Source organism: Agrobacterium sp. SORGH_AS 787, assembly GCF_030819035.1.
GTDB classification, from domain to species: domain Bacteria; phylum Pseudomonadota; class Alphaproteobacteria; order Rhizobiales; family Rhizobiaceae; genus Agrobacterium; species Agrobacterium larrymoorei_B.
This window is the reverse complement of the sequence record NZ_JAUTBG010000001.1, coordinates 230,686-346,028: the sequence shown is the minus strand read 5'-3', so window position 1 is coordinate 346,028 and position 115,343 is coordinate 230,686. Positions and strand designations below refer to the sequence as shown.

102 protein-coding genes (2 of these 102 only partly in view) are annotated in these 115,343 nt (G+C 58.0%); 45 read left to right on the top strand and 57 right to left on the bottom strand.

From position 1 onward, the window contains the following. Nucleotides 1-634 carry the 5' portion of an IclR family transcriptional regulator gene (locus QE435_RS01475; RefSeq protein ID WP_306929821.1) on the bottom strand. It extends 185 nt beyond the left edge of the window, so only the first 634 of its 819 coding nucleotides appear in the window; the start codon lies at nucleotides 632-634; its stop codon lies beyond the left edge, outside the window. A 110-nt stretch (nucleotides 635-744) separates the two neighbouring features. Here QE435_RS01475 and QE435_RS01470 point away from each other — a divergent pair, with 110 nt between their 5' ends. From QE435_RS01470 to ugpC (QE435_RS01425), 10 genes are all read left to right on the top strand, one after another. Then, complete coding sequence (locus QE435_RS01470) at nucleotides 745-1,941, top strand: aminotransferase class V-fold PLP-dependent enzyme (RefSeq protein WP_349039958.1); 1,197 nt, start codon at nucleotides 745-747, stop codon at nucleotides 1,939-1,941. Between the two features lie 69 nt (nucleotides 1,942-2,010). Beyond that, entirely contained in the window at nucleotides 2,011-3,852 is a 1,842-nt protein-coding gene (locus QE435_RS01465) for an ABC transporter ATP-binding protein (RefSeq protein ID WP_349041105.1), read from the top strand. A gap of 179 nt (nucleotides 3,853-4,031) precedes the next feature. Next, nucleotides 4,032-4,289, top strand: coding sequence for a hypothetical protein (locus QE435_RS01460; RefSeq protein WP_349039957.1), 258 nt, complete (start codon nucleotides 4,032-4,034; stop codon nucleotides 4,287-4,289). A gap of 205 nt (nucleotides 4,290-4,494) precedes the next feature. Next, nucleotides 4,495-5,280, top strand: coding sequence for an exodeoxyribonuclease III (gene xth / locus QE435_RS01455; protein WP_349039956.1), 786 nt, complete (start codon nucleotides 4,495-4,497; stop codon nucleotides 5,278-5,280). 302 nt (nucleotides 5,281-5,582) lie between these two features. Further along, complete coding sequence (locus QE435_RS01450; protein ID WP_349041104.1) at nucleotides 5,583-6,275, top strand: FadR/GntR family transcriptional regulator; 693 nt, start codon at nucleotides 5,583-5,585, stop codon at nucleotides 6,273-6,275. Then, nucleotides 6,272-7,447, top strand: coding sequence for a PLP-dependent transferase (locus QE435_RS01445; protein ID WP_349039955.1), 1,176 nt, complete (start codon nucleotides 6,272-6,274; stop codon nucleotides 7,445-7,447). The genes QE435_RS01450 and QE435_RS01445 overlap by 4 nt, the downstream gene beginning before the upstream one ends. Nucleotides 7,448-7,481: 34 nt before the next feature. Beyond that, a complete protein-coding gene (locus QE435_RS01440; RefSeq protein WP_309769190.1) occupies nucleotides 7,482-8,741 on the top strand; it encodes a sugar ABC transporter substrate-binding protein in 1,260 nt (419 codons plus the stop codon). 213 nt (nucleotides 8,742-8,954) lie between these two features. Further along, nucleotides 8,955-9,887 carry a sugar ABC transporter permease gene (locus QE435_RS01435; protein WP_349039954.1) on the top strand — a complete coding sequence of 311 codons (933 nt, stop codon included), beginning with the start codon at nucleotides 8,955-8,957 and terminating at the stop codon, nucleotides 9,885-9,887. Nucleotides 9,888-9,890: 3 nt separating this feature from the next. Beyond that, nucleotides 9,891-10,721, top strand: a complete 831-nt coding sequence (locus QE435_RS01430) for a carbohydrate ABC transporter permease (protein ID WP_349039953.1) — start codon at nucleotides 9,891-9,893, stop codon at nucleotides 10,719-10,721. Between the two features lie 4 nt (nucleotides 10,722-10,725). Continuing rightward, nucleotides 10,726-11,796 carry a sn-glycerol-3-phosphate ABC transporter ATP-binding protein UgpC gene (gene ugpC, locus QE435_RS01425; RefSeq protein WP_349039952.1) on the top strand — a complete coding sequence of 357 codons (1,071 nt, stop codon included), beginning with the start codon at nucleotides 10,726-10,728 and terminating at the stop codon, nucleotides 11,794-11,796. Between the two features lie 182 nt (nucleotides 11,797-11,978). Here the strand turns inward: ugpC (QE435_RS01425) and QE435_RS01420 are convergent, their stop codons facing one another. Next, nucleotides 11,979-12,848 (bottom strand): YiiG family protein, encoded by an 870-nt coding sequence (locus QE435_RS01420; RefSeq protein ID WP_349039951.1) that lies wholly within the window; start codon nucleotides 12,846-12,848, stop codon nucleotides 11,979-11,981. A 5-nt stretch (nucleotides 12,849-12,853) separates the two neighbouring features. Here QE435_RS01420 and QE435_RS01415 point away from each other — a divergent pair, with 5 nt between their 5' ends. Beyond that, on the top strand, nucleotides 12,854-14,815 hold the full coding sequence (locus QE435_RS01415) for an FAD-dependent oxidoreductase (protein WP_349039950.1): 1,962 nt from the start codon (nucleotides 12,854-12,856) through the stop codon (nucleotides 14,813-14,815). Nucleotides 14,816-14,896: 81 nt separating this feature from the next. Here QE435_RS01415 and QE435_RS01410 read toward each other — a convergent pair whose 3' ends face one another. From QE435_RS01410 to QE435_RS01400, 3 genes are read right to left on the bottom strand one after another with little or no spacing between them, the layout of a single operon-like run. Beyond that, a complete protein-coding gene (locus QE435_RS01410) occupies nucleotides 14,897-15,538 on the bottom strand; it encodes a ThuA domain-containing protein (protein WP_062442427.1) in 642 nt (213 codons plus the stop codon). A gap of 17 nt (nucleotides 15,539-15,555) precedes the next feature. Further along, a complete protein-coding gene (locus QE435_RS01405; RefSeq protein ID WP_349039949.1) occupies nucleotides 15,556-16,656 on the bottom strand; it encodes a Gfo/Idh/MocA family oxidoreductase in 1,101 nt (366 codons plus the stop codon). Nucleotides 16,657-16,692: 36 nt separating this feature from the next. Further along, nucleotides 16,693-17,892: an ROK family transcriptional regulator gene (locus QE435_RS01400; RefSeq protein ID WP_309769184.1), complete on the bottom strand. Its 1,200-nt coding sequence runs from the start codon at nucleotides 17,890-17,892 to the stop codon at nucleotides 16,693-16,695. A 204-nt stretch (nucleotides 17,893-18,096) separates the two neighbouring features. Here QE435_RS01400 and QE435_RS01395 point away from each other — a divergent pair, with 204 nt between their 5' ends. From QE435_RS01395 to QE435_RS01350, 10 genes are all read left to right on the top strand, one after another. Next, complete coding sequence (locus QE435_RS01395; protein WP_349039948.1) at nucleotides 18,097-19,398, top strand: extracellular solute-binding protein; 1,302 nt, start codon at nucleotides 18,097-18,099, stop codon at nucleotides 19,396-19,398. A 69-nt stretch (nucleotides 19,399-19,467) separates the two neighbouring features. Further along, on the top strand, nucleotides 19,468-20,406 hold the full coding sequence (locus QE435_RS01390) for a sugar ABC transporter permease (RefSeq protein ID WP_349039947.1): 939 nt from the start codon (nucleotides 19,468-19,470) through the stop codon (nucleotides 20,404-20,406). Beyond that, nucleotides 20,399-21,247, top strand: a complete 849-nt coding sequence (locus QE435_RS01385; RefSeq protein WP_349039946.1) for a carbohydrate ABC transporter permease — start codon at nucleotides 20,399-20,401, stop codon at nucleotides 21,245-21,247. The genes QE435_RS01390 and QE435_RS01385 overlap by 8 nt, the downstream gene beginning before the upstream one ends. A 12-nt stretch (nucleotides 21,248-21,259) precedes the next feature. Continuing rightward, on the top strand, nucleotides 21,260-22,333 hold the full coding sequence (gene ugpC / locus QE435_RS01380; protein WP_349039945.1) for a sn-glycerol-3-phosphate ABC transporter ATP-binding protein UgpC: 1,074 nt from the start codon (nucleotides 21,260-21,262) through the stop codon (nucleotides 22,331-22,333). Between the two features lie 240 nt (nucleotides 22,334-22,573). Further along, on the top strand, nucleotides 22,574-23,896 hold the full coding sequence (locus QE435_RS01375; RefSeq protein WP_349039944.1) for a solute carrier family 23 protein: 1,323 nt from the start codon (nucleotides 22,574-22,576) through the stop codon (nucleotides 23,894-23,896). A gap of 243 nt (nucleotides 23,897-24,139) precedes the next feature. Beyond that, nucleotides 24,140-24,724, top strand: a complete 585-nt coding sequence (gene paoA / locus QE435_RS01370) for an aldehyde dehydrogenase iron-sulfur subunit PaoA (protein WP_349039943.1) — start codon at nucleotides 24,140-24,142, stop codon at nucleotides 24,722-24,724. Next, nucleotides 24,721-25,671: a xanthine dehydrogenase family protein subunit M gene (locus QE435_RS01365; protein ID WP_349039942.1), complete on the top strand. Its 951-nt coding sequence runs from the start codon at nucleotides 24,721-24,723 to the stop codon at nucleotides 25,669-25,671. The genes paoA and QE435_RS01365 overlap by 4 nt, the downstream gene beginning before the upstream one ends. A 3-nt stretch (nucleotides 25,672-25,674) precedes the next feature. Further along, nucleotides 25,675-27,873, top strand: a complete 2,199-nt coding sequence (gene paoC, locus QE435_RS01360; RefSeq protein ID WP_349039941.1) for an aldehyde oxidoreductase molybdenum-binding subunit PaoC — start codon at nucleotides 25,675-25,677, stop codon at nucleotides 27,871-27,873. 47 nt (nucleotides 27,874-27,920) lie between these two features. After that, nucleotides 27,921-28,847 (top strand): XdhC family protein, encoded by a 927-nt coding sequence (locus tag QE435_RS01355; RefSeq protein WP_349039940.1) that lies wholly within the window; start codon nucleotides 27,921-27,923, stop codon nucleotides 28,845-28,847. Nucleotides 28,848-28,925: 78 nt separating this feature from the next. Further along, nucleotides 28,926-29,528, top strand: a complete 603-nt coding sequence (locus QE435_RS01350) for a nucleotidyltransferase family protein (protein WP_349041103.1) — start codon at nucleotides 28,926-28,928, stop codon at nucleotides 29,526-29,528. A 112-nt stretch (nucleotides 29,529-29,640) separates the two neighbouring features. Here QE435_RS01350 and QE435_RS01345 read toward each other — a convergent pair whose 3' ends face one another. Next, nucleotides 29,641-31,248: an NAD(P)/FAD-dependent oxidoreductase gene (locus QE435_RS01345; RefSeq protein WP_349039939.1), complete on the bottom strand. Its 1,608-nt coding sequence runs from the start codon at nucleotides 31,246-31,248 to the stop codon at nucleotides 29,641-29,643. A 316-nt stretch (nucleotides 31,249-31,564) separates the two neighbouring features. Between QE435_RS01345 and QE435_RS01340 the strand changes: the two genes are divergently transcribed. The 9 genes from QE435_RS01340 (at nucleotide 31,565) to QE435_RS01300 (ending at nucleotide 40,877) form a co-directional block, all read left to right on the top strand. Then, nucleotides 31,565-33,100, top strand: coding sequence for an ABC transporter substrate-binding protein (locus QE435_RS01340; protein WP_309769173.1), 1,536 nt, complete (start codon nucleotides 31,565-31,567; stop codon nucleotides 33,098-33,100). Between the two features lie 105 nt (nucleotides 33,101-33,205). Beyond that, the gene (locus QE435_RS01335) at nucleotides 33,206-34,216 is read left to right on the top strand and encodes an ABC transporter permease (RefSeq protein WP_349039938.1); all 1,011 of its coding nucleotides are present in this window, start codon (nucleotides 33,206-33,208) and stop codon (nucleotides 34,214-34,216) included. A gap of 55 nt (nucleotides 34,217-34,271) precedes the next feature. Then, the gene (locus QE435_RS01330) at nucleotides 34,272-35,117 is read left to right on the top strand and encodes an ABC transporter permease (protein WP_349039937.1); all 846 of its coding nucleotides are present in this window, start codon (nucleotides 34,272-34,274) and stop codon (nucleotides 35,115-35,117) included. Further along, nucleotides 35,114-35,989: an ABC transporter ATP-binding protein gene (locus QE435_RS01325; protein WP_349039936.1), complete on the top strand. Its 876-nt coding sequence runs from the start codon at nucleotides 35,114-35,116 to the stop codon at nucleotides 35,987-35,989. The genes QE435_RS01330 and QE435_RS01325 overlap by 4 nt, the downstream gene beginning before the upstream one ends. Beyond that, the gene (locus tag QE435_RS01320; RefSeq protein WP_349039935.1) at nucleotides 35,986-36,831 is read left to right on the top strand and encodes an ATP-binding cassette domain-containing protein; all 846 of its coding nucleotides are present in this window, start codon (nucleotides 35,986-35,988) and stop codon (nucleotides 36,829-36,831) included. Before QE435_RS01325 ends, QE435_RS01320 begins: the two co-directional genes overlap by 4 nt. A 52-nt stretch (nucleotides 36,832-36,883) precedes the next feature. Further along, a complete protein-coding gene (locus QE435_RS01315; RefSeq protein ID WP_349039934.1) occupies nucleotides 36,884-37,432 on the top strand; it encodes a VOC family protein in 549 nt (182 codons plus the stop codon). A 130-nt stretch (nucleotides 37,433-37,562) separates the two neighbouring features. Then, a complete protein-coding gene (locus QE435_RS01310) occupies nucleotides 37,563-38,543 on the top strand; it encodes a 3'-5' exonuclease (RefSeq protein ID WP_349039933.1) in 981 nt (326 codons plus the stop codon). 248 nt (nucleotides 38,544-38,791) lie between these two features. Further along, nucleotides 38,792-39,082 (top strand): hypothetical protein, encoded by a 291-nt coding sequence (locus QE435_RS01305; RefSeq protein WP_306929878.1) that lies wholly within the window; start codon nucleotides 38,792-38,794, stop codon nucleotides 39,080-39,082. Nucleotides 39,083-39,497: 415 nt separating this feature from the next. Continuing rightward, nucleotides 39,498-40,877 carry a hypothetical protein gene (locus tag QE435_RS01300; protein WP_349039932.1) on the top strand — a complete coding sequence of 460 codons (1,380 nt, stop codon included), beginning with the start codon at nucleotides 39,498-39,500 and terminating at the stop codon, nucleotides 40,875-40,877. 152 nt (nucleotides 40,878-41,029) lie between these two features. On the opposite strand, the gene QE435_RS01295 is transcribed toward QE435_RS01300, so the two are convergent. The 5 genes from QE435_RS01295 to QE435_RS01275 all read right to left on the bottom strand — a co-directional run bounded on the left by QE435_RS01295 (nucleotide 41,030) and on the right by QE435_RS01275 (nucleotide 45,889). Next, on the bottom strand, nucleotides 41,030-42,211 hold the full coding sequence (locus QE435_RS01295) for a M20 aminoacylase family protein (protein ID WP_349039931.1): 1,182 nt from the start codon (nucleotides 42,209-42,211) through the stop codon (nucleotides 41,030-41,032). Nucleotides 42,212-42,281: 70 nt separating this feature from the next. Next, complete coding sequence (locus QE435_RS01290; RefSeq protein WP_349039930.1) at nucleotides 42,282-43,061, bottom strand: amino acid ABC transporter ATP-binding protein; 780 nt, start codon at nucleotides 43,059-43,061, stop codon at nucleotides 42,282-42,284. After that, nucleotides 43,058-43,981 (bottom strand): amino acid ABC transporter permease, encoded by a 924-nt coding sequence (locus QE435_RS01285; protein ID WP_349039929.1) that lies wholly within the window; start codon nucleotides 43,979-43,981, stop codon nucleotides 43,058-43,060. The genes QE435_RS01290 and QE435_RS01285 overlap by 4 nt, the downstream gene beginning before the upstream one ends. After that, nucleotides 43,978-44,868 carry an ABC transporter substrate-binding protein gene (locus QE435_RS01280; RefSeq protein WP_349039928.1) on the bottom strand — a complete coding sequence of 297 codons (891 nt, stop codon included), beginning with the start codon at nucleotides 44,866-44,868 and terminating at the stop codon, nucleotides 43,978-43,980. The genes QE435_RS01285 and QE435_RS01280 overlap by 4 nt, the downstream gene beginning before the upstream one ends. Nucleotides 44,869-44,926: 58 nt before the next feature. Further along, nucleotides 44,927-45,889 (bottom strand): nitrate ABC transporter substrate-binding protein, encoded by a 963-nt coding sequence (locus QE435_RS01275; protein ID WP_349039927.1) that lies wholly within the window; start codon nucleotides 45,887-45,889, stop codon nucleotides 44,927-44,929. 101 nt (nucleotides 45,890-45,990) lie between these two features. Between QE435_RS01275 and QE435_RS01270 the strand changes: the two genes are divergently transcribed. The 3 genes from QE435_RS01270 (at nucleotide 45,991) to QE435_RS01260 (ending at nucleotide 51,108) form a co-directional block, all read left to right on the top strand. Next, complete coding sequence (locus QE435_RS01270) at nucleotides 45,991-47,316, top strand: PLP-dependent aminotransferase family protein (protein ID WP_349039926.1); 1,326 nt, start codon at nucleotides 45,991-45,993, stop codon at nucleotides 47,314-47,316. A 387-nt stretch (nucleotides 47,317-47,703) separates the two neighbouring features. Further along, complete coding sequence (locus QE435_RS01265; protein WP_349039925.1) at nucleotides 47,704-48,915, top strand: CHASE3 domain-containing protein; 1,212 nt, start codon at nucleotides 47,704-47,706, stop codon at nucleotides 48,913-48,915. A gap of 288 nt (nucleotides 48,916-49,203) precedes the next feature. Then, entirely contained in the window at nucleotides 49,204-51,108 is a 1,905-nt protein-coding gene (locus QE435_RS01260) for an AI-2E family transporter (RefSeq protein WP_349039924.1), read from the top strand. A gap of 50 nt (nucleotides 51,109-51,158) precedes the next feature. On the opposite strand, the gene speB is transcribed toward QE435_RS01260, so the two are convergent. From speB to QE435_RS01235, 5 genes are read right to left on the bottom strand one after another with little or no spacing between them, the layout of a single operon-like run. Then, nucleotides 51,159-52,112: an agmatinase gene (gene speB / locus QE435_RS01255; RefSeq protein ID WP_306929892.1), complete on the bottom strand. Its 954-nt coding sequence runs from the start codon at nucleotides 52,110-52,112 to the stop codon at nucleotides 51,159-51,161. A 19-nt stretch (nucleotides 52,113-52,131) separates the two neighbouring features. Continuing rightward, nucleotides 52,132-52,911, bottom strand: a complete 780-nt coding sequence (locus tag QE435_RS01250) for an amino acid ABC transporter ATP-binding protein (RefSeq protein ID WP_306929894.1) — start codon at nucleotides 52,909-52,911, stop codon at nucleotides 52,132-52,134. A 1-nt stretch (nucleotide 52,912) separates the two neighbouring features. Then, nucleotides 52,913-53,560, bottom strand: coding sequence for an amino acid ABC transporter permease (locus QE435_RS01245; protein WP_349039923.1), 648 nt, complete (start codon nucleotides 53,558-53,560; stop codon nucleotides 52,913-52,915). Continuing rightward, entirely contained in the window at nucleotides 53,557-54,210 is a 654-nt protein-coding gene (locus QE435_RS01240; protein ID WP_349039922.1) for an amino acid ABC transporter permease, read from the bottom strand. The genes QE435_RS01245 and QE435_RS01240 overlap by 4 nt, the downstream gene beginning before the upstream one ends. Before the next feature lie 17 nt (nucleotides 54,211-54,227). Then, nucleotides 54,228-55,067, bottom strand: coding sequence for a transporter substrate-binding domain-containing protein (locus tag QE435_RS01235; protein WP_349039921.1), 840 nt, complete (start codon nucleotides 55,065-55,067; stop codon nucleotides 54,228-54,230). A 107-nt stretch (nucleotides 55,068-55,174) separates the two neighbouring features. Between QE435_RS01235 and QE435_RS01230 the strand changes: the two genes are divergently transcribed. After that, nucleotides 55,175-56,104, top strand: a complete 930-nt coding sequence (locus QE435_RS01230; protein WP_309769146.1) for a LysR family transcriptional regulator — start codon at nucleotides 55,175-55,177, stop codon at nucleotides 56,102-56,104. 124 nt (nucleotides 56,105-56,228) lie between these two features. Here QE435_RS01230 and QE435_RS01225 read toward each other — a convergent pair whose 3' ends face one another. After that, a complete protein-coding gene (locus QE435_RS01225; RefSeq protein ID WP_349039920.1) occupies nucleotides 56,229-58,109 on the bottom strand; it encodes a diguanylate cyclase in 1,881 nt (626 codons plus the stop codon). A 342-nt stretch (nucleotides 58,110-58,451) separates the two neighbouring features. Here QE435_RS01225 and QE435_RS01220 point away from each other — a divergent pair, with 342 nt between their 5' ends. The 6 genes from QE435_RS01220 to QE435_RS01195 all read left to right on the top strand — a co-directional run bounded on the left by QE435_RS01220 (nucleotide 58,452) and on the right by QE435_RS01195 (nucleotide 64,127). Next, the gene (locus QE435_RS01220; protein ID WP_349039919.1) at nucleotides 58,452-59,510 is read left to right on the top strand and encodes a substrate-binding domain-containing protein; all 1,059 of its coding nucleotides are present in this window, start codon (nucleotides 58,452-58,454) and stop codon (nucleotides 59,508-59,510) included. Beyond that, on the top strand, nucleotides 59,500-60,513 hold the full coding sequence (locus QE435_RS01215) for an extracellular solute-binding protein (protein ID WP_349039918.1): 1,014 nt from the start codon (nucleotides 59,500-59,502) through the stop codon (nucleotides 60,511-60,513). Before QE435_RS01220 ends, QE435_RS01215 begins: the two co-directional genes overlap by 11 nt. 102 nt (nucleotides 60,514-60,615) lie before the next feature. Then, on the top strand, nucleotides 60,616-61,428 hold the full coding sequence (locus QE435_RS01210; protein WP_349039917.1) for an ABC transporter permease subunit: 813 nt from the start codon (nucleotides 60,616-60,618) through the stop codon (nucleotides 61,426-61,428). A gap of 1 nt (nucleotide 61,429) precedes the next feature. Then, entirely contained in the window at nucleotides 61,430-62,227 is a 798-nt protein-coding gene (locus QE435_RS01205; RefSeq protein WP_306929909.1) for an ABC transporter permease subunit, read from the top strand. After that, nucleotides 62,224-63,303 carry an ABC transporter ATP-binding protein gene (locus QE435_RS01200; protein ID WP_349039916.1) on the top strand — a complete coding sequence of 360 codons (1,080 nt, stop codon included), beginning with the start codon at nucleotides 62,224-62,226 and terminating at the stop codon, nucleotides 63,301-63,303. Before QE435_RS01205 ends, QE435_RS01200 begins: the two co-directional genes overlap by 4 nt. Beyond that, nucleotides 63,303-64,127, top strand: a complete 825-nt coding sequence (locus tag QE435_RS01195; protein WP_349039915.1) for a phosphodiesterase — start codon at nucleotides 63,303-63,305, stop codon at nucleotides 64,125-64,127. The genes QE435_RS01200 and QE435_RS01195 overlap by 1 nt, the downstream gene beginning before the upstream one ends. A gap of 331 nt (nucleotides 64,128-64,458) precedes the next feature. Here QE435_RS01195 and QE435_RS01190 read toward each other — a convergent pair whose 3' ends face one another. From QE435_RS01190 to QE435_RS01120, 15 genes are all read right to left on the bottom strand, one after another. Then, nucleotides 64,459-64,989, bottom strand: coding sequence for a hypothetical protein (locus QE435_RS01190; RefSeq protein ID WP_349039914.1), 531 nt, complete (start codon nucleotides 64,987-64,989; stop codon nucleotides 64,459-64,461). Nucleotides 64,990-65,248: 259 nt separating this feature from the next. Further along, nucleotides 65,249-66,277, bottom strand: coding sequence for an IS110 family transposase (locus QE435_RS01185; protein WP_349039913.1), 1,029 nt, complete (start codon nucleotides 66,275-66,277; stop codon nucleotides 65,249-65,251). Between the two features lie 147 nt (nucleotides 66,278-66,424). Beyond that, nucleotides 66,425-68,185, bottom strand: coding sequence for a BatD family protein (locus QE435_RS01180; protein ID WP_349039912.1), 1,761 nt, complete (start codon nucleotides 68,183-68,185; stop codon nucleotides 66,425-66,427). A gap of 14 nt (nucleotides 68,186-68,199) precedes the next feature. Then, nucleotides 68,200-70,662 carry a VWA domain-containing protein gene (locus QE435_RS01175; RefSeq protein ID WP_349039911.1) on the bottom strand — a complete coding sequence of 821 codons (2,463 nt, stop codon included), beginning with the start codon at nucleotides 70,660-70,662 and terminating at the stop codon, nucleotides 68,200-68,202. Nucleotide 70,663: 1 nt separating this feature from the next. Next, nucleotides 70,664-71,710 (bottom strand): VWA domain-containing protein, encoded by a 1,047-nt coding sequence (locus QE435_RS01170; protein WP_349039910.1) that lies wholly within the window; start codon nucleotides 71,708-71,710, stop codon nucleotides 70,664-70,666. Further along, complete coding sequence (locus QE435_RS01165; protein ID WP_349039909.1) at nucleotides 71,707-72,171, bottom strand: DUF4381 domain-containing protein; 465 nt, start codon at nucleotides 72,169-72,171, stop codon at nucleotides 71,707-71,709. The genes QE435_RS01170 and QE435_RS01165 overlap by 4 nt, the downstream gene beginning before the upstream one ends. Then, entirely contained in the window at nucleotides 72,168-73,088 is a 921-nt protein-coding gene (locus tag QE435_RS01160) for a DUF58 domain-containing protein (RefSeq protein ID WP_349039908.1), read from the bottom strand. The genes QE435_RS01165 and QE435_RS01160 overlap by 4 nt, the downstream gene beginning before the upstream one ends. Nucleotides 73,089-73,105: 17 nt before the next feature. Next, nucleotides 73,106-74,089: a MoxR family ATPase gene (locus tag QE435_RS01155; RefSeq protein ID WP_349041102.1), complete on the bottom strand. Its 984-nt coding sequence runs from the start codon at nucleotides 74,087-74,089 to the stop codon at nucleotides 73,106-73,108. A gap of 294 nt (nucleotides 74,090-74,383) precedes the next feature. Beyond that, on the bottom strand, nucleotides 74,384-75,700 hold the full coding sequence (locus QE435_RS01150) for a HAMP domain-containing sensor histidine kinase (protein WP_349039907.1): 1,317 nt from the start codon (nucleotides 75,698-75,700) through the stop codon (nucleotides 74,384-74,386). A gap of 61 nt (nucleotides 75,701-75,761) precedes the next feature. Further along, nucleotides 75,762-76,439 (bottom strand): response regulator transcription factor, encoded by a 678-nt coding sequence (locus tag QE435_RS01145; RefSeq protein ID WP_306929932.1) that lies wholly within the window; start codon nucleotides 76,437-76,439, stop codon nucleotides 75,762-75,764. 335 nt (nucleotides 76,440-76,774) lie between these two features. Next, entirely contained in the window at nucleotides 76,775-77,836 is a 1,062-nt protein-coding gene (locus QE435_RS01140; protein ID WP_349039906.1) for a siderophore-interacting protein, read from the bottom strand. Then, entirely contained in the window at nucleotides 77,833-78,663 is an 831-nt protein-coding gene (locus QE435_RS01135) for an ABC transporter ATP-binding protein (protein ID WP_349039905.1), read from the bottom strand. Before QE435_RS01135 ends, QE435_RS01140 begins: the two co-directional genes overlap by 4 nt. Then, a complete protein-coding gene (locus QE435_RS01130; protein ID WP_349039904.1) occupies nucleotides 78,660-79,709 on the bottom strand; it encodes an iron ABC transporter permease in 1,050 nt (349 codons plus the stop codon). The genes QE435_RS01135 and QE435_RS01130 overlap by 4 nt, the downstream gene beginning before the upstream one ends. Further along, nucleotides 79,706-80,749 carry an iron ABC transporter permease gene (locus tag QE435_RS01125; protein WP_349039903.1) on the bottom strand — a complete coding sequence of 348 codons (1,044 nt, stop codon included), beginning with the start codon at nucleotides 80,747-80,749 and terminating at the stop codon, nucleotides 79,706-79,708. Before QE435_RS01125 ends, QE435_RS01130 begins: the two co-directional genes overlap by 4 nt. Next, nucleotides 80,746-81,741, bottom strand: coding sequence for an iron-siderophore ABC transporter substrate-binding protein (locus QE435_RS01120; protein WP_349039902.1), 996 nt, complete (start codon nucleotides 81,739-81,741; stop codon nucleotides 80,746-80,748). Before QE435_RS01120 ends, QE435_RS01125 begins: the two co-directional genes overlap by 4 nt. Before the next feature lie 278 nt (nucleotides 81,742-82,019). Here QE435_RS01120 and QE435_RS01115 point away from each other — a divergent pair, with 278 nt between their 5' ends. Further along, nucleotides 82,020-84,146, top strand: coding sequence for a TonB-dependent siderophore receptor (locus tag QE435_RS01115; RefSeq protein ID WP_349039901.1), 2,127 nt, complete (start codon nucleotides 82,020-82,022; stop codon nucleotides 84,144-84,146). Between the two features lie 36 nt (nucleotides 84,147-84,182). Here QE435_RS01115 and QE435_RS01110 read toward each other — a convergent pair whose 3' ends face one another. The 7 genes from QE435_RS01110 to QE435_RS01080 all read right to left on the bottom strand — a co-directional run bounded on the left by QE435_RS01110 (nucleotide 84,183) and on the right by QE435_RS01080 (nucleotide 90,556). Further along, nucleotides 84,183-85,082: an AraC family transcriptional regulator gene (locus tag QE435_RS01110; protein ID WP_349039900.1), complete on the bottom strand. Its 900-nt coding sequence runs from the start codon at nucleotides 85,080-85,082 to the stop codon at nucleotides 84,183-84,185. A gap of 290 nt (nucleotides 85,083-85,372) precedes the next feature. Continuing rightward, nucleotides 85,373-85,630 (bottom strand): hypothetical protein, encoded by a 258-nt coding sequence (locus QE435_RS01105; RefSeq protein WP_349039899.1) that lies wholly within the window; start codon nucleotides 85,628-85,630, stop codon nucleotides 85,373-85,375. A 491-nt stretch (nucleotides 85,631-86,121) separates the two neighbouring features. Next, nucleotides 86,122-87,075, bottom strand: coding sequence for an aliphatic sulfonate ABC transporter substrate-binding protein (locus tag QE435_RS01100; protein ID WP_349039898.1), 954 nt, complete (start codon nucleotides 87,073-87,075; stop codon nucleotides 86,122-86,124). 45 nt (nucleotides 87,076-87,120) lie between these two features. Beyond that, a complete protein-coding gene (locus QE435_RS01095; RefSeq protein ID WP_349039897.1) occupies nucleotides 87,121-87,825 on the bottom strand; it encodes an ABC transporter ATP-binding protein in 705 nt (234 codons plus the stop codon). Further along, nucleotides 87,822-88,658 carry an ABC transporter permease subunit gene (locus QE435_RS01090; protein ID WP_349039896.1) on the bottom strand — a complete coding sequence of 279 codons (837 nt, stop codon included), beginning with the start codon at nucleotides 88,656-88,658 and terminating at the stop codon, nucleotides 87,822-87,824. The genes QE435_RS01095 and QE435_RS01090 overlap by 4 nt, the downstream gene beginning before the upstream one ends. Then, on the bottom strand, nucleotides 88,651-89,784 hold the full coding sequence (locus QE435_RS01085; RefSeq protein ID WP_306929952.1) for an LLM class flavin-dependent oxidoreductase: 1,134 nt from the start codon (nucleotides 89,782-89,784) through the stop codon (nucleotides 88,651-88,653). Before QE435_RS01085 ends, QE435_RS01090 begins: the two co-directional genes overlap by 8 nt. Before the next feature lies 1 nt (nucleotide 89,785). Next, nucleotides 89,786-90,556 carry an ABC transporter substrate-binding protein gene (locus tag QE435_RS01080; RefSeq protein WP_349039895.1) on the bottom strand — a complete coding sequence of 257 codons (771 nt, stop codon included), beginning with the start codon at nucleotides 90,554-90,556 and terminating at the stop codon, nucleotides 89,786-89,788. A gap of 203 nt (nucleotides 90,557-90,759) precedes the next feature. Between QE435_RS01080 and QE435_RS01075 the strand changes: the two genes are divergently transcribed. Continuing rightward, on the top strand, nucleotides 90,760-91,158 hold the full coding sequence (locus QE435_RS01075; protein ID WP_349039894.1) for a metalloregulator ArsR/SmtB family transcription factor: 399 nt from the start codon (nucleotides 90,760-90,762) through the stop codon (nucleotides 91,156-91,158). 118 nt (nucleotides 91,159-91,276) lie between these two features. Here QE435_RS01075 and msuE read toward each other — a convergent pair whose 3' ends face one another. The 18 genes from msuE to QE435_RS00985 form a co-directional block, all read right to left on the bottom strand. Continuing rightward, on the bottom strand, nucleotides 91,277-91,837 hold the full coding sequence (gene msuE / locus QE435_RS01070) for an FMN reductase (RefSeq protein ID WP_349039893.1): 561 nt from the start codon (nucleotides 91,835-91,837) through the stop codon (nucleotides 91,277-91,279). Between the two features lie 48 nt (nucleotides 91,838-91,885). Then, complete coding sequence (locus tag QE435_RS01065; protein ID WP_349039892.1) at nucleotides 91,886-93,064, bottom strand: acyl-CoA dehydrogenase family protein; 1,179 nt, start codon at nucleotides 93,062-93,064, stop codon at nucleotides 91,886-91,888. Between the two features lie 118 nt (nucleotides 93,065-93,182). Continuing rightward, the gene (locus QE435_RS01060; protein ID WP_309769103.1) at nucleotides 93,183-94,286 is read right to left on the bottom strand and encodes an LLM class flavin-dependent oxidoreductase; all 1,104 of its coding nucleotides are present in this window, start codon (nucleotides 94,284-94,286) and stop codon (nucleotides 93,183-93,185) included. A gap of 140 nt (nucleotides 94,287-94,426) precedes the next feature. Beyond that, entirely contained in the window at nucleotides 94,427-95,527 is a 1,101-nt protein-coding gene (locus tag QE435_RS01055; protein ID WP_349039891.1) for an LLM class flavin-dependent oxidoreductase, read from the bottom strand. Beyond that, a complete protein-coding gene (locus QE435_RS01050; RefSeq protein WP_349039890.1) occupies nucleotides 95,524-97,242 on the bottom strand; it encodes an ABC transporter ATP-binding protein in 1,719 nt (572 codons plus the stop codon). The genes QE435_RS01055 and QE435_RS01050 overlap by 4 nt, the downstream gene beginning before the upstream one ends. After that, nucleotides 97,221-98,066, bottom strand: coding sequence for an ABC transporter permease (locus tag QE435_RS01045; protein ID WP_349039889.1), 846 nt, complete (start codon nucleotides 98,064-98,066; stop codon nucleotides 97,221-97,223). Before QE435_RS01045 ends, QE435_RS01050 begins: the two co-directional genes overlap by 22 nt. Further along, nucleotides 98,063-99,073, bottom strand: a complete 1,011-nt coding sequence (locus tag QE435_RS01040; RefSeq protein ID WP_349039888.1) for an ABC transporter permease — start codon at nucleotides 99,071-99,073, stop codon at nucleotides 98,063-98,065. Before QE435_RS01040 ends, QE435_RS01045 begins: the two co-directional genes overlap by 4 nt. Before the next feature lie 23 nt (nucleotides 99,074-99,096). Beyond that, nucleotides 99,097-100,761 carry an ABC transporter substrate-binding protein gene (locus QE435_RS01035; RefSeq protein ID WP_349039887.1) on the bottom strand — a complete coding sequence of 555 codons (1,665 nt, stop codon included), beginning with the start codon at nucleotides 100,759-100,761 and terminating at the stop codon, nucleotides 99,097-99,099. Between the two features lie 350 nt (nucleotides 100,762-101,111). Continuing rightward, nucleotides 101,112-103,478, bottom strand: a complete 2,367-nt coding sequence (locus tag QE435_RS01030; protein WP_349039886.1) for a molybdopterin-dependent oxidoreductase — start codon at nucleotides 103,476-103,478, stop codon at nucleotides 101,112-101,114. A gap of 25 nt (nucleotides 103,479-103,503) precedes the next feature. Continuing rightward, nucleotides 103,504-104,889, bottom strand: a complete 1,386-nt coding sequence (locus QE435_RS01025) for an FAD-linked oxidase C-terminal domain-containing protein (protein WP_349039885.1) — start codon at nucleotides 104,887-104,889, stop codon at nucleotides 103,504-103,506. A 78-nt stretch (nucleotides 104,890-104,967) separates the two neighbouring features. Continuing rightward, nucleotides 104,968-105,570, bottom strand: a complete 603-nt coding sequence (locus QE435_RS01020; RefSeq protein ID WP_306930261.1) for a DsbA family protein — start codon at nucleotides 105,568-105,570, stop codon at nucleotides 104,968-104,970. Further along, nucleotides 105,570-106,151: a TetR/AcrR family transcriptional regulator gene (locus QE435_RS01015; RefSeq protein WP_306929970.1), complete on the bottom strand. Its 582-nt coding sequence runs from the start codon at nucleotides 106,149-106,151 to the stop codon at nucleotides 105,570-105,572. Before QE435_RS01015 ends, QE435_RS01020 begins: the two co-directional genes overlap by 1 nt. Before the next feature lie 9 nt (nucleotides 106,152-106,160). Further along, entirely contained in the window at nucleotides 106,161-107,225 is a 1,065-nt protein-coding gene (locus QE435_RS01010; RefSeq protein WP_349039884.1) for a 2-dehydropantoate 2-reductase N-terminal domain-containing protein, read from the bottom strand. Between the two features lie 234 nt (nucleotides 107,226-107,459). Next, a complete protein-coding gene (locus QE435_RS01005) occupies nucleotides 107,460-108,779 on the bottom strand; it encodes an LLM class flavin-dependent oxidoreductase (protein WP_349039883.1) in 1,320 nt (439 codons plus the stop codon). A 174-nt stretch (nucleotides 108,780-108,953) separates the two neighbouring features. After that, nucleotides 108,954-109,817 carry an ABC transporter permease subunit gene (locus QE435_RS01000; RefSeq protein ID WP_349039882.1) on the bottom strand — a complete coding sequence of 288 codons (864 nt, stop codon included), beginning with the start codon at nucleotides 109,815-109,817 and terminating at the stop codon, nucleotides 108,954-108,956. After that, nucleotides 109,814-110,617 carry an ABC transporter ATP-binding protein gene (locus QE435_RS00995; RefSeq protein WP_349039881.1) on the bottom strand — a complete coding sequence of 268 codons (804 nt, stop codon included), beginning with the start codon at nucleotides 110,615-110,617 and terminating at the stop codon, nucleotides 109,814-109,816. The genes QE435_RS01000 and QE435_RS00995 overlap by 4 nt, the downstream gene beginning before the upstream one ends. 68 nt (nucleotides 110,618-110,685) lie before the next feature. Then, nucleotides 110,686-111,699, bottom strand: coding sequence for a taurine ABC transporter substrate-binding protein (tauA, locus tag QE435_RS00990; protein WP_349039880.1), 1,014 nt, complete (start codon nucleotides 111,697-111,699; stop codon nucleotides 110,686-110,688). 263 nt (nucleotides 111,700-111,962) lie between these two features. Next, nucleotides 111,963-113,039 (bottom strand): LLM class flavin-dependent oxidoreductase, encoded by a 1,077-nt coding sequence (locus tag QE435_RS00985; RefSeq protein ID WP_349039879.1) that lies wholly within the window; start codon nucleotides 113,037-113,039, stop codon nucleotides 111,963-111,965. Between the two features lie 447 nt (nucleotides 113,040-113,486). Here QE435_RS00985 and QE435_RS00980 point away from each other — a divergent pair, with 447 nt between their 5' ends. The 3 genes in view from QE435_RS00980 to QE435_RS00970 are tightly spaced (at most 11 nt apart) and all read left to right on the top strand, a layout consistent with a single transcriptional unit that may run on beyond the window. Beyond that, a complete protein-coding gene (locus tag QE435_RS00980; protein WP_349039878.1) occupies nucleotides 113,487-114,452 on the top strand; it encodes an aliphatic sulfonate ABC transporter substrate-binding protein in 966 nt (321 codons plus the stop codon). 11 nt (nucleotides 114,453-114,463) lie between these two features. Continuing rightward, nucleotides 114,464-115,300 carry an ABC transporter permease gene (locus QE435_RS00975; protein WP_349039877.1) on the top strand — a complete coding sequence of 279 codons (837 nt, stop codon included), beginning with the start codon at nucleotides 114,464-114,466 and terminating at the stop codon, nucleotides 115,298-115,300. 1 nt (nucleotide 115,301) lies between these two features. Beyond that, nucleotides 115,302-115,343 carry the start of an ABC transporter ATP-binding protein gene (locus QE435_RS00970; RefSeq protein WP_349039876.1) on the top strand. 726 nt of this gene lie beyond the right edge of the window, so 42 of the gene's 768 nt are visible here — the first part of the coding sequence; the start codon lies at nucleotides 115,302-115,304; its stop codon lies off the right edge, out of view.

Below are 115,343 nucleotides of genomic sequence, written 5' to 3'. Positions count from 1 at the left end.
CCGCCTGGATCGACAGACGCTCTTCAAAGGCCTTGCGCGCAGCATCCGAAAGGCTTTTGGCGTCGATGGTGGCGCGGCCCGTCGGCGAGATGCGGGCTCCCCGTTTGAACAGGTCGATGCGTTGCTCTTCCGGCATATGACCCACCAGAAGGCGGCCCGAAGCCGTCCAGTTCAGCGGCACGCGCGTCCCCACGCGCGAGGCAACCTGGAAATGGCTGGGGCCATCGGCCATGGCGAGCACCAGCATATGTTCGTCGTCCCGCCCGCAAACCTGCACCGTTTCACCGGCCTCGCGGCAAAGATCGTGCATTTCATGCATGGCAACGCTCATGAAATCGAGCGAGCGCGCATAGGCGAGACCGTAATGATAGAGGCGGGCGCCAAGCCAGATACTGCCATCATCGTTGCGCGCCAGCATGTTCTTTTCCACAAGGTCGTCGATGATCGCATAGATCGTCGAAAGCGGAGCCTTGACCGCCTTGGCGATGGCGTAGGCACCCGCCGGAGCGCCGGTTTCGTACAGATAGTCGATCACCTGAATGGCGCGGTCGATGCCGCTCACGCGCGAGCGTCGCGCCTTGCCGCCTTCCTCGGACGAGGAAAGCTCGGAGGCTTCAGCAGATGAAGACGTCATATCCAATTTACGCTCCCGCAGATCAAAGAACCTATTGCGTTATTATGGCATAGCCTCTCGCGGGGCAACAGAAATCACGGCCAGACAGGCTGGCAGACTGGAGAAATATCATGTCAGACGATATCCGCACGAAGATCGGTCTTCGCCCCGTCATCAACGTTTCCGGCACCATGACGAGCCTCGGCGCGTCGATCGTGGTTCCCGAAGCGATCGAGGCTATGGCGTCTATCCTGCCGCAATTCGTGGAAATCAATGATCTGCAGCGCAAGGCAAGTGCCATCATTGCTCGGCTGACGGGCGGTGAAGCCGGTTTCGTGACGGCGTCCTGCTCCGCCGGCATTAGCCTCGCGGTTGCCGGCACCATCACTGGCCCAGACCTTCTGGCGATCGAAAAACTGCCGGAGACCTCGACCCCGAAGAACGAGGTTCTCGTACAGATGGGCCATGTGGTGAGCTACGGCGCGCCCGTCGATCAGTCGATCCGGCTTGCTGGCGGCAAGGTGGTGATGATTGGGCAGGCAACGTCCACCCATCGCTATCACATGGAAAATGCGATTACGGACCGCACGGCAGCAGCCGTCTACGTCGTCTCCCACCATGTCGTGGATTATGGTCTGCTCAATCTCAAGGAGTTTGTCGAGATCGCGCATGCCAAGGGCGTGCCGGTGATTGTCGATGCCGCATCCGAATACGACCTGCGGATCTTCCTGGAGCAGGGCGCGGACATGGCGCTCTACTCCGGCCACAAGTTCTTGGGTGGCCCAACCTCCGGCATCGTAGCCGGCAAGAAGGAGCTCGTGCGCAATGCCTTCCTGCAGAATATGGGCATCGGCCGCGGCATGAAGGTTGGCAAGGAAAGCATTTTCGGCGTCATGGCTGCGCTCGAGGCTTGGGAGAAGCGGGATCACGCAGCTGTTCGCGAGCGCGAAACCAGCTATCTCCACCTGTGGAAGGAGACGCTTGCCGATCGCCCCGGCATCACCGCCTTGATCGAGCCCGATCCGACCAACAATCCCCTTGATCGAATGCGGGTGATCGTCTCTCCGCAGGAAGCCCACATCACCGCCTGGGATCTCGCAGCACGGCTTCGCAGTGGCCCGACGCCGATCATCGTGCGCGATCACGAGGTGGAGCACCATTACTTCTATCTCGATCCCTGCAATCTCCACCCCGGCCAGGAACGCATCGTTGCGGCACGGCTGGCTGAAGAGCTCGATAAAGCGCGTGCCTCAAACGAGGTCATCGCCACGCCGTTCGAGGATTTGAGCCGTCATCGTTTCGATGGTGCCTTGCGCTGGCCCGACTGAGCAAGCGTTCGGACCGAAAGGACCGCATAGCCTGCCACTCCAACGATTTGACAAGGAACGACAATGATGATGTCCAACGCCCTGAACAAGACCGTGACTGCACCGGCCACCGGCCCGGTTCTCGCCGTTGAAAATCTGAGAACATCCTTCCTTGTCGATGGTGCCTGGAAGCCGGTGGTGCGCGATATCTCTTTCACGGTGATGCCTGGCGAGACAGTCGCGATTGTTGGCGAAAGTGGTTCCGGCAAGTCGGTCACATCGCTCTCCATCATGCGCCTGCTCCAACCGGACATGAGCAAGATTGAAGGCAAGGTCATGCTGGGTGGGCGTGATCTTCTTGGGTTGCCCGAGCATGAGATGCGCAAGGTTCGTGGCAATGATGTCGCGATGATCTTCCAAGAGCCGATGACGAGCCTGAATCCCTTGCTCACCATCGGTGACCAGATCTCCGAAGCCTTGCTCTCGCACTTGCCGATGAGCAAGGCGGATGCCCGTGCCGAAACCATCCGCATCCTGGAGAAGGTGCGCATTCCCTCTGCCGCCTCTCGCTTCGATGAGTATCCGCACCGATTTTCCGGCGGCATGCGCCAACGCGTCATGATCGCCATGGCGCTTGCAACCAAGCCGGCACTGCTGATTGCCGATGAGCCGACCACGGCCCTTGACGTGACCATTCAGGGACAAATCCTCGACCTGATCAAAATGCTGCAGGAGGAAGAAGGGACATCCGTTCTGTTCATCACCCACGATATGGGGGTTGTCGCCGAAATCGCCGACCGGACCGTCGTGATGTATCGGGGCGAGCAGGTGGAAACGGGCCCGACCGCCGATATTTTTCATCGTGGCCAACATCCCTATACCCGTGCGCTCTTGTCCGCTGTGCCCGTGCTTGGCTCTATGCAGGCCCATCAAAGACCTCTGCGCTTTCCCGTAGTGGACGTGAAGACAGGTCATTCCGATGTGCCTGTGGAAGTGAAGGACACGGTCGTTGAAGGACGGCCAGTGCTGGAGGTACGCAATCTCACCAAGCGCTTCGACATTCACTCCGGCCTCTTTGGTACGCTCACCGGCCGCGTCCACGCGGTAGAGAATGTCTCCTTCGATCTTCAGGCAGGTGAAACACTTTCCCTCGTCGGCGAATCCGGATGCGGCAAGTCGACGACAGGCCGGGCTATCATGCGCCTGATCGAACCGAATAGCGGCTCTGTTATCGTGGAAGGCCGCGATGTACTGGCGATGAGCAAGCAGGATATGCGCGAGATGCGCAAATCCGTGCAGATGATTTTCCAGGATCCGTTTGCCTCGCTTAACCCGCGCATGACCGTCGGCGCGGCCATTGCCGAGCCCTTTCTCGAGCATAAGATGGGTAGCGCGAAAGAGGCGAAAGATGTCGTGGCCGACATGCTGACGAAGGTTGGTCTGACGCCTGATATGGCAGGGCGATACCCGCATGAATTTTCCGGCGGGCAGAGACAGCGTGTCTGTATCGCACGCGCATTGGCTCTGAAGCCAAAGGTGATCGTCGCCGACGAAAGTGTGTCGGCATTGGATGTGTCGATCAAGGCGCAAGTGATCAATCTGATGCTCGACCTTCAGCAAAGCCTTGGACTGTCGTTCCTGTTCATCTCCCACGACATGGCCGTGGTGGAACGTGTCAGCCACCGCGTCGCCGTGATGTATCTGGGGGAGATTGTCGAGATCGGCCCTCGTGCCGCCGTGTTCGGTAATCCGCAGCACCCATATACCAAGAGGCTTATGGCGGCTGTGCCGGTTCCTGACCCGGAACGCAGACGCGTCAAAAGCGCGGCTGTTGTCGAGGAACTGAAAAGTCCCATACGCCCAGTCGAGTACAAGGTTATGCCTGCTCGGTTTCGTGAAGTGTCGAAGGGCCACCTTGTGGCTGAGAATTGACGTCTATCCTCTAGCTCTCTGGCTATAGGCAATCCAACTGGAGCGACGTCTCCTAAGCGCGCGTTCAAAGCTGCGCTATTCGGAGAGTTGGCATTGAAGGTTTTTATACGGAGCATTTCGTATGCTGCGGAACAACAACGGTCCCATTGTGTTAGCTTTGGCAACTTGGGAGAAGAGTGATGAACGACACCTCCAATGAGGACAACAAAGCGGTCCCGCAAACATGGTCGGCGGATCATGGCGGAGGCGTATCGCCGCCGACATCGACCGGAACAGTCGATGAAGAGCAGGTGCACGAGCCCTCCAATGACTGGCCCGCCGCGGACGGTGTCGAGCATGACCCGGTTGAACCTGTACCATCTCCGGTGGAGGAATTCGATCCACCCAAAGGGGAAGATCGCCGCACGTTCCAGAACGGCGACACCGATCGCGGTTGAGGCGCCGGTCCTCTCTTAAAGAGCCTCTATATTGTGCGCGCAGTTACGCTGCAGATTGTGGAATCTGGAACGACAAGACCGGGCTTCTATACCCGGTCTTTCAGCGTCGGTTACTTCAACCATGCGGCGAAAAGGAGATCGGTCTGGCAACAATTTGGTCTGGATGGGCTGTGCCAGCTCCGCGCGTAACCGACGGGGTCAAAGCTTGAAAATTGCGACCTACAATGTCAACGGCGTAAACGGGCGGCTTGAGAACCTCATCCGGTGGCTTGAAGAAAGGTCGCCTGACATTGTTTGTCTTCAGGAGCTTAAGGCTCCCCAGACCAAGTTTCCCGTCAAGGCAATAGAGGCGGCTGGCTATGGTGCTGTCTGGCTGGGGCAGAAAGCCTGGAACGGCGTGGCGATCCTAGCAAAAGATCAGGAACCGCATCTTACCAGACGGGCGCTGCCGGGCGATAACAAGGACGATCAGAGCCGCTACATCGAAGCGATTGTCGATGGCAACCTGATCGGCTGTCTTTATGCCCCGAACGGCAATCCCTATCCCGGACCAAAATTCAATTACAAACTCAGATGGTTCAAACGGTTGCGGACCTACGCTGCCGAACTCCTTGAACTCAATGTGTCTTCGATCCTCGTCGGAGATTACAATGTGATGCCGACGGAACTCGACGTCTACAAACCGGAGCGATGGAAAAACGACGCGCTCTTTCGTATCGAAGTGCGAAACGCTTTCAAGGCGATTGGCGAGCAGGGTTGGACGGATGCTTTGAGACATCTTCATCCCGACGAGCAGATCTTTACATTCTGGGACTATTTCAGGAACGCTTTTGGCCGAAATGCAGGGCTCAGGATCGACCACTTCCTTCTCAGTCCCGAAGCCGCTGGTCGCCTCGTCGCCGCAGACGTCGACAAGCATGTGCGAGGGTGGGATCACAGCAGTGACCACGCACCGGTCTGGATCGAGCTTAAAGATCAGTCTCTTAAGTGAGCGTCCTCGCTGACTGGATTAAGCTCTATCTCTGCGGATCCGCGGAACGTTTCTGCTTCACGTTTCACGAGGAATCCTAATCCATCAAGGCGTGGGCGACGCTTTGCGGATGAGCCGGTCGGCATCGCCATTCCCATTTTAAAGCCGGGCGCTCGGCAATTTTCCAAGCACGATCAAAAACTCGGGCACCGCAGCTTGACGGGTTCAAAAAATGAAGATTATGTTAATCGGTAAGATGTCAGACCAATTTATGAGTGCTGACGTTGCGGGGGCAGATGGATCAGACACTCGAAAAGCATGTGATGAGCCCGCTGCCGGTCATCGACCGGGTACGGCAGGTCGAGGCTGCGCTTGTCGAGTTTGTCGAGCGGGCTGATCTGAAACCGGGAAGTCGCCTGCCTGCCGAGCGTGAGTTGATGTCCGCGCTTGGCGTCGGGCGTTCCACCATTCGTGAGGTGATCCGAAAATTTCAGGCGCTTGGCATTATCGATTCCCGCAAGGGCAGCGGCAATTATCTTTTGAAGCCCATCTCCACCGCCACCGTCCATATGCCCATTTCCATTGAGGCGGAGAGCCTGCGCGATGCCCTTTTGATGACGCTGGAAGTGCGGCGCGGGATCGAGGTTGAGGCGTCGATGGCGGCTGCTCGCCGTCGTACCGAGGACGATATCGAAACGATGCGTCTTCGGCTGGAAGAGATGGAGCGCGTTCATCTGGCCGAGGGGACGTCGGGCAAGGCCGATCTTGCCTTCCACCTTTCCATTTACGACGCCACCCATAACTCGCTGTTCAAGCAATTGCTCGAGCAGATGCGCGAAGGCTTCGAGCGCTTCTGGTCCAAACCTTTCGACAGGCCCGATTTCGCCTCTCGCTCCTTTCCGTTTCACCGCACCCTGTTCAACGCGATCGTGGCTGGCGACACGTCGGCGGCACAGCAGGAAACATTGAAGATCCTCGCGATTGTCGAGGAAGATATTAAGGACATGTCCAAATGAGCCAAGGCTCTGATTTTTTTGATGCCGCATCGCTCATCGTGGCTCATGACGAAACCCACGCTTTCGAAGCTGTGGTCCCACCCTTGGTGCAGACATCGCTTTTCACGTTCTCAAGCTATGACGAAATGGTGGCGACCTATCGTGGCGAAAAGACCCGCCCTGTTTACACCCGTGGGCTGAACCCGACGGTTCGCATGTTCGAAGAGATGTTGGCGAAGCTTGAAGGTGCAGAAGACGCGCTTGGTTTTGCCAGTGGCATGTCGGCGATTTCCTCTACCGTTCTGTCTTTCGTTTCACCCGGCGATCGTATCGTCGCCGTGCGTCATGTTTATCCGGATGCCTTCCGCCTGTTCGGCACATTGATGAAGCGGATGAAGATCGACGTGACCTATGTCGACGGTCGCGATGAGGCCGCAGTCGAGAAGGCGATGCCGGGCGCCAAGCTCTTTTACATGGAAAGCCCGACCAGCTGGGTGATGGAAGCGCATGATGTCGGGTCATTGGCAGCGATTGCCAAGCGACACGGCGCGGTTTCCGTCATCGACAATTCCTGGGCCAGCCCGATTTTCCAGACGCCATTGGCACTTGGCGTCGATCTCGTCGTGCATTCCGCCTCGAAATATCTCGGCGGTCACAGCGATGTGGTCTCCGGCGTCGTTGCCGGTGCCAAAGCCATGGTCGATCGTATCCGTGCGGAAGCCTATCCCTATCTTGGTGGCAAGATGTCGCCCTTCGATGCCTGGCTGTTGATCCGCGGGCTGCGCACACTTCCCATCCGCATGAAGGCACATCAGGAATCGGCGCTTGCGATCGCATCGCGTCTGCAGGCGCTCGACGTCGTGGAGACCGTTTGCCATCCGGGATTGGCAAACCGTCTTCCGCCTGGATTAAACGGTACGTCCGGTCTCTTCTCGTTCATCTTCCGGGAAGGGGTCGATGTACGGGCCTTCGCCGACCGGCTTCAGCTTTTCAAATTGGGCGTGTCCTGGGGTGGGCACGAGAGCCTGATCGTCCCCGGTGAAGTGGTGCTTGAGCAGAAGGCGCAACCGAATTCCGCGCACACATTCGGCATCAGCCCGCGCTCCGTACGCCTGCATGTGGGTCTGGAGGGCACCGAAGCTCTCTGGAACGACCTCGAACCAGCAATCAGAGCGGCATCGAACGCGGCCTGACGCATTTTGACGACAACAAAAAAGGGAGAACGACATGAAAAAACTGGTAGCAGCAGCATTCTTTACCGCGATGATGGCCGGAACGGCGCTTGCCGACACGACGCTCAAACTCGTGGAGGTCATCACCAGCCCCGAGCGTACCGAGACGCTGAAAAGCCTCGTCGGCAAGTTCGAGGCCGCCAATCCGGGCACGAAGGTCGAAATCATATCGCTTCCATGGAACGAAGCCTTCCAGAAGTTCGCCACCATGGTATCGGCTGGCGATGTTCCGGACGTGATGGAAATGCCCGATACATGGCTGTCGCTCTATGCCAATAACGGCATGCTCGAGAGCTTGGAGCCCTATCTGGCAAAGTGGCAGTACACTTCGGATCTGACGCCACGCGCATTGGAGCTTGGCCGCGATGTGAAGAACACCGCCTACATGCTGCCCTACGGCTTCTATCTTCGCGCCATGTTCTACAACAAGAAGTTGCTTGAACAGGCTGGCGTGAAAGAGCCACCGAAGACGCTGGACGAATTTGCCGAAGCATCAAAGAAGATTTCCGCCATTCCGGGCAAGTATGGCTACTGCCTTCGCGGTGGCCCCGGAGGTCTGAACGGCTGGGTCATGTTCGGTGCGTCCATGGCAGGTTCCAACGAGTTCTTCACCAAGGACGGCAAGTCGACATTCGACAGCCCCGGCTGGGTTAAGGGCCTGACCTACGTCGTCGATCTCTACAAGAACGGCTACGCGCCGAAGGACAGCGTCAACTGGGGCTTTAATGAAATCGTCGCTGGCTTCTACTCCGGCACCTGCGCCTTCCTCGACCAGGATCCGGACGCTTTGATCGCCATTGCTCAGCGCATGAAGAGTGAAGATTTCGGCGTCATGACCATGCCCAAGGGCCCGGATGGCAAGACCTTCCCAACGATCGGTTTCGCCGGTTGGTCGATGATGGCCTCTTCCAAGGACAAGGATCTCTCCTGGAAGCTAATCGAAACGCTGGAAGGACCTGAAGGCAATATCGAGTGGAACAAGAAGACGGGGGCGCTTCCGGTCCACACCTCCGCCGAGAAGGACCCCTTCTATGCGAGCGAGCAGTTCAAGGGATGGTTCGAGGAGCTGGCCGACAAGAACGCCGTGCCGACGACCATGCCGACCTACCTTCAGGAGTTTGCCTACTTCAAGGATTCGCTAGTGATCAAGACGTCCCAGGAAGCTCTTCTGGGTGATATCACACCTGAAGACCTTGCCAAGCAGTGGGCGGATTACATGACGAAGGCTCAGCAAAAGTTCCTTCAGTCCAAGTGATGGACACTGGTGGCGTACCTTTCCGAGTGCGCCACCTTCTTGCCGGTATGAACTTTGAAGCGCGGCGAGCGCGCATATGCGCTGCCGCTTCAAGCCCTTGTTTTGTCGCATGTCGTTTTCGCGAAGCCTTCTAGTGCATTCGCGTGACATGCCGTGAAGTTGAGATCAGCGCGTGGCCTCCGGCCCAGACCCCGTTACGCTGAGGAGCAATTGATGTCGTCATTTTCAAGCGCCGCACCTAAGGTGTCGCGCAAACCTATGTTGCAAAGGCTGACTAACTCCGCTGAGCCATGGCTCTACAGCGCGCCAGTGCTTGTTCTTATCGTCACGGTAATGATGGTGCCGTTGGTGCTGGGGCTTTCCTATGCATTCCGCGACGTCCAGTTGCTCAATCCGTTTTCCGGCGGCTTCATCGGCATCGAGCACTTCAAGACACTGTCTCAGGATGCGGCCTTCTACCGCGCCTTGAAGAATACGCTATGGTGGACGGGCGCGTCGGTATTCCTGCAATTCTTCTTCGGCCTCATTCTAGCCCTGCTGCTCGACAAGCCATTTGCCGGGCGCGGTATCGCCCAGGCGTTGGTCTTCCTTCCTTGGGCTGTTCCAACCTTTCTGGCAGGCCTTAATTGGGCGTGGTTGTTTAACCCGGTGATTGGTCCGCTTCCCTACTGGATGACATCGCTAGGCCTCTTATCGGCGCCGAACAATATTCTCGCCGATCCGCATCTTGCCATGTGGGGACCGATCATCGCCAATGTCTGGTGGGGCATACCGTTCTTCGCCATCACCCTTTTGGCCGCGTTGCAGGCCATCCCGCGCGACCTGTACGAAGCGGCCTCTATCGACGGCGCAAGCCCGCTTCAGCGCTTCACCTCGATCACCTTGCCATTTCTGGCCCCGACGATTGCAATCACCGTCCTGCTTCGCACCGTCTGGATCGCCAACTTTGCCGACCTCATCATTGTTATGACCAACGGTGGCCCGGCCGACCGCACGCAGATCGTTGCAAGCTATATTTTCACCCAGGCTTTCAAGCGGCTGGACTTTGGTTATGCCTCGGCAGTCGCGCTGGTTCTGCTCGTGCTTCTGCTCGCCTACTCCATGCTGATCGTCATCATGCGCCAGCGCCTCATAGAGAAGGATTGATCCGTGACCGGCCGAATTTTTCTCACTGTCGCGCATCGCCTGGCAATCCTCGCTTATATCGCGTTCGCGCTTTTTCCCCTGTTCTGGCTGCTCAAGGTTTCGGTGACCCCGAACGACTTGCTGTATAGCGAGGGCGTGCGGCTCTGGCCGTCGCGCGCAACCTTCGAACACTATCGCTTCGTGATCGAAAACAGCGCTTTTCCGACATTCTTCAAGAATAGCGTGATCGTTGCCGGATCGACGGCATTTGCCGTCACGGTGCTATCGTCGCTCTCCGGCTATGCGCTTTCGCGCTTTCAGTTCCGGGGGAAATACTGGATCATCGCCTTGATGCTCATCACCCAGATGTTCCCCTTGGTGATGCTGGTGGCACCGATATTCAAGATGCTGTCACCCTTGGGCCTGACCAACAGCCTGACCGGCCTCGTTATCGTCTACACCGCGTTCAACGTGCCCTTCGCGACTTTCCTCATGCAGTCGTTCTTCGACGGCATTCCGAAGGATCTGGAGGAGGCCGCCATGATCGACGGCGCAAGCCGCTTCACCGCCTTCCGCCAGATAATCCTGCCTCTGACCTTGCCTGGAATTGCCGCGACGCTCGGCTTCGTCTTCACTGCGGCCTGGAGTGAGTTGCTCTTTGCGCTGATGCTGATTTCTGGAAACCAGAGCGCGACGTTCCCGGTCGGCCTGCTTACCTTTGTGTCGAAATTCTCCGTCGACTTCGGGCAAATGATGGCAGCGGGCGTCCTGGCGCTCATTCCCGCATGTCTCTTCTTCCTGCTGATCCAAAGATATCTCGTACAAGGCCTGACGGCCGGTGCAGTGAAAGGATAAATCCATGGCTTCCATCGAGCTGAACCGTGTCGCCAAGTCCTACGGCGATCATCCTGTCCTGCATGGTGTGGATCTCTCCATCGCCGATGGCGAGTTCGTCGTTCTCGTCGGTCCATCCGGTTGCGGCAAATCCACGCTGCTGCGGATGATTGCGGGCTTGGAGGAAATTACCTCCGGCACGCTCTCCATCGACGGCCAACTCGTGAATAATCTCAAGCCCAAGGACCGCGACATCGCCATGGTGTTTCAGTCCTACGCGCTCTACCCGCATATGAGTGTCGCCGACAATATGAGCTACAGCCTGCGATTGCGCCGGAGCCCCAAGGAAGCGATTGCGGCGGCCGTTTCGTCGGTATCGAACAAGCTCGGTCTCGATCCCTATCTTGCAAGGCGCCCGAAAGCGCTCTCCGGTGGTCAGCGCCAGCGTGTTGCCATGGGTCGTGCCATCGTACGACAGCCCAAAGCCTTTCTTTTCGACGAGCCCTTGTCCAACCTTGACGCGCGTCTGCGCGAGCAGATGCGCGCGGAAATCAAGCGGATGCATGCGGATTTACGTGCAACCTCCGTCTACGTCACCCATGACCAGATCGAGGCCATGACGCTCGCCTCGCGTATCGTCGCCATGAATGCCGGATACGTCCAACAGATCGGTGCGCCGCTCGATCTTTACGATCGCCCAGCCAATCTCTTCGTCGCCGGATTTATCGGTTCACCGGGAATGAACTTCCTTGAAGGCCGCTGTGTTCAGAAGCCGTATGGAAGCTCAATGGCGTTGCCAGACGGTAGCCAGCTTCCCCTAGGCCGAACGATTCCGCTTAAAGACGGTGAGGCCATGACCCTTGGTATCCGTCCCGAGCACGTCGTCGTCGCACCAGAGACGGGTGGTGTGGATGCTAAGGTGGAGCTCGTCGAACCGACCGGCCTCGGCATTATTCTGCACCTTACGGTGCACGGACTTCCCTTCAAGCTGTTTTCGTCGGACCGTGCACTGTTGCAGCCTGGGGTGTCGATCAGCGTTGGCTTGCCAGAAGCCCGGCTCCACGTCTTCGACAGCAATGGCGACCGGGTGAACTAGCAAGCCCGCAGGCAATCCACCTACCAATGCGGTGTACAACACGCCGCATCGGCAGAGGGCAGGGATCCATACGAGAGCGGATTAAAGCGTGTCGCGATCTTTCAGATTCGCTCATACGCTTTAGGTCTTTGTTATCGCTTGTCGTTATCGCAAAACCACTGCACACTTTTGCGCGACATGCTTTAGTCCTTGGAAAACATTGTCGCGCTCTGCGAGGTGGAGACCATCATATTGTAGTCGTTATAGATCCACTCCAGATCGTTGGCGGCTTTGCGAGCATCGCCCTTGGACTTCTGCAGTTTTTCCTGAAAGTCACGCAGCTTGCTGAGGAGTGTAGCTGGGCTGGATTCAAACACGTGGAACGAGCCGGGATGCTCAGTCGCGTAGTCGTCGAATACCTTGACGGCTTCGGCATAGTCCTTGAGCGAGCTATCGTAGGCACCGAGATCGACTTTGGTCTCACCGCCGCTCGGTAAGGTCTCCATGACGGCCTGGGCCTTGATCATGATATTGCGCACCTGCCAGCGGGATTTCTTGCCCTCAGCTTTCTCCAGCGCTGCCAGTTCCTGCAAGTCGATTTGACGCTTCTCTTTTGCCAGAAGCGTGTCGGCCTCCGTCCGCGCTTTTGAGAATTCGTCCGCGAACTTGACGATCTGAGCGTGAAATTCTTTGCCGCCCTGCATCTTGTCGCTCTTGTAGTCCGAGCGGTCATAGTACTTGCTGGCCTTTTCCAGAACCGGTGCAAGCTCCTTATAGACGGCGATGAAACGTGTCATCGCTGCGTCGAGCTCTGGCATCTTGGGCTCAGCACCCGTTGCTTCTTCCGCCGCTGCAATCTCGGTGCGAACGTCATAGGGTGCGTAGAGGCCATATATGATGCGTTCTTTTCCGGTCGGACCCTTCTTCATGTTCACCCAGCTTTCATAGCGGGAAAGAGAGTCAGACGCGCGGATTGCGCGGTTCATAAAGCCGACATAGGCATTCATTTTCTCGACGGTGGCACCATGATCCTCTTCTCCAGATTGTGCCCAAGCAGTTGGAGCCAGAGCCATCGTGAATGCCAGACAAACAAAAAACCTTATCAGTTTTTTCAAATCTCTCTCCTTTATCAGATGCTTCCTCGTTGATCCGTCCGCCTTGGTACTCCTTTGCGTTGCAGCCGGAAGGTGCGTTTTTTTACCAGGGCTTTTTCAGAGAAGGTACGTTTGATCAGATCGGCGCGGGTTCTGCGTTGAGTGGGATTTCGCGTTCGCTTGAGGGTTGGATCGACCTCCCGCGAGGGATCGGTCGCCCGTTTTTGGGCAATCTTCGGGTAGAAAGTGAAGGACAAGATCTGGTCGTTGTCATGACTGTGGTATCGCCCTTTAGTGGTCATGGTCCGCAGAAATGGGAAGCCATGATTCACACCGCGCTTGACGCGACATCGATACCGTTTCAGGTCTGCATCGTTGGAGCTGGTCCGGTCGGCCTTGCTCTTGCATGCAGGTTGGAAGAGCAGGGCATTTCCGTTCTCCTGGTGGAAGCGGGTGAGAGTAGTGAGGCAGGACGCCATGTCAGTGTCGCAAATCACCATCACGCACCCTTGATGTCTGCCACCGCCAGTGGCCTAGGCGGCACGTCTTCGCTGTGGGGAGGGCGGTGCGTCGCGTTCGACGACATCGATTTTCTTCAGCGCCCATACGTTCCCAACTCCGGATGGCCGATCTCCCATGAGGAGGTAAGCCGCTACTATGAAGACGCGCTGAAGTTTTTGTATGTCGCGGACACCGACTTAGGTGAGGAGCAAATAGACCGCTCTTCCGGTGACGTTCACCGCAACGCGATAGAATGGTGGAGTTCCAAGCCCAACCTTGGCCTGGAGTACCGCAAAAGGATCGAGCAATCCAAGCTGATCCATTTTCTCCCAGACACGGTTCTCAGTTCGATCGAGCTCGATTCCGAACGCGCCGTCACGCATTTGCACCTTCAAGGCAAAGCGGGGACCTCGCGAATTCCTTCTCAAAGGCTGGTGCTCGCCGCAGGCGGGATTGGAAACGTGCAATTGCTCCACCAATTGCACAAGGCGCATCCCGATGGCCTTTCCCCTGCTCTTGGGCGCTTCTACCAAGGTCATCTGACAGGCTACATTGCCATTGTAGAACTACAGGACGATGTCAGCGTCGATGCCCTGTCGTTTCAAGCGACAAAAGGCGGAGGCATCTTTCGGCGCCGTTTCCAGCTTTCCTGTGATGCGCAACAGCGCCTCGGCCTACTCAATTGCGTCTTCTGGCTCGACACGATCTCCATCTCGAATGCCCTCCACCATTCCGCCGGACTGTCAGCCGTGTTTCTCGCTCTTCAACTGACCGGGCTTTATCGCTTTTTCGCCAATGGTAAAGCCGCTGGCTCTCAGCTCCGAAGAGGTACGCGCTACCGGGATCATCTTCGCAATCTCGTCCCCTCGATGTCAGCCCTGAGGGATATACGCATGACAATCGGCCAACTGCTCCGGCGCCGTGATCGGAGAGCGCCGATCGTCAATCCCGCCCGGCGCTATCTGCTGCGCTACCATGCCGAACAGGCTCCCGACATGTCCAGCACCGTTGTGCCGTCGCCTTCGACGGAGGAGGATCACGTGGCAACGGTTGCGATCGATTATCGGGTGCGTGATGAGGACCTTGTATCGATAGAGAGGTCTCATGCTGTTCTCGATCGATGGCTGAAAGAAAGAGGGATGGGAAAGCTTGATTACCTGCACCCGGCATCCGAGCGGCTGCAAGCGCTGCGTGACCAGGCCTTTGACGGCTTTCACCAGATCGGCTTGACGCGGATGAGCACATCACCTGAAGATGGCGTTGTCGATCATGACTGCAAAGTGCACGGCGTCAGCAATCTTTTCATTGCCGGGAGTTGCGTCTTCCCTACGGGCGGGCATGCCAATCCCACTATGCCGGCCGTCGCGCTCAGTATGCGCCTGGCAGACCACTTGGTAGAGACGCTCAAAGCCAAAGACTCCGCTCAGCGGGTTGTTATTAGCTAATTTCCGTCTCCGTAGTGCACCATTATGCGAAGACGCGCGCTCGAACGCACGCGGCTTTGCATCAGGTCAATTCCCACAATGTCAGCGCGCCGCCCAATTGGCGCCGCGGCGGAAAATTTCCCGCATCTGCGGTACAGCGAATTCCTTTGCCTGGTGACCGAGCGATGAATAGAAAACGCGGCCTTTTCCGTAGTTGCGCTTCCAGGCGACCGGCATGACGACGCCATCGATCCACCATGCGTGATCGCCGGTAAAGGTCGTCGTCGCGAGAACCTCGTTCGAAGGGTCGACGTGCATGTAATATTGCTCGGACGTGTAGGGGAAATCGGTAATGCCCGCCATGATCGGGTCTTCCGGCTTGGTGATGTTGACGGTGTAGTCGATGATGTTGCCGGGGTGGGCAACCCATTGTCCACCGATCATGAATTGATACTCGACGCATTCGCGAAAGCTGTCGCCGGCACCACCGTGATATCCGGCGATGCCAACACCGTTTTCGACGGCGGTAGCGAGATTCTTGATCTCCTCCTTTTCGATCTTGGACATGGTGACGATCGGAACGACGAGGCTGAGATCATGGACAGACGGATCGGCGAAGGCTTCGGTGCTATGCTCGACATAGACCTTGAAGCCTTCCTCTTCGAGGAGATCCTTGATGATGACCGAGCATTCCTCGGGCTCGTGGCCGCTCCAGCCACCCCAGACTATCAGTGCTTCACGCATTTTATTCCTCCTCAGAATTATTGACCAATCCGGCCATCGACAAGTGACTCAGCCAGCGGGGCCGGGCGTTCGACAACGGTGGTGATCGAAACGGTTGTGCCGGTATCGGATGCGGTTTGGAACGCTTCCATGACTTCAAGAACGTGCAGGGCCAGATCGCCATTCGCTCGGTGTTGGCTATTGGAGCGGATGGCATGGGCCATGTCCGCGACGCCGATCGATCGGTAGTTGCCATCGGCATAAGGGGAAGACAGGTCTTGAACTTCGAACTCGCCACCCTTCTTGAGCAGTTGAACGTCGCCACCGAAGTGGTTGGGATCTGGCACCAAAAGGGTTCCTTCAGTGCCGTAAAGTTCAAGCGGGACATGCTTGTGCCCTGCCACGTCGAAGCTCATGCCGACCTGAACGATTGCGCCGTTCTGGAATGCTAGCGCGCCTGCCACATGGGTCGCCACATGAACCGGGATTTTTTCGCCGTTGCGGGGCTCGCTGGTAATCAGCCGCTCTGCGCGTGGAGAGAAGGCAAAGCCTGCCACCTTGGCGACTGGTCCGAAGAGGTTGACGAGGTCGGTGATATAATAGGGTCCCATGTCCAGCATCGGTCCGCCGCCGACTTCGTAATAGAAGGCGGGGTTAGGGTGCCACCGTTCATGTCCCGGGCACATGAATGTCGCAGTACCCCCGACGGGTGTGCCAAGAACGCCTTGATCGATAAGGGTTCGCGCCGTCTGATGACCGCCGCCAAGAAACGTATCGGGCGCTGCACCGATGCGGAGACCCTTCGCCTTGGCCGCTTCGGCAAGCTTTTTGCCTTCGGCGAAGTTGATGCCAAGCGGCTTTTCGGAATAGGTGTGCTTGCCGGCATCCAGCGCTCTCAAACTCACCTCGACATGCGCCTTGGGGATAGTCAGGTTGACGATGATCTCGATCTCCGGATCCGCCAGCAGTTCATCTACGCTTCGAGCGGCGACCTTAAATTCCTCGGCCTTTGCTTTGGCCATGTCCGCGTTCATATCCGCGACACCCTTGATGTCGAGGATCGGGAACGATGCCATCGCCTTCAAGTAAGCGCCCGAGATATTGCCGCACCCGATGATGCCGATGCCGACCTTTTGCATATTCTTCTCTCCCATCATGCTGTGCCCGCTCACTCCTCAGAGAGCTGGGCCTGTGGTGTTCCAAGGCGATTCGTAGAGTTCGTAAAGCGCGACAGCCGCAGCCCCCTGTGCCCAAAGTTCGTCGCTGCAATTGTCGAAAACCAGTTCCGCCACGCCCTGAAGGGATGGCGGCACGGAAATTTCGTAGGCGCTCCTGATGCTATCGATGAAAGGGGCGCCGAGATCGAGGCTGGAGCCGACGAAGATGACTCGCGGCGGAGCAAACAAGGTCACGATATTGGCAAGCGTCAGGCCAATCGCCGCGCCCGCGCGTTGGGCGGCTGCGATAAGATCATTGTCCTGCGCAAGAACCAGCGCCTGCGCATGTTGAATGCCGCGCCCCAGCCGGATCGCCTCGGCAAAACGACCGTCAGCAGGCCGCGAGGCAAGGATCGCATTTTCGCCCGCCTGACTTGCGAGCCGGACCGTACCTTCCGGGCTCGCCACAAGCACGAGATCGCCGAGATTGTGGCTGAGGCCGCCAGCGCCGCGGAAGAGATCGTTTCTGTGCAGCACGCCGAGGCCGAGCGTCTGCTCCAGCGAAATCAGCACCATGTCCTCAAGATCGCGCGCCTTGCCAAACCAGTGGTGGCCAAGTGTCACGGCATGGGCATCGCTTTCGATGATGGTAGGCGTTCCAAAGCGCGCCGTCATCTCGTCGGCAAAATCGATGTTGACTTCCCTTAGCACCGGGCTGAAGCGGATCTTGCCGGTACGATGCTCGATTACGCCGGGCAGGCCAAGACAAACGCGGTCGACATCTTCGAGCGAGAGCCCTGCATCGACAACGCATCGACGAACGCCGTCTTCGATCAGGTCTGCAATCACGCCGATCGGCTGGCGGTCGATGCGAATTGGCAGCGAGAGCGACGACAAGACATTGCCGCAGAAATCAGTGAGGACGAAGACCATGCGGTTAGCGGCGATCTTCGCACCAACCACGCGGGCAGCATCCGGATTGAGCTCCAGCATCACGCGGGGACGGCCTCGGGCGCCTTCAGTCCGTATATCGCCAAGGTGGCGAGAGAGAATGAGGCCGTCATCGAGTAACGATGCCGTTATTGCCGAAACAGTGGTGGTGGACAACTGCGTCCTCTCACTGATTTCCACGCGTGAAATAGGACCGTGACGACGGATAGTGTCGAGGACGTTCAAGCGATTGATTGCACGCATCAGTTCGGGGTCGGCAGTCTTCATGGGTCCAGTCGCAGCGAGCTTGAGCAGAGCAAATCAGGACGTCCGATTAATATCGGATCGCGGATTAAATAGCGTTGAGATGCGTCGCCATGTCAAGCGTCGACTGGAAAAATAGTCGTGCCGCCTTGACAGTAAGTGAATTCTTATATGAATTAATTCGGAGTGGGGAATAAATGTGAGGAAGTCCCCGGGAGGATCATCATCATGACGTATATGCACGCGGGCGCAAGCCTGGGCGGCAAGCTGATCACGCTTGCCTCGACCACAGCCATTACCTTCATGCTCGGCGCAGCAAGCGTTTCTGCCGCAACTGTCGTTAAGTGGATGCATGTCGAACTCGATCCGAAATCCGTGGCTGTCTGGGAGGAGATTGCCAAGGATTACGAGACGCAACATCCAGATGTCGATATCCAGCTGCAATTTCTGGAAAACGAAGCCTTCAAGGCCAAGCTCCCCACCCTTTTGCAGTCGAACGACGTGCCGGACTTCTTCTACAGCTGGGGCGGTGGCGTGCTTGAGGAGCAATCGAAGACAGGGGCACTCAAGGATCTGACCGAAATTTTCGATGCCGATGGCGGCAAGATTCGAAACACCTATAACCCGGCCGCCATCGATGGCCTGTCCTTCGATGGCAAAGTGTGGGCTGTGCCGTATCGCGTCAGCCTCGTCAGCTTCTTCTACAACAAAGAGCTGTTTTCCAAGGCAGGCGTCAAGGCCGACGACATCAAGACATGGGATGATCTTGGCGCCGCAGTGAAGAAGATCAAGGAAGCCGGCATCGTTCCGATTGCCGGTGGCGGTGGCGAGAAATGGCCGATCCATTTCTACTGGAGCTATCTCGTCATGCGCAATGGAGGCCAGGCGGTCTTCGAGGCGGCGAGCAAGGGCGAGGGCGAAGGCTTTATGGACCCTGCCATCATCAAGGCCGGGGAGCAGCTTGCGGAATTCGGTAAGCTTGAGCCGTTCCAACCAGGCTATCTTGGCGCCACCTGGCCGCAGGCGCTTGGCGTCTTTGGCGACGGCAAGGCAGCAATGATCCTTGGTTTCGATAACACGGAAGCCAACCAGCGTAAGAATGCTGGTGATGGCAAAGGCCTTTCGTCCGACAATCTCGGTCGCTTTGCTTTTCCGATGGTCGAGGGCGGTGCCGGTAAAGCCACCGATACGCTTGGTGGTCTGAACGGATGGGCGGTTACGAAGAATGCGTCGAAAGAGGCTATCGACTTCGCCACCTTCCTTACCAACGCCGATAACGAGAAGAAGCTCGCGGCAGCGGGCATGATCTTACCCGTCGCAGTCGGCGCGAGTGAAGCGGTCAAGGATCCATTGATGGCCGATTCCGCCAAGCAGCTGGCCGCCTCGACGTGGCATCAAAACTTCTTCGACCAGACCCTCGGTGCCGCTGTCGGCCGCGTCGTTAACGACATTTCGGTCGAGGTTGTCTCCGGTCAAATGACGCCTGAAGAGGGCGCGCAGCAGATCCAGGATGCTTTCGAGCTTCGCTGATCCCGCCTGAACGATGGGCGCCGCTTGCGCGGTGCCCATCGCCATTGCGTGAATACGAAAGCGGTTAATATGACCAATATTTCCATGAATGCAGCGCCCGCGCTGGCGAGCCCGGTGGTCAAGTCGAAGCGGAAGCGGAGCTCCGTTGCGCATGACCGCGCGCTGACATTGTTGATTTTTCTGCCTCCGGCGCTGCTGTTGTTCACCCTCTTCGTGATCCTGCCGATGGGGGAGGCGGCCTGGTACAGCCTCTACCGTTGGAACGGCTACGGAACGCCGAGCGAGTTCATCGGGCTCAAGAACTTTCAGGTTCTGTTCGGCAATGCTGCCTTCTCGCAGGCGCTGATCAACAATGCGCTGATCATCGTCATCTCTATTTGCATTCAGATCCCGCTGGCGATCTGGCTTGCGACGATGTTGGCCCATCGCATACCAGGCGTCGTGGCATTTCGCCTCGTCTTCTTTCTGCCCTATGTTCTGGCAGATGTCGCCGCCGGCCTGATCTGGCGCTTTGTCTATGACGGCGACTACGGTCTCTTTGCCGCCATTTCGAACTTCTTCGGGTTCGCCAACCCCTATGTGCTGGCGGATAAGGATGTTGCAATCTATGCCGTGCTTGCCGTCATCGTCTGGAAATATTTTGGTTTCCACATGATGTTGTTCATTGCCGGCTTGCAGTCGGTGGACAAGAACGTGCTGGAGGCGGCCGAGATCGATGGGGCTACCGGCTGGCAGAAGTTTCGCTACGTGACCCTGCCGATGCTCGGCTCAACCGTGCGCCTTTCGATTTTCTTTGCCGTGATCGGCTCCTTGCAGCTCTTTGACATGATTATGCCGCTGACGGGCGGTGGTCCTTCCAACTCCACTCAGACGATGGTGACCTTCCTTTACACATACGGCGTCATGCGCATGCAGGTCGGGCTTGGAAGCGCTGTCGGGGTGGTGCTGTTCATCATCTGCGTCACGCTTGCCTTCGGTTACAAAAGGATTTTCATGCGCCATGACTGACACATCCACATCCGTTCGCGTCAGCGTCCAGACGAGGATCTACCTCTATGTGTCGCTGACCCTGATTGCCGCCATCGTACTGATACCGCTGCTAACGACGGCGCTTGGAGGCTTCAAGACGCTCGGCGATCTGCGCGTCAATCCTTTCGGTCTGCCAGCCGAGTGGCAGTGGGCAAACTACGGCGATATCCTGTTTGGCAAGCGCTACTGGTTGCAGATTTTCAACTCGCTCGTCATTGCCGTTCTGACGGTGTTCCTAACGCTTGTCGTCTCGGCGATGGCAGCCTTCACCTTCGCGCATGTGAAATTCTTTGGCTCGAACTTTCTGCTCAATTACTTCCTACTCGGACTGATGTTTCCGGCTGCGACAGCCATCCTGCCCCTCTTTATCCGTATCCGCGATCTTGGGCTGCTGGACACCTATTGGGGCGTCGTGCTGCCGCAGGTGGCCTTTGGTCTGGGAATGAGCATCCTGCTCTTCCGCAACTATTTCAGAAATCTCCCTGACGAACTGTTCCAGGCAGCGTTCGTCGATGGCTGCGGCTACCTGAAATTCTTCTGGTACATCTCCATGCCGCTCTCGCGCCCCATCATCGCGACGGTCGGTATCGTCTCCTTTGTCGGCAGCTGGAACAGCTATATCCTGCCGCTCATCATGCTCAACTCGGAAGCCAAATATCCATGGCCGCTCGGCATCATGGTCTATCGCGGCGAGTTCGGCACGGAATGGCAGCTGGTGCTGGCCTTCATCACCATGACGATCCTGCCGACCATCATCGTGTTCTTCTTAGCGCAAAAACACATCATCGCGGGTCTGACGGCCGGCGCCGTCAAGTCCTGAGAGGGGAAGACAATGGCATCTGTAGAACTGAAAGATATTCGCAAGACCTACGGCTCGCTTGGCGTCATTCACGGCATTTCGCTGGAGATATCCGATGGCGAATTCATCGCGCTCGTTGGGCCTTCCGGATGCGGCAAGTCCACGCTGCTGCGCATGATTGCCGGGCTTGAGGAAATTACCGATGGCGACGTCCTGATCGGCGGCAAGATCGTCAACGAGATGACGCCGAGGGAGCGCAACATCGCCATGGTGTTTCAGTCCTATGCGCTTTATCCGCATATGACGGTCGCCGAGAATATGGGATTCAATCTGAAGATCGCCGGTCAACCCAAGGCGGTGATCGAGGAGCGTGTCACTGAGGCCGCGCGGATGCTGGACCTTGCCAATCTGCTGGATCGCAAACCCTCGCAGCTTTCCGGCGGCCAGCGCCAGCGCGTGGCCATGGGTCGCGCTGTCGTGCGCAATCCGGCGGTCTTTCTTTTCGACGAGCCATTGTCCAATCTCGACGCGAAACTGCGCGTGCAGATGCGCAGCGAAATCAAAACGCTGCATCAGAAGGTCGGCACCACGTCGATCTATGTGACGCATGATCAGATCGAAGCCATGACGCTCGCCGACCGCGTCGTCGTCCTCAATCAGGGGCGCATCGAGCAGCAGGGAACGCCGCTCGAGCTTTACAAGAAGCCCGCCAATCTCTTCGTCGCTGCTTTCATCGGTTCGCCTGCCATGAACCTTATCGAATGCATCGTCGACGGCGAGGACGGCGCACCGGCAGCGCGGCTGGATAACGGCACGGCGATCCGTATTTCCACCGATCGCAAGGTCAGGCGCGGGCAATCGGTGACGATCGGACTACGCCCTGAGCATTTCGCCATGGGCGGCGAAGGCGACATCACCGTCTCTGGCAAGACGTTACTGGTCGAACCGACGGGTGCGCAGACCCATGTGGTTTTCGATCTTGCCGGCCACCATGTGACAGCGGTGGTTGATGGCGAACAATTGGTGAGGACGAATTCGCTGTTCGCAGCCAATATCAATCACGAGCGGGTCCATGTTTTCGACAGGGCGAGCGGGTTGGCTCTCTGAAGCAGACGCCTCTCTCAATGTTAGCGGGAAATCATTAAGCTGCCGAACATACAAGAACAGTGGGAAACGATCCCGCACCGATGACAGGCCACAGCTATCGCGCTACCTCCGAAGAGATGCGCCACCGACGATTCGACACCGCGCGGCAGGCGTAAATCACCAAAAGAAGATTTTGCACGGTGGGGAGCTGGCTCCGGAGACTCGCCAGCGCGAAGCCGTAGCGTTCGTGGGAGGACGACAATGAGCAATATGGGCGGCTATTTTCCTCGCTGGCGACTGAAGACCGAAGGGCGGATCATGCCCGACGAGCGATTGCCCGGCGGACAAACCGCGGTGCTGGGCCTGCAGCATGTGGTGGCGATGTTTGGCTCCACGGTTCTCGCGCCTCTGATCATGGGCTTCGATCCCAACGTTTCGATTTTGTTTTCCGGCATTTCGACGCTGATCTTCTTCATCGCTGTGGGTGGCCGTGTGCCGAGCTATCTCGGCTCGTCCTTCGCCTTCATCGGGCCGGTTCTGGTCGCGACAGGTGCGGCTGCGGGAGCTGCGAGCCCGAATATCGCGCTTGCGCTTGGCGGCATCATTGCCGCTGGGGTGCTCTATGCACTGATCGGTGTCATCGTCATGATCGCCGGCCACAACTGGATCGAAAAGCTGATGCCGCCGGTGCTGACCGGGGCAATCGTCGCTGCGATCGGTCTGGTCCTTGCGCCGATTGCGATCGCAAGCGCGTCTGGCACAGGCCCTGGTAATCCCGATGGCGACCAGATCTCACGTTGGATTGCGATCCTGACAGTTACATCGGTTGGTGCGATCGCGGTCTACGCTCCTGGCATGGCGCGGCGATTGCCCATTTTGCTCGGCGGTGCGATCGCCTATCTTGTCTACCTTGTGATCGCGAACGGATTAGGTCTTGGTAAGCCGGTCGATTTTTCCGGCGTCGAAGCGGCTTCATGGCTAGGCATGCCAAGCTTCACAACGCCGGTCTTCTCCGCCTCGGCCATCGGCCTCATTGCTCCGGTCGTCGTCATTCTGGTGGCGGAAAACCTCGGGCACATCAAGGCAATCGGAGCAATGACGGGGCGTGATCTCGATCCCTATTTGGGTCGCGCCTTTATCGGCGATGGCATCGCAACCATCTTCTCAGGCGCCTTCGGTGGAACAGGTATGACGACCTATGCCGAAAACATGGGCGTCATGGCGATTACCCGCATCTTCTCCACGCTTGTCTTCGTCGTCGCGGCCTTCGTCGCCATCATTCTCGGCTTCTCTCCGAAGTTCGGCGCGCTCATCCAGACAATACCGGGGCCGGTGATCGGTGGACTTTCTATGGTCGTCTTCGGACTTATCGCCGCGACGGCGGGCCGGATTTGGGTCGAGAACAAGGTTGATTTCTCCGAGCCGCGAAACCTGATCACCGTCGGTATCGCGTTGGTTCTGGGCGCCGGCAATTTCAAGCTCAATGTCGGCGTCTTTACGCTGGACGGTATCGGGACGGCGACAATCGGAGCGATTGCCTTCTACCACCTGCTTGGCCTCGGTAAGACAGGACAAGGTAAGTAACGCAGTCGCTTATCGCAGGCGTGACGAGTCTGGTGCGTGGTGGGACGAAACCGTCTCAACACAACTGCTCGTTACACTGTGTTTGTTTCATGTCTTGCGTCGCCTCCTGATCTCAATGACGAAGGTTTGAGAGCGTCTTTCCAACGAGGGCGGGAAATCTTTCAGCAGGTCAGCTTTACGAACAGCTCCTTAGGAAAACGTTCTCCAGGTTTGGAACTTTAACGTCGACAATGGCTTGTCCCGTTGACTGCACCGATTGCGGTGGGGAGGCGCAATCTTGTTTGTGCCGCAGACACGAAGGACAGAGCCTTGCAAAGCAGAACTGAAGTAACGTTCGAGGTCAATGGCAAAGCGGAACGCCTGACACTCGATAACCGCACCACCCTCCTTGACGCTCTACGCGAGCACCTGCACCTTACAGGAACAAAAAAGGGATGCGACCACGGCCAGTGCGGCGCATGTACTGTCATGGTTAATGGCCGTCGCATCAATGCCTGTCTGACGCTTGCGGTCATGCATGAAGGTGATGAGATCACCACCATCGAAGGTCTGGGTGAGCCGGACAATCTGCACCCGATGCAGGCGGCGTTCATCAAGCACGACGGCTTTCAGTGTGGCTATTGCACGCCGGGACAGATCTGTTCTGCCGTCGCTGTTCTGGAAGAAATAAAGGCGAATATTCCGAGCCATGTCACAGCTGATCTGACAGAGCCAACCATGCTTTCGGCCTTGGAAGTGCGAGAGCGCATGAGCGGGAATCTCTGTCGATGCGGGGCTTACTCCAACATTCTCGAAGCCATTGAAGATGTTGCGGGAGTAAGCGCATGAGAGAGTTTTCCTACGAGCGAGCCACGTCGATCAAAGGCGCCGCAGAGTCCGCTGCCCAGCATGACGGAGCAAAGTTTATCGCCGGTGGCACTAACCTCCTTGACCTGATGAAGCTAGAAATCGAGAGACCCACACACCTCATTGACGTCAATGGACTTGGCCTGGACCAAGTCGAGACCACATCCGAGGGTGGCTTAAGAATTGGTGCTCTCGTCAGAAACACTGATCTGGCTGCGGATGAGACGGTGCGTCGCGACTATCCGCTTCTGTCACGTGCGCTTGTGGCGGGTGCCTCCGGGCAGCTGCGAAACAAGGCGACGACAGCAGGCAATCTTTTGCAACGCACGCGCTGTCCTTACTTCTACGATCCTAACCAGGCTTGTAACAAGAGGCAGCCGGGAAGCGGCTGTTCCGCCATTGGGGGATACACTCGTCAGCTTGCTGTCATTGGGGTGAGCGACGCCTGCATCGCTACTCATCCGAGCGACATGTCCGTGGCGCTGCGGGCTCTGGACGCAAAGGTCGAGACGGTCAAGCTGGACGGAACCGAGCGCTCTATGACGCTTGAAGAGTTTTATCGGCTGCCGGGCGATACCCCGCACATCGAGACGGAATTGCAGCCAGGAGAACTCATCACCAGCGTGGTTTTGCCGAAGCCAGAGGGTGGAGCACAAATCTATCGCAAAGTGCGCGACCGCGCATCCTACGCTTTTGCGCTTGTGTCCGTCGCGGCTGTCATCAAGCCGGACGGTTCTGGGAAAGTTGCCGTCGGCGGTGTTGCTCACAAACCTTGGCGTGTCGAAGGCGCTGAAGGCGAGTTGCCGAACGGCGCGCGTGCCATGTCCACAGCATTGATGGAGGGCGCGCGTCCGACGAGCGAAAACGCATTCAAAATTGATCTGGTCGAAAGAACGCTCGGCGCAGTTCTTGCAGAAGCGAGGGTTTAATCGATGAAGTTTGAAAAGCCAGCGACAACAAACCCCATCGATCGATTGAAGGTCGTCGGTAAGCCGGTCCACCGCATTGATGGACAATTGAAGACAACAGGTCAGGCGATCTACGCCTATGAGCGGCATGAACCAGGCGTTCCCTATGCCTACGGATATCCGGTCGGTTCAGCGATCGCCAAGGGCCATGTGACCTCCATCGATACATCTGCTGCAAAAGCCGCACCGGGTGTTTTGGACGTGATCACCACGCTCGATGTCGGCGATCTCGAGAAGGGCGAGTACAATACCGCCAAACTCTTTGGCGGAAGCGAAGTACAGCACTATCACCAAGCGATCGCGATCGTTGCGGCCCAGACGTTCGAGCAGGCGCGTGCGGCTGCATCGCTGGTTTGCGTCGTTTATGCGCCGGCCAAGGGACGGTTCGATCTGCGGGCGGAGATGGATAATGCCGAGACCCCGGATCCAAAGACAGAGCCGGAAAGCTCCGCCGGTGAATTCGACGCCGCTTTCGCAGCAGCACCTGTAACGCTCGATGCCGAATACACAACGCCTGATCAATCTCATGCGATGATGGAGCCCCATGCGTCGATCGCTGCGTGGGAAGGCGACAAGGTGACCGTCTGGACCTCGAGCCAGATGATCGACTGGTGGCGTGGCGATCTTGCGACGACGCTTGGCGTCGATAAGGACAATGTTCGTGTCGTGTCGCCCTATATTGGCGGCGGCTTCGGTGGTAAGTTATTCCTCAGGGCAGATGCCGTGCTTGCAGCCTTCGCGGCGAAGTCCGTTCAGCGTCCGGTCAAGGTCACGCTTCCTCGTCCGATGATGCCGAACAACACCACTCATCGTCCAGCCACTATACAACGCATCCGGATCGGCACCGAACGAGACGGTAAGATCACGGCAATCGCGCATGAAAGCTGGTCTGGCGATTTGCCTGGTGGCCAGCCGGAAGTGGCGGTTATGCAAACGCGGCTGCTCTATGGCGGAGCGAACCGGATGACGGCGATGAAGCTCGCCACTCTCGACCTGCCGGAAGGCAATGCCATGCGGGCACCGGGTGAGGCTCCGGGGCTGATGGCATTGGAAATCGCTATCGATGAGATGGCAGAGAAGTTGGGGATGGATCCGATCGAGTTCAGGATCAAGAACGATACCCAGGTCGATCCGGAGAATCCCGATCGGCCTTTCTCCTACCGCGACCTTATCGGGTGTTTGAAGCGTGGTGCGGAGACGTTCGGATGGGACAAGCGGACCGGTCCCACAGAACGTCGCGAGGGAAACTGGATGATCGGCATGGGCGTTGCGGCAGCCTTCCGCAACAATCTTGTCATGCCGTCCGGTGCAAAGGTGAGACTCGGCAGCGATGGCATTGTTACCGTCGAAACCGATATGACCGACATCGGCACCGGCAGCTATACGATCATCGCTCAAACTGCCGCAGAGATGATGGGCGTTTCGGTGGAGGACGTGGTCGTTCGGCTGGGAGATTCCAACTTCCCCATCTCAGCCGGTTCGGGTGGACAGTTCGGTGCGAATTCCGCAACGTCCGGTGTCTACGCGGCCTGCGTCAAACTCCGCGAAGCTGTCGCGAGCAAGCTTGGCTTCAACTCATCCGACGTGGTCTTTGAGGACGGCAAGGTGCGTTCAGGTAATCGCACGGTAGCGCTGTCAGACGCCGCCGGACATGATGGCCTTGTTGGCGAAGACTCGATGGAGTGGGGCGACCTGACAAAAACCCATCAGCAGTCTACATTCGGCGGCCACTTCGTCGAAGTCGGCGTTGACGTGGCAACCGGCGAGACGCGCATCCGCCGCATGCTGGCGGTCTGTGCTGCGGGACGAATCTTGAACCCGATTACGGCTCGGAGCCAGGTGATCGGCGCCATGACGATGGGCGCGGGTGGGGCTCTCTCCGAGGAGCTTGCGGTCGACACGCGGCACGGCTTCTTCGTCAATCATGATCTCGCCGGGTACGAGGTGCCGGTCCATGCCGACATTCCGCATCAGGAGGTCATCTTCATGGACGAAACCGATCCCTATTCGTCGCCAATGAAAGCAAAGGGTATCGGAGAACTTGGTCTGTGCGGGGTCTCCGCAGCCATCGCCAACGCGATCTATAATGCCACGGGAATCCGGGTTCGAAATTACCCTGTGACCCTGGACAAGCTGATCAGCAAGTTGCCTGAGCTTGCATAACCGAACTTCGGTGGCCTTTTTGCCACCGCTCACTTTGAGGGAATGATGTGAGCGCTTCCATCTCCACCGCACTGCCGGTACCCGTACGGGCAAACAGTTCTGACGATCCGGCGGAGATACTTCGCTTTGCTTTAGACGCTTTGGGTTGTGGCAGAGCTGCTCTTGCGACACTGGTTGAAATTCGAGGTGGGGCTGCACGCTCCCTTGGCGCACACCTTGCCGTATCATCGAACGGACATTATTGTGGATACTTGTCCGGTGGCTGCATTGAGGCTGCTGTTGCGGCCGAGGCCCTGGAGGCGATTGCGGATGGCGCCGACCGCGTTGTGAACTACGGCGAGGGCTCGCCATTTTTCGATATTGTTCTTCCATGCGGAGGCGGTTTGACGATCGCCATCCATGTGCTTCACGCCATCGAGCCGCTGGAGACCGTTCTTTATCAGCTTTCCGCCCGGCGGACCGTCGCGCTGAGCTATGACGCAAAATCGCGGGCGCTGACACATAGTCCAACTGCTCCACCTCGCTCTGGATGGTACGAGGACCATTTCCTGTCCGTCTATCGTCCACTCACCCGTGTCGTGATTTCCGGCCAAACCGCGGAAGCCGAGGCAGTCTCCCGCTTGGCGCAGGCTTCCGGCTATGACGTGCAGTTACTGTCCTCTTCGACGAACTTGGACGCGATCGACATCGATACGTTCACAGCGGTGGTGCTCCTTCATCATGATCTCGATCTGGAAGCGGTTGTCTTGGAGCGCGCTTTGCAGTCCCCAGCTTTCTACATCGGTGCGCTGGGGAGCACCCGCACGCATCGAAGGCGCACAGAGTTGTTGCGCACAGCAGGCGTTTCCTCGGAATGCATCGATCGTATCCGTGCGCCGATCGGTCTCTTCGGTCCGACACGCGATGCCGCGTCGCTGGCACTTTCGGTGCTTGCGGATGTGGCTGCCGCGAGATTGGAAACCTTCCCTCCCTGACACCAAAAATACGCGACGCTTTTGGGGAGAGCAGGCGTTGGTATATATGGATTCTCGGAGTGAAGGAGTTCGGATGTGATGAGGGTAGGCGGGATACTTCTCGCTGCGGGCCAATCGAGCAGAATAGCGGGCGGGCATCATAAGCTCTTGGCGGAGTTTGACGGGGCGCCACTCGTGCGAAAGTCGGCTGAGACGATGCTTCGCTCCGGGCTTTCTTCGGTGGTTGTTGTGACCGGACACCGATCCTCGGAGATCGAACAGGTGATTGGCGATCTTCCGCTATCTATCGTGTTCAATGAAGATTTCTTATCCGGCATGGGGACCTCGCTTAGCTGCGGGTTCAGGCACGAAAGCCTTGGCAGTTGCGCTGGTGCGCTCATTATGCTTGCGGATATGCCAGCCATCACAGAAGAGCACATCGATCGGCTGATTGCGGCGTTCCGTGCGTTGGAAGGTCGTCAATTGGTTCGTGGAGCGAGTGGGGATCAAGCCGGGCATCCGGTTGTGATTCCGGCTCATCTGTTCGAGAGGATGACGCAACTGAAAGGCGACGAAGGCGCTAAAGCAATTCTTCAAAACGCAGGAGTAGAAATTCGTTTGGTCGATCTTGGTCCTGCTGCTCTCAGTGATGTTGATACGGTAGACGCCATCAGGTCTGCAGGCGGTTCTCTAACGACCTAGAAACACAGCCTCCCGCACCTGTCGAGAGAGGTCTGCGATTATACTCTCCATTTGGCAAAACGCGGCCGGCGTTCAGGAACTTGCCCAACGCTATCTCCAGTCTGCCCGCCTGCTATCTCGCAAGCATTTTCGCCAGCATGAAGCCGGAGCCAGCACCCGTTCCCGCACCTGGCCACGTCGCCGCTCCGCACATGTAAATACCCTCAACAGGGCTCTTATAGCGTGAATAGCCTGCAACCGGGCGGAAGAGGAAGTTCTGGTCGAGATGGTGCGAACCAGACAGGCTGTCACCGCCGATCAGATTGGGGTTCTCTGCCTGCAGATCCAGCGGTGACCAAACAGACCGCCCACGGATTTTTGAACGAAAACCGGGCGCATAATTCTCGATGATCGAAATGACGCGCTCCGCATAGGCATCTTTCACAGACAGCCAGTCTTTCGCGTCGATCTCGCCAGCAGCATCGCCCTTGATCTCTGCCGGAAGCACACGCACCTGCACCCAGAGCACATGCTTGCCATTCGGCGCGCGGGTTGGATCGAGCGCGGTTGGCTGACCGACGACTAGGGCAGGCTCTTGCGGCAGAAGACCGGAGATTGCGTCGTCATAGACTCTCGTCATCATAGAGAGCGTGGGCGCGATGTGGACATAAGCGTAGGATTTCAGCTCTGGAGAGGCAGCCCAATCCGGCAAGTCATCCAATGTCAGATGGATCATCATTGCGCCTGGTCCAGCGCGATACGCCTTCAGTCCGTCAACAAATCTCGGCGGGAGCGGATTGTTTTTCAAGATGCCGTCAAAGAGAAGCTTGGGGTGAATGTTGGAGATGATGGCGCGCTTCGCCGTCAGCCTGCGTCCGTCCGCGAGCGTCACGATTTTCTTCGTGTCACTGAAAACCTCCACGGAGCTAGCGGGAGAATTGAGGAAAATTTCTCCACCTTTGCTCTCTAGCAGGCTCACCATTGCCTTGATGATGGTATCCGCGCCGCCTTCGCCAATCACCATGCCAAAGGCCTGATCAGCCATCGTTTCCAGATAGGGAAAGAGCGCGCCCCCGGACGCGTCCGGGGGGAAGTCAAGATGCAGACCCCAGGTCGCTATGGTCACCTTCAGCTTCTCATTGTCAAAGTGCCGATCAAGAAAACCGCGTGGCGACGAAAGAAGCAGTCGGAGCAGGTCTGTCAGCAGAGGAGTGCCGCCGGCTCTCCAGGCTTTCCAAACGGTCTTCACGCTTTCAAGCGAAGGCATTGGCGCGCCCAGAAGCCCAAAGAGATGCGGAGCCTTGGCGCCAAAATCAGCCGACATCGCGGCGAAGCTCTCGGCATCCTTAGCCGACAGTTCAGCGATCGCCGCCTTGTTGATCGCAAGGTCGGTGCCGATGCCGAGATGGGTCCCATCTGGAAAAACGCTGGCAAAACATTTGGAGGCGGGCACGAATTTCAGACCATGGGCGGCAAGCTCTTGAGCATAGGTCTGATGAAATGCGGACCCAGCAAACATCGAGAGATTCATCGCTGCCAGATCGTGACGGAAGCCGGGTTCGATCAGTTCCTGGGTCTTTACCGCACCGCCCGCACTCGCTTTGGCTTCCACCACCGCGACCTTCCAGCCTCTCGCGGCCAGATGAACTGCGGCCGCAAGCCCGTTGTGACCCGCGCCTAGAACCACCGCATCGAAATCAGCCATCTCGTCCACCAGTGTTTTGATTATTTCTGTATGCATACATCTTCTCGATAATCCATCAAGCTTAAAATAAGTCGGCTTCAGAACGCTCTGATATTTCCCCTTTCCATCGCAGCCTCGCCCGCGCCTTATCCCTAGTTATCTGGGTTTGCGGTGGCTCCATCCCCCGCGAATGCGGGCGAAGTTGAGGTGATGACGACCTGAGAGGCCGTATCAAGAAATATCCTTTTTCATATTATTTTCGCAAATGGGCCACAGGGCTCTTGTCAAAATCGCGATTTTAATTTTAAGTTTAAAACAATAACTAATCCGGGAAACACCGGAAGTCCTTCAAGGGGAACTTTAGGAGTCCAAAATGACTGACATGACGCGTCGTGGCGTACTGGGACTAGGTGCGGCTACCGTTCTGACCGGCATTCTTGCCGGACGAATTCCAGTTCAGGCCGCAGAAACAAATACTCTGACGATTGCCTTCAACTCTAACCTGCCGTCTTTTGACGGGACGGTGGGACTATCGGGCGTGAACCCTGCAATCCAGGCGATCTATCGCTCAATTTACGATCAATATATCGGCCAGAAGCCCGATCTTTCCTTCGAGCCCGGATTGCTGACGGATTGGGGTTGGAACGACGATAAAACCAAGGTCTGGATGGATGTCCGCGAAGGCGTGAAGTGGCATGACGGTTCGGACTTCACTCCAGAAGATGTCGTTTGGTCGCTCACCCGCGCAGGCAAGCCCGACAGCGGCAATCCTGTCGCAAGCGTCTGGGCCAGCATCGGCAATTACAAGGTTGAAGGCAAGCGGATCACGGCCGATGTTCTCAACTTCGACCCAACGATCTTTAAGTGGATGGCCTTCCTCACCGGCTATGTCCTGCCCAAGGCCTATTATGAAAAGGTCGGGGCGGAAGGTTTCGAAAAGAAACCTGTCGGCACAGGCCCCTATATGTTTGACGCCTACGAGGGCAACTCTTTCCTGAGGCTCAAGGCAAATCCCAACTACTGGGGTAGCAAGCCCGCTTTCGAAACCGTCATCTTCAAATTCGTCACCGACCCAACGAGCCGTGTCGCCGAAATCGAGTCCGGCTCTTCGGATGTCACGCTCGAAATTCCTTACGAGGAATTCGACCGGTTGAAGGCGAAGAAGGGTCTCGGCGGCGTCTCCTCGCCGATCTCCGACATCGGCATGATCTTCATTACCAACGTCGAACCGATGCTCGACAAGAACGTCCGGCTTGCGGCCCATCACGCGATCGACAAGGAAGGTATCGTCAAGAAGCTTCTTCGTGGTTACGGCGTTCCGATCGACACATTGGAAGCTCCGGAATACGAAGCCTATGACGCCTCCATCAAGGTTGGCTACGATCCAGAAAAGGCAGTTGCGCTTCTCAAGGCATCGGGTTTTTCCAAGGACAAGCCTGTCAAGTTCAAGATCCAGACCACCCGTGGCTTGAAGCCTAAAGATTACGAGATGATCCAGGCGATCGTTGGCATGTGGCGCAAGGTCGGTATTGAAGCTGAGATCGAAGTCTACGAGGTGGCCAAGCACTTCGAACTGCGCGCCGGTCACAAGCTCGCCCCTGCGGCCTTCTATAATTGGGGCAACGCAATCGGCGACCCGACGACATCGACCGGCTTTGCCATGTTCTCCAAGTCGCCGCACTCGGCCTGGAAGAGTGACGATGTCGACGCCCTGATCGGACCGCTTTGGGGTGAGAAGGACGAGGCCAAGCGCATCGCCGGGTGGAAGGCTGCGGACAAGTATATTGCTGAACAGGGTTACGTCATCCCGGTCCTGCAATATGTACAGCCCATCGTCTTCAAGTCTTCGCTGAAAGTCACGCCCAATGTTTCAAGCGCACTTCAGCCGACTTTAGTCTCCAAGGCCTGACGAAGCAGAGCAGCGTCGCGGCCCGTTCGTCGTGGCGCTGCTTACCCTGTCGCAGAACCGCGCGTTCGGCAATGCCGACGCTGACGGCAACAGGAGGGTTTGATCATGACCATTTCCGATCTTCTCAATCGTCTTGTCATGGCGGTGCTGACGCTTATCGGCGTCGCCGTCATCGTTTTCTGTCTCTTGCGGATCGTGCCGGGCGATCCGATTGCTATGATGATCTCGCCCAGTGCGACCCCTGCCGACATCGCAGCACTACGCGCCCATTATGGCCTTGATCTCGGCCTGCCACAGCAATTCGGCATCTGGTTTGGCGACGTGCTGAAGGGTGATTTCGGCACATCGATCTCGCAACGCCGCGATGTCCTGGAATTGATCGGAGGCCGCTTGCCTGCAACGCTGGAGCTTGCCTTTGCCGCGCTCGTTTTCGGAGTTCTTGCCGGTGGCATGATCGCGATACTGGGAGTGCTCGCGCGGGGCACAACGCTCGATCCCGCGCTGGATTTCATCAACGGCCTGTTTCTTGCCGTGCCGGATTTCGTTTGGGCGCTGGCGCTTGTCCTGCTGCTGGGTGTCTTCTGGCCGCTCTTCCCTTTATCCGGTCGTATAGATCCCGGAATATCGACAGATTTTCACACGGATTTCTACCTGATCGAAAGCCTCATCACATTCAAATTCGCGGCTTTTGGTGATGTTCTTTCCCATATGGTCATGCCCATGCTGGCGCTGGGCCTGCCTCTGTCGGCGATCGTTGTCCGGACGCTGAAGGAAGCACTCGCGGAGGCCATGGTGCAGGATTATGTGCTGCTGGCGCGGTTGAAAGGCATGTCGCCGCTTCGGCTCGTGCTTCAGGAAGCGTTGCGCAATGCCGTTGGTCCAACGCTGACGCTTACCGGCGTGCAATTTACCTTCATGATCGGCGGTACGGTCATCGTGGAGCGCATCTTTTCCTATCCCGGCCTCGGCAATATGGCGATCGATGCGGTCATCAATCGAGATCTTCCTCTCATTCAGGGCATCGTGTTGACCTTCGGCGCGATCTTCATCCTCGTGAATATCCTGGTCGATCTCATCGCAGCATGGCTAAACCCGAGGACCGCCGCCCATGGCTGAGATGTCTGAGATAGCAAGCAACATGGATGCGCCTGTCCGCCTCCGGAGTTTCCCGATGAAGACAATCAAACCGCTTTTGCGTGAACCGCGGGTGGTGATCGCCGGCGGCTTTCTCCTCATCCTTTTGCTCATTGCAATTTTTGCGCCCTCCATTGCGCCGAAAGACCCACTTGAGCAGGATCTGATGCTGGGCAACATGCCGCCCGCGAGCTATCCAGGGGCGGAGCCGGGCTACTATCTCGGCACAGACGACCTCGGCCGTGACGTTCTTTCCCGTGTGCTCTATGGTTCGCGGATCGCGCTCACCGTTGCATTCGTGGCCGCCAGCCTGTCCGCCATTATCGGGACCTTGATGGGTCTCGCCGCTGGCTGGTATGGCGGATGGGCGGACCGGATCATCTCGCGCCTTGTCGACATATGGATGGCCTTCCCGCCGGTGCTTCTTTCCGTACTGCTCGTCGCAGTCCTGGGCTCGGGCCTCCATTCGGTCATTGCCGCGATCGTCATCATCGACTGGACGCGCTTTTGCCGCGTGGTGCGGGCCGAGACGATGGCGCAGGCCCAGCTTGATTATGTCATGGCCGCCCAGACAATCGGTTTCTCGCGCCGTCGTATTCTCTGGCGTGAGATTTTGCCGAACGTGGCCCCGGTTCTCATCGCCCTTGTCAGCCTTGAAATGGGCATCGCCGTCATAGTCGAGGCGATTCTTTCCTTCGTCGGCCTATCGCTCTCCTCCGACATCCCGACATGGGGTGGGATGATTGCGCAAGGTCGTCAGATGATCCACCAGGGTTGGTGGGTGTTCGTCTTTCCTCTCCTCGCGCTCTTCGCTACCGTTCTTGCCTTCAACCAATTGGGCAACGGTCTGCGCAAAGCCCTAGACCCGGTGATGCGCCGATGACCCAGCCCCTCCTTGCTATCGAAGGCCTCAGTGCCATCTCCACACGTGACGGTGGCGCGCCCGTCCTTCGTGACGTTTCGCTTACTCTAGAACGGGGTGAGGTGCGCGGTCTCGTCGGTGAATCCGGCGCGGGCAAATCGACCATTGCCAAGGCGCTACTCGGCATTCTACCGTCTACCGTCCAGATTATTGGCGGCTTTATCCGCTTCGAGGGGCGTGACCTGCTCGCCTTGCCGCGCCGCGAGCTTGCCGACATGATGGGTCGCGACATCACGCTGATCCCGCAAGACCCGCAAACCGCGCTAAACCCGGCGCGGCGGATCGAGGCGCAGCTCACTGACAGATTGCGGCTGAAGCTCGGCATGGGGAAAAGGGAAGCTCATCAGCGTGCCCTCCACCTTCTCGATGAGGTGCAGATCCGTGATCCGAAGCGGGTGTTGAACGCTTATCCGCATGAGCTATCCGGAGGCATGCGCCAGCGTATTCTGATCGCTTCCGCCTTTGCGTTGAACCCCAAGCTCGTTGTTGCCGACGAGCCCACGACCGCGCTTGATGTGACTGTGCAGAAGGAAATCCTGCGCCTCATTCGCCGCATGCAGGAAGCGCATGGTACCGCCGTTATTTTTGTGACCCACGACCTCGGTGTCGTGGCAAAGATCTGCGACAGCGTGACTCTGCTTTACGCTGGCAAGGTTATCGAGCATGGCGCAACCAGAGATCTGCTGACTGCACCAAAGCATGCCTACACCAGCGCGCTGCTCGCTGCAGGCCCGCGTTACGATCGACCCGATGCAGGGCTGGAGCCCGTGCCCGAAGCTGTCTTCCGGCAGTTGCGTGCCGAAATCGGCATTACCGAGAGGAGTGTGAGATGACCGATCTTCTGTTTGAAGCCAAGGGCGTCGAAGTCACCTATGGTGCGAGCAAGGGGCTTTTCGGGCGCGGCGAAACAGGCGTTCGTGTTCTGCACGGTGTCGATGTGTCGATCAAGCGTGGGGAGACAGTCGGCATTGTCGGGGAGTCCGGCTCGGGAAAGACGACGCTCGGTCGGGCGCTGCTGAAACTGGTGCCTGTCTCGGCCGGAACCATTCGTTTTGATGGGCAGGACATCACGGAGCTGTCTCCTGAGGCCATGCGTCCGTTGCGCCGGCGTATGCAGATGATCTTCCAAGACCCGATGGCATCGCTCAATCCGCGCCACACCATTCGCCGGATTCTGACAGAGCCGCTTTTCCTGCATGGTCTTACGAGTGATCGTCGCGATGCCGAGCGGCAGGTGCGCACCATTCTCGACCGCGTGTCTTTGCCCGCGGTGACGCTGGATCGCGCCCCGCATGAACTATCCGGTGGCCAGCGTCAGCGAATTGGCATCGCTCGCGCCGTGCTGATGAAACCGGATTTCGTACTCGCCGATGAGGTCGTCTCCGGTCTCGACGTCTCGACCCAGGCGCAGGTGCTAAACCTGCTGAAAGAGCTATCGCAGGAGATGGGCCTTGCCATGGCTTTCATCAGCCATGACCTCTCTGTCATCCGCGCCATATGCGACCGCGTTACCGTCATGCGCTTCGGCGAAGTGGTGGAGGAGGGGACATGTGAAGCCGTCTTCGATGCTCCCAAAACCCCTTACACGCGCCTGCTGCTCGATGCCATTCCTCTTCCCGAAATCGATGATGGCTGGCTGACGCGGCCAGCGCCTTCGCTTGAGCCAGCCGCATGAACGCGGCATTCAAACTCGAAGAACAAGATCGCAGCCTGATCGGAGACCTGTCATGAATTCTTCCAGCCAAAAAGGTCTTCCGGGCCTCGTCGGTCACGACCACACCGGGCTTACCGTACCGAACCTCGATGAGGCCATCGACTTCTTCGACAGGGTGCTTGGTTGTATCCATGTGCTCACTTTCGGACCGATCGGCGATCCGGAAGGGAGTTTCATGACCGAGGCGCTCGGCGTTCATCCACGAGCCCGTATCGAACGCGCAGCCATGATCCGTTGTGGCAACGGTTCAAATCTCGAGCTTTTCGAATATTCCGCACCAGACCAGCGCGATCTACAGCAGAAGAATAGCGATATCGGTGCTTTTCACATTGCTTTCTATGTGCGCGACATCGCCGCAGCAAAAGCCTATCTGGACGAGATGGGCGTCGAAACACGCCTTGGACCCCTTCCTATCCAGGATGGCCCTATCGCTGGTCAATCAATCCTTTATTTTCAAGCGCCTTGGGGCCTGCAGTTTGAGGCGATCAGTTATCCAAACGGTATGGCTTACGAGAGCACCAGTCCGATCCTCTTGTGGAACCCGGAACAACCTGGCGCTTGAGAGGGATGAGGGGTGTCGAGCCCAACGGCGCTCCGCCGAACAGCGTGGACTGTCCAGCCAACGCGGTTGATCTGCCGATCTAGCTGTGTTTTGAAGACACAAGATTGGCGCCGGGGTTTCGATTGCAGGCATGACAGAACAGATTGACATGTTTTCGGATCAGGACCTGCGTGGCAATGCGGTGTCGCATAGCCCTTCAAAATCCCGGAGGTCCGATAAGCATGCCATTTCTATTACGGAAGAAGACATGGTCCGTCATCTGAGGATGACTGGACGCTATAGAATCCTGAACAAACTTGTTCCTCGGGCAATCAGATCTGCTCCCCGGCCTGAATACCCCCTCCAGGGCATCATTATCGATACAGAGACCACAGGTCTTGATTATCGAAAGGACGAGATCATCGAGATTGGCGTAGTCGCCTTCACCTTCGATGCAACAGGCGTTATCGGCGACGTGACGGGCGTCTATGGCGGGCTTCAGCAGCCGGGCGGCGCTATTCCTGCGGAGATCACCAAGCTTACGGGGATCACGGACGATATGGTGTCCGGCCAGACGATAGACATGGTGGCTCTTGAGGCGCTGATCGCACCGGCTGACTTGCTGATCGCCCACAATGCGCGCTTCGACAGGCCGTTTTGTGAGGTGTTTTCCGCGATTTTTTCCGGCAAAGCGTGGGCGTGTTCCAACGCCGAGGTCGATTGGTCCTCGCGCGGGTATGAAGGGACGAAGCTCGGGTATCTGCTTGGGCAGGCCGGGTATTTTCATGAGGGCCATCGTGCGGTCGATGATTGCTTTGCACTTCTGGAGGTCCTGGCTCGGGAAGTTGACGGAGTGCCTTCCACTGCTTTTGCCGAACTTTATGAGGCGAGCCAGAGGTCCAAAGTGCGGATCTTTGCGGAGAACAGTCCCTTTGATATGAAGGATCATCTGAAGGCACGAGGTTACCGCTGGTCCGACGGAAGTGACGGTCGTCCCAAATCCTGGTGGATCGAGGTCGGGGAGGAAACCCTTGAGGAGGAGCTCTGCTACCTTAGGGCAGAAATCTACAGATATCCTGACGTCGATCCACCAATCAAACGCCTCACCGCTTTCGACCGGTTCCGTGCATGACGCACTTCGATGGCAGCGCAACGCTTGACCCTGCTTCCAGTGCCTCGCCGCCCTCAGATGCTTGCAACGGAGTCCGGAACATCTCTGATGCATCAATGCGGCTGCGCAATTCGCTTGCTTTGATCGACTGCTTTGGCTCGAAGCTTGCGCGAGGCTGACTAAAATGGCGAATGTCGATTGATAAGGGGGACCATTCCGGTTCTGGCTCGTTAGGAGTGAGAGTTTAATCTTGAGCAGGAATGACGGTCATGTCTCAGCGTTTTAACGTGAAGGAAATGGTGACTCAGATGCACGAGAAGAACCTTGTGCTCATGAACATCCTCCGCGATATTGTTGAAAACGAAACATCAAACCATTTCGCAGCTGACGCAACAGATGGCGATCTCTCCCGGCGGCTGGCGGATAAAGCGTCGCGGCGGGCTGAGATACTCGGCGAAATTCGTCACCTTCTGCTTCAAGAAGATTTGGCGCGCCGCGTGCCGGTGAGAGCTTCGAAGGCAGCTTCTACCCCAGGATATGCATGCACGCGCAATCGCTGAGTGTTGTTCCGGCTGCACCTTTTGAAAGGTTCGGAAGCGCGGGCACCGGCGGACGATCTCGGCATCAATCATTACAGGCTTCGTGTGATCATTCGATCTTTTGACCCAAGCGCAGACACCGACGACGTTCGCGTTGGGGGCAAATAGAAGTCTCATCAAAGCGACAGCGACGATCGCGAGCGGGAATTGCGATACTCCGAACGGCCACGCCACCGCCTGTCGCTTCTGCCTATCACCACTGAGGCCTGAAGACCGCCAGGTCTCGCCTTGCTGTAGAACCGGCAGAGGCCGACTTCACGTTTTGAAATAAACAGTCACCGAAAATGAGTTCCTATTCGGCGCGATTGCGGGCATGTGTTCGTGAAAGTTCGCGTGAGGTGGCCCTCGCCAACAAATGAAGTAAAGAGCTGACAGCATGAAAAATCTGGTCGCACTGAATCATCTTTCCGAAAACACGGTCTTCCGTAGAGGCGATGTTTTTGTACTTTTCGGCGAACTGTTCGGTCGCGGATACGCGACCGGCTTGCTCGACGAAGCCAAGCGGGCTGGGATGGAGATTGTCGGAATCACCGTTGGACGGCGCGACGAGAACAACGCACTGCGCCCCCTCGACGCAGATGAGTTGTCTGCGGCGGAGGCCCAGCTGGGCGGTAAGATCATCAATATACCCCTTATGGCGGGCTTCGATCTCGATGCGCCCGAAGGCGGCCCGACGCCGACCGATCTCCTGGCTAAGATGACGCTCGAGAGCTGGGAACAGGACAAGCTCGATTGGGACTATATTGCGCAATGCCGCGACATTGCCACTGCGCGCTTTACGGAGTCGCTTTCAAAGGTCATGACCGTTCTGGACGGAATGATCGCCGATGGTCGCAATGTTTTCTTCGCCCACACGATGGCTGGCGGCATCCCGAAGGCGAAGGTGTTTCTCGTCATCGCCAATCGAATTTACAAGGGGACCGGACCTCGCCATATGTCATCGCAGAGGCTGGTCGATAGCGATCTGGGGAAACTCATTCTGCAAAACTTCGACGAGGTTTCCGCAAACACGTTCCGCCATCTCATCGATTTCAGCGCGGCCATCCGTGAACGTGTCGAGGCTTCGGGCGGCCAAGTCCGATACACCGCTTATGGTTACCATGGATCAGCGGTTCTCATCGACGGAAACTACCGTTGGCAGACCTATACAAATTACACCCAGGGCTACGCGAAGATGCGGCTCGAAGGGATCGCACAGGAAGCCTGGGCAACAGGCATCAAAGCGACTGTCTACAACTGTCCAGAGATCCGGACCAATTCGTCTGATGTATTCACCGGCATCGAACTGCCCCTCATACCGTTGCTCCTGGCGTTGAAGAAAGAGAACGGCGGGACGTGGGCCGATGAGCAGTGGCAAGCTTGCGAGATGCTTTTGGCCGACGGCTTAACCATGAAGGACGTCTTCGATAAGATCACCGAGATGCAGGCCAGCGAGGTCATGCACCCGTTTTACGATTTTTCGGCATGGCCAATGGCGAATAGTCAAGCGCAGGCCGACCTCACGATCGGCACTTCCAATGAGATTACCCGGATGCATCGGGATAGCAAGGTGATGATCAGCGACCTCCTGAGCGGTCTCGTCGTGAAGGCAACGGGTCAGCTGATTTTCGGCGAGTCGTCCAAACCCTCCGGTCCGGTCCTGTGGCTCAACCACGATATCGTGGCTCGGCGACTAAACGCTTCCCACTCACATTCCAAGTCTTCAGAACCGGTCTCCGCAAAAGGCTTGGCGCCCTCACACCTCGAGGTGGCGTGAAGGCTCGCATTCGAACCTGGGAGGTAAGCGTTTCGTCGCGGAAGCGGTCTACGATCCCGATATTGATGTGCCTTAATGCAGGCTATAGCGCGTAGGACGTTTCGTCCGCTTGAGAACCTTGCCAAGCCCCCGTTCGGCTCTGGTCAAAAGTATCATTCTTGCAGGAAGCGTTCTGCCAAGCGCGCCCAAAGGGCGGCGCCCACCGTCAGACTTCCATCGGCAAAGTCGTACTTCGGGCTATGTAGGATGGCAGAGTTCAGGCCGTTGCCAAGGCGCAGAAAGCTGCCCGGCTTGCGTTCGAGGAAATAGGAGAAATCCTCGCTTCCGGGGATCAGGGGGCAGGTGGTGACCTTGTCGCTGCCGATCAATTCTTCCGCCACGAGCCGCGCAAAGGCGGTTTCGGCTTCAGAATTGCTCACGACAGGGTAACCGCGTTCGTATTCGAGTTCGATTGTCGCGTCATAGGCTTCTGCTATCGACTGTGCGAGCTTGGTAATGCGGCGCTCCAGAAGTTCGCGGACCTTGGGCTCGAAGCAGCGCACACTGAGTGCCAGCTTCGCATATTCCGGGATGACGTTGACCGCTTCTCCGGCATGGATCGTGCCGACAGTGACGACGGCTGTCTGGGTGGGGTCGATGTTGCGGGAGACGACCGTCTGAAGCGAGACGACGAGGTTGCAGGCAACGACAATGGGGTCGATGGTGAGGTGAGGGCGCGAGGCGTGGCCGCCTTTGCCTTTGATGGTGATTTTGACCGTATCGGACGACGCCATCATCGGCCCAGAGCGCGTCAAAATTGTCCCTTCAGCCACACCCGGATGGTTGTGCAGGCCGAAGATTGCATCGATGGGAAAGCGCTCGAAGAGGCCATCCTCGATCATTTTCTGCGCACCGGAGGGTTTCCCGTTTTCTTCCGCGGGCTGGAAGATCAGTGTCACCGTGCCGTCGAAACGGCGGGTGCGTGACAGATATTCAGCAGCACCGAGCAGAACCGTCGTATGGCCATCATGGCCGCAGGCATGCATCTTGCCGGGCGCTTTGCTGGCATAGGGTAATCCTGTCTCCTCCAAGATGGGAAGCGCATCCATGTCGGCGCGAATGCCGATGCTTTTGGTTCCGGTGCCGTTCTTCAAACGCGCCACGACGCCATGACCGCCGACATTTCGGGTCACCTCATAGCCCCATGCCTCAAGCTTCTCCGCCACGTATCGAGCGGTCTCCGCCTCTTCCAGCGAAAGCTCGGGATTGGCGTGCAGATACTGGCGCGTTGCCCTGAGTTCTGCTTCCATTGGTTCGAAATCGGAAACACGTGCATAGTGATTGTCATTCAGCATTGGGTCCACCAAGGTCTCGAAAAGGACGCCAGCCGCGAGGCTGGCGCCAAGTTGGGGAGAAATCACACGCTTAAAGGAAGCGCGAGAGGAAAGCCTGTGTTCGGGGATGTTGCGGGTTGCCGATGACCTCTTCCGGCTTGCCCATCTCAACAATGTGGCCGCCATCCATGAACACCACCCGATCAGCCGCTTCTTTCGCAAAGCCGATTTCGTGCGTGACGACGATCATGGTCAGGCCCTGTCGGGCAAGATCCTTCATCGTGGCAAGAACTTCGCCGACCAGTTCGGGGTCGAGCGCGGAGGTTGGCTCATCGAACAGCAGCAGCTTCGGCCTGATGGCCAAGGCACGCGCGATGGCGACACGTTGTTGCTGCCCACCGGAAAGTTGACGCGGATAGGCGGACCCTTTTTCCGACAGGCCGACCCGCTCCAGCAGGCGCATCGCATTTTCGATCGCGCTCTTTCGACTCTCACCGTGCACGCCGACGGGTGCTTCGATGATATTTTGCAGCACCGTCATATGCGGGTAAAGATTGAACTGCTGGAACACCATCCCGATCTTGCGGCGTTGGCGCGCAATGCTGTTGGACGAAAGCTTTTCCAGCCGGTTGTTCCTTATCCGGTAGCCGATCTGCTCGCCATCCACCGCAATCGCGCCCTGCTGAATCGTCTCGAGGTGGTTGATGCAGCGAAGGAAGGTGGATTTACCGGATCCCGAGGGACCAAGAATAACCACCACTTCACCTGGCATCACATCCAGATCAATACCCTTTAGAACCTCTAGGTGATCGAAGGATTTATGGACGTTGCGCGCCTCGACGAGAGGCTTTTTGTTGGCAACTACGGTCAATGGCTTGCCTCCTCGTCTTGAGTGGGCTTGGCAATGCCTGCATTGCGGCGATCACTGCGGCCGTAATAGGCCTCGATGTAGTTCTGGCCAAGATTGAGGACCGACGTAATGAGCAGGTACCAGATCACGGCGACCAGAAGCATCGGAATGATCTCGAATGTTCTGTTGTAGATGGACTGAACCGAATAGAGCAGATCGGCCATCGCGATCACGCTGACGAGCGAGGTTGCCTTGATCATGCTGATCAGCTGGTTACCCGTAGGCGGAACGATGGAGCGCATGGCCTGGGGAATGATAATCCGCCACAATGCGCGTGCCTTGGTCATGCCAAAGGCTTCCGCCGTTTCTGCCTGTCCCCGGTCCACCGAAAGAAGGCCGCCGCGGATGATTTCCGCCATATAGGCCGCCTCGTTGAGCGCTAGGCCGACGATTGCCGCGGTCATGGGTGTGATGACGGAGTTGGTGTCCCAGCTCGCAAGCGTCGGTCCGAAGGGGATAGAAATTGAAAGCTGGGGAAACAGCGTAGACATGTTGTACCAGAAGATCAGCTGGACAAGCAGCGGCGTACCGCGGAAGAACCAGATGAACAGGGATGCAAAAGAGCTGGCCAGCCCATCCTGGGACATTCTGGCAATCGCGATGATCAGACCGAGAATGGTGCCGAGGATCATGGCGATGACCGTCAGTCCCAGGCTGACATAGAGGCCGCTGATGACGACCGGATCGAAGAAATATTGCGCAACGACGGGCCAGCCGAAATTTTCATTGTTGGCAACGATCCAGGCGAAGTTGACGACAACCAGCGCGATGACCAGCCAAAGAACAAGGCGGCCTGTGCGGAACGGGGTGTGGGCTGTCGCCACATCCCGCAGGTCGGTGCCACCCAAGGGTGGCACTTTGGTTTCAGCAGGGCTCGTCATTTTGGCAACTGGCCCCCGAGGTTGATGCCCGGCTGCTTGAGGATGTTGTTCTCAAGGCCCCACTTCTTCATGATCGTCGCATAGGTTCCGTTGTCCATAAGGATCTTGATGGCATCGAGAAGGACCGGACCGAGTTCTGAACCTTTCGGAACGACTGCGCCTTGATAAAGATCGTCAAAGCCGTTCTTCTGGCCAATGCCGGTCAGTTCCAGCTGGCCATTGGCCTGGGATACGAAATAGGTTAGCGGCGCCTGAGAGGAGAAAAAGGCGTCTGCGCGCTTGGACCGCACCGCCAGGATGGAGCTTGGCTGATCGGTGTAGGACTGTACCTCAACGGCCGCTTTACCATCAGCCTTGCACTTTTCTGCTTGTGCCTGGATCACGCGCTCAGCCGAGCCGCCCGCCATGACCGCTATCCGCTGGCCGCAGGATGTATCAAGCGACACGATACCCTTCGGATTGCCCTTCTGAACGGCGAAGACGACGAATTCTTGCACCCAGTCAACGAAATCATTCGCTTCTTCGCGGCTCTTGAAATCGCCCACAGGCCCGAAAGCAAACTGATAGCGCCCGGAATTGACGCCCGCCAGCAGCGCTGGCAGACCGCCAACGGTCGCATGCTCGATCTTGATGCCCAGCACTTCGCCAAGCGCATCGGTCAGGTCGGCGCTTGCACCTTCCATCTTGGTGCCGGTGACGATTTCGTAGGGAGGAAAGGATCCGTTGTTGACGGAAATCATCTTCCCTTCGGAGCGGATTTTTTCCGGCAGCCGGGCGCGAAGGTCCTCATTCAAGCTCTGCTTGGGAATGGTGGCCGTTTCGGCAAGAGCCGGCCCGGCGATAAAGAGCCCTGCGAGGGCGACGGAAGCAATGAGTGTCGGATGCATTTTAGTATTCCCCTTTTTGTTTGCAGCGATTTGGATTGCCTGGGTCTGACTATCGCCGTCAGTTTCCCCCGGCATGCAGTGGAAACAGCTCCGCCGGCGTCAGCAGACGCGGCAGAATTCCTTGAGCATGGAGCTCACGGGCGAAATCGGCGATCATGGCTTCGTTTTCCTTCAAGCCGCTGACATTCCAGTTCGGCGGCAGATCTGCGGCGCAACGGCGCAGTTCATCGATCATCCATGGTGTCGTGTCGGCATATTTTTCCCGCTTTTCCAGCCACATGCGCTGCGACGCGTCGATAAGCTCGCTGAGTTCGTCCATCACCCAAGGATTTTCACGCACAATATGCGCCTTGAAACCGATCAGATGCATGCCAGGCACGTAGCCGACGTCATTGAAATACGCGACTTCCGACGCCCGATAATCCGGCAGAACCTGACGGAACGGTGAGCCCTGGTCGAAGAAACCTTTCGGCATGAAGGGCGTGAACACTGCATCCAGCCCGCCATCTCTCAGCAAGTCGACCATCGGTCGCTCGCCCGGCGCCGCCTCGATCCGGCCTGGACGACCGAAACCGTCCAGACGGTCGGTGATGGGATGTGCGTCCGTCAGACGGCCAGCATACCACATGGCGTCTTCGACGCCGACGCCCTCGCGACGGCACGCCGCGCGGGTCCATGTATTGCCGGAATCACGCCAGCCGGTCACACCGATCTTCTTATCCCCGAGCTCGGCAAGCGCGCGGATCGGGCTATCCTTGGTGGTGATGATGCAGCGATGGCGGAAACCGCGCATGATGAAGTTCGGCATACCGATGACGCTCTCATCGCCATCGTGGCGCATCTGTGCATAGCGGCTGAAAGAGGTTTCCGCAGCATCATGCGCATCGTCTTCAGCAACATTGGAAACGAGCGTTCCCACGCGATCGACTTCGATCTGTAGCCTCGGAGAAGAAACATCGCCCAGCACGAGCGGCGTCATATAGTCCCAGTCACGGAGTGCGAGACGAAGTTTCAACGGCATGATGATTTACTCGTTTGTTTTTGAATGCCTGGAAGGTAAATGTACACTCGGAATGGTACAAATGTTATTACGTTATTGAACATTTAAAGTTTGGGTAAGAAATGGCCGACACAGCAACCGCAGAGTGGCTCGCCACGAAGATCGTCGACAAAACTCGGCGCGGCATCGCCTTGGAAACAAGTGCCTTGGTTCGGGCGGGCATTCTTCCGGTGGGCACACGATTGCCGGCTATTCGTGATCTCGCCTATGAACTCAAGGTCAGCCCGGCGACCATTTCCGAAGCCTGGAGTGAACTACGGCGGCAAAAGATCATTACGGGGCGGGGACGCAACGGCACTTGGGTGAGTGGCGAGCGTTTCATTGCAAAGCCTGAGCGATTGGCGAGCTCCGGTCACTATGCGAGCGGCGTACTTGATCTCTCTTTGGCCGTACCCGACGTCCAGCTTCTGCCACCTTTGAAGGAAGCCCTGTCCCACGGCGCAGAAGTTGAACATTTGAATAGTTACGCGCGAAGCCGGATTGTGCCCGAGCTACAGGAAGCAGTGGAGCAACAATGGCCCTACACTCCTGAAGCGTTCCTGGCGACCAATGGAGGTTATAATGCTGTCTACACGACCGTTCGGGCGTTGCTACCGCCCGGATCTGTTGTGGCTGTCGAGCACCCGACCGCCATGCGAATTCTGGATATTTTAGAAGATCTGGGCGTGCGGATCGCACCGGTATTGTGTGATCAGGAGGGGCCGAGACCAGATAGTCTCAGGCAGGTTCTGACTGAGCGCCCGGCTGCATTTCTCTTCCAGCCGCGCCTGCACTCCGTTACCGGGCAGACGGTCAGCGCAGCCCGCATGCTGCAATTGGGTGACATACTGAATGGTAGTGACACGCTCATTATTGAGGATGACGGTGTTGGTGACATTTCATCCACGCTGCCCATGTCTCTAGGCCAGCGCTTTCCCGATAGAACGGTGCGGATTCTGTCGTATTCAAAGACACTTGGGCCAGATCTGCGGCTCGCCGTGGTCTCAAGCTCGCTTTCGATCATCGAACAAATTCAGTCTTACCGCGCCTTCAGCGCCGGCTGGACCAGCCGCTTGCTTCAAGGGGCTGTCGCTTGGCTGCTAAAAGATAGCGTGACGATGGAGCGTGTGGCCGAAGCGGGGACAATCTATCAGCAACGACGAGACCGTCTGGCTGAAGCCTTGTCACATCGCGGAATAACGACGTGGACCGGTAGCGGTCTCTGTCTCTGGGTTCCTGTGGAATCGGAGCAATTCGCGATGGTCACCCTAGCCGCACGCAATATCGCCGTCGTGCCTGGCAGCAAGTTTTCCCTTTTGCCGAGCAATCATCTTCGGGTAGCGACGAGTAGGCTCAGCGATCGCTGTGAGGAAGCTGCCGACGCGATTGCGTTAGCCCACCGATTATAGAGTTCTCGCTGCTAAAAAGCTGCGCGCAATGAGGCAACGGGCGTTGTGAAATTCCGCCGCAGCCCGGTTTAAGGTGGCTGCTTACTAGGTTCGTTCAAATCGTATGCAGCCGGGTCTATGCACTTGGTGGAATGAGTTTTGACGGTCCTATTCCGTTCAAGGGTGACGTAAAGGGCAGTCCACAAACAACCGAGCGCTGGTGTTTTCGAACTCGGCATCGAGAGCAATGCGCACGACCAGTCGCGCGCTGGAGATAAAGTAAAATCCGTGCGAATTTTAACAGGCCCGCGGGGTGAACAAACTTCGCCATGCGCCGTTTCTTCGGGCAGGCTGGGGCTTGAGTCTGCTGATTGCCTTTTAATTCCTTTTTTGGTTGGGACCACACATATGCGCCGACCTTCCTCCATTGAAACGACGATTTCTCGGCAGCTCGCAAAGAAAGCGATGCCGATTGCGCTTTCTGTTGTCGCGGTCGGCGTGTGCATGACCATCTACCTGTCGTCGTGGATATCGTCCGAAGACAGGAAAGCGGACGAGGCTGTTCAGAGAAACGTTGCGTATCTCAGCGCTATCGCTGATCTCATGTCCCATATCCAGGATGCAGAAATTGGGCAGCGAGGGTTCCTCCTGACAGGCGACGAACTTTATCTCAAGCCATACACCACCGCGATGGATTCACTGGATGGTATGCTTGATAACCTAGCCGAGGGGGCCGAAAACGCATCTATCGAAACAGGAAGTGTCGCGACACTACGCAGTCTGATCGCTCAAAAAAAATCCGAGCTCGAACAAAGCGTGGAGTACCGGCGCGCTGGGAATGAGAACGCGTCGATCGCGCTTGTGAAAACGGGGCAGGGTAAAATCCTTATGGACGGGATCCGGTCCGTCCTGGCTCAGATGGAAACGGATGGCCTGGCGCAGCTTGCAAAACGTTCGGAAGCGGCCAGCGCAGCGAAGGCGCGGATGCACATACTCCTTTTGCTGTTCGCCGTCATGGTGGGAGGGATGGCTCTACTGGTGGTGCGCGCCACGGTCACTCGAGCAAAAGCGGCTGAAAGAACGAGAGACGAACTTCTTTCACATGCAGACAGGCGCCTTATGGCAGTCATGGCTGCTGACCTTGTCGGTTACAGCAGGCTGATGGAAAAGAACGAGGCGGATACTCTCGAGCGCCTGAAGGCCGCGAGAGATGTCATTGACACGATAATTGAAGAGAATAATGGCGCAATCATAACCACGGCAGGCGACAGCATTGTTGCAGCATTCCCGAGCGCATTGTCAGCAATCGACTGCGCGCTGCAAGTCCAGAATTTCATGGTGACTCACAATGCCGACAGGCCGGACGACGATCGACTTTTGTTCAGAATAGGGATGAATGTCGGCGACGTCATTATCGATAACGGCGACATATTCGGTGACACCGTCAACATCGCTGCGCGGCTTGAGGGCATTGCGGAGCCCGGAGGGATCTGCGTCTCACGGTCGGTTAGAGATCACATTCGAAAGCAAAGAAAGCTGAAGTTTGAGGACGCCGGCTTCCAACAGGTCAAAAACATTTCTCGGCCAATCAGCACGTTCAGGGTCCGCGTTGCCGCTTGAGTTTGGGCAGCTCTCCCGCCACCGAAAAAAGCGAACAGCTCGTAAATCAGTGTCACATTCTTCCAGTCTGTAGAGCCTCGCTCAACTGCTGCTTTTCCTCATCAATATTGCTTGGGTTTGGAACGGCATGAAGCGTTGATTTTTGCAGTCGTGAAATTTTTTTGCGATGGTTCGATCAGTTTCCTTCCTGGCGCATTTACCTGCACGCCGGAATTCCCGGTAAGACACTCAACTCTGGGGACATCCGTGGGCGGTATCGAGAAAAACGCAGTCGCAGGAGCGGCAATTTTGAATAGATCGAGCGCGCTCACGGCGCCGACCCTCTCGGGTCGGACGATCTTCATCCTCATCGGCGTCGCGGTCATTCTGTATGTCGGGCAGGAGGTGTTCATTCCCCTTGCGCTCGCCCTATTGCTGACCTTCACGCTTGCCCCGATCGTAAGCTTTCTGCGCAAGCGCCGCGTTCCTAAAATCGCTGCCGTCCTCATGGCGGTGGCGAGCGCCTTTCTGGTTATAGCGGCCTTCGGCTTCATCGTCGCAGGGCAGGTTGCCAATTTGGCGGATAATATTCCGACCTATCAGCGCAACATTGTCGCCAAGGTGCAGGCGTTGAGCCACGCTGGGTCCGGCAACGGGATACTCGAGCATGTTAGCAAGGTCGTTGAGCGCATCGGCTCGGAGATGCAGGACACTGCCGAGGAGAGCAGGGAAGACGCGGCCTCACAATCCACCAGGCGGGACCCGATGCCCGTCGAAATTATCACGCGCTCCAATCCGGTTCAGACGCTCGGAAACTTCATCCTGCCGCTGATCAGCCCATTCGCAACGGCGGGTCTTGTCATCGTCCTCGTAATCTTCATGCTGCTGGAGCGTGAGGAGCTACGCGACAGGTTTATCCGCCTCGTTGGGCTCGGCGATCTGCACCGCACGACGGCAGCGCTTCAGGATGCCGGAAAGCGCGTCGGTAAGTATCTCCTGATGCAGCTTGTCGTAAACGCGCTTTATGCTCTTCCGATCGCAATCGGATTGTGGCTGCTCGGTATTCCGAACGCCATTCTGTGGGGATTGCTGACGCTTGTTTTGCGTTTTGTACCCTATATCGGTCCGGTGATCGGCATGATCTTGCCGCTGTTCCTCGCGCTGGCGATTGCGCCCGGATGGTCGCTCGTCGCGTGGGTGGCAGCACTTTTCATCGTCACGGAACTGGTGAGCAACAACGTCGTCGAGCCTTGGCTTTATGGAAGCCATACCGGTCTTTCGCCGCTTGCGATCATCGTGTCAGCAATCTTTTGGTCATGGCTCTGGGGACCAGTCGGATTGATGCTGTCCACACCCCTTACTGTCTGCCTCGTGGTGCTTGGACGGCACGTCCCACAGTTTGGCTTTCTGGACGTTCTTCTCGGGAACGAGCCCGTTCTGCAACCGCAGGAGAAGCTTTATCAGAGACTTCTTGCCGGGGACCCAAATGAAGCGACCGATAACGCGGAAGATTTTCTCGAAGATGAGTATCTCCTCGATTATTACGAGCAGGTCGGATTTCCGGCTTTGAAGCTTGGCGAAATGGATCGGCAGCGTGGCGTGATGACGGAGGCGCAAATATCCCTGTTTGCGTCCACGACCCAGACGCTGATCGGCAATCTCGCAGAGATAGCGATCGAGGAAGAGGCGGAACAGGATCCCTCAGAAACCGAGGCGGCGACGCTGGAAGAGACCGCTGAAAGCCGCGAACTGCCCAAGGTCGAGCACAAATCGGTGCTCTGCATCGGCGGCAGGGGCGCAATGGACGACGCGGCCGCTTCGATGATTGCGCAAGTTCTCGCCATTGAGGGGGCGACGGTCTCTCAAGCCGAACATTCCATAGTCAGCGGCACGACCATCAACCTTCTTCGCCTTACAGAGATCGATACCGTCGTCATCGCATTTCTGAATGCGGGGTCCAAGGCCCACGCCCGTCAAGCGGTGCGTCGCCTCAAGCGGCAGAAGCCGTCGCTACGCGTTGGGATCGTCATGCCAGGTGTCGACGGAGACGGAGAAAGCTCGGTGGCGGCGCAGGACATCGATGCCGATTTCGTCGCGACGGGCATTCGTGATGCTGTCCGGGGCGCTCTTTCGGATGGCGATGCCGTTGCGATAAGGGTTACGAAACGCGTCGGGCGGGCTCGGGAAAGAAAAATGAACCCGCTCGTAGCGTAAGCAAGGATCTATAAACCGCTTCTATCAAACAGAAGTGCTTTGAGTTCCTATCAGGACGGCATTGGCGCAAACACTCTTCCAATGGTATTCAGCAGCAGCTGCGCGGCCAGGATCGCGGTTGAACCGGTGTGATCGTAATCGGGTGCCACTTCCACCAGATCGACGCCGACGATCGTTCCTTGTTTGGCGAGCCCTGCGATAAGCTCCAGCACCTCATAATAGATGAAGCCGCCATGGCTGGGCGTGCCGGTTCCGGGTGCAATCGAGGGATCGAAGCCATCGATATCGATCGTCAAATAATATCTCTTGCCGGCTGGAATACGAGCCAGAACAGCATCGACACCAAGCTTGCGGATCTGGCGGACCGAGAGAATGTCCGAGCCCTGGGCGCGGGCGTAATCGTAACCTTCCTTGGCCGTCGAGGAGACGTTGCGGATGCCGAGTTGGGTCATGCCGGTCACCCAGGGCTTTTCCGAGGCGCGGCGCAGCGGGCTGCCATGGCCGAAGCGAACGCCATGGCGCTCATCGACGAAATCGAGATGGGCGTCAAACTGCACGACGTGGATCGGCTCCTGCTCGCTGAAGGCATTGATGCAGGGGATGTTGATCGAGTGGTCACCGCCGAGCACGACCGGCAGTGCACCAGCCGCTAGAATCTTGCGCACGCCGAACTCGATATTGGCATGGCTCTTCACCGTGTCGGTATGGACGATGTCCGCGTCACCGAGATCAACCATGCGAACACCTTCAAGATAGGTGACGTCATCCTCATGATCGTAGGCGCCAGCGTGACCGAAGGCAAAAAGCGTCGAGGCTTCGCGAATGCTGCGCGGTCCGAAGCGTGCGCCGGAACGCCACTGGGTTCCAAAATCGAATGGTGCACCAAGGATGGCAACATCGGCGTCGATCTTGTCCCAGTTTTCCACATAGGGACTTTTGGCGAAGGTGGAAATGCCAACGAAAGGCAGGTTTAACCGTCCATTGTCATAGCCGTGGGCTGTCATATTCATTTCCTTTCGGGCATCAAATCGCGCGTTCGCGCCAGGTTTCCAGAAATTGGGAGAGACGGTCGCTTTTAGGCGTGGCGAAGACCACCTTCGGTGCGCCCTCTTCGACTATTCTGCCGGCATCCATGAAGACGACGCGATTGGCGACATGTGCGGCAAAGCCCATTTCATGGGTGACAATCACCATCGTCATTCCTTCCGATGCGAGCGATTTCATCACCGATAGGACCTCACCGACAAGTTCGGGGTCCAGTGCCGAGGTCGGTTCATCGAAGAGCATCACCTTCGGCTTTACGGCCAAGGCTCTGGCGATGGCAACGCGCTGTTTCTGTCCGCCGGAGAGGCTCTCCGGCCAGCGGTCGGCAAAGGACAGAAGGCCGACCTTGCTCAACATTTCGCGGCCGACGTCTTCAGCAATGGCCCGTGACAAGCCGTGTGCCAGTCGCAAAGCGAGTGTCACGTTGTCGAGCACCTTCAAGTGCGGCCACAGGTGGAAATGCTGGAAGACCATTCCTATCGGGCTGCGGGCATCGGTCAATTCCCTGTAGCCTGCCTTTTCGCGCCCAAGCGGTGTGTCTCGCCATCCCAGCATCTTGCCAAAGATGTGGACCTCGCCCGCATCATAGGCGTCGAGAAAGGCAAGCGAGCGCAGCAAGGTGCTTTTACCGGACCCGGAAGGCCCGATGATGCAGGTCACGTCGCCATCCTGAATATCAAGGTCAATGCCCTGCAAAACGGTCTTGTCGCCAAACCGCTTCTCAAGTCCGCGAACGGAAATCGCTGCCGGTCTCGTCATGTCAGGAACCTCTTAACGCGAAGCGGCGCTCCAGAGCGCGTCCGGACTTCGACAGAATTTCAACAAGAGCCCAGTAGAGGAGGGCGATGGTGAGGTAGGGCGTGACCACCGTGAAGCTGATCGAGCTGATCGTTCCCGCCAATTTCGTCAGCTCTCCAAGGGTGATCACCGAAAGAACAGCCGACTCTTTCAAAAGCGCGATCGCCTGGCCCACGCATGGGGGGAGTGTCAGCCGTACCGCTTGGGGCAGTTCAACGTGCAGGAACCGTTGTCCGCGTGTCAGCCCCAGCATTTCTGCGGCTTCGCGTTCTCCCTCGGGAACGGCGTTCAGACCGGCGCGGAAAATTTCGGCGAATGGTCCGGCACCATAGATGCCAAGTCCAAAGATACCTGCCACATAGGGGCTGAGCAAAAGCCCAACCTGCGGACCCCCGTAATAGAGCAGGAAAAGCAGGAGCGCGAGGGGAGCGCCCCGAGCGAACTCCACATAGGCTCTGGTTACAAGTGCAATTGGACGATAACCGCTCCGCAGGCCGGTGGCGAGCAAGACGCCAAACAGGATGGCGATGGCGACGCCGCAGGTCGAGACCGTGATGGTCGTAAGCAGTCCGGCAAGATAGAGCGGCAGATCAGTGATAAAGCCGGTCATGAATTTTGACCCCGGCGTGACAGGCGTCTTTCGATCATCAGTCCTAACGCGGCGATAAGGATGCCGACTGTCACGTAAAGAACGAGAGCGGACGCGTACGCGTCAAGGGGTCGGAACGTGGAGGACGCGACCTGTTGGGCGCGGCGGGTCAAGTCCGTCACTGCAATGACCGAGACGAGGGACGAATTCTTGACCAGAGCCTGCATTTCTCCAACAAGTGCTGGCAACATTGCACGCACGGCCTGAGGGGCCTCGATGTTGAGAAAGATCGCGAAAGGCGTGAGGCCCAGCATTTTCGCGGCCTCAATCTCGCCTTTCGGTATGGCCTGAAGCCCTGCCCGGTAGATCTCCGACTGGAACGCCGCCGTATTGAGCGCCAGGGCCAAGGTGGCCGCAACGATCGGCTCAAGCTCAAGCCCGAGGAATGGAAGGATGTAGAAGGTGATCAAGAGTTGTACGAGGATCGGTGTTCCGCGCCAGAAGGAAAGGTAAAGCGCCGCCGGAATGCGCGTCCATCGTCCGCCCCGCGCGGCGGCGGCCAGCAGAAGAGCCAACGGCGCGCCGAAGAGAAGCGCCGTCAGACTGATCGTCATGGTGGTGGCGAGGCCATCGAGAAGTGCAGGCCAGATATGTGCGGCTGTCCTTTCCATGACCTCTCCGTGTTATCTTATTCGACCGCAGGAAGAACGTCCGGAAGCTGCATCGGTGCGCCGAACCACTTCGTCTGCAATTCAGCAAGCTTGCCGGATTTGTTCAGCTTGACGAGTTCGCCATCGATCAGCGCGTTGAGGGACGCACTGTCCGCGTCGTTACGACCCGCCCAAGAGAAATAGGTCTTGGGGCCGAAGGTCGGCAGCACAACTTCGAACGCATCCGGACGTTGACGGGCGGCCTCCAGCAGATTGGGAAGCGAGTTCACGACCGCCTGGATCCGACCGGCGCCGAGATCGGCATAGGCTTCCGAAAAGTCGGTATAGGTGGAGATCGTAACCGGGCCGCCATTGTCCTTCAGTTTCCCGGAGAAGGTTTCGAGCGCTGCCAGCTGTGCGGAGCCTGCCTGGGATCCGACAGCCTTGCCGGCGATGTCTTCCGGCTTGGTGATAGCCGCATCGCCCTTGCGCTTCAGAATGGCCATGGTTGCGTCGGCAATCGGCGTTGAAAGATGGTAGGCCTTCATGCGTTCCGGCGTGACGGTAACGGAGGTCACGACATAATCAAAACGGCCGGCAGCGAGGCCTGGAAGAATGCCCTGCCAAGGCAGATCGAGACGCTTGAGCTTGACGTCCGGTAATGCCTTCATGACTTCAGCCATGATGTCGGCGGAGTAGCCGACGATCTTTCCGTCCTCCACGAATTCGAAGGGGGCGAAGCGGGCCTCGGTGGCCACCGTGAAGACTTTGTCGGATTTGATTTTTTCAAGAAGGTCCGCGGCGCCAGCGGACGAAGAGAGAAGCGCAGCAAATACGGTACCGATCAGGAGTGCTTTGGCGGAGGCTTTAGGTTTCATGGTTTCGTTCCCCGTTTTTTGATGCCCCAACGAACCATGGACTTCAGCGCAGGAAAATAGGAAAGATATGAAGTTCACATCAATAAATATGATGTAAGGTTTTATCCATGCACTTGGCCCAGTCCGATCTTCGCTCCCTCACCGTGTTTCGTGCCGTGGTAGAGCATAAAAGTTTTCTCGGCGCGCAAATCACCCTCGGCCTTAGCCAGTCCGCGGTTAGCTTTCATATCAAGGCGCTGGAGGACAGGCTCGGGTATAAGCTCTGCCGGCGCGGGCGAGGCGGCTTTGAACTGACGGACCGGGGCGCGATCGTCTACGAACAGTCGAAATCTCTGTTCCTGGCGCTCAACGCCTTCGAAAGCGAAATAGGCACTTTGAAGAACCGGATCACCGGGACATTGAGACTTGGCCTGGTGGACAACACGATTACCGATGCGGATCTGCCCATTCATCGCATCATCGCCCGGATCAGCGAAAGGGCTCCAGAGGCACGGCTGGAACTGGTCATCGATTCTCCAGATGCGCTACTGTCCGAAATCGCCAATGGTGGTCTCGATATCGCCATCCTTCCGGAAACTGAGCCGTATCAGAGCCTCAAATTGTCACGCCTACGGGACGAGATTCACTCCCTCTATTGCGCCAAGGGCCATCCTCTTTTCACGGCAGACGAAGCGGACATTTCCGTGCAGCGTGTGGAAGGCTTCGATTTCGTCGTCAGGCCCTATGCCAATATGCGCGAATTGCAGTATTTCCCACGAGCGCGCGCCAAGGCGTCGGCGTCGAACATGGAAGCCCAGGCAATGTTCGTCATGTCAGGCCGATATCTCGGCTACTTGCCCGATCATTACGCGGCCGATTGGGTACAGAAGGGCATCTTTCGGGCGCTTCTTCCGAAAGAAGCCAGGATCAATTCACCCTTCATCATCGCCACTCGTCTGGGAGAAAAGCCATCGACCATTCTCGACTTCTTCATTCGAGAACTCGCCGGTCTTGCTTCGGAAACACTTCATCGGAAACAGCTGTCTCCAAGCAGATGAAGGGGAGGGCGGCCAACGTCGACAAATTGCTATGGCCGCCAGCGCGTCTTGCGGTTCAAAGCCTCTCTTCGGCGCCGCCGCTGCGAGTTAGATACCCTTCTCTCGACGCCTGAAAACACAGTTTTCACGATCTCGATCTCGCACGTTTCCGCTCGCTGTTGTCTTCATAATCTTGCGACTGGTTGCGCCCTGCGGCTTTGGCCCGGTAGAGCGCCCGGTCTGCCTGAGCGATCAAGTCGTTCTCGGACAGCGATTGCGAGGGAAGCGCCGTCGCATAGCCGCAAGAAACGGTCACATGACCCCAGGGCAAATTTTCAGCATGCGCGATACCCAACGCGGCAACCGCCTTGCGAATATTTTCGGCTATTCTCGCGGTTTCTTCGGCACCTATATTTGGCAGCAGAACGACCAGCTCTTCGCCACCGTAACGGGCCGCAAGACCGCCGGTCCCGATGAGCTGCGAAGGGATGACGGCGGCGACATCGCGTAGCGCGCAATCGCCGGCCAGATGTCCGTAGGTGTCGTTGTAGACCTTGAAGCGGTCGAGATCGAGCAGGATGAGCGAAACCGACTGCTGATCTGCGCGTGTCGCCGTCAGCATGGTGCTCAGCTGGGTATTGAAGTAACGCTTGTTGAACAGACGCGTCAGCTCGTCCGTCGTTGCCAGTGCATTCAGCTCCTGCTTCATCATCTGATGGCGGGTGACGTCGCGTGTAATGACGACGATTCCGTCAGGTTCGTTGGTATCATCACCCCGAACGCAGGAGATGACGCTCTCCAGCCAGATCGTGGTTCCATCCATCCGCTGGCGTCGATAGAGGATTGATTCCGTTGAGGATCCCAACCGCACCTTGGCCAGGGCTTGCTCCCATGTGGACCTGGTCTGATCATCCCGGTTTTCCAGCACGCTCGTTCCAATCACGCTTTCAGTACTCTGCTCGAATATTCTCTCCGCGGCAGGTGATACATACTGCCGGATGCCCGCCAGGGAAATCTTTTCGATCACGTCGGTTGAGGCATTGGCGATAAGGCGGAATTCCGCTTCGCGTGCGGCGACTTTCTGATCCCAGATCTCCCTGAGTTCGATCTGCCTGATCCACCGGACGGCCATGGCAGTACCGATCAAGTAGGCGAGAATGATGCTGAGCCAAGGATATTTTGACTGCTTCAGCCAGTCGGCAAAAATAGAGTCCTTGGTCTGTGCGGCGATCGCCGTTACGCCCGTCTCAGGGCTGCGATAGAACCCGCTGATGCGCTTTGCGCCATCGAAACGCGAGACATATTCGTAATTGCCGCGCAGCTTCTTCATGATCTCATCGCGATAAAGCGCACTGTCAGCGATGTTTGCACCCATCGCTTTCAGGTCCATCGGCAGGCGAAGAAGAATGGCGCCATCCTCGCGCAGCAGGGCAAAGGCATTCTCCTCGTTCACCCCGAAGGTTTCGATGAAATGGGAGAAATGATCCATGTCGATGGTTGCGATCATAACACCCGCCAAGCTTCCGTCGGGATTGTCTATCCGCTGGCTGATCGGAAGGAACCACCGGCCATTTGTCTGGCTTTGAGAGGGGAGGCCGAAGCGCGCTTGTGTTGACACATTCGCTTTGTGGAACTGGAAATATTCGCGGTTGGAGAGATCTATGCCTGCGGAATTCGCGGCAAACGTCGATTGGAGCAAGCGGCCTTGAGCATCGGCATAGGCCAGGCTGCGCAGCAAGGGGGAAGTCTTGACGACGCGCAGCATCTCCTCAAACAGCAGTTGGGTTTTGCTTTCGTCGCCGAGCGCCTCTCTAGCGTGAGCAGACAGGTCGTTTAGCGGTTGCTGAGCAAGCGCCATCAAGTCGTCGGTATGAAGCGCCATGGCGCGGGCGGTTTCCATTTGGCGGTTGTTTGCGTTTTGGACCAGCCGCTGCCAATTGGTGTATTCGGTCCAAGTGCCCAGACACGCAAACACGGCTCCGACCGCAAGAACGACGGCGAGACGGAGGCGAGACCTTTTCTTCATATTTTGGGAAATCATATGTTTTTAACGGTTCAAATTCAGATGCACCAATATTCCGTCAGATGAATGAAAGAAATTCTAATGACCATGAATGCGTCTTTAGACAATAAAGCTGGAGGTCTCACATTCACGTGTTCACTGGATCTACCATCTCCAACGGAAGCCACAGCGCAAAACCCTGAAGTCGGCTGAAACAAACCTGCCATCATCTTGATGATTTGGAAGCACACTGAAGATCGGGATTCATTCGACTGAAAACGACTGAAACACTGTCACTGAGATATTAGACTCCTTTGCTAGGGCTTCTCTCCGTGCCGCGACGAATGCGGCATACCGAGAGGTTCCATGGTTCGAACGCCCGCAAATATTCGCGATGTCGCCGCACGTGCCGGCTGCTCCATCGCCACCGTCAGCCGTGTTGCGACAGGCAACGGTCCTGTCAGCGTTGCCATGCAGAAAAAGGTGGTGGATGCGGCGCTGACCCTTGGCTTTCCCCTTGCCCCGCCGTCGGCTGCGCGCCGGCCTGTCCTCGGCGTTCTCCTTCCCAGTCTCACCAATCCGGTCTTTGCAGGTGCGCTCGCCGGCATCGAACATTGCGCTCGCGCCAACGATCTCTCGATCATCATCGGACAATCCAACTATCGGGCCGACGAGGAAATGGCCGTCATTGCCGCTTTGATTGCCGAGCGCCCCTTGGGGCTCATCATGACGGTCTGCGATCCCGCAACGAGTGATGTGTTCGCCACTGTGGCCCGACAGGGCATCCCTGCCGCTACCGTCTATAATGAGGGCGTGCCGGATGGTTTCGGCTCCGTTTCGGTCGATAACCGGGCGGCGATGCGTGAGCTCACGGAAAAGCTGCTGAACCTTGGCCATCGTTCCATCTTGTTTGTCGGTGGCCGGTTTGCATCCTCGGATCGCGCGATCAATCGTTATCGAGGCTATTGCGATGCGATGAAGGCCGCCGGTTGTCAGCCCTTCGCGGCCTTGGAGGTGGACTTTATCGACGCGACCGAAGACGTCGATTTGACCGCTGCCCTGGACAAGCGTCATCCGACGGCGATCGTCGTTTCGAACGATCTACTCGCCCTCACAGTGATCGCTTCTTTGCGGCGTTCGGGTCTGCGCGTGCCGCAGGATGTCTCGGTGACCGGCTTCGATGGCATAGATCTCGCCCGACACATCTCGCCAAGATTGACGACGATTGTCCAACCCTCCCGCACCATGGGTGTCCTGGCGGCCTCCATGGTGCTCGATATCGCCGCAGGGCGGCGGCATCCGGCCCATATCCTGGCTGACTTCACCTTCGCTCGCGGCGAAACGATCGAAGAGGCCAAGCCCCATCCACGCAGCCAGTCTTCTTCTTCCTCAACGAACCAGGAACCTCACTCCCATGAAAATTAAACTCCTCCTGACCTGCCTCGGCTTTCTGGCAGGCGCCTTCATTCTTGCGCTGACGCCCGCGCGCGCGGCAGACGCCGTTTGTTACAACTGCCCGCCCGAATGGGCGAACTGGGGTCAGATGCTGAAAAACATCAAGACCGATCTCGGCATAGACATCCCTGGCGACAACAAGAATTCCGGCCAGGCGATTGCACAGATCATCGCCGAAAAGGCAAGCCCCGTGGCCGATATCGCCTATCTCGGGATCAATGCCGGCATTTCTGCTGCGAGCCAGGATCTCGTGGCAGCCTGGAAGCCAGCGCGATTCAATGAAATCCCGGATGGCCTGAAGGACCCGGAGGGCCGCTGGTGGACGGTGCACCAGGGTACGCTCGGCTTTTTCGTCAATGTCGATGCGCTGAACGGCGCGCCGGCTCCGGCCTGCTGGGCCGACCTTTTGAAGCCGGAATATAACGGTCTTGTCGGCTATCTCGACCCGACCTCCGCCGCTGTCGGCTATGTTTCTTCCGTCGCCGCCAACTCTGCGCTCGGCGGCACGCTCGAGAATTTCTCCCCTGCCATCGACTTCTTCAAGAAGCTTGCCGCCAACGGTGCCATCGTTACCAAGCAGACTTCCTATGCCCGCGTCGTTTCCGGCGAGATTCCTGTTCTGCTCGACTATGACTTCAATGCCTATCGCGCCAAATATACCGAAAAAGGCAAGTTCGCCTTCGTCATTCCTTGCGAAGGCACCGTCAGCTTTCCCTATGTCATGACGCTGGTCAAAGGCGCACCGCATATGGACGCCGCAAAAAAGGTCCTCGACTATCTGCTCTCCGACAAGGGCCAGCTCTTCTGGACGACGGCCTATCTTCGCCCGGCCATTCCGGTGGAGATGCCGAAGGATATCGCCGACAGGTTCCTGCCAGCAAGCGACTATCAGCGTGCCAAGGCTATCGACTGGGCGAAGGCGCAGGCAGCACAGAAGGTGTATTCCGAGCGCTATCTCGCGGAAGTCCGCTAAGCCTTCGGCGCTAACCTCCCTCAAAAAGGCAGCCGAGACGATGCATGTCCCGGCTCGCCATCCGCCTCATCCGCATCCGATGACTTTGCCAAGGAGACCGCCGTGAAGAACAGGCGCTTCGACATCCTGCTTCTCTTGCCGCTGGCGATCTTCGCGCTCGCCTTCCTCCTTTTGCCGATGGTCCGTCTGACGGTTGCGGCAGCAAGCACGGAACGCGGGCCAATGGCCTTTTTCGCCATCCTGACCGATGAGCGCTATCGCACCAGCCTGATCGCCACGCTGATCCTGGCTCTCTTCACCACGGCGGTCACGCTTATCCTTGCCACCATTGCGGCGCAGACGCTGGCCAACCGGCGCTTTGCCGGACGCGGTGTGCTTTTGTCGCTGCTGACCTTTCCGCTTGCCTTTCCGGGCGTCGTCGTCGGCTTCATGGTCATCTTGCTTGGCGGTCGTCTGGGGCTTGTCGGCAATCTTGCCAGGGCATTGACCGGCAGCAATCTCGTCTTCGCCTATTCGCTGACCGGGCTCTTTCTCGGCTATGTCTATTTCTCCGTACCGCGTGTGCTGCTGACAATTCTGGCGGCGGCCGAAAAGCTCGATTCGTCGCTCGTGGAAGCGGCGCGGTCACTCGGCGCGGGGCCGATCGCCATTCAGCGCGACATCGTGCTGCCGGCTTTGTTTCCGGCCATGTATGCCAGTGGTGCGCTGTGTTTTGCCACTGCCATGGGTGCCTTCGGCACGGCCTTTACGCTTGCCACCAATGTCGATGTCGTGCCGATGCTGATCTACACCGAGTTCACGCTGGCAACCAATGCCGGCATGGCAGCCGCACTCTCCATAGCGCTTGGTCTGATCACCTGGGCAGTGCTTGCCCTTGCTCGCAACCGCGCCATGCGCGATGCCACGGGAGCGTGAGATGCGCAGGATTTCCTGGACATCGGCTGCTGGCATTGCCGTCACCGCCCTTCTAACGCTCTTCCTGACAATGCCGGTCATCCTTTCGATTTTCGCAGGGCTGAGCGTCAACTATGCGCGCGGCCTCTCCGCCGGGCTGACACTGGACTGGGTAGGCCAGGTCTTCGAGCTTTATGCCGATACGATCTGGCGCAGCCTGATTGTCGCGGTCGCGACACTTCTCATGACACTGCTGATCGGCGTTCCCGGCGCCTATGCACTGGTGCGTAGTGGCGGTCGGTTTGCCCGCATCGTCGAGGAGATCGTGACGCTGCCGGTCGCGATACCCGGACTTGCGCTAGCGCTTGGATTGATCCTCGCCTATGGCGGCTTTGGCACTTTTCGCCAGTCGACGCTCTTCATCGTCGTCGGCCATGTGCTCTTCACGCTGCCTTTCATGCTCCGCGCCGTCATCGCCGTTCTCGATACGATCGACTGGAAGGTGCTGGACGAGGGCGCGGCAAGCCTCGGCGCGCCCGCGTGGCGGCGCTTCTTCGACGTCATCCTGCCCAATATCAGCCAGGGCATCCTTGCCGGTTCGCTGACCGTCGTCACGCTCTCCGTCGGCGAGTTCAACATCACCTGGATGACCCATACGCCGATGACCAAGACGCTGCCGGTCGGCCTTGCCGATGCCTATGCCTCGATGCGCCTTGAAGTCGCTTCGGCCTATACGCTCGTCTTCCTCATCATGATTGTCCCTCTTTTGATTGGCCTCCAACTGGTGGCCAGCCTCACCGAAAAGCGAACTGCCCCATGAACGCTCACTCCCTCGTCCCGGCGGCGCCATCCGGCCGCGGCGTTTCCATCTCCACTCACGCGCTCTCCAAGACTTTCAATGGTGTGGCGGCGCTCCATACCACCGACCTGCATGTCATGGCTGGCGAAATCCTCGTGCTGCTCGGTCCATCGGGCTGCGGCAAGACCACGCTTCTGCGCCTCATTGCCGGACTGGAGCAACCGGATGGCGTGGATATGATCCGCTTCGACGGGGAAGATGTGACACAGGTGGCGATCGAAAAGCGCAATGTCGGTATGGTCTTCCAGTCCTATGCGCTGTTTCCCAATATGAGCGTTGCGGAAAACGTCGCCTATGGCTTGAAGATCCGCAAGATAGCCATGGCCGAACGCGAGGCGGAAACCCGGCGGCTGCTTGCCCTTGTCGGGCTTGAGGAACTGGGAGACCGTCGCGTCACCACCATTTCCGGCGGCCAGCGCCAGCGTTGCGCTCTTGCCCGTGCGCTGGCGATCCGCCCGCGCGTGCTGTTGCTGGACGAACCGCTGGCCGCGCTCGATGCCGTTCTGCGCGAACGTCTGCGGGTGGAAATCGGCCTGCTGCTCAGGGAGTTTGGCATCACGGCCATCTATGTCACACATGATCAGGCCGAGGCCATGGCGATCGGTGACCGGATCGCCGTGATGAACCGCGGCCGCATCGCGCAGATCGATGCGCCTCGCGTCATCTACCATCGCCCGGCCAATGCCTTCGTGGCCGATTTTGTCGGCACGATGAACCGCCTTCATGGCGACGTTCGTGATGGTGTTTTGAGACTTGGAGGGGAGGGAACACGGGCGGGACTAACTCTCGGCGGCCCGGATCGATCAGCGGTGGTCTGCTTTCGCCCCGAAGCGGTGCGACTTTCGGACAACGGCGCGGTTGTTACGCGTGTCGTCGCCTCGACCTTTTTCGGCGCTACGCAGCGCCTCATCGTCGAGGTGGCACCGGGCCAGACTTTGCAGATCGACCTGCCGTCAGCGCTGACTTTCCAGCCCGGCCAAACCGTCGCCTTCGACATCGAAGGTGACGCCCTTATCGAGTTCAACCAAGAAGACTGATGATGCTGATTGCCCAGATTACCGACCTTCATATCCGCCCGCACGGCATGCTTGCCTATGGCGTATCCGAAACCAATCTCTATGCCGAACATGCTATTCATGCGCTGCTGCGGCTCGACCCGCGCCCCGAGTGCGTCATCGTCACAGGCGATCTGACCGATTGTGGGCTCGTGGAGGAGTACGAGATTATCCGCACGCTGTTCGACCGGCTGCCCATGCCCGTCTATTGCGTGCCCGGTAATCACGACCGGCGCGAAGAGTTCCGGTCGACCTTTGCCGATCTCGACTATCTGCCCGTATCAGGCCTCCTCGATTTTGTGACATCCTGCGGACCCATTCGTATCATCGGCCTCGACACGCTGGTGCCGGGCGAAAGCCATGGTGCGCTCCGTCCCGAAACGCTATCCTTTCTGTCTGACACGCTCGCCGCTGCGCCGGATGCGCCGACGCTCGTCATGCTGCACCATCCGCCCTTCGAAACCGGCATTGGCCACATGGACCGGGTTGGGCTTCTTGAGGGTGTTGCAGAATTCGAGCGGATCATTGCTGACCATCCGCAAGTACAGCGCGTCCTCTGCGGCCATGTCCATCGCGCCACCCAGACGATCTTCGGCGGAACCCTATGCCAGATTGCGCCATCCGTCGCTCATCAGGTGGCGCTGGATCTGACCCCCGATGCGGCGTCATGTTTCGTGCTGGAAGCTCCGCAATTCCTGCTGCACCGCTTCTCGCAAGGTCGCTTCGTCACCCACACGGCCCAAGTCGAACGCACGCCGGGACCGTTCCTATTTATCCTGCCTGATGATTATCCGGGGAGGAATTAAAGCGCCATTGGCGATGGCGGCGATGTGGCAAGGATTGCGATCGGGACGGGCAGTTCTTGTGCTGTCGTCATTCCGCGCAGGCTCGTCTGATCGTCGTTCATTTAGGCGCTTCTGCACTGAGAGAGAGGGTCGCCAGAGAACCTTGGCTCCAAGGTATGAAAGCGGTGACCTCCAGATGAGAAGAACTGCGACGTACTACCGGATGGAAGCCGGACATCAGCTGCGCCACCTATGGCATTGTGCATGAGCGTTAAGGCATTGGCACGCCGTGAGGACTCTGGTGATCCGGTCCTCGCTTTTCTATCTGCAAATTTGGTTTCTAACCTTAGCCTTAAGCAGATTTCCTGATGATGATTGCACACGCAGCCAAGTCCTGCTCGCGCCGATTGGTGAGTATTTCCTCTTCCAATTCGCTTAACCGCATCATGTGCGCTGTAAGGTTAAGAGCGATGACGTGGCTGTCCTCGATGGGAGAATGCTGCCACGCCTTGAGGTTGCTTATGACCTCTATGAGTTCCTGACGCTCGTCTTCAAGCTTAGCTAAACTCCAAATCATTGTACCCCCTGGAAGTGTCCGTATTACAAAAGTGCAACGCCCTCCCAAGGCATTGGTTTCATCGAACAACGATTCATGGTGAAAATTATTTAAATTTTTAGCTGCCGCGTTTCCGGTATCACTAAGGGTGCTCCACACGTCTGGCTGGAAAGTTGAAATAGGATCCGCAGTTCCGCAATCAAACCGGAAATGCCAGGCTGGCAACGAGGATTGGCCCAGGTCCAGAGCCGGCGTACCTCTGTAGAGAGGAGAAGGAGGAGGCTTGTGACGGGCTCCTCCTTCCAATTTCGCTTCGTCTCTCGCCACGACGGCTTCTCTAATCGGGCGTTGGGGTCAAGCTCTTTCTGTCTGTCCTTTTTGGCCTGATCGTTCACGCGGGTCACGCTTCTCTTCGCAGTCTGGTGGCTCGGGTTCGTTGGGAGCCGCTGCATGCATGCATTGGATCAGGGTCTGGAGAGCCTCGCTTTGGGACGCGCTCGAAGCGCAGCAGTCATAGTCGGCTTCATCCATCCCGTCGTCCGCATGGGACGATCCGGCCAGGATCGGAATCTTTAGCTGTCTTAGGTCATGCTGCAGCCTCCGATCCGAACCGGAATTCTGTGCCGTCAATCCACATGCGATGGAGCAAGACAGCGATTTTGCGGGCAACAGCCACGATAGCTCGCCGCCTGCCTTTGGTTTTCATGAGACGCACACCCCATGCTTTCAAACTGCTCCACGCGATTGATCGCATGAGCATCGCGTTGGCCGCGGCGTAGAGCGTCGCGCGGACATCCGCATCACCAGCGTGTGAGATGCGTCCGGGATTATCTTTTTCACCAGATTGGAAGCGTCGCGGAGTTAATCCGAAGTGGGCTCCGACAGTTCGCGAACTCTTAAACCGGGCGGGGTCATCAACTGCAGCTTTGAAGCTTAGGGCCGTGACATATCCGACGCCTGGGACGCTCATGAAACGGGTGGTTATGGCATCTTGGTTTGCAGCCTTCCGGACACGTCGATCCAATTCGAGGAACGTCTCCAGCAGCATTTGCCTAGCCTCCAGCATTGGCAAAAGCGCATGACTGAGCGCTGGATCGTTTTCGATCGTGTCGCGAACGGCCACTTCAAATGCACCACCCCTGAGGCGTATCGGCAGCTTCACGCCGAAGACCTTGAGCAGGCCCCGAATCTCGTTTTCGAGATCAAGGCATTTTCGCTGCATCACCTTCCGGCTACTAAGAAGCGCACGGGTGTAGTGGCTTTCGACGCTCTTCACATGTACCCGGCTGTACCAGCCCGATCGAAGCAGTTGGGCAATGCCGCGGGCATCGTTTTTGTCCGTCTTGTTCCGCATGGCTGAAAGAGCGGCATTGACCTGGCGAGCCTCCATGCACACGACCTCGAAGCCCGCCTCTGTCAAACCGTAAGTCAGGTGTTGTGTCAGCGTCCCAGCTTCGAGCCCGACCTGGTGGATAGGCTCGCCGAACTCCTCGAAGCACCGGACAATATCAGGCACGTCTGATGGTACTGAACGCTCCAGCCTGACTTTTCCGACCTCGTCGATGATGCAAATTGCCACTGAGCGCAGTGACACGTCCAAAGCAGCGTAGAACATCGTCATCTCCCTTCATCTCGGTTGCACTGAGATTGTACTAGGAGCTTGCCTCTTGTGGGACCGCCCGATTACGCATGCTTTGGGCCCTTCAAATCGGTTATTAAGGACGTCACCAAAGCCGCCTGGAAGCGGGCATAGCTCGTGGCCTCAGGCCGGATAGAGCGACGGTAGCTTCGACGAGGTCTTGTCCTGCGAACCACCGATCTTGCGGTCTTCCCGTGCGAGGACGTTGAGCCAGTCATGGGCTCTAGCCTCTGCGGCTTCCGCCACGGGTGCAAAGGCTGCTTTTTCCAAAGCGGCAATTGCCTCTCTGGCTGCATCCGTCATGGCCGGGTCACCACCCGCCAGCCGGCGCCAGGCAAGAACACAGCCGTAGGATCCGCGAAGGTCACCGGATTTTCCCTTGCTGATTGCCTGAGCCAGCTGCTTGCGACGTTCAGAAACTGTATCGGCTGGCCGTTCCTGCTTGGACGTATTCGCCGCGACGGGTTTTCTGAGACTTTCGTCAGCACGCTGCTTTCGTCTGACATAAAGCGCAGCACCGCCGAGCGCGGCCAGGACCGCGGCGACCCCGAGACCGGCAAATAGAGAGGCGGGCAATACCTCGCTGCTCTCCTGATGTCCTTGCGACTTCACCGGAGAGGCAGGTGCAGTTTTTTGTGTCGCTGCAGTTTGGTTGGCAGGCGGTATCGTTCCTTCGGCCTTGATGACCTCGCTTGGAAGCGTGGCTGTTTTCGCCTCTCCCGAGACACTGTCGGTCCAGTTCACCTTGATATCCGGGAGCGTTATCTCGCCACCACGGGTTGGCACCACAGATACGAGAAAATCCTTTCTGGCGACGGTGCCTTCAGCTGTTTGATCTTCGCCCTTCTGCACGTCATCAAGATAAATCCGCGCGCCATCCGTGTTTTCGAAGGACAGGTCGGGAAGCTGAACCGTGCTGGCACCAAGCGCCAGCAGGCTGATGCGTCGGGTCACCGCTTCTCCTTCCTTGAAAACCGGGTGCTCGGGCGACCATTTGGCGGTCAGCTTGACGTTCTTGGCAGGCAGGAACCACTGGTGTTGCCCGGAGCCGGCGTTGGGATCGGCGCGTACCGTCAGTTTGATCGGCTCTGAGCGAACGGCAAAAGGTTTGCCACTATCGAACATGTCGTTGAACATGGACGAGGGGAAGCCGGGAAAGCCCTGAAAATCTGCGAAGGGATCACGGCCCCTCGCTGAAGGATCGGCAACGGAGCCGCGCAGGACGAAGGGGGGAATTTCGATTGCACCCTTCTCCTGAGGTTTGAGCATATAGGTGCGTTCGATGATGTTCACCGGCTCCCCATTCCGCGTGGCCTGGCTCACCCTGTCCTCTCCGCGTTGAACGAGTTCGAATGCGCTTGAATGCGGCGGGATCAGCTCGGCGCTCTTTATCGGCGCGCTGGTCTCGATCCGGACCGTCAGCGGCGTTTCCTGAAACAGAAAAGGGCTGCCGTCCTTAAGGGTCGCGGAGAGGTTGATCGCCGAGGTACCCGTGGCTTTGGGCATGGAGCCCGCATCCACCACCTTGATGGCGACGGGCGTGCTGCTCAGGCTTCCCGCGGTGATCGCGGGGATTTCCAGTGTGCCCGTCGATTTCGGCGATAGGGACACGATCCAGCTCTCGCTTTGAGACCGTTTCCCGTTGATGATTTGCGTCGACGAGGACTGCGATGTGCCCAGGATGTCGAAATCCTTCTGCAGCGGCGTGAGATCCGGGTTTGAATCCGCCTGGCCGTTGGTCGTGAGCGTCAGTTGAAACGTGTCCCCTTGCGCCACCGTGCCGCTGTCCACACGGGCGGAGAGCCCTGCGGCAAAGGCCGGAACGGCAAGCGCAATCGAAAGAGCAGCAGCGCTGACTGTGGTCTTGAGGCTATTGAAATTCATAGTTCTGCTTCCTCTTAGTTAGAGCCAGACTGAAGCTGGGCGTAATGTTGACGAATACGGGCACGCAGCAGGCCGGACGGGTCATCAGGGACTTCGCGCAGCTGTTGCTCGACTGCCTGATCGACGACCGGAGCACCGGGGACGGAAGCCTTCACTTTCTCGCCGCCCTTGTCTGTGCCATTGCCTTCCAGGACACTGGACAGCATTCTCGACAGAGCGTTTTCGCTCTCCTTACTGGCTTGTCCGCTTTCGTTACCGGAAGCGCTTGCCTGCTGACGGGCCTTGGCAGCCTCCTGTGCGGCCTTGTCCGCCTGGGCAAGTGCCTCGGGACCGGTCTTGTCTTGCTGCTGGCCTGTCTGCTCGCTGCCGCCGTCCTTAACCTTCGGCTTGGTTGCAGAGGCATCTTGCATTTTTTCCTCGCCAGCACCGGCGTTGGGATCCTTCGCCTTCTCAGCCGCGCGCTTCTCTCCTTCTTCCTTGGCGGATTGACCGTTCTTCGCCTCATCGGCGGGTTTCGAAGCTTCGGCCGATGCCTGGTCTTTAGGTTGTTCGCCCTGCGATGCGTTTTGCTGCTTGGCTTCTTCCTGCGAACCGCCTTCCTGGCCCGGCTGAGCGGCAGACTGATGCTGATCGCCGGATTGTCCGCCGTTTTGTTTCTGCGAATTCTCAGAGGCCTGCTGTTGGTCCTGTTGGCCACCTGCATTCTGCTGCTTCTGCTGGGCTTGAGAACCGGATTGCTGACCTTGTTTGCCCTGCTGGCCGGACTGACCCTGCGATTGCTGCTGATCCTGCTTTTGACCGTTGCTGCCGGCTTGCTGTTGTTGATCCTTTTTATCGTTCTGGCCGGACTGCCCGCCGTTCTGTTTCTGCGAGTTCTGAGCGTCCTGCTTCTGGTCCTGTTGGCCACCTGCGTTCTGCTGTTTTTGCTGGCCCTGGGAACCGGACTGCTGATCTTTCTGATCCTGCTGGCCGGACTGACCCTGAGACTGCTGCTGGTCCTGTTTTTGACCATTGCCACCAGCCTGCTGCTTTTGGTCCTTTTTCTCGTCTTGGCCAGATTGCTGTTGCTGCTGCTTGTTTTTCTCCTGTTCCTGCTTTTTCTGATCGTCGAGCAGCTTCTGGACGAGATCGCGATTGTACTTCGCGTCTGCATCATGAGGGTTGGCAGCCAGCGCCTGGTCATATGCGCCGAGCGCCTCCTTCAGCTGGCCGGACTTGGCAAGCGCGGTACCTCGATTGTAGGCGTTCTCGGAAAAATCCTGAGCTGCGGCCGCGTAGTTGCCCGCGCGGTAGGCAGCACTGCCGCGCCAGGAGGGGGTCTCGAACTTGCCCGAAGCCGTATTGTAATCTCCTGAGGCAAAGGCCTGCTTGCCCTGCTGGTCGGAGGTTGACCACAGGTCCTGCCAGGTTCCTGCATGGGCCTGCCGTGTCGCAATGCCGGGCACGAAATTCATGCATACGATCAGTCCGATGGCGAAGACCAGGCCGCGCCGGAAAGCAAAGGGCAGAAGCAGGACCGGCAAGATCAGGAGCCAGTAGCCCATATCGACCCAGCTGTCGGCTTTGAAGTCCTGGGCCTTGCCCGCGGTTTCGGCCTTGTCGGTCTTCGGCAGGATGCGGTCCAGATCGGCGCTGTTTGCGGTCACGCTGGAGTAGGTACCGCCACCGGCCTTGGCAACCGCGCCAAGAGCTTGCGCATCAAGCGACGTCGTCACTTTTTCGCCAGAGCGATCGGTAATGGCCTGACCGTTTGCCGTCTGCAACGTAGCTCCCTTTTCGGTGCCAACGCCGAGAACCGAGACGGTGTAACCGGCTTTGCGTGCCTCGGCCGCTGCCTTTTCCGTTGCCGCCGCATTACCGGCGTTGTCGGCGAGCAGAACGATTTTGCCCCGCGTCGCATTCGCTCCCTTCAAGACAGACACTGCCTCGGAGATGGCGAGATCAGGCCTGTCGCCCAGTACGGGCATCAGTTTGGTGGAAAGGTCGGGGATCATCTGCGAAATCACTTTGTTGTCGCTTGTCAGAGGAGCGGCGACGAAGGGGATGTCCGAATAGATGACCAGTGCGCGCTCATCACCTTCCGTGCGGGCAAGAACGTCGCGCAACTTATGGACTGCGCCTCGCAAGCGGCTCGGCTGTAAGTCGTCCGAATTCATCGATTGCGCCAGACTGAGAACCGCAACCACGGGTTCTCCACCGGTAAAGGAGGGAACCTCAGCCTTTTCCCACGTGGGGCCAGCAAGCCCCGTTACCAGGACAACCAGCATGGCCGCTGCCACAGATGGCAGGAAGCGGGATGCGCGGGCCGCTGCGCCGCTGATAGCCAGATGCCGCAGCAGATGGGCGTCAACATACTTGCCCCAGTTGCCGCCGGTGGCGCTCTTGCGGGACCGCATGACGAGCCAAAGAAGAAGGCCCGCCGGGATCAATGCCCAGAACCATTCCGGGCGCATGAAGTGGAAAAGATTGGTTTCCATGTCAGGCTTCCTTAGTTGCGGGGCCGTTATTGACCGGACCCTTGTACAAGCGGCGGTTTGCCATGAGAGCCGGAACCGTACTTATCAGTACGGAAAGGGCGGCGATGAGCAGAGCGAGACCGGCCGGCCAGAAATAGAGGGCGATTTCGGGGCGCACATGCACCGGGTCGGCGCCAACCGGCTCAAGCTTGTCGATGGACCGGTAGACCTGAGCCAGACCGTTGACATCCGTCGCCCGGAAGTATTGGCCGCCGGTCAGCTCCGCGATCTTGCGCAGTGAGCCTTCATCAAGGTCAGAAGATGTGACCATCTGGCGACCCATCGCGGTGTCGACGGCCATCGGAGCTCCGCCAACGCCGATCGTGTAGATGCGGATCCCCAGTTTCTTGGCGAGTTCGGCCGCCCGGATTGGGTCCATCTCGCCTCTGTTGTTCGCGCCGTCTGTCAGGAGAACGAGAACACGTCCTTCGGCTGGTCTGTCCTTCAGGCGGTTCAAGGACACCGCGATGGCATCGCCAATTGCCGTTTGCTGACCGGTCAACCCGACCTGGGCCTCGTCAAGAAGCTTGCGGACGGCCTCCCGGTCGAAGGTCAGGGGTGCTTGCAGATAGGCGCGATCTGAAAAGAGAACCAGACCAACGCGGTCACCCTTGCGGCTTTCAATGAAAGCATCAGCCGCGTTCTTGACCACGTTGAGGCGGGTGGTTGGTCTGCCGCCGACAGCGAAATCCTGCTCGGCCATGGAACCGGAAAGGTCGATAGCCATCATGATGTCGCGTCCTTCGGCGGGTAGCGGCACTTCCGGTCCGACATAGGCCGGACGGGCGAGGGCCGTCACCATCAGCAACCAGACGAGCGAGGCAGCAGCGAGCTTCCACCACGATGTCGAAGTGCGGTCGGCGCGGCCTCCCAGGTCTCGCGACAGGCTGGCAAAGAACGGCACTTTCAATGCACCGCCCAACCCCTTGTCAGCGGGTTTGAGGAAATAGCGCAGCACAAAGGGCAGCGGCAGCAGTAGAAAGGCAAATGCCCAGAGAAAGGTAATCATCCGTTCCTCCTGATCCAGGTGGCGGTTTCGGCGCGCAGCGCCTCCGGTTCGAAATTCTCATTGGCCGGCAGACCGTAGGGACCGGTGGCCAGAAGCGTTGCACTGTTGCTGCTCATTCCGTATTTGCCTTGCATCAGAAATGCGCTCCACGCCTCGCCGGTCAAAACATCGGCTCCGGCCGAGCGGCGGCGGGCGACCCGTCGCAACAGAGAAGAGATCTGCGCAAGAAATTCGTCCTGCCTGTCAGGCTTGATCGCCTCAAGCTCGCGAAGCGCCAGAAAACGCGCACTCCTGCGGCGTATCCGGATCCAGACCAGGGCGACCACGCTGAGGACGCAGACGAGGGCGATAAGTGCCCACCAACCCGGCGCAAGCGGCCACCAGCCGATGGGCTGAGGCAGATGAATGTCGCGAAGCTGGGCCAGTTGGGTCTGCATTTGTGGAGTGAGTTGCGTGCTCATGCTGCCATACTCCGGTTGAGATGCGGATGGAGGATCCAAGAGGGATCGTCCGGTGTCTGCAGGAAGTGGCACACCATGCCGTGGTGCCGGCTGACTGTCTCCAGCCGCTCTTTTCGCGCCTCGAATTCATGCGCGTAGCGTTCGAGTTTGCGTCCGCCAAGCGCCGAGACGGCCAAGGCATGTTCACCATCGGTCAGGCGCCCGCCGCGCGGTGGTAGAGCGGCATCAAAGGGATCGCTGACGTGGATGTTGGTGACATGGGCATTCACCGCCAGATGTCGAAGCTCCGTCTCCGCTTCGTCGCCGAAATCGGAGAAGTCGCTGATAACGAAGGCCAGAGTGCCTGGACGGTTGCGGTGACGCAGGCGGCGCAGGGCATGCGCCAGCGTCGCCTCCGTGCCAATAGGCCGCTCGAGCCGGGTTTCTTCCGATAGCGCTTCCAGAAGCCCAAGCACCGAGCGCCGCGTTCTGGCGGCGGGGAAGTCCCGCAGACCGCTGCGCGTCATGACAAGTCCGCCGACACGGTCGCCGCCGTCATGTCCGGTCCAGGCCATCATGGCAGCCACTTCGGCTGCCAGATTGGATTTGAAACGGTTTCTGGTGCCGAACTGCATCATCGCGCGCATGTCGGTCAGAATGACGATGGGCCGTTCCCGCTCCTCCTGGAAGAGCTTGGTATGGGTTTGGCCCGTGCGGGCCGTGACCCGCCAGTCGATGGATTTTACGTCGTCGCCCGGCTGATACAGACGGCTTTCGGCAAATTCCATACCGCGACCGCGATAAACGGAACGGTTGGCACCCCATTGATGGGTCGCAACACGGCCGGATGGTGCAAAGCCGGTCAAGCCGCGCTGTGGCCGCACCCGAACAAGTTCGGGCAGGGTCGCGACAATGCCTTTGAGGTCTTGGTCTGTCATGACGGTCTCCCGACTGTTCAAGCAACAGGAACCCTGTCGATCAGGGCATCGATGAAGGCGTCGGCGGTTTTACCTTCCGCTTCGGCCTCGAAACTCAGGATGATGCGGTGGCGTAGCACGTCATGCAGGACGGCCTGCACGTCGGACGGTGTGGCGAAATCCGCACCGTTCATCCAGGCATGCACGCGCGCGCAACGGTCCAGAGCGATGGTCGAGCGGGGCGATGCGCCATAGGAAATCTGATGCGCGAGGTCCGCGCCGTACATCTGGGGACGGCGGGTCGCCTGGATCAGCTGAATGATGTAGTCGGTCAGCGCATCCGAGACATGGGTCTTCAGAGCCGCCTGCCGGGCCTCGAAGATGTCACGTTGGGACACCCGGAAGGTAGACTTTACGGTTTCAGCCATGGCCTCGCCGCGGACGATCCGCAGGACCTCCCGTTCGGCTTCAGGGGAGGGGAAGTCGATCTTGACGTGCAGCATGAAGCGGTCGAGCTGGGCTTCCGGCAGCGGATATGTACCTTCCTGTTCGATTGGGTTCTGGGTCGCCATCACCATGAAGAGTTCCGGCAGACGGTAGGTCTTCCCGGCGACGGTGACTTGGCGTTCAGCCATGGCTTCCAGGAGTGCCGATTGCACCTTGGCAGGCGCGCGGTTGATCTCGTCGGCTAGGATCAGGTTGTGAAACAGAGGACCGGGGTGAAATTCGAAGGTTCCCTTTTCCGGGCGATAAATCTCGGTTCCCGTCAGGTCGCTTGGAAGCAGGTCCGGGGTAAACTGGACACGGCACGGCTCGCCCTCGATAAGCTCCGCCAAGGTGTTGACGGCCTTGGTCTTGGCAAGGCCCGGTGCGCCTTCCAGCAGAATGTGCCCATCACCGAACAGGCCAAGGAGCAAACTGTCGATAAACGTTTCCTGGCCGACGATCCGTTTGTTCATATGATCGCGGAGCGCATCGACAAGCGCGTTGTTCGAGCGGGCTGCGGTTCGAAGTGTATTCATGGTCATCAGAGTGCCTCGCAATCGGGCCTGGCCTTTTGCCGAGGCGCCGCGGTTTCAGGGTCAATACTTCGATGGAAGCAAGAAACCGGCGAAGGGGCAGCTACACCGCGTCCGTCCGCCACTCTGGCGGCTTAGGCTTGAAGTGCAATCTCCGCGACATATGCTGAAGAGGGAGCAGGTCTTTCAGCATGGGCGGCCCAAGTCGGCTCTTGCTTTCACGGTTCATTTCCCGAAGTCGATGAACAGTTGAGACACTAAGCGACGCAGTTTGAGGCAGCTTGCCGCGTTCTATAATTATTGTTGAAGTTGGCGTTTGGGGAACGAGACCGTAACGCGCAGGCCCTGATGATCAGGGGAGCCGGGATCGATGGCGGACAGCGTGATGACGGCTTCATGGTGGTCTGCGACCGCCTTGACGAGCGCAAGGCCGAGACCGCTGCCCGGCTTGCTGCGAGCGCTGTCGAGCCGTTTGAACAGCTCGAAGACCTCATTGCGTTGAGCGTCAGGAATGCCGCCGCCGGTATCCTCAACGATGAGGTCGATCGTCTCTGGCCGGTCGGAAAGGAGAACCCGGATCGAAATGCCGGAGCCTCCGTGCACGATGGCATTGCCGACGATGTTGGCGAGCATTTGCTGCACCATGCTCTTGTCGCACAAAAGCAGGTATTCTTCAGTGTCCCCGGCACGAAATTCGAGCATTTGCCCGTTCTCCTGTGCAAGCGGTGAGAAGAATTCCAGCGTATTCTCAACAAGACCGCGAAGGTCGTTCATCTGCATGTCCTTGCGCGGCGAACCGGCGCGGATGCGGGTGATGCGGAGAATGGTGTCGATGATCTCGTTGAGCGAGCCGGTCTCGTTGAGTGCCCGCTCGACTTGTGGGTGCGGATTGCGTCCGGCCTCTAGTGCGTCGAGGGCATCGTTCAGCAAAAGACCGACGCGCGCGAGTGGGGTTTTCAGGTCATGTGCGATCGCAGTCGTTGTCGCGCGCATGCTGTCCATCAGGCGCGATAGCACATCAAGGTTCGCGTTGATCTGAATGGAGATGCGGTCGATCTGATCCTTTCTCTCGACGATCGGTACGCGCGCATCGGACTCGCCGCTTGCAACGCGCCCGAGAACGCCTTCGATCGACCTCAATTTCGAAAAACTCCTACCACTTGCCAAGAGACCCAGAACCAGCGTTCCGAAGGTCAATAGCAAGGTCATGATCAACACCCCGGCAATCATGTAAACGCGCATCTCGTCGACGGCCTTGAGATTTCGGCCGACAACGAGCGTTGCATCGGTGAACTTCTGGACCGATATCACAAAATGACCTTCGCTCCCTTTGGCCGAGATGGACTGCAGCGTGGTGTCGCGCACACCGATGAAATCCGGCATGGTGAGATGGGCGCCCGCAAGGTTGACGCCATGTTCATCATAGACGGCAGAGATGCGGTCCTGGCTGCTGACGAGGTTACTCAGCGTACCGATTGCCTTCACCAAGCCGTCTCGCCCCTCCGCAGCGTAGACGTCGCTCAAAAGGACGGCCTCCTCCAGGGTCTGCTGCAAGGTGGCATCGCGCAGAGTCTTGGTAACCGACCCTATGAAGAGTGTCCCTCCAAGGCTCATGAGAACAAGAACGCCTATCGCGACCTTTGCTGAAGTTCGAAAGGAGCTACCGGACATAAGATCAGTGAGGCGCACGAATCCGGTATCCCATGTTGCGGACGGTTTGGATCAAAGCTGTATCGAAGGGCTTGTCGATCTTCTGGCGCAGCTTGCTGATATGGGTCTCTACGACGGTCGTGCCAGGATCGAAAGAGAAGTCCCAGATTTTCTCCAGGATCATGGTCTTGCTCACAACCCGGCCCTCGGCTTCCATCAGCAGTTCGAGCAGTGCGAATTCCTTGTTCTGCAGATCGATGACCTGCCCCTGGCGGACTGCAACGCGTTTAAGAAGGTCAAGCTTGAGATCGTGGCAAATGAGTTCCGTCTTCTGGCTATTCTCTTTCGGTCGGCGGGAGAGGGCGTGAATACGTGCGAGCAACTCAGAGAAGTGAAACGGTTTGACGATGTAGTCGTCGCCGCCTGCCATCAACCCCTCTACCTTGTCTTCGAGACCGGAGACCGCCGTCAGAAAGATGACAGGCAGTGAACTTTTTGACGCTCTCAGCGCCTTGACCAGAGAAAGCCCGTCGAGACCAGGCATCATCCTGTCAACGATGGCAAGATCGCAGGTGTTGTAAAGGCAATAGGTCAGCGCTTCGCGACCGTCACTCACCCAGTCGACCGAAAACCCCTGTTCGATGAGACCTTTGCGGATATATCCCGCCATTGTCTCATCGTCTTCCGCGACTAAAATTTTCACTGCTCGAAATTCCGGTTTGAACACAATGCCTCGCCGCTCACTAGCTACTGCTATTTGCTGTGCATGTGAATGCCGGAATTATGGGGTTTCAGGGGGGCCGCCACTTCCGCAGCCAACTCCCCGCGTGATCAGGGTCGCTACGTCTTCAGAGAAATGACCATGCCAACGCAAATGCAATGGTGTGATCACTCGCCATGCCTCCATCAGCCCCCGGACCATTCGTTCGGGGAATTCGATCTCGGAAAACTTTGGTGTCGCCCGAGTAGGCTTCACGCTGGGGTGCTTTTCAATGCAGCAGCGTCATTGAAACAGCATCCTTGCGGTCGCGTTCGCCATCAATCCTCTTTACTCCAATACCAAGCGACGTATTGCTGCTTCCGGTCGCGTTGCTTTTCGGCAAGATAACGCTTGATGGCGCGAACATCTGATTTTTCCCCCGCAAACCAAACGAATGTCTCTCGCGGGGTCTTATCTATTTCGGCTTTCAACCGCTCAACAAGGTCATTGCCGCCATTTTGGCCGTAAGTGGAGCGATGCAGCCATTCAACAGAAACCAGTTCATCGTTGCGGATCGCTTGCTTTTCCGCTGCATCCTCGACTTCGATGATTGCCTTTATTGTGGTGCCGGGTGGCGCTTCTTCCACCATCCGGGCGATGGCTGGCAAAGATGTTTCGTCTCCTGCAAAGAGGATCGATTTTGCTTCAGGCAGATGGCCACTTCCAGGTCCCATGAGCGCCACCCGTTGTCCCGGTTGTGCATCGCGGGCGAAGTCTGCGCCGGGCGTGGCGACGCCTGGCTTCGGATGCTGGAGAAAGTCGATGCTGACGAGCTTGGCCTTTTCATCCACTGAACGGATCGTATAGGCGCGCACAAGAAGTTCATCCTCCCCGTCTGGCCAGCCGATACTGCCGTTTTCCTTCAGCTTCGGCCAGACCGGCGTCCGGTGGAGGGGCGGAACAAGCAGGCGCACATGGATGTCGCCGCCGATAAAGGGTGTCACATCCGACACTTTCAGGATAACTCGACGCATGCGCGGCGTCACATCCTCAGAACCGACGACTGTTGCCTCGTAAAAGCCAGGTGGCGGGACCCTGGGTGCAGGTTTTGCCCATTCGAGCATAAACGGTTCATCACCGGCGAAATAAAATAAGTGCTCGGCAAACATGGTGCGTGTTGCGGCGAGCATTTCGTCGTTCTTCGTCCGAATTTCGATCAGTAATCGCTCATTCGCTGTCTTGATATCGATCGCCCAGTCCTCGGATCTCAGTGAGGCTCCGTGCTCCGATGGAACGACATCGGAATGCTCAACGAAGTGCTCGCAAATTTCAGCGAGCATCGCGTTGACATCAGCAGGGCTGGCGACACCGGAAAGGGTGGAGAGGTGGATTGCGTTCATGATCTTGCCTGCATCAAAGGGACGTTAGGGGCTCGCGAATGGTGGCGACCCACGGGAAGCATCATCGGTCTGCCTGAGATCGGATCGAGGAGGATCTGGCTCTCAAGTCCGAAGACTTTTCGAACCAAGTCCTGTGTCAGAACATCTTGAGGTGAGCCTGCCATGAAAGGCCGCCCTTCCAGCATTGCGACGAGGTGATCCGCATAGCGCGCAGCAAGGTTGAGATCGTGCAGCACCATCACGATGGTCGTGCCACGCGTCTGGTTGAGGTCGGTCAACAGATCGAGTACATCGATCTGATGGCTTACGTCCAGAAATGTCGTCGGCTCATCCAAAAGCAGGACTTCGGTTTGCTGCGCGAGTGCCATCGCAATCCAGACCCGCTGCCTTTGGCCGCCGGACAATTCATCGACGGGCCGTTCAGCCAGATCGAAGGTTTGTGTCGCCACGAGCGCTTCCGCGACGGCGCAGTCGTCGTCCTTGGTCCAGGATGCGAAAAGACCGTGATGGGGATGCCGTCCGCGGCTGACCAGATCCATCACCGTGATACCTTCGGGAGCAATGGGTGATTGTGGCAGAAGCCCCAGTCGTCGTGCGAGTTCTTTCGTAGGAAGCCGATGAATGGCGCGCCCGTCGAGAATGACGTCGCCGCGTTGTGGCGCGATGAGGCGGGAAAGCGCCTTGAGCAGGGTCGATTTCCCGCAGGCGTTGGCTCCGACGACGGCGGTGATCTGGCCGGAAGGAATGGCGAGATCCAGGTCCTTCAAGATTTCCTTTTCGCCATAACCGGCGGAAAGGTTTTTGGCCTCAAGGTGCGGACCAGTCATGAGGCAGCTCCTTGGCGGTTGCTTCGAATGATCAGGATGATGAGGTAGGGCGCTCCAAGTGCGCCAGTGACGACACCCACAGGATAGCGGCCCGGCAAGAGAAATTGCCCGACGAAGTCACTTGCCAGAACAAGCGCTGCGCCAACCAACCCGGCGGGCAGTAAGATCGAATGACGGCGTCCGAATAGGCCAGCGGCAATAGGGCCTGCCAAAAAGGCAACAAAGGCGATCGGTCCGGTGATAGCGGTTGCTGTCGCGATCAATCCCACGGCGGAGACGATAATCAGGAGGCGAGTCGATGACACATTGACGCCAAGTGCGGTGGCTGTGTCTTCACCCGTTCGCATGACCTCGAGATCGCGTGCCTTGACCAGAAGAACACCACCGAACACGAGAAGTGCGAGAAGCAGAGGACCTGCCATTTCGAGCTTCGCTCCGTTCAAACTTCCCGTGAGCCACCGCATGGCTTCCTGAAGACTGAAGGCAGGTGTGCGGGAAAGGATGTAGACGATCATGCTCTCTAGCATGGCCGAGACACCGATGCCCACAAGGATGAGCCGAGCGCCCGAGACGCCGTTGCGGTAAGAAAGGCCATGGACAAGCAGTGCCACGGCGAGCCCTGCCAGCACTGCAAATACGGAAGCCGCGGGGCCGCTTATCCCGAGAATGACGATGGCGAAGACGGCTGCTGCACTCGCACCGGAGGTGATGCCGATAATGTCAGGGCTGGCGAGGGGATTGCGCAGCAGGGTTTGAAATGCCGCGCCGCCCAAGCCGAAACTGATACCCGCTACCAAGCCAAGAACTGCCCGAGGCAATCGTAATTGGCCAACGGTAAAACCCGCTCCGGGCACGTTTTCGCCCGCAAGGATGCGCATGACATTTGAAAAGGGGACATATGTCTGGCCGAAGGCGAGAGTGCAGCAGAACAGGACGAGGACAACCAGGACCACAACGGACAGCAACGCTTGGCGACGTCTGAGGTAACGGGTCCGGCTTTGTCTGACCATTTCCGACAAGGCTGATGGCGTGGGCGCGTAGGTCATAGCTCCTTCGCCTTCTGCCGACGGACGATGAAGATGAAGAATGGCGCGCCGACCAAAGCCGTCACGACGCCCACTTCCAGTTCCGACGGGCGCGCGGCCAGCCGACCGACGATATCGCTGAGTGTCAGGAGGATTGCGCCGCCGAGTGCGGAGAATGGCAGGAGCCAGCGGTAATCCACACCGAAGAGAAGCCGGCAGACATGTGGCACGACCAGACCGACAAAACCAATGGGTCCGCACACGGCGGTTGTCGCGCCGCAGAGTATCACGGCGCCAACTGTTGCGATAATCCTCGCGACGGCAACGTTCTCTCCGAGACCGGCAGCAAGCTCATCCCCGAGTGCAAGCACGTTCAACTTTCGCGCAGAGACGAAGCAGAGTGCGAAGCCTATGATCAGAAAGCCATAGACCGGCTCCATGCGCTCGAAGGTGGCCCCGCCAACCCCACCGATTTGCCAGGACCGGATTCCCCCGGCGATATCTGCCCGCGGCAGAACGATGGCGATGACGAGTGAGGAAAAGGCAATGGCGGTTGCGGTGCCCGCCAGTGCTAGTTTCAAAGGCGTGGCACCGCCGCGCCCCATTGAGCCGATAGTGTAGACAAAGATGGAGGTTGCTGCCGCCCCGAAAATTGCCAGCCATATGAAACTGTGGGCGGAGCTAATTCCGAACCAGGCAACCCCAACCACGACGGCAAGAGATGCACCTGTGTTAATTCCTAAGATGCCGGGATCGGCCAAAGGGTTGCGGGTGACACCCTGCATCACGGCTCCGGCCAATCCGAGAGAAGCCCCGGCAATCAGAGCCAGCACTGTTCGCGGTATTCGCGTTGCGACCGCTGCCCGATCGAGAGTGGAGATGTCGCCCGTGATAGCGGCCAAAACGTCTGCCGGTGGCACATCGCGCGTTCCCACCATGAGCGAAACGAGCGCAATAAGCGTTAAGCCCCCCAGAACCGCGACAAGACATAGGAGCCTCGTGCGCTCGGTTAAAGTGAACCTCGGTTGCTGTGCCAGTTGCAGCACGTCGCGCGCATTCATTCCGTTTTTCTCGCTGCTTCCGCAAGCTTGGCGACATAGGCGGGCAAGACCCAGGTGATCGAAAGAGGCGTGGGATTGGCCGCTGTGCCGACCGGATCGCGACCCAAAGTCACGATGGCATCGTGCTTGACTGCGGGCATGCGTGCGAGGAGGGGATTGGCCTTCATCGCATCGACAAGTTGCTGATCGCCGTAGGTAACGACAATGTCGACATCGTCGAACATGTCGATCTGCTCAGCGCTGATTGAGCCAGCGAAGCTGCCATTGGACGAGGCCTGAACCACGCTTTTGGGCATGGAGAGACCAAGATCCTTGAAGAAGCGAACTCGTGTATCCTGTGATGTGTAGAAATTGACGACGCTAAGATCGGTCGCGTCGAGATGTGTCACAAACATCGCGGACTTGCCCTTCAACTCAGGGTATTTTGCAACTTCTGCTGCGATCTTCTTCTCAATGTCGGCGATGAGCGTTTCGCCTTCGGCAGCCATGCCCAGACCGGCACTATCGAAACGGATGGTCTCGCGCCAATCGGTGGACCACGGCGCCTGGGGATAGGCAACCACCGGCGCAATCTGGCTTAGTGTCGCATAGTCGCTCTGGTTCAATCCGGAATAGGCGGCGAGAATGACATCTGGTTGTGTCTCGGCCACCGCCTCGAAATCAATTCCGTCACCTTCATCGAATAAGCGAGGCGTTTTGCCGTTGAGCTCCTTAAGGCGCTCCGAAACCCATGGCAGAAGACCGTCACCATCATCATCACCAAAATTGGCCGCCGCCATGCCGACTGGAACAATCCCCAGCGCAAGCGGAACTTCGTGATTGGCCCAAGCAACCGTTGCAACTCGGAGCGGCTTTTTCGCGATCGTCGTGGTGCCGAGCGCATGTTTGATGTCCAGCGGAAAGCGAGCCGCGTCATCTGCTGCGGTCTGCAAAGAGGTCATGCTCAGGAGTAGGGCTGCAAGCGGCGCGAGCTGATGCAGTTTGACCCGCATGGTCCTGTTCCTTTCTTATTAAGTTGACCGTCAGTCTCAGCTTAATTTCGGGAGGTCAAGCAATTTGAGGCTTCACTCACGATCCGACACTTGATTTTCCGGGGAATTTTACAAAAGAGAGATATATACAATACTGGATTTATTTTATCCAGTTATAGAGCGATTGACCGGCGGCGGCCTGCCTCGCATCCTGAGATGGCGGAGCGCTTATCGGTCGGCTCCAGACGATGACCAGGTCATTGGCGGGAGTATCTGAACGCCAATTTCCGGATAGAAGCATGATCAGCGCCATTCCCGCCTCCAGTAAAATTCGAGCTCTCCTGCGATATCGCACCGCAACCCTTCTTAGCTGCACGGCAATCATCACATTGCTTCCGGCTTTCGCAGTGGCGCAGGACGTGAACGGGGATGCCACCGTGCTGGAGACGATTACCATTCAGGGGAGTAGCCAGTCGGATAATGACTCGAAGTCAATTGTCGCGGAACGATCGAATGCCGTCGGCAAAATGCCGGGGGAAATCTTCACGACACCTGCCACTGTCTCGGTGGTGACCTCCAAGGAGATCGAGCAGCGCAAGGCGGATAGCATCGAGAAGGTGGTGCAATATACGGCCGGTGTGACGACCGACTACTATGGTTCGGACGAGCGCTACGACTACGTCAAGATTCGCGGCTTCACGCCCTTCACTTATCGCGATGGCTTGATGGTGGGGCGCACCTGGACCGGCGTGAAGGAAGAACCCTATAGCTTTGAGCGGGTGGAAGTGCTGAAAGGTGCGAACTCCACGGGTTTTGGCGTTTCAGATCCGGGTGGTGCGATCAACTATGTGACGAAGAAGCCGCGCAGTGAGCGCTTCGGCGAGATATACGGCACCACGGGCTCCTACGCACACAAGGAGGCGGGCTTCGATTTTGGTGACAACCTGACCGAAGACGATACGCTCTCATACCGCCTGACCGGTAAATTCGAGCGCTCTGATGGCGAGTTCGATTTCTCGAGCAATGATGAGAACTTCGTTCAAGGTGGGCTGACATGGAGACCGACCGACGCGACCTCCTTGACCTTCGTGTTCGACCATCTGGATCGCGATGGTACGCCGAGTAGCGGCGGTCACCCGCTCTTCACAGACTTCAACCGCGACCGCTTCTTCGGCGAGCCGTCTTACAACTACGATACGACGAACCGGAACACCTACTCCGTCATGTTGGAGCACGATTTCGGCAATGGTCTGTCGTTCGGCTCCAACGCGCGCTACAGCAAGTCGAGAAACGGCTTTGGCTATACCTACATCTATGATGCGCTCGGTGCAGGAGATCCTGCAGATACGCGGGTCAATCGCAACTACTTCGGCAGCGACGGTTCGGCCGAGCATTTCATTGCAGATGCTCATCTCCTTTACGAAACGGAGTTCGAACAGGTCGAAAGCCGCACTTTGGTTGGCGCCGACTACAGCAACTTCAATTCTCGGGGCGCGAACTATTATACCGCTGCACCGCAGATCGATTTCACAAACCCCGTTTTTGCTGGTGGTCCCGGTCCTCTTTCGCCCTATAGCAGTTCGAAAAAGGATCAGGTCAATGGAGGGATCTATCTCCAGCAGGACCTGATTTTCAACGACCGCGTCACCGCAAGCCTCGGGCTGCGCAATGACTGGCTGGATCTTGAGGATAAGAACCTCAACACCGGCACAACCGCGAGCGGCACGTATAGCGAACTAAGCAAGCGCTTCGGATTGAGCTACAAGGTGACGGATGAGCTTGCTGCCTATGTCAGCTACGCAGAATCGGTGGCACCGCCGACTTCGGGGAAAGAACCGACCTATGGCAAGCAATATGAGGCCGGGCTCAAATATCGTCCAGAAGCAATTCCAGCCCTCATTACGGCTTCGATTTACGATCTGACGCTGGAGAACATCACCACCTATGAGGCTCCCGTCTACCTGCCGAATACGGTGAAGGAGGTCCGTCATCGGGGCTTCGATCTCGAAGGCAAGCTCGAGCTCACGTCCAACGTCAACTTGATCGGTGCCTACTCCTATATCGACTCGAAGATTGTGGATAGGGCAGCGACCTATAACGGCAAGAGGTTTGCCCAGGTGCCGGAGCATATGGCATCTCTTTGGAGCACCTACACCTTGGAAGGAAATGGCGAGCGCGGTGACATGACCTTTGGAGCTGGAGCGCGTTTCACAGGATCCTACTACTTCGACAACGCCAATACGCGCAAATCGAAGGGGGCCGTCGTGTTCGATGCTTCGTTCTCTTACAACATCCGGGAAAACACCAGCTTCCAGCTGAATGTTAACAACGTCTTCGATGAGAAGCACATCGCCAACAACGATGGCGGTGCGCTCTACTACAATCCTGGACGCACCATCTACGCGTCGCTGCGCCAGACATGGTAGCCAGGTCACAGTCCCGGCGAAAACGCCGGGACATTCTCACGTCAAAAGGTGTTTTCGTCGCCACGCGGCGGGCGTATCGCCAGTAAGACTGCGGAAGACCTTGGTTAAATGCGCCTGATCGGAAAAACCAAGTTGCGCGCTGACATCGGCGATGCTCACGCTGGTATCGCTTAGCATGCCTTTGGCAAGGTCGATACGGCGGGACAATTGCCACTGTAGCGGTGTCATCTCTGTGGTTTGCTTGAAGACGTTGGCGAACCAGCTTTCGGACAGGCCAACGACGTCCGCCATTTCTCGCACGGTTAGACGGCGACCACCGCAATTTGCAAAGTAGGTTGAAAGCCGGTTCAGTTGAGCTTGGGTCAGGCGCCCGCTTGCAACAGTCTTTTCCTCATCAGCCGCATGCAGATCAAGGAGGCCTGTTACAATGCTGCCGACCAAATTTTCTGCGAATGCTGGGTGTCTGGCGCTGTCGTCCAGTTCATCGACAACCAGATTAGCGAGACTGATCAAAGGTCCCGGCTCTTTGAGCTCAACCGGCCTTTTTGAGACGGCACGAGCAGCAGACGATCCGACGATCGGAGCGATGTAACGCATCAGCCGATCCTGGTGCAGATGCAGATCGAGGTGCGAAAAGCGATGACGCCGCGTAAACTTCGTCCACAAGGGCACGCCGGCAGGGACATAAATCGCAGAGGCTAACCCTCGTTCGAAACGATCGAAACGAGATGATTGATCGGAAACGCGTATATGGCTGCTGACATCCTTGAAGAACAGCATGATGCGAGGGTCTGGCGAAAGGTAATATCCACTGGCGCCAGCGTGACCTTCCGCCTCCCAGTGAACGCCGACGATGCCATCCAGCGAACGCCACCTAGGAGGTGAAACGGCCTGTATGCCCTGTATTTCGGTTTGCATTGCGTGAAGATATGTCACCGCACACGCCTTTCAGCTGTCGCCAAGATCTGAGAGCTGGATAAGTCGTCACTTCTGGACACAAAAATCCGGGCCGTCAACAAATTATGAGATGAATGATCAACATATCTAAGTGACAGCGCGAAGGGTTATGTCATCCCGAATACCGCGGAATGGTTTGTGCAGCATTGCGGAGGCTTTCTCGGCGGCGTGGGCAAGATGTTTGGGCAAGTCCCAGAGGCAGATGCTGCGGCGCGAGTTGAATCCGAGTGGCATTTGTTTCAGTGCTGTGGCCGCGCTTTCAGCGCGCGTTATTCCTGAAGTGTTGCGACGAAGAAGGGATTCTCGCCCATATGGATCACAGTTGGATCGTCGTTCCGATCCAAAAGAATATAGCGCCTGATATCTCCCTCAGGCAGTGAAGAGTTGATAATATCGTCCTCGCTGAGATTTCGGCACACAAGCCGCCTGACAATCTCCTCGACCTGACGTTCTTCGAGGTGTCCAGGTAGCTCCCATCGGTCAGCCTCTAGCGTCCCTTCATATTTGACCAAAACCCATTTTGCCATCTGGCCCTCCTTTGCGGTCTACACCTCTAGTGCTGAACTCTCAGAGATAGCGTTTTATTGCGTCAGTGTGATTATGGTGCGACCGCTAGGTCATGTTGCGGAGGACGGACAGCGTCGCTCTGTTTGGGTAGGATATAGGATGTTGCCATGGCGAGTATGGTAACCCCAACGGCTGTTGTAGCGAGATAAGTCTTCATAGGCTCCTCCCCGTTCAGACGGAACACAACATTTAAAGCGGTCGCGAGGTTCCGGTCTGTCGTCCAAGAGAAATCACGACAACGTCAGTTTTTGAATTAGGCTTCACCCTGACGCTGTCTTGGAGATTGCTGTTACCCCCGGCGTTCCATGATTACAAACGCTTGGTGTTTTATGCGAGGCGATCGTTGGCATGGTCTCATGCAGACTATGGCGCTAAGGCCGCCTCGTCGCAGTCTCACGAAACGGTCAAAGCCGCTGCTTGTAACTTGCCTGTGCCTCGCTTTCGCTTTCTGTTACTTGAGCGAAACGACGCTGTCCTTCACATCCGGCAGTGAGGGGATAATGCCGCTTTTGGCATACCACTCGGCAACGGCGCCGATCTGCTTGACGTCTGCCTCTGTCACGGCGGTCGTTGGAACCGCATTGTTCTCGCCGATTTTCGACGAAAGATTGTTCGGCACATTCATCTCCTTTGCCCACACCGCACCTGCCTCTGCCTTGTTGGCGATCGCCCAGGCATTTTCGGACTTGATGACGTCGAAGACGAGTTGGAGTTGGTCCGCCTTCGAGGTCGAAAACTCCTTGCTTGCAACGAGAACGACCGCATTGTCCGATTTGATCGCCGCACCATCGGCCACCACTTTTCCGTCATAGGCGGTTTCGGCAATGGTCAGGAAAGGGTCCCATGTTGCCCAGGCATCGACATGGCCCTGGGTAAAGCTCGGTCCGCTGTCGCTTGGGCTGAGGTAGACGCGCTCGACGCTTTTCGGATCGACGCCATTTGTCTGCAGACCTTGCATCAGAAGATACTCGCCGGTGCCGCCTCGATTGACGGCGACCATCTTTCCGGCAAGGTCCTTGATCGAAGCGATGCCCGACTCCTTCTTCACGACGATGCCCTCGGCGCTCGGCGCCATTTTCTGGTAGGCGAAAATAACCAGCGGAATTTTGGCCGAAAGGGCTGCGATCGCTGACGTCGAGCTGCCAGCGGTGATGTCGATGCTGCCAGCGTTAAGCGCTTCGAAAGCGGGAGCTGCTGCGGGGAAAGGGCCAGCCCATTCGACCTTGATTCCCTTTTCCGCGAGCGCTTTTTCCAGCGTACCGCGGGATTTGGCCAAGGTGATATCGTTCGGGCCGCGCAGCCAGCCGATACGGATCGTCTGCTCGGCCGCTTGAGCGGCCGGGATAAAGCTCATCACAGAAGCCGCTACGATAAGGGTGGAGAGGAATTGTCGCTTGGTAAACATCAATATATCCAGTCTGCTGCTTGGGCTTGCGAGTGAGGTTGGGCTTCAGGCATGGGAAGGTTCGACACCAAGTTCGCGTAGAAGCTCGGTTTCAATGGACATCAATTCAGAATCACCCCTATGGCGGGGATGGTCGGCGTCGATGCGTATTTCACGTGAGATCCGTCCCTGATCGAGAACCAGAATACGGTCGGCGAGGGCGACAGCTTCCCACACGTCGTGGGTGACGAGCAGAACGGCGGGCCTGTGCTTGCGCCACAGTTCGAAGACCAGATCGTGCATGCGCAGTCGGGTCAGCGCGTCGAGGGCCGCGAAGGGTTCGTCGAGCAGAAGAAGGGCGGGTTCGCGCACCAAAGCACGTGCCAGCGCTGCCCTTTGCGCCTCGCCACCTGACAAGGTCAGTGGCCATGCATCTTTCCTGTGAGACAGGGCGACATCCGCCAACGCCCGCTCCGCACGCTTTTGCGCGTCCGGCGTCTTTACGCCGAGGGCGACATTCTCAATGACGCTCTTCCACGGAAGAAGCCGAGGCTCCTGGAACACCACAGATCGTCTGGAAGGTATCTCCAGCTTTTGCGCAGGCGCCGCGTCCAGGCCGGATAAAACCCTAAGCAGGGTCGATTTTCCCGAGCCGCTGCGGCCCAAAAGTGCAACGAATTCACCTAGCGCGATGGAAAGGTCTATACCATCCAGAACGGCAGGGCCGCCGAAGGAACGATGAAGCTGTCTGATGTCGACAAGGTCGCTCATGCGATCACCTGCGGGCGCCAGCGCAGTGCATAGGCCTCGATGATGCGCACCAGTCCATCCGTCAACAGACCCATGATCGCGTAGACCAGCAGGCAGACGACAATGACGTCGGTCTGCAGGAAGTCGCGCGCATAGGTGATGATGTAGCCGAGGCCGCTCGACGCATTGATCTGCTCACCGACAACGAGGCTGAGCCAGGCGACGCTGAGACCATAGCGAATGCCGACGAGGAGCGACGGCAATGCGCCCGGAATGACAATGTGGCGGATGATGCCCATGGTCCCAAGATCGAGCGTCTGGCCTGCCTCGATCAGCTTCTTGTCTATTCCCCTGATGCCGCCATGCAGTGTCAGATAGATCGGAAAGATCGCCCCGAAGGCGACAAGGCCGATCTTAGGCGCTTCGCCAATGCCGAACCAAAGAATAAAAAGCGGAAGAAGGCCGAGGAACGGCATGGCCTTGAGCATCTGGATCGGCGGGTCGATCACCGCCTCTCCAAGCCGCGAGAGGCCTGACAGAAGCGCAAGCGTGGTTCCGATGACGACCGCAATTGAAAACCCGGCAGTCACGCGCAGAAACGACACGGCTAGCCCGGTGATGAGTTCCCCGGATGCGATCAGACGAGCCGCCGTCGCGATGATATCGCTCGGGGCTGCCAGTATACGAGGAGACAGAAAACCCGTCACGCTCGCAATTTGCCAGAGAGCGACAAGCGCAATCGGGGAAGCGATGCGTGCGCCGACATTCCACAGCCGGCCCTGTGCACTCCTGGGCTTCGGCGTGCGCTCGATGTTCTTCCGGTTGTTATGCGCGGACGCCAGTGTGTCAGACATTGGCAGGCTTTCCGCTTAGATCCCGATCAAACAAAGTGGACCATGTGAAGTGCTTGCGCTCCGGCGCGACGCGGGCCACGGGAAGACGCGGCAGTACCAGTTCGCCAAAGCGGTAGGCTTCCTCAAGCAATGGCATGCCTGAGAGGATGAAGGTATCGACGCCGATCTTTTGATATTCTTCGAGCGTGCGGATCACCGTGTCGGGAGAACCGACAATAGCGGTGCCCGGTCCTGGACGAACGAGGCCTACACCCGCCCAAAGGTTGGGGGCGATCTCCAGATCGCGCAGATTGGCAGGCTTGATGCCGCCATGCATGGCGCTCATGCGCTGTTGCCCGACCGAGTCCGTATTGGAGACGAAACGCTGGTTTGCCGCAATCGCCGCGTCGTCCATTTGGTCATAGAGGTCGGCAGCCGCCTCCCATGCCTTTTCATCGGTCTGGCGAACAATCACATAAAGCCGGATGCCGTAGGTGAGCTCGCGTCCATATTCGGCGGCTTTGGATTTGACCCTTTGAACCTTCTCGCCCATCTGTTCCGGTGTCTCGCCCCAGGAGAGATAGGTTTCGACGTGCTTGGCCGCGACCTCCATGGCGCTGTCGGAAGAGCCGCCAAACCAGAGCGGTGGCGGCTGGATCGAGGTGCCCGCTGGAAGTGCCAGCTTGGCACCTTCCGTCTGGAAATACTGACCCTTGTGGGTGACGCTCTCGCCAGCCATCAGCCGGTGCCAGATCGTCAGATACTCATCGGCCATCGCATAGCGCTCGTCATGTGGCAGCATCATGCCATAGGCACCCAGCATCTTGGCGTCGCCGGACACGACATTGAGCATCAGCCGTCCGTTCGAAAACTCCTGGAATGTTGCCGCCATCTTGGCCAGCAGCGTGGGCGCGATCAGTCCGGGGTGGAACGCCACGAGGAATTTCATTCTCTCGGTGTAGGGCAGGAGGGCGCTGGCAAGCGGCCACACATCATGCGCGCCTGTTGCAAACAGAGCTCCGGTAAAACCCAGATGATCGTAGGCCTGCGCAAGCTGCTTGTAATAACCATAGTCGATGGTGCGGGAGCCCTCCGGTTTCCAGGGATAAGCGCCGTCGGGTGCACACATGTACCAGAGCACGTTCATGTCAGAGATCTCCCTCATCCACCGGATAAATGGTCAGTTTTGTATCAAGGTCGCCGTGGTGAAAGAGCGTGTCGGCCTCTTCCTGCTGTTCGCGCAACAGAGATTGATCTGCCGCATCCACCTGCCAGTTCCGCTCGGAAACCACACGTGTCCATGCGCGCCGTTCCGCCTCTTCGCCAGAAGGGGACAGAAGCTCGGCAGCCTTCTCTGGATCTTTGGCAATCTGGCTGCCGAGATGCTTCAACTCGCCGGTGAAGTCCTCTAAAGTTGCCTTTGTCAATCCGCGGTTTTCGATTGTCCAGAAAGTGGATCGATTGGGAATAAGCGTCCCGCATCGCGCAAGAACGGTGAATTCGCCGCTCACCAGAACCTGCTCCAGATGCGGGGTCATCGCAACCCAAGCTGCCACCGAGTTTTCGCGCAGCGCCGCAAGAGAGTCATTCGGCGACATATCCTGACGAACTATGTCCGTCAGGCGCAGTCCGATCTCTTCGAGTTGCTTGGCCAGAAGATAGCTGAGAAAGGAGCCATCGACGAGGGCAATCGGTTTTCCCTTCAAATCCGCGACCGAGTTGATGTCGCTTGTTTTCGAAACGAGGATCGCACCATTCGTCGGCCTTGGGGCAGATGCAGCCGCGTAGATGACAGACAGGCCGGATGCTTTTGCAAGGATCGGCGGCGTCGATCCGGTGCCGCTGATATCGAATTCTCCCTTCGCCAGCCGCGCGCCGGTTTCTCGGCCTTCGGCGTAAGCGACGAATTCCGGTTGCATTGTTGAAAACGCCCCTGGCCAACGAGAGGCTAATGTCAGATGGAGATTGTTCGGATGGTGACCAATCCTAAAAACCAAAACGCGTCCCCTTATTGATCTTCTTTATATAAATTTATATAATGATAGTGCGAGGTGCGCGAGAAATTCAACCCTTTCTGAGCAAGGGCAGACGGAAAAAATTTCCAAGATTGGGAGCGATGAGAGTGAAAAAACACGAGACTGGTAGTGGGGGCGAACGAAGACCGCATGTTCCGAAGGTGAAATGCCGCGCTATCGGTACGGCGTCCGATTTTCTAAAAGCGATGTCTAACCCGGTCCGCCTTTCCATCCTGTGCGTCCTGATGGAAGGTGCGCGGACCGTCGGCGAATTGGAGGAGATTCTCGACGTTCACCAGCCCACTCTGTCGCAACAGATCGGTGAGTTGCGGGACGCTGGCATCATCGTTGGAGCGAGGCAGGCGAAAGCGGTTCTTTATCGCTTAGCAGACCCACGCGCAGGGCAGATCATCGGTCACTTGAGGCTGCTGTTTCCAGATGCCGACGCATCGGCAATCTGGAAGGGAACGCAATTCACCTCATCAACCGTGACGCCAATGAGCTGATCAACGTTCTTCTGCCAAACAATGTCCGATCTGGGGTTCTTCAGACCGAACCACGCAGCAAATTTACCGATCGCTTGGCACTTGGTAACTGTCATAGGTCGACGGAAAAGCAGGAGACCTACTCTGCCGCCACCGCAGTTGCTATCGAGCGGCGTTGAACAAGCAGATTGGCCTCGTTGACGGCCTGATCCACGCGTGCGCTGACGTTGGGGGACGGGACACCTTCTACGAAATCCCGGCTTGAAGCATAGATGGCCGTTGGGGTCACGAAGGCCTCGAAGAAGGCGAAAAGGGGTCGCAATTGGTGTTCCACCATCAGCGAGTGACGGTCTCCTCCGCCTGTCGCGGTCAGCAGGATCGGTTTGCCGCGTAAATCCGCAGGGTCGAGCAGGTCGATGACATGCTTGAAAAGCCCTGTATAGCTGCCCTTGTAGGTCGGAGAGCCAATGACGAGTGCATCGGCTTCAATGATTGTCTGTACGCGCTTGCGCGCCTGCGGGTCGAGATCGGCGACCGAGCGAGCCGACAGCAATGAGGGGCCTAGGTCCTCGATATCGAAAACGACGTGGTCGAGGCCAGCGCGCTGTGCCAGAGCCTCAGTGACGCTTTCGACGAAGCGTCGCGTGCTGGAGGGGCGTGTCGTGTTGCCGGAAAAGCCGACGATGAGGTTATTGCTCATTGAAAATCCAATTGATCTGGTAAAGCTTTTTCGCTTGAGTTTTGCGCTTCACGCCGTTTTTACGATGGCAAGACTGGGCGGGTATGTTCGCACGCTTTCGCCCTTGTTCCAACGGTCAAAGGCAGCCTTGCCAAGGATCGCAACGGAAGTGTCCTCCTGGGGGGCGTGGACGAGGACGGATTGAACGTCGCGGAAGTGGCGTTCGAGGCCCAGGTCTTCGTTGAGACCGGGATTGCCGATGCCGCGAACGGCGATCTGAACCGCTTCCCTGATCTGGCGTCCGGCAAGAAGCCGCGCGCGGATCAGGCGCTCGGCATCGCTCAGATCGCCATCGAGCGCTCCGAAAATGATCTGTCGCGCGCCGGATACCAGAAGGTCGATTTCACCGGAAAGCGTGATGAAGCGCTCCGTCTTGGCAATGGGACGGCCAAGATTGGTTGGAACACGCTCGTGGGCGAAACGAATGAAGGCGTCCTGAGCGGCTTCTGCCGCGCCGAGATAGATCGCTGTCAGCGCAAGCGTCATGGCGGCATGGCCTCGATTATCCTGTTCGGCGACCGAAGGATCGACGAGATCAAGCACGTTTTCCGCCGGAATCTCGACATTGCTGTACTCGACGTCGTGCGAGCCGGTTGCCCGCATTCCAAGGCTTTTCCAGTTCTCGATAATGGTGATACCGGGCAGGCCGTTTGGAACGACGAAGGTTCCGACACGCGGCTGCGGCTCATCCGTATGAGCCCAGACGAGAAAATGTGTGAGACCATGCGCGCCGGTGACGAAACGCTTGCGGCCGGAGATCGACCAGCCATTCGCCGTTTTCCTCGCAACCGTGGCCGGAAGGCCGCCGCGTGCAGGCGAGCCGAGTTCGGGCTCAACGCGAGCGGCGTTCAGCAAGAGTGGCTTTTGCCTGGCCTTCGACAAGAGCTCCTTATAAAGCCCCTCCGGCCAATGTCCTCTCTTCGCCTGGGCCAGATGATTGAACAGGGTCATGGCGGTGATGAGTGCGACGGATGGATCGCCGCGCCCCAATGCCGCGAGAATATGCGCCGCCGTGCTGAGCGTCCCGCCCTGACCGCCATAGCGCGTCGCGACGGTGCTTTCGAGAAGCCCCGCCCGATGAACCGCGCGTATGCCGGCCCAGGGGAATGTGCCGGTGCGATCCGATTCCGGTGCGGCCTCAGCCACCTCACGAACGGCGTAATCGAGTGTGATGGGATCGTAAGACATGCGGGCAACGACCTTATGGCTGAGGGAGCGAGGCAGTGTTTCGCTGCGGCCACCTCTTTGACTTGAGAGGAAAATCCGTCCGATCGAGGCACCGGACGGCATGGTTGCGGCATGGCGCTCAGGCGGCCGCCTTGCGCTTGGCGTCCTCACGCTCGCGGATGCCGTCGCGCACCAGAGGCAGGATGTATCGGCCGTAATCGACAGCATCGTTATAATTGTCATAGCCGCGGATCGAGATCAGATCGCAGCCGAGATCGATGTAATCGAGGATGGAGTCTGCGATGGTACGGGGCGATCCAACAAGCGCCGTCGTCGCGCCGCTTGCATTGGTGGCGGTCACGGTGGGATACCAGAGCGCCCGGTCATGTACATCGCCGCGCTTGGCGATATCGAGAAGCCGTTGGGAGCCGATATTGGCGGGCGTCGCCGCATTGAGAGGACTGCGGGAGAGACCCTTCTGGCGGTTGGCGTTCAACTGGTCGAGCACGCGATGCGCCTTCTCCCAGGCAAGGTCATCGGTCTCTGCCACGATGGGACGGAAGGTGACCCAGATGCGCGGGCGATCCGTTCGTCCCGCTTTTGCCGCTTCGGCATAGATACGGTCGATCTGTTCCTTGGTTTCTTTCAGCGGCTCACCCCACAGGCCAAAGATATCGCAGAGCGAACCGCCAATGCGGTAGGCCGCATCGGACGAGCCTCCGAGCGAGATCGGGATCACGCCATTGGTCGGGCGAACGGAGCTGCGGAACTGCTTGAACTGGTAATACTTGCCGTCGAAGTCGAAGGGGTCTTTCGATGTCCATGCCAACCGTAGAATGCGGATATACTCTTCCTGGCGCTCATAACGCTCTTCCTTGTTAAGAAAGTCGCCTTCACGCGCCTGTTCTTCATCGCTGCCGCCGGCAATGAAGTGAACGACGACGCGTCCCCCACTCAGCTGATCGAGCGTCGCAAGCGATTTGGCCGCAACTGTCGGGTAGACGGTGTTTGGCCTGAGCGCGACGATGATCTTGATGTTCTTGGTATGGGCCAGCACCGTGGCTCCGATCGTGAAGGGATCGAATGACGACGACGAGTAGGGGATGAGTGTGTAGTTGAATCCGTAGTCGTCCAGCGCACGCGCATAGCGTTCCAAAAACTGTGGATCGACCGGCGCATCGGGAATAGGGTTCAAATCATTGGACGCGTTGGGAAAACTGACGCTGATGAATTCCGCAGCCATGGGAGCTCCTTGAGGTCTCTGTAAATCTGCATCAAGGCTAGAGGGACGGGAGCGAGCGAGGAAGACAGGTCTTTCTATTTCTATGGAAATTGTAGAAAATATTGCCAGCCCGTCTCCCGCGAGCGAAAACCTCGCGGCCCCTATTCCTGCCCTTCGTGATGTTGTGTGGCCCGCCATCCTAGAGAGGGAGCGACCGTGGTGACGAAATCCGTGAGCAATCTGACATTTTCGGACAGTCCAAAGGCAGGAGGCAGGAACAGCACGAGTTCGTCTGCCGCTGCCAGTCCCGGATCACTGAAGACCCGATCTATTACCTCATCAGGCTTGCCCTGAAAGACGGGAGAAATCATTGCTCCCGCGGGCGGGCCTGCAGGCGGCAACGCCCCCTTCGGACGCGATGCTCCGATCCCGGCCGTGCGCCGCTCAAGATCATAGGCTGCATAGGTCGCGCGCAGTTCCGGGGTCGTGCTCACCAGAATGGATGCCGCCACGGCAACCGGCGGCGGTGTCGTCTTCCAGAGGCGAAGCCAGTGGCTGCGATATGCCTCGATGATCCTTGCCTGATAATGGCCGAAGCTTTCTCCGTCCTCCTGATCGTGCAGGACCGTTCCGCAAATGAGGCCGATGCCGAGTTCGGCGGCCTGGATCGCCGACGCGATGCTGGAAGAGCCTTGCCGGATGCGGCTTCGCAAGCTGGGGCTATGCGGCGTAACGCGCAACTCAGCCCCTGGAGCAGCGCCTTTGTCCTTCTCCGTAACAGTGTGAAGAACTTCCCCGGAGATGGCGGCGAGAAAGCGGGACTGACGACGCTTTGCCTCTGTTCTGGCGTCCGTCTCGACCGCGCCGAAAACGGCATCGAATGCCCCGTTCGCTCCCGTCGCAAGCGCAAGCTCCAGTCGACCGCCAATCAGAAGATCGGTGGTTCCTGCCGCCTCGGCCAACAGGATGGGGTCTTGGTAGCGCATGGGAATGACGGCAGAGCCAAGCGTGATGTGGCGCGTATGTTGTCCGGCGGCCGCGAAGAAGGGCAGGGGCGAAGACAGGTAGTGGTCGAAATGGCGTTGATAAGCCCAGCCTGATTGATAGCCGAGCCGTTCGGCCTGCTTGAACAGTTCGATACCCTGCCTCAACCCTTCGGCCGGGCCGTCATCGTCATTGAACGACACCCGCGTGTTGAAACCGAGCCGTTGCTTTGGCCGGAAGGAGGCGGGGAGGTTAAGAGACGGCGCCGCCATATTCATGCGGTGTACTCCTTTTGACGGGCAGGCCGGATAGAAGGTGCAGCGGACGTTCCAGCCGTGCCGGACGGGATCGAGTTCAAAAGCGACAGGGTGTAGTCGTGCTTCGGATTGCCAAAGACGTCCGAAACGGTGCCGTGCTCGACGATGCGTCCCTTCTGCATGACCGAAACGGTATGCGCGAGCTGACGAACCAGCGCCAGATCATGCGAGACGAAGACATAGGTCAGGCCGAGCTTTGCCTGGAGCGACAAGAGGACCTCGACAATATCGGCCTGGACGCTGACATCGAGAGCCGAGGTCGGTTCATCCAGCACGATCACGTCTGGTTTGAGAATGAGGGCGCGGGCGATCGCCACACGTTGACGCTGCCCGCCGGAAAGGGCGGAGGGCTTGCGCTGTAGCAGATGCTCGCTCAAGCCGACATCGGCAAGCGCTTGCCTGACGGCGGCAGCGCGCTCTTCGCGCGTGCCGATCTGGAAACGGTCCAGCGGCTCGCAAACGAGCTGCTCGACCTTCCATGTGGGATCGAGCGATGTAAACGGGTTTTGATAGACAAGCTGAAGATGCCGCCATACGGATCGAAGCGACGAAACGTCCCTGCTGCTGACTTGCTCGCCTGCGACAGAGATCGACCCGGTTTCCGGCTCGTCCAGCCCCAGCAGCAGGCGGATGGTCGTCGTCTTGCCGGAACCGGATTCGCCGACTAGCGCGTGGGTCGTGCCGGCGGCAACCGAGAAGGAGATATTGTCCACCGCTGTCAACATCTTGCCATCGACGGAAAAGCGCTTGGTCACGCCGTTGACGGAAATTTTTGTCTTACCCTTATCGCCGAGGCGATCGAAACCGGGATCGCGCAAGGTCGCATAGCGGCTCGGATTGAGCGCGGGAACGTCGCCATGCAGCTTCCGGGCATAGGACGAGGTTGGCGAGGAGAAGACGGCAGATGTTCGCCCCGCCTCCTGCACGGCGCCGCTCTTCAACACGATCAGGCTTTCGGCCCGTTCTGCCGCGATCGCAAGATCATGGGTGATGAGCAGCATGCTGATGTTCAGGTCTTCCTTCAACCGCGACAGCAGGTCGAGAATGCGTTTCTGCACGGTGACGTCGAGCGCCGAGGTCGGCTCGTCGGCGACCAGAAGCGAGGGCCGTGGCAGGATCGCGAGGGCGATCAGCACGCGTTGCAGCATGCCGCCTGAGAGCTGGTGTGGATAGGACTCGAAGACGCGTTGCGGGTTGTCGAGACCGACCTTTGCCAAAGTATCGAGGATCAGCGATTTGCGCGCCGCCGGGTCTGCTTGATCGGACAAGGCAGCAGCCTCCTGAGCCTGTGATCCGATCGTCCTCACGGGGTTCAGCGCGTTCGCCGGGTCCTGCGGAACAAAGCCTATGTCACGGCCTCGAAGTGGCCTGAAACGACGCTCCGAAAGTCCGAGAATATTCTCCTTTTCGAAGAGGACACGACCGGAGGCGCTTGCCCCATTGGGCAGAAGCCTGAGCACCGCCTTGGCGATTGTGGATTTGCCAGAGCCTGATTCTCCGATCAGCGCGAGGCTCTCGCCCTGCAGGATCTCAAAGCCGAGATGATGGACGACTTCTTGCCGGCCATAGGAGACCGAGAGTTCTTCCACTTTCAGCAGAGATGTCGCAGGCACGAGTGTTGGAGCGGTGAAATCGGTTTTCTGAAAGACGGGTTTCAATGCGATTTGCGAAGCCATCGGCTGATCCTGTTTGCAGAGAGGACGGTCACGATCGTTACGAACGCGGGCGCATAAACGAGCCAGGGCCATTTGAGATAGTCCTTGCCGATCGAGATCAGCAGGCCCCAGTCGGATGAGGGTGGTGGGTCGCCGTAGCCAAGGAAGGCAAGGCTGGCGATGACGAGAATGGACTCGCCGAATTGCAGCACCGCAAGCGGCAGCATGGAGCGGGAGGCATTTGGAAGAACGTGGCGAAGGACGATGAAGCCGCGCGAGCCACCGAGCAGAAAGGACGCCTCCACAAAGGTTGCCTGACGCGTCTTGATCACTTCGGCACGTGCGACGCGGGCAAAAAAGGCAATCGCCGATATGCCCGTTGCGATCGCTGCGTTGATGGTCTCGAAGCCGATGGCGGTCACGACGATGACGGCAAGCAGGAATTTCGGGATCGATAGCAGCACATCGACAAAACGGGCGAAAACGATATCGACCCACCCCCCGAAGAAGCCTGCGAGAAGGCCGATCACCCCTCCGATGACCACACCGATGACGACGGCCACGAGCGCGCTGGAGACGGAAGATGCCGTGCCATAGACCACACGCGAATAGACATCACGTCCCAGATGATCCGTTCCGAACCAATGCTCTAGACTCGGTGCGAGCAGCTTGTCTGCCGGAACGCCATTAATAGGGCTGTGGCTGGTGAAGAGTTGCGGCGCGACCGACCAGGCAACGACGATTGCGATGACCAGAAAGGAAAGCGCGACGGTCGCCGGGATGTTGAGACCTTTCAGTCGTTCCAGCGGACTGGCAGCGGAGATTGTATCGGAAAAAAGGCTCATGGCTTTGCTCCTGCTTCCAGTGCGGGGGCACCGTCATTGGCGGCCCTCTGGCGGCGTTTGCGGTCGACGATGAGTTTCACCCTCGGATCGAGAAGCGGATAGAGAAGATCTGCGATCAGGTTGACGACGACGAAGACGACAGCGCCGAGCGATACGATGGCTTGCAGAACCGGCAGGTCCTGCGTGCTGACCGATCGTTGCACCAGGCTGCCGATCCCTGTGCGCCCGAAGACGGTCTCCGTGATCAGAGAATTACCGAGAAGTTCACCCACCGTGAGCGCGATCACGGTGACGACCGGAAGTGCAGCGGGCTTCAGAAGATGGCTGGTGAAGAGGCGAGAGGGAGGGATGCCGCGACTGCGGGCGACGGCTGCATAATCCTGCTCAGCTTCGTGATCGAGATTGGCGATCAGCACTTCGGCGATCTGTGCGGAAAACGGGATACCGATAGTGACGGCGGCGAAGAAAGTCGCCCAGAAACTGTCGGGCTCGATAACGCGAAACAGTCTCAGATGAAAGCCGAAGAGGTGGATAAGGAACAAACCGATGACGAAATTCGGCGTCGATAGAAACAGCGAGGGAAAGGCGCGCAGCACTCCTTGCCCATACTTCTTCGGCACCACCTGCGTTCCATAAGCCACTGCGAATGCCAAGGTCAGTGCCACTGCAATGCCCGAGGCGGCAAGGACCAGCGTTGAAGGCAGGACCTCGGCGATCAGCGTCGAAACCTGCCGGTTGGAGCGCATCGACATGCCGAGATCGCCGGTCAGAAAGGCCGAAAGCGAATTCCAGAGCTGGACGAGGATAGGCTTGTCCAAGCCTTGCGCTGCAATGATTTCGGCGATTTCCTGTTCGGTAAAGCCGTTTTGCGGATTGCGCAGCACGCTTGTGATCGGGTCGCCAGGCAGGATGCTGACGACCACGAAGGTGAAGACATAGGCCAGAAGGATGACGATGATCGCCTGGCCGAGCCGCTTGGCGGCGTAGGTAAGGTATGCGTTGCTCATAGCGTCACCTCCTGGCTTTCATCTCACTCGGACAGGTCGGAAAGGTAGGCGGTGTAGTAGCTGGCATAGGCAATGCCGTTATAGACCTCGCCCTTGAGCTTCGGTGACTGAACGTAGATGCGCTGAACGATCTGCGTCCGCGGAATGAAGTAGCCCTGCTCCAGGACATATTGCTGCAGCTTGTCGAGCAGCGGCTTGCGCTCTTTGATCGAGCCCGCACCGGCGATCTTGTCGCGTAGTTCGTTCAGCACGCTGTCGCGCTCATCCAGTGCAAACCAGTTTTCACCATTATTGGCATTGGTCAGGATGCTGGCGACCGTGCCTGCGTCGATGAAGCTGCGCGTGACTTCGTAAGCTGGAACCGCAGACCCGCCGAATTTGACCTTTTCGCCGAAGGTCACGACGTCGTAAGCGCGGATATTCACCTTCCAGCCCACCTTGCCAAGCTGCTGGGCAATCAGCTCATCGACCGACTTGGAGGTTGCAAGATAGGGGTTGGAGTGAAGGGTGATCTCCAGCGGTTTGCCATCCTTGACGCGCACACCGTTGGCACCCTTTACCCAGCCCGCTTCATCCAGAAGCTTTTCCGCCTTGCCGGGGTTATAGGCGAGCAGGTCGCTATGGTCGGTCGCGCCGGGCACATTGCTCTGAATGAAGGAGGTCGCGAGCTTCCAGTCCGGCGTATAGACCGTGTCGATGATCTCCTGGCGGTTGATCGCCGCCTGAAGCGCCTGGCGAACCTTCACATCGTCGTAAGGCGCAAGCTTGGTATTGACCGCCCAACCATTGACGAAGCCGAGATAGCGCGGCGTGGCGATTGTGAAGCCTTCTTCCTTCAGCGACTTCAGTTCCTGGGGAGAGGCATTATAGGCGACATCTGCCTGGCCGGACTGAACCGATGCCACGCGAAGCGATGGCTCGGAAACGAGCTTATAGGTAATGCTGTCGAGATAGGCAGGACCCGTATGGCCGACCGCAGCCGGTCCCCAGTTGTAATCCTTACGCTTGACGAGGGTGACGTGATCGCCCTCCTTCCAGCTTTCCACGACATAGGGGCCGCTGCCAACCGTTTTGCTGAGGTCCGCCTGGACGCTCGCAGGCTGGTCGATCGTCTTGGGAGAGATCAGGATCGAGCCGTGATAGCCGAGCGTCGGAATGAAGCCGAGCGTTGGCTTCTTGAAGAAAACCTTCACGGTTTTCGCATCCACGGCTTCGGCACGGTCATAGGTTTTGGGGAAGAGGCCGATCGGGTTGATGCCTTCGTTCTTGCGGCCCGCATACCAGATGTTCAGATTGGCAACGACAGCATTCGCGTCCAGGGGTTCGCCGTCCGAAAAGGTCACGCCGCTCTTCAGGTGAAGCGTGAACTCCGTCGCCGTGTCGTTCTGCTCCCACTTCTCAGCGATCCACGGGCTCACCTTGCCCTCGGCATCGACATAGACGAGCTTGTCGGTGACATGGCCCCAGATGTGGCCCTGAAAGCTCGATATGGCGCTGTTGTTGGGAATCCATGTATCGCCGAGGGAGTCGATGAGGAATGTGATATCGCCGCCATCATGCGGGCGGTCCGCTGCCTGTACTGGCAGCGGTGTCGTGGCCGAAAGGAAGAGCGCCGCGGACGCTGCGATCGACGCCGTGACCAGCAGCTTGCGTCGGGAAAAAGAAGGCAGTGAGAGATGTCTGACCATGATGTAGTCCTGAGTGAAATATTGAAAATCTTGGGATGATCTGGCTGTCGAACGGGCCCGAAAAGCATACGAATGTCCGTTCCCGCCGCGCACGCGACGAGATGTCGAAAGCCTGTCGATGAAAGAAAGAGCGTGCTGTTAGCGCTGGCCAGAACGTGTCGAACGCTTGCCAGCGTTAAGAGCGCGCTCGCTTCTACATAGTTCGGTCATGAGCAGCCCCCTTGCGTTGATCTGTTTATCTTGACGCCTAATCTAACAGCGACGCGGCAGAGAGAAAGACTGGTTGTTCTTTTTCTATAGTTTTAGGGGATTAATTTGCCGCCATTTTCGCTGCTGGTTGGATTGCTGTTTCAGCGTCGGCTGGAACCAGTGCCGGCCGGCTTTGACGCGTATCGGCGTGAGACCGCCAATTCCTCGCCGCCCGTTCCGAAAGTGATGGCCTCGAAGATTCTTACCTTCGGCGGTTCGCCCGCATAGCGCTCGACCTCGACCCTGGCAATCTGGCCGGTCGAGCCCTGTGCGAGCTTCGAGGTGCCGGTATCGCGGGTCAGCATGTTGGGGTTGCCGTGGATGCACATCGTCCGCTTTGCCGCGGGATCGTCCGGCTCGAACCAGGCGCCCGTCGAAAGCTGCAGAACGCCTGGCATCACGTCGTCGCTCAAGAGCGCGCCTGCAAGGCAGCTGCCTCTTGCATTGAAGAGTCGGACAATATCGCCCTCGGAAATACCGCGTCGGCTGGCATCCTCCGGATGGATACGAACAGGCTCTCGCTCTTTGACCTTGGTGGAACGGCTGAAATCGCCGTAGTCGAGCTGGCTGTGCAGCCGCTGCCGGGGCTGGTTGCAGACGAGGTGAAGCGGATAGTGATCCGCTTCACCGTCAGTTTCGCTTCGCGCCGGGTACCAGCGTGGATGGCCCTTGCAGTCGTCATAACCGAAGCTCTCGACCGTCCTTGAGAATATCTCGATCTTTCCCGAAGGTGTCGGCAGCGGCGCGGCCTCCGGATCTGCCCGAAAGGCATGGGCCGGGCCACCACCATCAGCCTTCGTCGGCAGGACAAGCTCGCCGCGCTGCCAGAATGTTTCGAAATCCGGCGCGTCGTGGCCCTGCGCTTCCAGCGCCGAGCGGGTTGTTTCGTAGAGAACGGCCAGCCATTCGCGGCTGCTGCGCCCTTCGGTAAACGCATCTGACTTTCCGAGTTGCTGCGCGATTCCGGCGAAGATATCGTAATCGTCTCTTGCCGCACCGACGGGATCGATCAGCCGTTTCATTGCAATCATCAGGGGGTCGCGGTCTGCAGCGCCGATATCGTCACGTTCCAGCGTGGTTGTGGCCGGAAGCACGATGTCGGCATGTCGCGCCGTCGACGTCCAGGCAGACTCGTGAACGATGATCGTCTCGGGACGCTTGAATGCCGCACGCAGGCGATTGATGTCCTGATGGTGATGAAACGGATTGCCACCCGCCCAATAAACGAGACGGATATCCGGATAGCGTAAGCTGTGGCCGTTATAGTGAAACTCTCCGCCGGGATCGAGAAGCATATCGGCGATCCGGGCGCAGGGAATATAATCTGCGACAGGATTTTTGAACTGGTTGAGTGTCGGTAGAGGAACCGCCAGCAGCGTCTTGCCGATATTGCCAAGCGCGCCGAGCGAGTAGGAAAAGCCGCCGCCATCGAGCCCGATCTGGCCGAGCATCGCTGCCAGCACGATCCCCATCCACACCGGCTGTTCGCCAAAATCGGCTCGCTGGAGCGAGTGACTGACGGTGATCAGGGTGCGGTTACTTGCCATTCTTCGCGCAAGGGCTCGGATCGTTTCAGCATCGATCCCACAGATTGACGCTGCCCAGTCCGCGCTCTTCGGCCGGCCGTCTTCTTTTCCCAGAAGATACGTCTCGAACGTGTCGTATCCCACGGTGTAGCGCCGGAGAAATGCGTGATCATGTAGCCTTTCGGTAACAAGCGTGTATGCCAAGCCAAGCATAAGCGCGACGTCGGTGCCGGGTGTGATCGCCAGCCATTCAGGTTTCAGGTCTTCGGCAAAGTCGTCCCTCAAGGGACTCACGGAAACAAAGCGAGCGCCCCGCTTTTGGGCGCCCGTCAGCTTTTGCCGGACCAGATGCTGGCTGATGCCGCCGCCATGGACGTCGGCATTGCGGATCGCCATTCCGCCGAAGGCCAACACAAGTTCCGTGCTGCGCTCTATCGCGTCCCAGGTAACGCTCTTTCGGTCGAAGCTGTCATACGGTCCAAGGACATGCGGTATGATGACCATCGCCGCGCCTGAACTATAGGTGTTGACGGACCGTACATAGCCGCCCAGCACGTTCAAGAAGCGATGGATCTGGCTCTGCGCATGGTGAAATCGCCCCGCACTTGCCCAGCCATAGGAACCGCCAAACACTGAAGCCGGGCCATGGCGATCATAAATGCGGGCGAGCTCTGCCGCAACGAGCGCTTCCGCCTGTTCCCAGGACACTTCCACGAACTCGTCGGCGCCGCGCCGGTCTCTGTGATTGCTACCGGCTTCCAGCCATCCGCGTCGGACCGCGGGATTTCGGACACGCGCAGGACTGTCTGCAATGGCAGGCAGATTACCGAGCAGGGGCGAGGGGTAAGGATCACCTTCGTGCGGTCTGATTTCCAAACGGCCATTGGCAAGGCGTCCGGAAAAAGCGCCCCAGTGAGAACTGTGGGATTTGAAGACGTTCATTGTGACCTCTCACCCTCACGGGAGTTCAAGCGCGCTGTCCGGCCAGAATTTTTCCGGGATTCATGATTCCAGCGGGATCGACAGCCTGCTTGATGACCGCCATCAGATCGACCGCATCGCCATGTTCTTCGCGAAGATAGGCGATCTTGCCGGTGCCGACGCCATGCTCGCCGGTGGAGGTGCCGCCTGCCGATAGCGCGTAGCGAACCATCTTCTTGTTGATTGCCGCGACCTCGGCAAGCTCTTCGGCGTTGGCCGGATCGACCGCGAAGACGACATGGTAATTGCCGTCCCCCACATGCCCGAGAATAGCGGCTGGAACGCTGCATTCCTTTAAGAGCTCTCGCGTGGCGACGATGCAGTCGCCGAGCTTCGAGACCGGCACACATACATCCGATGACCAGCCCTTGGCGTTCGGTCTCTGCGATACTACAGCATAAAAAGCGTTGTGGCGGGCCTTCCATAGCCGGTTACGATCCTCAGGGGTGTTTGCCCATTCGAAATCCTGCCCGCCATTCTCTTCGACGATTGACGACACCATCTCGACCTGTTCCTGCACACCCGCAGGCGAGCCATGAAACTCAAAGGCCAACGTGTCGCGGATTTTGAGATCGAGCCCTGAATAGTCGTTCACGGCTTTGATCAGTCCGCGGTCCATCAATTCCATGCGCGCCACCGGGATGCCGAGCTGTACGACCTGGATGGCTGTCGCGACCGCCTGATCGACATTTTCGAACGAGCAAAGCGCTGCCGAGATGGTCTCCGGTATGCCGTAAAGGCGAAGCGTGATCTCGGTGATGATCCCGAGTGTGCCTTCAGAGCCGACGAAAAGCCGCGTCAGATCGTAACCTGCCGAGGATTTTCGCGCCCGGCCACCGGTCTTGATGATCTGTCCGCTCGGTAGCACCACCGTCAGCCCGAGGACGTTTTCGCGCATGGTGCCATAGCGCACCGCATTGGTGCCGGAGGCGCGGGTGGCGGCCATGCCGCCGAGTGAGGCATTGGCGCCGGGATCGATCGGGAAAAATAATCCCATATCCCGCAGGTCAGCATTCAGTTGCTCCCTCGTCACCCCGGCCTCTACGGAGCAATCCAGATCTTCCGGGCTGACGCGGAGGATCTTCGACATGCGCGAGAGATCGATGGATACGCCCCCTTGAACCGCAGCGAGATGTCCTTCCAACGAAGTCCCCGCACCAAAGGCGATAACCGGCACGTTCTGGTCAGCGCAGAGCCTGACGATCTTCGACACTTCCTCAGTGGTTTCGGCGAAGGCGACGGCATCGGGAAGGGCGGCTGCGTAATGGGCTTCGCCTTGCCCGTGTTGCTCCCGCAGAGCAGTCGACGTGGAAAATCGCTCGCCAAGCAAACTCTGCAAGGATTGCGAGAGGGCGGTGGACAATCTGGTCATGAATCATTCCACTAGATGCGAAACGTCGGCCGCTCTCTTGAGGTAGACGGGCTGCCAACGCCTTCGCTATGTTGCCGTTCAGGCTGCGAGACGTTCACCTTGAAGATGGCGGTCCAGGAATGGAAGGCTGTCCTGGCCCCAGTAGAGCTCATCCTCATAGCGGTAGGTCGGCACGCCGAAGACACCTGCCGCCTTGGCGGTTTCGTAGCTTGCCTTCAGTTGCGCCTCTATTGCCGGGCTTTGTCCGAGTTCGTCCAAGGCGGCACCATCGAAGCCCGCTTGATCGGCAATCGCGCGTCGAATGGCCGAATTGCCGATATCTTCGCCGCGCACCCAGAATGCCTCTTGCAGCGCCAGCGTCAAAGTGAGCCAGTCTTGCCCGGCCTCGATAGCGGCCGCTACGAGAGCACCAGCCGGTGTCGGATCGGCAAGAGCCGCCCGGTTGTCGAAACTAAGCCGCTTACCGCGCAAAGCGGCCCAGCGTTTGAGGTCTTTCACCCAATAGGCCCGGCGTATCTCTGGCCGGTTGCGGGAATAGATGGCGCCATTTTCCTCGATCAGCGGAATGACATGGGGCTTGATGGTCGCGCCGTGTCTATTTGCCAGTGCCACAAAGGGCTCAAGGCCGATGAAGGCCCAGGGTGAACCGATGCTGAAGAAGTAATCGATGGTCTTTGTCATCATGCCTGCTTTCTATGGGTCTGGAGAAGAGGGGAGGCCGTATCGAAAACGGCAAGCGCGCAATCGCGCGCCAGCAGGACGGCCTGTGGATCGCGCCCGACGGCAACGGTCGCAAGCGCTCCCTCGTAGAGAAGTGAGAGATGGGCGGCAGCCAGATCATCGAGGATTTCTGCCTTGCCCAGAACGACGGAGAAAATGTCGCGGACCATTGCCTTGTGACGCCGGGCGACCGAGCAGACTTTCTCAGATTCGCCGTGTTCGGCGACGGCGAGCGCGAAGGCGCAGCCGCGAAAATCCGGGCTGTCCGCTTTCTCATAGAGCCGTTCGAAGATCGATTGGATTTGCTCTCTGGGAGACAGCGCGGAGGATAGAACCTCGGTCAGAGACTGTATAACCCGCTCATGGCGCGCTGAAAGATAGGCGGCAACGAGATGATCCTTGGAGGGGAAGTGGCGGTAAAGCGTGGCCTTCGCGACCTTCGCCTCCTCGATGATGCGGTCGATGCCGACGGCCCTGATGCCCTCGCGATAGAAAAGGGTGCCGGCCGCTGTGATAATGTGGTCAGATATGGCTTCTTTCATTGCACCACTTCACGCTGCCGAATTGAAATTACTGGTAACTGTACGCCCTGGATGTATTGCAGGGCCTCCACGGGCCGGTTCTTCGCTCCGATCCAGTAGCGCGGCAATCGTCTCCAGCGGCAGCGGTTTTGTGAACTCGGCCTTTTCGGCAAGCTGACCTGCCAGACGTTGAACGGCTTCATTATGAGGGGTCGGAATACCGTGAAGACGCCCAAGAAGCACGATCTCGCCATTGAGGAAATCGACCTCGCTCGAGGCCCCCCGCGTAAAGCTTTGCCATGTCGATTGCTGGCCGGGAGCAACCCCGCTGTCGGGCGCGATACGCCAGTGGGAGATATCGATGCTACGCTCTGACGGTGATGCGAGAGTGTATCCCGCGGCGTGCAGTGCCTGCGTTGCCTCTTGAACGAGCGCCGTACTGATCTGTTCGCGAAGGGCAACGTCACCATCGAATAATTCCAGCACATTGCGGACATTGTGGAGCAGCTTTGCTGCCTTCCACCGGGAAATATCGCTGACGGCTTCGGCCAGATATCCGGCCTTGGTGAGGTCGGCGGCGATCTGGTCGCTCAAGGCATCGCGTCCTGCAGGAAAACGCCCGACCGTGACGATGCCAAGCACAGGGTCTCCCGCGACTGCAACTGTGCCGGTCTCGGTGAAGAGGGCAGGCGTCAGAATACTTGCCCCGTAAACATTGGCAAATGTTCGAAGAGCAGCGGCCTCGGTGGCAAGACCATTCTGGAACGTGACGATGGGCAGGGATGAGGCTGCCGGCAGGTGTGAGCCGGCGACGGCGCGCCACGACCAGTAGGCAAGCGCACCGGCGGCATCCTGGGACTTGACCGTGAGCAGGAGAATGTCGCCCTCTCGCAACTCTGACGGCTCTGCCAGATCAAAGGCCGCAAGTTTGATCTGTCGCACGCCGTCAGGTCTGCGGAACGTCAGGCCGTGGTCTTTGATGTGTCTGATTTGAGCGCCCCGCCCGACCAGGACATAATCAATTCCGGACAAGGCAAACTGGGCGGCCAGACTCGCGCCGACTGCGCCGGCTCCGATGATGACATAACGTGGCATTTGAAGCCTTCTGCTTGGGTGGGCGATCAGGGTGAGTAGATGAAATCTACGATCACGCCAGCAACCTAGGAAGACCGGTCATTCTATTTCTATTAAATTGGTGGAATAATCTTCCGCGACGGCTTTCGAAGGAGGGATCGGGTTCTTCGACGCTCCCGCGATAAGGTTTGTCAGCGCGCCGATAATGACAATGATGTGCTTTCCGATAGCAACACTGCCGGAAGGCGCGCGCGATCACACGAAGAAGCGATTGGCTGGTCGCGCCAGGCCAAGATGGTCTCTCAAGGTTGCGCCCTCGTAGTCTTTGCGGAATAGGCCGCGCCGTTGTAATTCCGGCACAAGCCTACCCGTTACATCCTCCAGGCCTTGCGGGAGGAACGGGAAGACGCAGGTGAAGCCATCCGCCGCCTGTTCGTTCAACCACGTCTCCATTTCATCTGCGATCGTTCTCGGCGTGCCGATGAAGGCCAGCCCCGCATAGCCGCCATAGCGTTGTGCCAGTTGTCGCACGGTCAGTTTTTCCTGCTCGGCAAGCCGCAGCACCTGCGCGCGTCCGCTCTTGCTGGCATTGGTCTCAGGGATTTCCGGCAGTGGGGCGTCGGGATCGAAACCTGAGGCATCGTGGCCGAGTGCGATGGAAAGGGAGGCGATCGCGCTGTCGTAATGCACGAGGCTATCGAGCTTGGACCGCTTGGCCTTCGCCTCTTCCACGCTGTCGCCGATGACGATCATTGCGGCGGGTAGAATTTTCAGATGCGCAGGATTGCGACCGGCGGCGGGCATGCGGCCCTTGATATCGGCATAGAGCGCCTTGGCGGTCTCTAAATCACGTGGTGCGGCAAAGACGACTTCGGCCGTTTCAGCAGCCAGTTGCTTTCCGGGCTCCGACTGGCCCGCCTGCACGATGACGGGCCAACCCTGTACCGGGCGGGCAATGTTCAGCGGTCCTCGCACGCTGAATTCCTCGCCCTTATGGTCCAGCACATGCATCTTGTCTGGATCGAAGAAGATGCCGCTTTCCTGATTGCGGATCATTGCGTCATCGGCAAAACTGTCCCACAGGCCGGTGACGACGTCGAAGAATTCGCGCGCACGCTTGTAACGTTCGCCATGCTCCACATGATCGGAGAGACCAAAATTGCGGGCGGCATCGGGGTTTGATGTGGTGACGATGTTCCATGCCGCCCGTCCACCGCTGATATGGTCCAGCGAGGCAAACCGGCGGGCGACATGGTAGGGCTCGTCGAAGGTCGTGGACGCGGTTGCCGCAAGACCGATCCTTTCCGTTACCGATGCGAGTGCCGATAAAAGGGTGAAAGGTTCGAACGAGGTGACCGTATGGCTACGCCTCAAGGCTTCGATGGGCATGTTCAACACCGCCAGGTGATCGGCCATGAAGAACGCATCGAACTTTGCTCGCTCCAGCGCCAGCGCGAAAGATTTCAAATGGCCGAAATTGAAATTGGCATCGGGATAAGCGCCGGGATAGCGCCATGCACCTGTATGAAGGCTGACCGGGCGCATGAAGGCAGTGAGGTGGAGTGATTTCGACATGAAGTTGATCCCGATAAAACGATGAGGCGGTGCGCGCAGAACGTTGCGCGGACTTTATATCGAGACGGGATAGCCGTCATACAGGAGAGTACCATCTCTCACCTTTTTCACCCCAACTAACCACGCAACAATGAGGATAGGGCAGGAGAGTCTTGGTCGCCCGCCCTCATCAGCTCAGCGCCTGCGTGATGTGTCGGCCCACGGCACGAAGCGCCGCTCTATAAGTCTAGCAAGCCATTCGAGTGCGAAGGCAACGACGGCGATGACTGCAATTCCCGCAATGACAATATCGGTGACGAGGAACTGCGCAGCCGACTGGATCATGAAGCCGAGGCCGCGGGTGGCTGCTACCAGTTCGGCTGCCACCAGGGTCGACCAGCCCGTGCCGAGCGCGATGCGGATGCCGGTCAGGATCGACGGCACGGATGCAGGCAGCAAAACGCGTGTCAGGACCTGGGTGCGGGTGGCGCCGAAGGCACGGGCGGCATGGACGAAATCCTTTGGCACGGCTTTGACACCTGCACTCGTCGACAGGATGATCGGTGGAAGCATGGAAAGGGCGATCACCGTTACCTTCGAGGCTTCGCCGATGCCGACCCAGATGATGATCAGCGGAAGGTAGGCCAGCGGTGGCAGTGGCCTCAGGAATTCTACGATCGGGTCGAGAACGCCTCGACCGACGCGGCTGAGAGCGATTAGCAGGCCGACGGGAATACCGACGGCGAGTGATACGGCCAGAGCGCCAAGCACGCGACCGAGACTTGCGGCAAGGTGTTCCAAAAGCGTGGAATCCACGAAACCTGTTGTGAACAGCGTGCCGAAGGAGGCCGCGACGACCGGTGGAGAGGGCAGAAAGACTGGCGAGACGACGTTGAGGGCAGACGCTATCCACCAAGCTCCCAGAAGCGTGAGACCAGTTAGAAACGAGATCACGAGGGTTGGGACGCGCAGGCGCGACGGCGCGGCTTTCGGCTGTCCGGTCACGGAGTGGCTTTCTGCTTTGATCTTTGCAGGGCGAGTGTCGGCAAGGATCGTCATGCTGCAAGTTCCTCATCGGCTGTATCGTGAATAAGCGCCGTCAGCCCGTCATGCATGCTGCGGAACAATGGAGACTGACGAACTTTGCGTGGATCGGCTCCGGACAGGATTTCCTCGGCGAAGCCGCTTTCGAGGATCGTGCCGATCCGGCCAGGATTTGGCTGTAGCACGACGATGCGAGTCGCCAGCAGCAATGCTTCTTCGATGCTGTGCGTGATCAGCAGAGCGCCGGGCTGGCTCGTCTTCCATATGTGAAGGAGGAACAGCTGCAGTCTTGTGCGGGTCAGGGCGTCCAGCGCGCCAAGCGGCTCGTCGAGCAAAAGGAAGCGAGGTTCTGCGGCAAGTGCGCGGGCGATACCGACGCGCTGGCGCATTCCGCCCGACAGTTCCCATATGCGCCGGTCGCCAGCACCCTCGAGGCCGACCCGGATCAAGAGATCATTGGCGATCTCGCGGCGCTCGGCGAGCGGCACGTCCTTCAGCGACAAGGGGAAGGCGATGTTGTCCCGGGCGTTGAGCCAAGGATAAAGCGCGTCGTCCTGAAAAACGACGGCTCTCTCTACTCCAGGGCCTGATATCGGCTTCCCATCGAGCAATATGGTGCCGGAGGTCGGCGCTTGGAAACCGGCCGCCAGATTGAGGAGGCTTGTCTTGCCGGAGCCCGACCTGCCGATAACCACAACGAACTCACCGCTGGTGACGGAGAGGTTGATACGCTCGAGGACCGGAACATCGGGTGACGCTTTGCTCTCGCCCGGATAGGTCAGGCTTACAGTGTCAAAGGTGAGGCGGCTAGGCATGGATTTCCTCGCACGACGGGAAGAACCGGTACGCATCGGCGTGCCGGTTCTCGGGTACGCTGAACAGATCAGAAGGACAGTTTGGCTGCGTCCTGAACCCAGCGCGGAGAAACGTATGCGCTATAGTCGTCGAGTGTCGCGGGGATTTTGCCTTGCTCCTTGAGGAAAGCCGAGGTCGCAGCAACAGCCTTGACTGTTCCTCCGCCGAGCAAATCGGCACCAGCCTGCTCTTGCAGCGTGGGGAAGATGTAGCCCTTCAGAAGTGCGGGAACCTCATCCTGCTTGGCACCGGTAAGGCGTGCGATCTTCGCAGCTTCCGGCGACGTCGCGTTCCAGGCTTCGGGGTTGGCGCGGTAAGCGGCGGTCGCATCGCCCGTCACCTTGACGAAGGCTTTGACGAGATCAGGATGTGCGTCGGCAAAACTCTTGCTGACAATCCATGCATCGAAGGTCGGGCCGCCCCAGTTGGCGACATCGGCGGAGGTGGCAAGCACGGTGCCGGTTTTCTTGATCTCGGAAAGTACCGGGTCCCAAACATAGGCGCCATCGATATCACCACGCGCCCACGCAGCAGCAATCTCCGGCGGGCGAAGGTTGAGGATGTTCACCGTCTTCGGATCGATGTTCCAGTGCTTCAAGGCCGTCAACAGGCTGTAATGGGCCGTCGATACGAAGGGCGTGGCAATCTTCTTGCCTGCCAGGTCTTCCGGCTTGGTAATTCCTCGAACGGCAAGCGCTTCGGCCTGACTGATCAGGCCGACGAGAGCAATGGTTTCAATCGGCAACTGGCGGCTTGCGGCGGCCGCCAACGGTGAGGATCCTACATAGCCGATATCGATCGAACCGGATGCGATGGCGGCGATCACATCCGCGCCTCCATCGAATTTCTGCCAGTTGATCTTGGCTTTCGTCGCTTTTTCGTAAGTGCCGTCCGCCTGTGGCACGCGGGATGGCTCGACGATCGGCTGATAACCGATGTTGATGGTCGTCTCGGCACTCCATGCGGGTGTGGCGACGAAGGAAGTACTGACGGCAGAGGCTGCGATGAGGGCGGCGAAAGCGCGACGGGAAAGCTTTGTCATGAGGGGTTCTCCATGTGATATCTCATGACATTCAATTTATGTAATCTATTCATTTTATAGAGAGATGAGCGGCCGCTTATCGCCTTATCTTTGGGCGTAACATTCTAAATTTTCGCGTATCAGCAGGAGAAATTTCGCGACACTGTACTCGTTGGTAACAACTTGGGGTGCAGGCCCCGAGGCTGGGTAGCGGAGTAGGATGGAGTGAGCCTCAGTCAATAATTTCGCGGTGTTATCACTTTGTTGGGGCTCAGTCTTCATTGCTAGAGATGAGTTTCGAGTAGCGGGAGAAGCTCTTTCCCCTGCCGCTCAATCTCTCTCAGATAAGGCGTATCCGATAATATGAACTTCGTGATGCCGAGCTCTCGGTACTTGTTGAGGGACGCAGCGACATCCGCTGCTGACCCGACCAGCCAGGTGGTCGCGGCTCCACCGCCGCCGACGCGTCCCGGCGCTGTATAAAGGTTGTCGTCCAGCACATCACCTTGTTGTTGCAGATCGTATAATCGCTGCTGGCCCACGGCGACAGACTGCAGATGGTCGTTCCAGCGCGCGCCGCTGCCCTTTGCCATTTCGGCAACCCTGTCTTCCGCATCGCGCCAGGCTTCCGCGGTTGTGCTGCGAACGACAGTGGTGATACGCAGGCCAAATTCCAGTGGCGGCAAATCACGGTCCAGTCGTTTACTGAGGTCCTTCAGTCGCTCGATACGGTCCTTTATGGATTGCAGTGGTTCGCCCCAGAAAAGTTGAACATCCGCCTCCGTTGCCGCGACCCGTTCCGCAGCATCCGACGCACCGCCAAAGTAGAGCTTCGGATGCAGCCGACCTTTCCTCTTGGTGATCCGGGGCTGAGCAGTCGAATTGGAAAGCTGAAAATGCTTTCCGTGGAAAGTAACATTTTCATCGGTCCAGAGCCGTCGAACCAGCCGCATGAATTCCTTCGTGCGGGCGTAACGCTGCGCCTGATCGCCTTCACTGTCTCCATAGGCGGCAAGATCATCCCGACCCGAGACGATGTTGATGCGAAGGCGTCCACCCGATAACTCGTCAAGGGTTGCTGCCGCTGACGCAAAGTGCGCTGGCTGCCAATAGCCCGGGCGAATGGCCGCCAGCGGTTCGAAGGTTGAGGTTTGCGCTGCGAGCGCCGTGGCGACCGTAAATGTGTCGGGCCGGCCCCAGCCGGTTCCGATCAGCGCGCCTTTCCAGCCGTTTTGTTCTAACGCCTTGGCATGGGAGGTCAGGGTGGCGAGGCTGTTATGATCGGCTGATGCGATGTCTCCTCGATGGCCGGCTTTTGTGTCGTTTGGAATATACCAGAGAAATTCGCTCGCGCCGCCCATGCCGTCATCCTGAATGTCATTATCTGTGAATTTCGCGAGGCGATTGCCTCACAATGAAAGCATTCCAGACGACAGGCAGAGCAACCAAGCAGGGCAATCCAAATTGGTGACGGTGCGGGGAAAGGAATTTGCTGCGTCCGGGCCTTGGCAGTAAATTCTACCGATTTTATATGTTTTGGTGGCATTCGCTTTGATGACGGCGTCAAGCGGTGGCGATTGTCCGCTGCCCTTGCGCCTGACTAGCCGTCAGAGCGTCGTGCGAGGGTTCATTTCAATAAAACGACGCATTGCGCTTTTCGAAAATCGATCTCCCGATAACGGCGAAGCATCTCTGAGACCACTTTTCGACTGTTTTATTCCAAAGCCCGCGCAAACTTTAGAAAGGGGCACCTTTCAGAAGTTGATCAAAATCATAGATTGACTTCATTCTTTTAAAGGGAGCAGACGATGAAGGTTGTTTTGGGGTTGGCGCTTGGTCTTTTGGCATCCGTGACGACCTTTGGTCAGGCGCTGGCGGCCGAGCTTTCCGAGATACGCATCGATTGGGCGACCTATAATCCTGTCAGTCTGGTGCTGAAGAATGACGGTCTGTTGGAGAAGGAATTCAGCAAGGACGGCATCAAGGTGACCTGGGTGCAGTCCGCGGGCTCCAACAAGGCGCTGGAGTTCCTCAATGCGTCATCGCTGGATTTCGGCTCGACCGCAGGCGCTGCCGCTCTCATCGGGCGCGTCAACGGTAATCCCATCAAATCCGTCTATGTTTATTCTCGCCCTGAATGGACGGCGCTTGTGACCCAGAAAGACACCGGCATTGCCAAGGTGGCGGATCTGAAGGGTAAATCCATTGCTGTGACGCGCGGAACAGATCCGCATATTTTTCTGGTCCGCGCTTTGGCTGATGCCGGTCTTTCCGAGAAGGATGTCAAACTTGTGCTTTTGCAGCACGCGGATGGCAAGCTGGCGTTGCAGCGTGGGGATGTCGATGCCTGGGCTGGTCTCGATCCGATTATGGCCTCGGCTGAGGTGGAGAACGGCGATGTCTTGTTTTATCGCAAGCCGGAGAACAACAGTTGGGGCGTTTTGAATGTTCGTGAAGCGTTTGCGAAGGAACATCCCGAAATCGTTTCCCGCGTGATCGCTGCCTATGAGGTCGCGCGTAAGAAAGCCATCGCCGAGCCCGGTGTTCTGAAGGCTGCGCTGGTGACTGCAACCAAACTGCCGGATAGCGTCATCGCAAAGCAGCTTGAGCGTACCGATCTTAGCCACGCCAGGATCGGTGACGAGCAACGGGAGACGATCGAGGCGGCAGGCATCGCCCTGCAACAGGCGGGCGTGATCAAGACGGACGTTGATGTAAAGAAAGTGGCAAGCGACTTGATCGATCCGACCTATGGTAGCGCGCTCGGCCAGTAGGGAGCTGTTTCATGGCGTTGGCCGATTTGTGGCGGGCGGATAGTCAGAAGAAAGAAGCCGGGACGCATGCGATACGCATCCCGGTTCTCGACAATCCAGTCCTTGGCCTGATATTTCCGTGCATTCTTCTCCTCCTATGGGAGGTGCTGGTGCGTTCCGGACTTATTGAGGGACGGTTGATGCCGCCGCCGTCGCGCATTTTCCAGACCATTACCGAACTTGCATCTTCGGGCGAACTGGCAGGCCACATCGGCATTACGCTCTGGCGTGTCGCGGTCGGCTTTCTGGCGGGGGCAGCCTTAGGCACAGTCATCGGTGCGATCACCGGATATTCACAGCGTCTGAGCCGCCTGCTCGACCCCACGCTGCAAGCACTGCGCGCTATTCCCTCTATCGCTTGGGTCCCGTTGTTTATTCTGTGGTTCGGAATATTTGAAGCATCCAAGGTCGCGCTGATTGCCGTCGGTGTCTTCTTTCCCGTCTATCTCGGCGTTTACGGCGCCGTTCGTGGTGTCGATCGCAAGGTGGTGGAAGTCGGGCGAATATTTCGTCTGTCTGATTTCCAACTTGTGCGGCGTATTCTTCTTCCTTCCGTCCTGCCGGACTATGTGCTGGCACTTCGGGCCGGTCTCGGGCTTGGCTGGATGTTCGTGGTGGCGGCGGAGTTCATGGGTGCTTCGAACGGGCTTGGCTATCTTCTCGTGGATGGGCAGCAACTGGGCAAGCCCGACCAGATTCTGGCTGCTATCCTCATTTTCGCTGTCTTCGGCAAGTTGACGGACACGCTGCTGATTGTCGGTAGCGCGCCTTTTGTTCGGTGGCATGATCACCACGGCCGGAAGGGATAAGATGCTGATCATAGATGCACTATCGAAGACCTATCCCAATGGT

Coding starts and splice junctions, on each gene's coding strand:
- QE435_RS01470 (WP_349039958.1), top strand. CDS start 745: ATGTCAGACGATATCCGCACGAAGATCGGTCTTCGCCCCGTCATCAAC.
- QE435_RS01465 (WP_349041105.1), top strand. CDS start 2,011: ATGTCCAACGCCCTGAACAAGACCGTGACTGCACCGGCCACCGGCCCG.
- QE435_RS01460 (WP_349039957.1), top strand. CDS start 4,032: ATGAACGACACCTCCAATGAGGACAACAAAGCGGTCCCGCAAACATGG.
- QE435_RS01450 (WP_349041104.1), top strand. CDS start 5,583: ATGAGCCCGCTGCCGGTCATCGACCGGGTACGGCAGGTCGAGGCTGCG.
- QE435_RS01445 (WP_349039955.1), top strand. CDS start 6,272: ATGAGCCAAGGCTCTGATTTTTTTGATGCCGCATCGCTCATCGTGGCT.
- QE435_RS01440 (WP_309769190.1), top strand. CDS start 7,482: ATGAAAAAACTGGTAGCAGCAGCATTCTTTACCGCGATGATGGCCGGA.
- QE435_RS01435 (WP_349039954.1), top strand. CDS start 8,955: ATGTCGTCATTTTCAAGCGCCGCACCTAAGGTGTCGCGCAAACCTATG.
- ugpC (WP_349039952.1), top strand. CDS start 10,726: ATGGCTTCCATCGAGCTGAACCGTGTCGCCAAGTCCTACGGCGATCAT.
- QE435_RS01420 (WP_349039951.1), bottom strand. CDS start 12,848: ATGGCTCTGGCTCCAACTGCTTGGGCACAATCTGGAGAAGAGGATCAT.
- QE435_RS01415 (WP_349039950.1), top strand. CDS start 12,854: ATGCCAGACAAACAAAAAACCTTATCAGTTTTTTCAAATCTCTCTCCT.
- QE435_RS01410 (WP_062442427.1), bottom strand. CDS start 15,538: ATGCGTGAAGCACTGATAGTCTGGGGTGGCTGGAGCGGCCACGAGCCC.
- QE435_RS01405 (WP_349039949.1), bottom strand. CDS start 16,656: ATGCAAAAGGTCGGCATCGGCATCATCGGGTGCGGCAATATCTCGGGC.
- QE435_RS01400 (WP_309769184.1), bottom strand. CDS start 17,892: ATGAAGACTGCCGACCCCGAACTGATGCGTGCAATCAATCGCTTGAAC.
- QE435_RS01395 (WP_349039948.1), top strand. CDS start 18,097: ATGACGTATATGCACGCGGGCGCAAGCCTGGGCGGCAAGCTGATCACG.
- QE435_RS01390 (WP_349039947.1), top strand. CDS start 19,468: ATGACCAATATTTCCATGAATGCAGCGCCCGCGCTGGCGAGCCCGGTG.
- QE435_RS01385 (WP_349039946.1), top strand. CDS start 20,399: ATGACTGACACATCCACATCCGTTCGCGTCAGCGTCCAGACGAGGATC.
- ugpC (WP_349039945.1), top strand. CDS start 21,260: ATGGCATCTGTAGAACTGAAAGATATTCGCAAGACCTACGGCTCGCTT.
- QE435_RS01375 (WP_349039944.1), top strand. CDS start 22,574: ATGAGCAATATGGGCGGCTATTTTCCTCGCTGGCGACTGAAGACCGAA.
- QE435_RS01365 (WP_349039942.1), top strand. CDS start 24,721: ATGAGAGAGTTTTCCTACGAGCGAGCCACGTCGATCAAAGGCGCCGCA.
- paoC (WP_349039941.1), top strand. CDS start 25,675: ATGAAGTTTGAAAAGCCAGCGACAACAAACCCCATCGATCGATTGAAG.
- QE435_RS01350 (WP_349041103.1), top strand. CDS start 28,926: ATGAGGGTAGGCGGGATACTTCTCGCTGCGGGCCAATCGAGCAGAATA.
- QE435_RS01345 (WP_349039939.1), bottom strand. CDS start 31,248: ATGCATACAGAAATAATCAAAACACTGGTGGACGAGATGGCTGATTTC.
- QE435_RS01340 (WP_309769173.1), top strand. CDS start 31,565: ATGACTGACATGACGCGTCGTGGCGTACTGGGACTAGGTGCGGCTACC.
- QE435_RS01335 (WP_349039938.1), top strand. CDS start 33,206: ATGACCATTTCCGATCTTCTCAATCGTCTTGTCATGGCGGTGCTGACG.
- QE435_RS01330 (WP_349039937.1), top strand. CDS start 34,272: ATGAAGACAATCAAACCGCTTTTGCGTGAACCGCGGGTGGTGATCGCC.
- QE435_RS01325 (WP_349039936.1), top strand. CDS start 35,114: ATGACCCAGCCCCTCCTTGCTATCGAAGGCCTCAGTGCCATCTCCACA.
- QE435_RS01320 (WP_349039935.1), top strand. CDS start 35,986: ATGACCGATCTTCTGTTTGAAGCCAAGGGCGTCGAAGTCACCTATGGT.
- QE435_RS01315 (WP_349039934.1), top strand. CDS start 36,884: ATGAATTCTTCCAGCCAAAAAGGTCTTCCGGGCCTCGTCGGTCACGAC.
- QE435_RS01310 (WP_349039933.1), top strand. CDS start 37,563: ATGACAGAACAGATTGACATGTTTTCGGATCAGGACCTGCGTGGCAAT.
- QE435_RS01305 (WP_306929878.1), top strand. CDS start 38,792: ATGTCTCAGCGTTTTAACGTGAAGGAAATGGTGACTCAGATGCACGAG.
- QE435_RS01300 (WP_349039932.1), top strand. CDS start 39,498: ATGAAAAATCTGGTCGCACTGAATCATCTTTCCGAAAACACGGTCTTC.
- QE435_RS01295 (WP_349039931.1), bottom strand. CDS start 42,211: ATGCTGAATGACAATCACTATGCACGTGTTTCCGATTTCGAACCAATG.
- QE435_RS01285 (WP_349039929.1), bottom strand. CDS start 43,981: ATGACGAGCCCTGCTGAAACCAAAGTGCCACCCTTGGGTGGCACCGAC.
- QE435_RS01280 (WP_349039928.1), bottom strand. CDS start 44,868: ATGCATCCGACACTCATTGCTTCCGTCGCCCTCGCAGGGCTCTTTATC.
- QE435_RS01275 (WP_349039927.1), bottom strand. CDS start 45,889: ATGCCGTTGAAACTTCGTCTCGCACTCCGTGACTGGGACTATATGACG.
- QE435_RS01270 (WP_349039926.1), top strand. CDS start 45,991: ATGGCCGACACAGCAACCGCAGAGTGGCTCGCCACGAAGATCGTCGAC.
- QE435_RS01265 (WP_349039925.1), top strand. CDS start 47,704: ATGCGCCGACCTTCCTCCATTGAAACGACGATTTCTCGGCAGCTCGCA.
- speB (WP_306929892.1), bottom strand. CDS start 52,112: ATGACAGCCCACGGCTATGACAATGGACGGTTAAACCTGCCTTTCGTT.
- QE435_RS01250 (WP_306929894.1), bottom strand. CDS start 52,911: ATGACGAGACCGGCAGCGATTTCCGTTCGCGGACTTGAGAAGCGGTTT.
- QE435_RS01245 (WP_349039923.1), bottom strand. CDS start 53,560: ATGACCGGCTTTATCACTGATCTGCCGCTCTATCTTGCCGGACTGCTT.
- QE435_RS01240 (WP_349039922.1), bottom strand. CDS start 54,210: ATGGAAAGGACAGCCGCACATATCTGGCCTGCACTTCTCGATGGCCTC.
- QE435_RS01235 (WP_349039921.1), bottom strand. CDS start 55,067: ATGAAACCTAAAGCCTCCGCCAAAGCACTCCTGATCGGTACCGTATTT.
- QE435_RS01230 (WP_309769146.1), top strand. CDS start 55,175: ATGCACTTGGCCCAGTCCGATCTTCGCTCCCTCACCGTGTTTCGTGCC.
- QE435_RS01225 (WP_349039920.1), bottom strand. CDS start 58,109: ATGAAGAAAAGGTCTCGCCTCCGTCTCGCCGTCGTTCTTGCGGTCGGA.
- QE435_RS01220 (WP_349039919.1), top strand. CDS start 58,452: ATGGTTCGAACGCCCGCAAATATTCGCGATGTCGCCGCACGTGCCGGC.
- QE435_RS01215 (WP_349039918.1), top strand. CDS start 59,500: ATGAAAATTAAACTCCTCCTGACCTGCCTCGGCTTTCTGGCAGGCGCC.
- QE435_RS01205 (WP_306929909.1), top strand. CDS start 61,430: ATGCGCAGGATTTCCTGGACATCGGCTGCTGGCATTGCCGTCACCGCC.
- QE435_RS01200 (WP_349039916.1), top strand. CDS start 62,224: ATGAACGCTCACTCCCTCGTCCCGGCGGCGCCATCCGGCCGCGGCGTT.
- QE435_RS01195 (WP_349039915.1), top strand. CDS start 63,303: ATGATGCTGATTGCCCAGATTACCGACCTTCATATCCGCCCGCACGGC.
- QE435_RS01185 (WP_349039913.1), bottom strand. CDS start 66,277: ATGTTCTACGCTGCTTTGGACGTGTCACTGCGCTCAGTGGCAATTTGC.
- QE435_RS01180 (WP_349039912.1), bottom strand. CDS start 68,185: ATGAATTTCAATAGCCTCAAGACCACAGTCAGCGCTGCTGCTCTTTCG.
- QE435_RS01175 (WP_349039911.1), bottom strand. CDS start 70,662: ATGGAAACCAATCTTTTCCACTTCATGCGCCCGGAATGGTTCTGGGCA.
- QE435_RS01170 (WP_349039910.1), bottom strand. CDS start 71,710: ATGATTACCTTTCTCTGGGCATTTGCCTTTCTACTGCTGCCGCTGCCC.
- QE435_RS01165 (WP_349039909.1), bottom strand. CDS start 72,171: ATGAGCACGCAACTCACTCCACAAATGCAGACCCAACTGGCCCAGCTT.
- QE435_RS01160 (WP_349039908.1), bottom strand. CDS start 73,088: ATGACAGACCAAGACCTCAAAGGCATTGTCGCGACCCTGCCCGAACTT.
- QE435_RS01155 (WP_349041102.1), bottom strand. CDS start 74,089: ATGAATACACTTCGAACCGCAGCCCGCTCGAACAACGCGCTTGTCGAT.
- QE435_RS01150 (WP_349039907.1), bottom strand. CDS start 75,700: ATGAGCCTTGGAGGGACACTCTTCATAGGGTCGGTTACCAAGACTCTG.
- QE435_RS01140 (WP_349039906.1), bottom strand. CDS start 77,836: ATGAACGCAATCCACCTCTCCACCCTTTCCGGTGTCGCCAGCCCTGCT.
- QE435_RS01135 (WP_349039905.1), bottom strand. CDS start 78,663: ATGACTGGTCCGCACCTTGAGGCCAAAAACCTTTCCGCCGGTTATGGC.
- QE435_RS01130 (WP_349039904.1), bottom strand. CDS start 79,709: ATGACCTACGCGCCCACGCCATCAGCCTTGTCGGAAATGGTCAGACAA.
- QE435_RS01125 (WP_349039903.1), bottom strand. CDS start 80,749: ATGAATGCGCGCGACGTGCTGCAACTGGCACAGCAACCGAGGTTCACT.
- QE435_RS01120 (WP_349039902.1), bottom strand. CDS start 81,741: ATGCGGGTCAAACTGCATCAGCTCGCGCCGCTTGCAGCCCTACTCCTG.
- QE435_RS01115 (WP_349039901.1), top strand. CDS start 82,020: ATGATCAGCGCCATTCCCGCCTCCAGTAAAATTCGAGCTCTCCTGCGA.
- QE435_RS01105 (WP_349039899.1), bottom strand. CDS start 85,630: ATGGCAAAATGGGTTTTGGTCAAATATGAAGGGACGCTAGAGGCTGAC.
- QE435_RS01100 (WP_349039898.1), bottom strand. CDS start 87,075: ATGTTTACCAAGCGACAATTCCTCTCCACCCTTATCGTAGCGGCTTCT.
- QE435_RS01095 (WP_349039897.1), bottom strand. CDS start 87,825: ATGAGCGACCTTGTCGACATCAGACAGCTTCATCGTTCCTTCGGCGGC.
- QE435_RS01090 (WP_349039896.1), bottom strand. CDS start 88,658: ATGTCTGACACACTGGCGTCCGCGCATAACAACCGGAAGAACATCGAG.
- QE435_RS01085 (WP_306929952.1), bottom strand. CDS start 89,784: ATGAACGTGCTCTGGTACATGTGTGCACCCGACGGCGCTTATCCCTGG.
- QE435_RS01080 (WP_349039895.1), bottom strand. CDS start 90,556: ATGCAACCGGAATTCGTCGCTTACGCCGAAGGCCGAGAAACCGGCGCG.
- msuE (WP_349039893.1), bottom strand. CDS start 91,837: ATGAGCAATAACCTCATCGTCGGCTTTTCCGGCAACACGACACGCCCC.
- QE435_RS01065 (WP_349039892.1), bottom strand. CDS start 93,064: ATGTCTTACGATCCCATCACACTCGATTACGCCGTTCGTGAGGTGGCT.
- QE435_RS01060 (WP_309769103.1), bottom strand. CDS start 94,286: ATGGCTGCGGAATTCATCAGCGTCAGTTTTCCCAACGCGTCCAATGAT.
- QE435_RS01055 (WP_349039891.1), bottom strand. CDS start 95,527: ATGAATATGGCGGCGCCGTCTCTTAACCTCCCCGCCTCCTTCCGGCCA.
- QE435_RS01050 (WP_349039890.1), bottom strand. CDS start 97,242: ATGGCTTCGCAAATCGCATTGAAACCCGTCTTTCAGAAAACCGATTTC.
- QE435_RS01045 (WP_349039889.1), bottom strand. CDS start 98,066: ATGAGCCTTTTTTCCGATACAATCTCCGCTGCCAGTCCGCTGGAACGA.
- QE435_RS01040 (WP_349039888.1), bottom strand. CDS start 99,073: ATGAGCAACGCATACCTTACCTACGCCGCCAAGCGGCTCGGCCAGGCG.
- QE435_RS01035 (WP_349039887.1), bottom strand. CDS start 100,761: ATGGTCAGACATCTCTCACTGCCTTCTTTTTCCCGACGCAAGCTGCTG.
- QE435_RS01030 (WP_349039886.1), bottom strand. CDS start 103,478: ATGAACGTCTTCAAATCCCACAGTTCTCACTGGGGCGCTTTTTCCGGA.
- QE435_RS01025 (WP_349039885.1), bottom strand. CDS start 104,889: ATGACCAGATTGTCCACCGCCCTCTCGCAATCCTTGCAGAGTTTGCTT.
- QE435_RS01020 (WP_306930261.1), bottom strand. CDS start 105,570: ATGACAAAGACCATCGATTACTTCTTCAGCATCGGTTCACCCTGGGCC.
- QE435_RS01015 (WP_306929970.1), bottom strand. CDS start 106,151: ATGAAAGAAGCCATATCTGACCACATTATCACAGCGGCCGGCACCCTT.
- QE435_RS01010 (WP_349039884.1), bottom strand. CDS start 107,225: ATGCCACGTTATGTCATCATCGGAGCCGGCGCAGTCGGCGCGAGTCTG.
- QE435_RS01005 (WP_349039883.1), bottom strand. CDS start 108,779: ATGTCGAAATCACTCCACCTCACTGCCTTCATGCGCCCGGTCAGCCTT.
- QE435_RS01000 (WP_349039882.1), bottom strand. CDS start 109,817: ATGACGATCCTTGCCGACACTCGCCCTGCAAAGATCAAAGCAGAAAGC.
- QE435_RS00995 (WP_349039881.1), bottom strand. CDS start 110,617: ATGCCTAGCCGCCTCACCTTTGACACTGTAAGCCTGACCTATCCGGGC.
- tauA (WP_349039880.1), bottom strand. CDS start 111,699: ATGACAAAGCTTTCCCGTCGCGCTTTCGCCGCCCTCATCGCAGCCTCT.
- QE435_RS00985 (WP_349039879.1), bottom strand. CDS start 113,039: ATGGGCGGCGCGAGCGAATTTCTCTGGTATATTCCAAACGACACAAAA.
- QE435_RS00980 (WP_349039878.1), top strand. CDS start 113,487: ATGAAGGTTGTTTTGGGGTTGGCGCTTGGTCTTTTGGCATCCGTGACG.
- QE435_RS00975 (WP_349039877.1), top strand. CDS start 114,464: ATGGCGTTGGCCGATTTGTGGCGGGCGGATAGTCAGAAGAAAGAAGCC.